The organism is Burkholderia sp. Nafp2/4-1b (assembly GCF_003635165.1).
GTDB lineage: Bacteria > Pseudomonadota > Gammaproteobacteria > Burkholderiales > Burkholderiaceae > Burkholderia.
The window spans coordinates 1,009,149-1,102,866 of record NZ_ML058597.1; the positions used below are offsets into that span (position 1 = coordinate 1,009,149).

The following is a 93,718-nucleotide window of genomic DNA, read 5'->3' on the forward strand; positions in this document are numbered from 1 at the left end:
GATCGGCTACGTGTTTCCGAAGGACTACACGCAGGTCGTGAGCCGCCTCGCGACGATCTCGAAGAAGGCGAAGAACCCGAACGCCGCGAAGCTGTGGGTCGACTACCTGCTGTCGAACCGCGGCCAGACGCTGATCGCGAACCAGGCGAACCTGTACGCGATCCGTGCGGACGTGAGCGGCGAAACGTCGGCCGCGAGCCTCACGAAGGAACTCGGCGATTCGCTGAAGCCGATCCCGATCGGCACCGGCCTGCTCGTCTACCTCGACCAGTCGAAGCGGCTCGCGTTCCTGAAGCAATGGCAGCAGTCGATCAAGCGCTGATCGGCTGATCCGCCGCTCGGCTTCGGCCGACCCACGGCCGCCCGCCGCACGCCGCGCGGGCGGCCCTTCCCCTTACCGACTTCCTAGAGGCGGCCATCCGGATGGCCGCAGGGGTGAACTCATGCTTTCAACCAGCACACGCGGGGCGGCGCCGGCCGTTCCGCCCACCTCCGGCCCGGGCGGCGCGATCCCCGCGCTGCCGGCCAACGGCCTGCAGCCGCTCGCCGGCATGTTGCGCTGGATCGTCGTCGCGGTGCTCACCATCGCGGTCGCGCTGCCGCTCGGCTTCATCCTGTTCCAGAGCCTGCTGTCCGCGCCGTTCTTCGACGCGAACAGGACGCTCGGCATCGAAGGCTTCCGCTTCATCTTCGCCGACCCGGACTTCTGGTCCGCCGTGAAGAACTCCTTCATCATCGCCGGCGGGATGCTGTTCATCTCGATCCCGCTCGGCGGCATCCTCGCGTTCCTGATGGTGCGCACCGACCTGCCCGGCCGCCGCTGGCTCGAGCCGCTGCTGCTCACGCCAGTGTTCGTGTCGCCGATGGTGCTCGCGTTCGGCTACGTGGTCGCGGCCGGCCCGGTCGGCTTCTACTCGGTGTGGTTCAAGGAACTGTTCGGGGCGCAGGACGTGCCCTGGAACGTCTACTCGATCTTCGCGATCACGGTGATCGTCGGCCTCACGCACGTGCCGCACGTGTACCTGTACTCGTCGGCCGCGCTGCGCAACCTCGGCTCGGACGTCGAGGAAGCCGCACGCGTGACGGGCGCCCGCCCGTTTCGCGTCGCGCTCGACGTGAGCCTGCCGATGACGATGCCCGCGCTGCTGTTCGCCGGCGTGCTCGTGTTCTTCCTCGGCTTCGAGGTGTTCGGGCTGCCGCTCGTGCTCGGCGATCCCGAAGGCCACCTCGTGCTCGCGACCTACCTGTACAAGCTGACCAACAAGCTCGGCGTGCCGTCGTACCACCTGATGGCCGCGGTCGCCGTGTGCATCGTCGCGATCACGTTCCCGCTCGTGCTGCTGCAGCGCCGCCTGCTGAAGACCGCGAACCGCTTCGTCACCGTGAAGGGCAAGGCCGGCCGCGCGACGGTGCTGCCGCTCGGCGTGTGGCGTTGGGTCGCGCTCGCGATCGTCGCGTTGTGGCTGATGCTGACCGTGATCGTGCCGATCTCGGGCATCGTGCTGCGCGCGTTCGTGACCAACTGGGGCGAAGGCGTATCGCTCGCCGAAGTGCTGACGCTGGCGAACTTCGTCGAGCTGTTCGAGCAGGACAACCTGGTGCGCGCGATCGTCAACACGCTCGGCATCGGCGTGATCGGCGGCGCGATCGCGGTCGGCTTCTACTCGCTCGTCGCGTTCGCCGGCCACCGCCGCCACGACTGGGCGACCAAGTTGCTCGACTACCTCGTGCTGCTGCCGCGCGCGGTGCCGGGCCTGCTCGCCGGTCTCGCGTTCCTGTGGATCTTCCTGTTCGTGCCGGGCCTGCGCGAGCTGAAGAACTCGATGTGGAGCATCTGGATCGCGTACACGGTCGTGTGGCTCGCGTACGGGATGCGGCTCATTCAGAGCGCGCTGCTGCAGGTCGGCCCGGAACTCGAGGAAGCCGGCCGCAGCGTCGGCGCGACGCGCAGCCGCGTGTCGCTCGACGTCACGCTGCCGCTCGTGCGCTTCGGCCTGCTCGCCGCGTGGCTGCTGATCTTCATGATCTTCGAGCGCGAATACTCGACCGCCGTCTACCTGCTGTCGCCCGGCACCGAAGTGATCGGCGCGCTGCTCGTGTCGCTGTGGGCGACCGGCGCCGTCGACCAGGTTGCCGCGCTCTCTGTCATCAACATCGCGATGGTCGGCGCCGGTCTCGGCGTGGCCCTGCGCTTCGGAGTGAAACTTCATGGATAAGCTCATCGTCGACGACCTGCATCTCAGCTACGGCGCCAACCCGATCCTCAAGGGCGTGTCGTTCGAACTGAAGGCCGGGGAAGTCGTGTGCCTGCTCGGCGCGTCGGGCAGCGGCAAGACCACGCTGCTGCGCGCGGTGGCCGGTCTCGAACAGCCGTCCGACGGTCGCATCCAGCTCGACGACCGCGTGTTCTTCGACGGCGTAAAGCGCGTCGACCTGCCCGTCGAACGGCGCTCGCTCGGCCTCGTGTTCCAGTCGTACGCGCTGTGGCCGCACCGCACCGTCGCCGACAACGTCGGCTACGGGCTCAAGCTGCGCCGCGTTGCGCCCGCCGAACAGAAGCGCCGCGTGCAGTCCGCGCTCGACCAGCTCGGCCTCGGCCATCTTGCGGAGCGCTTTCCGCACCAGTTGTCGGGCGGCCAGCAGCAGCGTGTCGCGATCGCGCGTGCGCTCGTCTACAACCCGCCGGTGATCCTGCTGGACGAGCCGCTGTCGAACCTCGACGCGAAGCTGCGCGAGGAAGCGCGGGCGTGGCTGCGCGAACTGATCGTGTCGCTCGGGCTGTCGGCGCTCTGCGTGACGCACGACCAGACCGAAGCGATGGCGATGTCCGATCGCATCCTGCTGCTGCGCAACGGCCGCATCGAACAGGAAGGCACGCCGGCCGAGCTGTACGGCGCGCCGCGCTCGCTGTACACGGCGGAATTCATGGGCAGCAACAACCGCATCGACGCACGCGTCGCGGCCGTCGACGGCGAACGCGTGACGCTTGCCGGCGACGGCTGGGAACTGCAGGCGCTTGCCCGCGACACGTTCGCGGCGGGCCAGGACGCGCAGGCCGTGATCCGCCTCGAGCGCGTGCAGGTCGCCGACGGCCCCGGCGCGAACCGTCTGCAGGCCGATCTCGTCACGTCGATGTATCTCGGCGACCGCTGGGAATACCTGTTCCATTGCGGCGAGATGCGCCTGCGCGCGTTCGGCCATGTGCCGCGCGCGGCCGGCAAGCACTGGATCGAATTCCCGGCCAACGACTGCTGGGCGTTCGCGAAAGCGGGCTGACCTGAGCGCGGCGGCCTGCGCGCCGCCGTGCATGCATTCACGCGCGCATCCCGGATTCGACTGAGGTCCGGCGGACACTTCATCGCGTCCGCCGCAGGCTGCCGCGCGCCGCGTATCCGTTTCACCCAACCCACAACAACCAAGGAGACACCGTCAATGAAGTCACGTGCAGAACGTTCGATTCGAACAGTAGTCCTCACCGGTTCGGCGGCGGCAGCCTGTATCGCCGCGCCGGCCGCGCACGCGCAGTCGTCGGTCACGATCTACGGGATCATGGATGCCGGCATCGAATACGCGAACCACGCGGCGCCGGACGGCGGCAATTCGTTCAAGCTTAAATCCGGCAACAAGAACACGTCACGCTGGGGCTTGCGCGGCGTCGAGGATCTCGGCGGCGGGCTGAAGGCCGTGTTCCGCCTCGAAAGCGGGATCGATCTCGCGAACGGCGCGCTCGACGACGGCCCCGACTCGATCTTCGCGCGCCGTGCGACGGTGGGCCTGAAAGGCAAATGGGGCGAAGTCTCGCTCGGCCGCAACTTCACCGTCACGTACGACTACATGCTGCCGTTCGATCCGATGGGGTACGCGCAGAACTACTCGTGGGCGACGTCGTCGATGGCGACCGGCGGCCGCAAGGACGGCCTCTTCACGCGCTCGTCGAACGCCGTGCGCTACGACGGCGAGTTCGGCGGCTTCAAGTTCGGCGCGCTGTACGGTTTCGGCAACGTGCCCGGCAGCGTGAAGACCAGCTCGAAGTACGACTTCGCGCTCGGCTACGAGACCGGCCCGTTCGCGGCGGTCGTCACGTTCGACAGGCAGAACGGCGCGGCCGACAGCGTCACGCCGGCCGATACCGTCAACTATATCCAGGGCATCCATGCGGGCGTCAGCTACGACTTCGGCAACCTGAAGACGATGGCCGGCTATCGCAACTATCGCCGCACGTATCACACGAGCGCGGCGAACCAGTTGAGCGACATGTACTGGGTCGGCGGGTCGTACCAGTTCACGCCGACGTTCTCGCTGATCGCGGCCGTGTATCACCAGAACATCAAGGGCGGCAGCGATGCCGATCCGACGCTGGTGTCGGTGCGCGCGCAGTACGCGCTGTCGAAGCGCACGGTGCTGTACGCGGCCGGCGCGTTCGCGATCGCGCAGCATGGGGAGAAGGTCGGCGTGTCGCGCGATTTCGCCGGGTATGGCACGTCGCAGGTCGGCGTGACGGCGGGGATTCAGCAGCGGTTCTGAGGCTGCTGAATTCTGTGCGACGGGCGGCACGGGCGGCATCCTCGACCCGTGCCGCCCTGTTTGCACCATCCGCGCGGCTGCGTGAGCACGGGCGATCGACGGTCGCATCGCGTTCGCCATTCGCTACGCGCTGCACGCCGTTCACTCGCCGCGCATCACGAACACCGTGCGAACCCGGCTATCCGCATCGCCCCAATGTTCGCCGACCGCCGACAGCGGCACGGTGCGCGTGTCGATTGCCAGCCGCGCTGGCGCGGCAGCGTCGAACACGCCGCGAATCGCATCCAGCAAGCGCGGCAGCGGCACGCTGCCCAGGCCGCTCCCCATCAATTCGATCGCGCTCGCGCGCAGCACGGCGCCCGGCAGCAACACCTCCGTGCCGCCGATCGAGCCGATCTGCACGAAGCGCAGCCTGCGGCCGGCGGGAGTCACCTTGGCCGCCGCGGCGAGCAACGCCTGTGCACTGGCGCCCCACAGGTAGTCGAGCACGATATCGACGCCCGCCCGGAAATGCGGCTCCAGCGCGCGAGCGAGTTGCGCATCGCCCTGCTGCAGCGACACGATCGCGTCCGCACCGGCGTGCAGCAACGCATCCAGCGCGGCGGCATCGCGGCCCGTCGCGATCACCTTCGCGGCGCCCAGATGTTTCGCGATCCTCACGGCCAGCCGGCCGGACGTCCCCGTCGCGCCGTTGACGAGCACCGTCTCGCCCGCGACGACGCGCGCGCGTTCGGTCAGCGCCGCCCACGACGACATCCCCGGAATCGCGATTGCCGCGGCCGTGACGTCGTCGAGGTCGTCCGGCAGCGGCGCGCACTGCGTATCGGGCACGATCGTGCGTTCAGCCATCGCGCCGAACGGCGCGGGGGCGCCGAAGAAATACACGCGCTCTCCGTCGCTGCCGCGCCCCACGCCATCGACACCGACGACGAACGGATAGCCGCCGCCGGACGAATAATGCGTGCCCGCCGCGCGTCCCTGCGCAAGCCGGCTGAGCGCGGATGCCGTCACGTCGATCAGACGGTGGCCCGGCTTCGCGCACGGCGATTCGAAGTCCGTATAAACCGGATGCTGTCCGGCACGCTCGACGACTGCTGCTTTCATGTTGGCTCCTTGCTGTTTGGGTTCTCGTATCGCAACCGGATTCGCGTCCGCGTTTACCGCGCGTCGAGCCATGCGCGCAATGCCGCATCGCGCACTTCAAGGACGTCGAACAAACCGATCGCCCGCAGCGCGGGCAGCGCCTCGATCACGTCGGCTTCGGCCGTGGCGCGCTCGGCGGCCGTGGCGCCAGGATCGGTCAGCACGCGTGCGTTGACGAGGAACGCGCCGACCGTACCCTTCCGGATCGTCGTTCCGCCGACATCGGCTCGGTCGGCATGGTCGGGAAGCATCTGTTCGGCTCGCATGGCATCGCACTCCAGTGGTCATCGATGGACGCAGTGTAGGCGCGCGAGAGCGGCCAATCTCCGGTATAACGGTCATTCGATACCGATATCCGGCCATGTCCGATCCTCTGCTACCCGCCCGCTTCACCACCTCCGACGACGGCCCGTTCGTCGTCGCCGCCGTCCTGTCGCAACGCGATCCGCGCGTGACGCCGCCGCACGCGCATGCGCGCGGCCAGCTCGTCGGAGCATCGAGCGGCTTGCTGACGATCGGTCTCGACGATCAGGACTGGGTCGTGCCGGCGATCCATGCGATCTGGATTCCGCCGCATTGCCGGCATTCGCTGCGCTCGTTCGGGCCGATCTCCGGCTGGTCGGCGTTCGTCGCCGAAGCACGCTGCGCGACATTGCCGGACACGCCGCGCGCGATCCGCACGTCGCCGCTGCTACGCGAAGCCGTGCAGCGCGCGGCAAGCTGGGACGGCTCCGCACTCGACGCTGCGCGGACGCGAATCGCCGACGTGATCCTCGACGAGATCTCCGCGTCCGAAGTGGAATCGCTAGCCCTCGCGCGGCCGCGCGACGCGCGGCTCGTACGCATCACCGACGCGCTGGCCACGAACCTCGCGGACAACCGGCGGCTGGAGGAATGGGCCGAATGGGCCGGCATCAGCGCGCGGACGATGAGCCGCCGCTTCGTCGCCGAAACCGGGCTGACGTTCGCGCAGTGGCGTCAGCAAGCGAGGCTGCTGCGGGCGCTGGAGAAGATTGCCGACGGCGTGCCGGTCACGACGATCGCGCTCGATCTCGGTTACGACAACGTGAGCGCGTTCATCGACATGTTCCGGCGGGCGATGGGGACGACGCCGGGAAGATATGGGGAGGCGGGACGAGGAGAGGGATGAAGGGTGCGTCACATCGCAGATAGTTAACATCTAAAGTAAACAATCAGCCGCCCGCGACCTCGATTACCCTGAAGACACGAAATTCATCACCGTCGGCTGTTAAGATTGATGCGTCCCCGTCCCTTCACCATCCCGATGAACCGTACGCTCGACCATCGCAATCTGGCCATGCTGCTGCTCGAGGCCCGCGAAACGCTGATGGGCCTGTTCCGCCCCATTCTCAAGGAATTCGCGCTGACCGAGCAGCAATGGCGGATCATCCGCGTGCTCGACGGCGAGCCGGCCCAGGCGCTGGAAGCAGGACAAATCGCGCGGCGCTGCTGCATCCTGAGCCCGAGCCTCACCGGCGTGCTGGAACGAATGGAACGCGACGGCCTGATCACCCGCACGCGTGCGCAGGAAGATCAGCGCCGGCTGCTGGTGAGCCTGACGCCGCAAAGCAAGAAACTGGTGACTGAAATCGGCCCGCGCATCGATGAGCAATATCGTCAGCTCGAAGCGCGTTTCGGTCAGGACGGCCTCGACGACATCTACCGCGCGCTCGACCGGCTGATCGAACTCGGCAGCACGCCCTGACGCCTGCCGCCACGGGCCCTGCACGCGCAACGGCGAACCTGGGCCGGCAAGCTGCCGATCGTGCCGGCCGTCAGTGCAGCGCGCCGCGCATCAGCTCGATCACCGCGACACCGCGCGACGTGCGCATGCACTCCTCGACGTAATCGATGAACGGCAGCGGCTCGAAATCGATTTCGTCGCGCACACGGCGGTTGTCGAACACGCGATCGACCGTCGCGAACTCCGCACAACGCTGCAACGCCCGGCCGATCACGCGCTCGAGCGCCGGATCGGGCCGCCCGAGCACGTCGCGCACCACGAGCGGCAGTTCCGCCGGCGCGCACGCCGCGTAGCGCGGCGCACCCGTCATCCCGGCCGCCTCGTCCATCGCGCGCACGATCTGCGCGACCTGCGGCGCGTCGTCGCCGGCCGACACGTGGTACACGTCGTGCATCAGCGTCGGCTTCACGGCCAGCAGCATCGTCGCGCGCGCGACGTCGTCGACCGACACGATGTCAATGCGCGTCATCGGCCGCGCGGTGAAGCGGCGTGCCGCATGCGCGACGCGGAACATCCAGAACGAATTCGGCGCGGGCCGCGTGCCGAGCACCGTGTGACCGACGACATGCGACGGACGCACGACGACGAGCGGCAGCCCGAGCCCGAGCAGGCGCCGTTCCGTTTGCGCTTTCGCGTGCAGGTAGTCGGCGGCCAGTACCGCGCCGGGCAACGCATCGCCGGCCTGCACCGCGGCGCTCGCGGCCGCATCCGCCGCCGCTTCGTGGACGATCCCGCCGCGGCCCGCATGCGCATACGCGGTGCCGACGTACACGAAACGCTGCAGCCGCGGCGCGTGCGCGAAGCGTGCGGCAAAGCCCAGCGAGTCGGCGATGTCCGCCTGCAGGTGCGCGCCGTCGGCCGGCGAGGCATGACCCGCGCAGTGAATCACATGCGTCGCGCCGGCGAGGCGCGATGCGTCGGCGCCCTGCCACACGTCGCCGAGCGCACCGACGGCCACGTTCGCGTCGCCGAGGCGCGACGCCCAGTACGGCGCGAGCCCGGCGCGCAGCGCCGCTTCCCGCAAACGCGCGACCGCATGGCCGCGATTCTCGGCCCGCACGACACATACGATGCGCTCGAGCAAGCCGGCGTTGACGAGGGCCGTCAGCACGGTACTCCCGATGAAGCCGGTGGCGCCGGTGAGCACCAGCCGCCCGACGTTGGCCGCCGCGACCGGTGCGCTGGCCGGCGACACGAGGCTCGTGCGCCAGTTGAGCGACAACGCGGTTTTCCAGATCAGCACGATAGTCTCCTTCGATGAATCGGCCGGACGGTGCGACGGCCCCGGATCGCGGGGCGGCGCACGACTGTCGGCCGGGCGGGGGCCGACGCTCGCCCCGGCAGTCCCGATCGGGCTGCCGCCCGCGATCACGTCGATCGCGTCTCCGGCACGAGGCGGCGGCAGCTCGCCACGGACGGGCGTCCGCGGCGCAGGATCGGGAATGCCAAGTGTGGGGCCTGATCGCCCGCAAGTCTGTCCCGAAAGTTTTGTGAAAGTGTGTGGATTTGTACGCGAATGTCGGAGTGTGTCAGGCCGGCCGTGCCGACCCGCGGCCCCAATGTCCGGGGCGCCGGCGTTCCACGGGGACGTGGCTGGGAATCAGCGGGGCGCCACGCATCGCTGCGGCGCGACACTTCGACGCGGCAGTGGTAGTCGTCACATCTCCGGGCCGCATCACCGTCGGGGCGCGATGCGCAAATCGTGGTGCCGTCTGCGTTTGCGCGCGGGGCCGAAATCCGCATGGATCGTCAGACGTCCTTTCATACGAAACGCCGATACAGTCAATTTGGATTTATTGAGGTTTATCACTTGCGTTTCACCACAGTCTATCTAGACTGGTCAAACCCAAACGGTCGAATGTGTGATTTCCTACTTCAGGAGACGATCCAAATGCGCCTCACTATCCGGATTAATGGCAGCGAATCGGCAACCCGGCACTCGTTCGCAGTGTTGTGGGTCGATACCGACGAGGGGCTGTGGTCGCGCGAGGCACACCAGGGCATCGATCTTCCGACCTGGGGCAAGGTTCGGGACGTGGAGGGCGCGATGGCCCTCTGCGCGGCCGACAGCGGGAAGGCCGTGTGCCAGTTGAAGGGCCTGTCGTTCAGCGCGACGCAGCGCGAACAGGGGCCTGCGGTGCTCGCCGGCGAGCACCCCGCCGGTGCATGGCGACTTCAGGCGGTCGATCGTTCCACGGCAGAACCGGAATACCAGGAATTTATTTCCGTCGCCCGATAGGTATTTTTGACGGCATTCGTCAGCGGTATCCGGGTTTATTCCAGTTTTTACACTATTCATTTCGATATTCAGCAATACCGGCGCCTCTCCCCCGAGGCGCTTTTCATTTTCCGGTCCCGATATTCATCGGGGCCGGGTTAATCGGACTGCGGCAAACGATTATCCCGCGAACGATTCCCATTTAATGCCGATTGCGCCGGCTGCTGCGAGGCGCCCCTTCGCCGCTCCACCCTTTCCCCGCCATTGCCCTCGCGCCCACGTGCCGAAAATGTGCCTTTTTGGCCGGGCCGACTCACGGTTTCCCCACATGATGTTTACTCATTTATTACAATCCCATTATTCTGACTGACCTGCCGCCGTCCGGCGGCCCCACCCGGCCCTTGCATGAGCGTGAAAAAGAAGAACCACCCCGCCGATCCGTACGCCGCTGCGACCAAGCATCCGATGCTCGCGTCACGCCTGCCGATGTGGCGCTCGAAGCTGGTCGTGATCATGGTGTCGCTCGGCTTCGCCGCGCTGATCGGCCGCGCGTTCTGGGTGCAGGTCGCGAACCAGGATTTCTATGTCGGGCAAGGCCAGAAGCGCTACCAGCGCACGATCGAGCTCGATGCGATGCGCGGGCGCATCGTCGACCGCAACGGCGCGATGCTCGCGGTCAGCCTGTCGACCTACGAGATCTGGGCGAACCCGAAACAGGTCTCCGAAGTCGACTATCCGCAGATCGCGAAGCTGCTCGACATGCCGCTCGCGGAAGTGAAGCGCCGCCTGCGCAACGACCGCACGTTCGTGCTGCTCAAGCGGCAGATCGACGCCGACACCGCGAGCCGGCTCGACAAGCTCGCGATCGACGGCATCACGCAGATCGCCGATTCGAAGCGCTTCTATCCGGAAGGCGAATCGGCCGCGCACGTGGTCGGCTTCACCAACGTCGAGGACAAGGGCCAGGAAGGCGTCGAGTTGGCGGCGAACGGGCGGCTGTCCGGCACGTCCGGGCAGCGCGAGGTGATTCGCGACCGGCTTGGCCGCATCGTGTCGGACACGCGTCCGCTCGTCCCCGCGCAGCACGGCGCGACGATCGAACTGACGATCGACCGGCGCATCCAGCAGCTCGCGTTCAGCCAGCTCAAGGCCGCGGTGCTCGAGAACAACGCGGTGGCCGGCAGCGTCGTCGTGCTCGACGCGCAGAACGGCGAGATCCTCGCGCTCGCGAACTACCCGACCTTCGATCCAAACGACCGTGCGCGCCTCACGGGCCAGCAACTGCGCAACCGCGCGGTGATCGACACGTTCGAACCCGGCTCGACGATCAAGCCGCTCGTGGTCGCGCTGTCGATCGACGAGCGCAAGGTCACGCCGAACACGATCATCAACACGTCGCCCGGCACCTACAAGATCGGCCCGGCCGTGATCCACGACACGTCGAACCACGGCGCGCTGACGGTGTCGCAGGCGCTGCAGAAATCGAGCAACGTCGCGCTCGCGAAGCTCGCGCTGAACCTGCCCGCCGAAACGATCTGGAACAAATATCAGGAATATGGGATCGGCCGCGCGCCGGAACTGACGTTCCCGGGCGTCGCATCGGGCCGCCTGCGCGGCTACAAGCGTTGGCGGCCGATCGAACAGGCGACAATGGCGTACGGCTACGGGCTGTCGATGTCGCTGCTGCAGATCGCTCAAACCTACACGGCCTATGCCGGCGACGGCACGCTGCACCCGGTATCGCTGCTGAAGAACGGCACCGACCCGCGGACGATGGATGCGCATCGCGGCCACCGCGTGACGTCGCCGCAAACGGCCGCGGCGATCCGCACGATGCTCGAATCGGCGGTCGGCGAAGGCGGCACGGGGCGTCGCGCACGCGTCGACGGCTACCGGATCGGCGGCAAGACGGGCACCGCGCGCAAGCAGGTCGGCGCAACCTACGCGAAGGGGAAATACCGCGCGCTGTTCGCGGGGATGGCGCCGATGAGCAACCCGCGCCTGATCGTCGCGGTGATGATCGACGAGCCGCGCGGCAAGGGCTACTACGGCGGCACGGTGGCCGGCCCGGTGTTCTCGTCGGTCACGAGCGGCTCGCTGCAGTTGCTCGGCGTGCCGCCCGACGCACCGGTCGAGCAGACGCCGAATGCGCCGGGCAAGGCAGCGGTGCCGCAAAAGACGGTCGCGGCGCCGAACGCCGCGGCGCAACCGAAGACGACGGCCGCGCAGAAGGCGGCGCCAGTGAAAACGGCCGCGCAAGCCGGCGCGGCCGTACAAACCAAAGCAGAGGCTGGTTGAAGCCGGCAGCGCGCTACGGGTAGCGACTACGTCGACGCTTCGCCACGTCAGACTTCGCACCGGCACGTTCCCGCAGACGGCCGGCGCAATCGCGCTATCCGCGCTATCCGCGCTATCCGCGCTATCCGCGCTATCCGCGCTATCCGCACGAAGCCGGCCGCGTAACCGTCATGACCGTCATATCCGTCAATGCGCGGCCGCCACCGGCTTCGCCATCCTCCCGAGCACGTGCTCGGTCATCCCGCGCGCGAGCTCGCTCTCGCCCATGAAGACGGTGCCGATGCCCTCGCTCGACAGCAACGCTGCCTCGTCGTTGCTGTTCGTGCACAGCACGACCTCGAGCGTCGGGTTCAGCGTGCGCGAGATCTCGACGATCTGCCGCACGTCGAAGACGTCCGGCAGCGTGACGACCAGCATCCCGGCGCGCGCGATATGCGCCTGCACCAGCACGACCGGCTCGATTGCGTCGCCCGATACCGCGGCGACGCCGTCCGCGCGCAGCTTCTCGACGAGCTCGCGATTCTGCTCGACGACGACGTACGCGATCCCGCGCTCGTCCAGCGCATGCGCGATCCGCGTGCCGACCTTGCCGTAGCCGACGATCACGACCTGCCCGGTGAGGTGCGTCTGCGGCGTCGACATCGGCAGCGCGGCGAGCGGATCGTCGCGTGCCTCGAGCTTGCGTGCGAACGCCGAATGCTTGCGGATCCATGCGAGCGCCGGATCGATCATCGCGAACAGCAGCGTATTCATCGCGATCGAGATCAGCGCGACCGCCAGAATCAGGCTCTGCCCCTCGGCCGACAGCAGCCCGAGCGCACGGCCGAGCCCGGCGAGGATGAACGAGAACTCGCCGATCTGCGCGAGGCCCGCGCCGACCGTCAGCGCGGTGTTCAGCGGATAACGGAACGCGATTACGAGCGCGACGGCCGCGAGCGTCTTGCCGATCAGCACGATCGCCGCGACCTCGATCACGTGCAGCGGCTCGGCGATCAGCACCTTCGGGTCGAACAGCATCCCGACCGAAATGAAGAACAGCACCGAGAACGCGTCGCGCAGCGGCAAGGTCTCGTCGGCCGCGCGCCGGCTGAACTCCGACTCGCGCATCATCATCCCGGCGAAGAACGCGCCGAGCGCGAACGACACGTCGAACAGCTTCGCCGCGCCGAACGCGATGCCGACCGCCGCCGCGATCATGCACAACGTGAACAGCTCGCGCGAGCCGGTGCGCGCGACGAGCCACAGAATGCGCGGGAACACGCGCTTGCCGACCACGAGCATCAGCGCGATGAACGCGGCGACCTTCAGCATCGTGATGCCGAGCGTGCCCCACACGCTGCCGCCGGCCGCATGCGCGTCGCCGGGCGGCGTGCCGCCCAGCAGCCCCGCGACGGGCGGCAGCAGCACGAGCACGAGCACCATTACCAGATCCTCGACGACGAGCCAGCCGACCGCGATGCGCCCGTTGACCGTCTCGACGAGCCCGCGCCCCTCGAGCGCCCGCAACAGCACGACCGTGCTCGCGACCGACAGCGCGAGCCCGAACACGAGCGCCGCGCCAACGCTCCAGCCCCATGCGAGCGCGAGCCCGCCGCCGAGCAGCGTCGCGACGGTAATCTGGACGATGGCGCCCGGCAGCGCGATCTTGCGCACCGCGAGGAGATCGCCGAGCGAGAAATGCAGGCCGACGCCGAACATCAGCAGCATCACGCCCACTTCCGCGAGCTGCTGCGCGAGCGAAAGATCGCCGACGAAACCGGGCGTGCCGGGACCGATCACGATCCCGGCGAGCAGATAGCCGACGAGCGGCGGCATTTTCAGCAGCGACGCGAGGTAACCGAAGATCATCGCGAGACCGAAACCGGCCGCGAGCAACGCAATCAGGCTGATGTCATGAGGCATCCCCCCTCCCAAGGTCTTGTAACTATTTAGTAAGGTTCAAGATCGAAAGGATAAGGGATGAGACGGAAAAATGGCGCGCCGCCGTGAAAAATTCGCGGCTTCGGCGCGCCAGTACGGGTTGCAACCCCTGGGCGGACGGGAGACGCCGCGCGAGCCGGGCCAGCCCGGCACCGCGCGGCAGATCGGATCGGCGGGTAGACCGCCCCCCGCTGCGTGCGTCAGCGCGACGCCTGCGGGAACCGCGCGCCCGGCGGCGGTTCCGGTCGCGTCGACGGCACGCTCTTGCGCACCTTCGCGACCTGCGCGGCCGTGATCGCCGCGCCCGTATTGCCCCAGCTCGTGCGCACGAAGTTCGACACGTCCGCGACTTCCTGGTCCGACAGGCGCCAGCCGAACGGCGGCATCGTGAAGGTCGACGGCGCCGTGCGCGTGCCCTCCAGCGCGCTGCCTTCCAGCACGACGTGGATCAGCGACGTCGGATCGCTACCCTGCACGACCGGGTTGCCGGCCAGCGCCGGGAACACGCGCGTGTAGCCGTGGCCGTCGCTGCGATGGCACGCCATGCAGTTGTCGCGATAGACGGCCGCGCCGGGCTTGCTCGCGTCGCCCGTCTGCAGCGCCTTCGCGGCAGCCGCGTCGTACACGTGCGGCTGCTCGCCCGGCACGCGCGGCGGCAGCGTCTTCAGATAGCGCGCGATCGCGGTCAGGTCGGCATCGGACATGTGCTGCATGCTGTGGCCGACCACGTCCGTCATCCCGCCGAACGCGGCCGTGCGCAGCGTGCGGCCCGTCTTCAGGAACTGCACGATCTCCGTTTCGGTCCACGTGCCGAGCCCGGTGCGCGGCTCGCCGCGCAGGCTCGTCGGCACCCAGCCGTCGATCGCCGCGCCGCCCGCCAGGAAGTCGAGGCCGCCCGCGTCGGTCAGCGCGCGTTCCTGCATCGTCACCGCGCGCGGCGTGTGGCATGCGCCGCAATGACCGAGACCCTGCACGAGATACGCACCGCGCGCGACGACCGGATCGGTGTACGACGCCGCATCGAACGGCTTCGGCGTGGGCGCGAACATCTTGCGCCAGAACGCCAGCGGCCAGCGCATCGACAGCGGCCACACGATGTCCACGTTGCGGTTCTCGCGCTCGACCGGCGCGACGCCGTGCATGAAGTACGCGTACAGCGCCTTCACGTCGTCGTCGCTCAGACGCGCGTAGGACGGGAACGGCATCGCCGGGTACATCGTGTCGCCGTTCTTGCGCACGCCCTCGCGCACCGCGCGGGTGAAGTCGTCGAGCGTCCAGCCGCCGAGGCCCGTCTTCGCGTCCGGCGTGATGTTCGTCGAATAGATCGCGCCGATCGGCGTGTCGAACTTCAGGCCGCCCGCGAACGGCTTGCCGCCGATCGCGGTGTGGCAGGCGACGCAGTCGCCGGCGCGCGCGAGGTATTCGCCGCGCTTGACGAGAGTCGCGTCGGCCGACTGGGTCGACTGGGCCGACCGGGCCGCCGTGGCCGCTGCCGGGCCCGAGGCCGTAGCCTGCGCCGCCGGCTGCGCGAAGGCCGATCCGCCGGCGCAACCGAACGCCGCCCATGCCGCGCCGATCGCCAGTGCGCGCCGCAGCGGGGACATGCCGCGCGCGGCGTTGTGGGGGTTCATCGTCCTCTTCATGCGGTCACCAGCGGGGCGGGATTTTTCAGGTATTGCTCGCGAATCGCGCGTGCCGACCAGTAGGCCAGCGCCGCGATGATCCCGGTAGGGTTGTAGCCGATGCCCTGCGGCAGCGCCGACGCGCCCATCACGAACACGTTGTGCACGTCCCAGCACTGCAGGTAGCGGTTCAGCACGCTCGTCTTCGGGTCGGTTCCCATGATCGCGCCGCCGACGAGGTGGGTCGTCTGGTACTGGCGCGAATCGAAGTGCTTGCCGAACTCGCGCGTCGACACGCCGATCGCCTTCGGCCCCATCGCCTCCGCGATCTTCTTCATCTGGCCGGTCACGTACTGCGCCATCCGGATGTCGTTGTCCTTCCAGTCGAAGGTCATCCGCAACAGCGGCTGGCCGTACGAATCGCGGTAGGTCGGATCGAGGTCGAGGTACACGTCGCGGTACGACATGTTCGTGCCGTGCGCGTCCATCGAGACCGTGTGCGCGTAGTTGTCCTTCACGGCCTTCTTCCACGCGGAGCCCCACTGCGGCGTGCCCGGCGGCGTCGCGATGCCGCTGACCGGCTTCACGCCGGCCTGGTTCACCCACAGCGGCGAGCCGCCGACGAAGCCGAGCGGACCGTGGTCGAAGTTGTCCGCGTTGAAATCGTCCACCGCGACGCCATTGCCGCCCGCGCCGATGAACGGATTCGTGTAGGTGTCCTTGTCGAAGAACGCCTTGATCGTCGAGAGGTTCTGGTACGCGAAATTGCGGCCGACCACGCCCTCGCCCGAAATCGGATCGTACGGCTTGCCGATACCGGACAGCAGCAGAAGGTGCACGTTGTGATACTGGAACGCCGCGACGATCACGAGATCGGCCGGCTGGTGCACTTCGCGGCCGGCCGGGTCGACGTAGGTGACGCCCGTCGCGCGCTTCTTCGTGTCGTCGAGGTCCACGCGCAGCACATGGCATTTCGAGCGCAGCTCGAAGTTCGGCACCTGCTTCAGCGCGGGCAGGATGTTCAGGTTCGGCGACGCCTTCGAGTACATGTAGCACGCGTAGCCGCTGCAGTAACCGCAGAAATTGCATGGCCCCATCTGCACGCCGTACGGGTTCGTGTACGGCCCCGACGTGTTCGCCGACGGCAGCCGGTACGGATGCAGCCCGAGCGACTTCGCGGCATCGAAGAAGCGTTGCGCGGAGTACGTGTTGAGCTGCGCGGGCAGCGGGAAGTGGTCGCTGCGGTTCGCCTCGAACACGTTCCCGTCGCCGACCACCTTGCCGCCGACCTTGTACGCCTGCCCCGACGTGCCGAACACCTTCTCGGCGAAGTCGAAGTACGGCTCGAGCTCGTCGTAGCTGACGCCCGTGTCCTGGATCGTCATGCCTTCCGGAATGAACTTCTTGCCGTAGCGCTCTTCGTAGTGGCTGCGCAGGCGCAGCTCTTCCGGCGTGATCCGGAAGTGCACGCCCGACCAGTGCAGCCCCGCGCCGCCCACGCCCTCGCCCGGCAGGAATGCGGCGAGCTGCCGGTACGGCAGCGCGGTGTCCTGCACGCCGTGGCGGATCGACACGGTCGTCTTCGACAGGTCGAGGAACAGCTTCTTGCGGATGTTGTAGGTCAGCTCGTCGATCGTGTTCGGATACGCGCCGTCCGGATAGGTGTCGCGATACTCGCCGCGCTCGAGCGCGACGACGTTCAGGCCCGCTTCGGTCAGTTCCTTGGCGAGAATCGCGCCGGTCCAGCCGAAGCCGACGATCACCGCATCGACGTGCGGCTTCTTTTCTGCGGCCATCAGGTGCGCTCCCCGTTGATCGAAACCGGGCCGTACGGATACGGCTTGCCGTTCTGGTTGACGAAATCCATGAAGTCGGCACGCGCGCCCGGAAAACCGATCATCTTCCACGCGGCCATGTCGTGATTGCCGCCGTGCACCGGATCGCAGAAGTAGCCTTCACGCGTGTTCTGCAGCAACTGGCCGAAGAACACGGCGGACGGCACGTCGTCGATCTGCGCGCCGCCCTTCTCCAGTGCGCCGAGCACGGTGTCGCGGGTCGGCGCGTCGAGATCGGCGAACGCCTTGCCGTGGGCCTTTTCGCAATAGCGGTTGACCGCCGCGATGCCGAGCCGGTAGATGTCGCGCGGCACGAGCTTGAGCTGGTAGCCCAGCTCGGGCACGCCCTGCTGGAACGGACCCTGCATGTACCACGTCGCGCCGTGCGCGTACGGGGTTTCCATCTGGCGGTCGATGAATTCGGGCACGCCCGCTTCGAGCGCGCCCGGGCCTTCGGCATCGGCCGGGATCAGCCGGTCGACCGCGGCCTGGACGAACGTCCACTCCTTTGCGTCGAAGAAGGTCGGCTTGTACGGCGCGCGTGCGGCGCCGGCCGACGCGCCGGAAGCACTACCGGCCTGCGCGGCTGACGACGGCGACGAGCGCAGGTCGCAACCGGCGACCGATGCGATCGGCACGAGTGCGACCGACGTGCGCAGGAAACGGCGACGCGAATTGGGTTTGTCGGGTGGCGTGGACATGGTCGGATGTTGATCGTTGGGGAGCGTGATTCGGGGACGCGCATTGCGCATGCCGCATGCCCGACACGGCAGCCATGCCGCACGCGGCCGGCCGTCCTGTGATTGCTGTGATTGCTGTGCTGCGAACCATCTCGCCGCGGGCGCCGGCCGCGCACTGCACGGCGGCGCCGTCATGCAGCCGCGCGCGTGCCGGGGCCCGGGGCGCAGCGCGGAGTCGACCTCTTCGCGGGTCTCTTCGTCGGACATCTACACGGCTTTTACCCGCATCTGCCCGTCATCGCCAGCGCCCTGACTCAACTTGGACGCCGCACCGGCCAACGGCAAGTGCAACGCGCACGGCCCTCATTCCGGGCTGGCGACGAATTGCGCGAATTATAAATGGAACCGGTTCCATTTCCAAAGGGTTCGGTGCAATTCACTGCATCGGAAACCGCAACAATGGAAAAATCGCCTGCCGGGTTGCGCTGCAATGCGTCAACCGTCGCCCGAGGCCATCGCTTGACTTCCCTCCGGCCACCACTACCCTTTTATTCCAATACGGCACTCGAACCGTGCATGCGCAACCGTCCGTCCCTGCCGTTCGCCGGCACGCGCACGCACGCACGACAACAACGACGAATACCCTTGGAGACGACTCATGCTGATCGGTGTGCCGAAGGAGATCAAGAACCATGAATACCGCGTCGGCCTCACGCCGGCCGGCGCACGCGAACTCACGCGCCACGGTCACGCCGTGCTCGTGCAGCGCGGCGCGGGTACCGCGATCGGTCTGCTCGACGACGACTACACGGCCGCCGGCGCCGCACTGTGCGACGACGCGCGCGAGATCTTCGCGCGCGCCGACATGATCATCAAGGTCAAGGAGCCGCAGGCGGCCGAGTGCGCGATGCTGCGGCGCGGGCAGATTCTTTATACGTACCTGCATCTCGCGCCCGATCCCGAGCAGGCCGCCGCCCTCGCGAAATCCGGCGCGGTCTGCATCGCATACGAAACCGTGACTGGCGCGGGCGGCGGGCTGCCGCTGCTCGCGCCGATGAGCGAGGTCGCGGGACGCATGTCGATCCAGGTCGCGGCGACCCACCTCGAAAGCCCGCGCGGGGGCCGCGGCGTGCTGATGGCCGGCGTGCCGGGCGTGCCGGCCGCGCACGTCGTGGTGCTCGGCGCGGGCGTGGTGGGCACCGGCGCGCTGCAGATGGCCGTCGGCCTCGGTGCGCGCGTCACCGTGCTCGACACCAACGTGGGCCGGCTGCGCCAGCTCGACCTGATCTTCGCGAACCGGATTGCGACCGTCTGCTCGAACGCGCACACGATCGACGAAGCCGTGCGCGATGCCGACGTCGTGATCGGCGCGGTGCTCGTGCCGGGCGCGTCGGCGCCGCGGCTCGTCACGCGCGACATGATCGCGACGATGCGCAAAGGCGCCGTCGTCGTCGATGTCGCGATCGATCAGGGCGGCTGTTTCGAGACGTCGCATGCGACGACGCATGCGCAGCCGACCTTCGTCGTCGACGGCGTCGTGCACTACTGCGTCGCGAACATGCCCGGCGCGGTCGCGCGCACGTCGACGTTCGCGTTGAACAACGCGACGCTTGGCCATGCGCTCGCGCTCGCCGACAAAGGCTGGAAGCGCGCGATGTCGGACGATCCGCATTTGCGCGCGGGCCTCAACGTATGCGACGGTCACATCACGTACGAGGCCGTCGCATCGGCGCTCGGCCTGCCGTACGTGCCTGCGGAGGACGTGCTGGCCTGAGATCGGCGCGCGCGCCACCGCGCACGTGCGCCGTCAGCCATCCCTCGGGCGGCCGCGCGTCGACGCGCCGCTCGCGCCCATCGTGCGCGCCAGCAACGGCCGCAGCTGCGCAAGCGTGCGCGTGTTGAGCACATCCTGCCGCGTGAGCCAGCCGCGCCGTGCCTGGCCGATCCCGTAGCCGAGATTGTCCAGATCGTCCGCGCACCGAGCGTCGGAGCCGATCGCCACCGCGACGCCCGCTTTCGCGGCCTCGCGGCACCACACGTCGGGCAGGTCGAGCCGCCGCGGGTCGCTGTCGAGTTCGACGAAGCAGCGACGCGCGGCAGCCGCGGCAATGATGCGCGGCACGTCGAGTTCGCTTGCGTCGCGCTCGCCAAGCAGCCGGCCGGTCGGATGCGCGAGGAGCGTGAAATGCGGGCGATCCATCGCACGCAGCAGTCGCTCGGTCTGCACGTCGCCCGGCAGGTCGAAACCATCGCGCACCGCGCCGACCACGAGGTCGAGGCGGCCGAGCACGTCGTCGGGCACATCGAGGGTACCGTCCTCGCGTATGCCGGCCTCGACGCCCTTCAGCAACACGAAGTCGTCGAACGACGCATTGAGCCGATCGATCTCGTCGATCTGCCGCACGAGCCAGTCGCAACCGGTACGGCCGCCGTCGGCATCCGGCATGCGATCGGTGACGGCGAGATACGCCAGCCCGCGCGCACGCGCCGCGTCCGCCATCGAGCGCAGGCTGTCGCGCCCCGCCGACGCGTCGGTATGTGCGTGGAGATCGCCATGCAGATGCTTGCGTTCGACCAGCGCCGGCAACGTGCCGTCGCGCGACGCGTCGATCTCGCCGCGGTCCTCGCGCAACTCGGGCGGCATCCAGTGAAGGCCGATCGCGTCGTAGACGGAGGCCTCCGTCGCGCCCGCGATCCGCTCATCGCCGCGAAATACGCCGTATTCGTTGATCTTCAGCCCGCCGGCCTGCGCGATCCGGCGCAGCGCGATGTTGTGCGCCTTCGATCCGGTGAAATAGACGAGCGCCGCGCCGAACGCGTCGGCGTCGACGACGCGCAAGTCGACCTGCAGCCCGTTGCCGAGCAACACGCTCGAACGCGTCTTGCCGTTCGCGAGCACGCGCGCGACCTCGCGGTAGCCGACGAACGCGTCGGACACCGCAGCCGGATCGTGCGCAGTGACGAGGATGTCGAGATCGCCGACCGTCTCGCGGCAGCGCCGAAAGCTCCCGGCCGCGACGGCTTCGCCGACGCCCGCCACCTGGCGCAGGCACGCGAGCAACGGCAGCAGCGATTGCGTGGCCACCGGCAGCAGGAAACGCTGCGGCTCGCGCTGCAGGCGGTCGTCGATTGCATCGAGCAGATGCGCTTCCGTCTTTGCGCCGAAGCCCGGCAGCGCGCGCACGTGCCCGCTCTTCGCTTCGGCGCGGAGCTGCTCGAGCGATTCGACGTGCAACGCGTCGTGCAGCGCCTTCACGCGTTTCGCGCCAAGCCCCGGTACATCGAGCAGTTCGACGATTGCATGCGGCAGCGCATGGCGCAGCGTTTGCTGAAGTTCGCAGGTGCCGGTCGCGGCGATCTCGCGCAGCTTCGCCGCGAGATCGGCGCCGATCGACGGAATCCGGCCGAGATCGCTGCCGGCCGCGATCATCGCCGGAATGTCGCGCCCGTATTCGGCGATCGTACGGGAAGCGTTGCGATACGCGCGCACCCTGAAAGGATTCGCGCCCTGGATCTCGAGCATGTCGGCGATTTCGGCGAAGACGGCCGCGCACTCGGCATTGTGGATCGGCATGATCGGCGTGGCTCCCTTCCACGTGGATGGCGCCGTGCGCTGGCGCGGCGGCGTCTGCCCGCCCGGCGCCGCATGTCGACGGCGGCGAGCGGCCGTTGGTCATCCTGCGCCGATTGCCCGCGGCGTGTCGTGCGGGGGGCGCTCGTTGCGCGACGCTCCGGCGCCGATGTCAGAGCGTGGCGCGCGGCGTCGTCGCGTAGCGCCGCTCGTACAGCGACTGGCAATGCGTGCAACGCTCGGCGGTCGGTCGTGCGAGCAAACGCTGGTAGCCGACCGGCGCATCGCAATCGATACATTCGCCGTAGCTGCCGTCACGCATGCGCTGCTGCGCGCGGCCGACCGCGCGCAATTCGGCCAGCTTCATCCCGATCAACGCGTGATCCATGTCGACGAACAGATCGGCATTTGCCTCGTCGCCCTCGTCCGGCGCGGCGCCGGCGAGCTCGGCGTAGGACTCCGACGCGCGCTGGTCCTCGCTCGTCCGGATCTCCGCCCGCAACGCCTGCTCGGCTTCGGTCAGCCGCCGCTTCAGCGTCTGCCGTTGTTCCTGGTCGAGCGCCATCGCCGTCTCTCCTTTTCCCGGTTCCGCGCAGTAAGACATGCGGTGCGCGGTTGTCGCACCGGTGCACGGCGGGCAGGCAGGCCCGGCTCGTCGCGCGCCCGGATACGCGTCCGGCCGCACGAAGCGCCGCACGCATTCGACGCAGCATAAACCCAATGCACACGCGTGTGTTGCCCGGCGTCAGCGCCGCCCTGCACGCGTCAAAAAAAGCGGGGACCGACGCGAAAACCCATGCGGCCGCATTCGTCTGACGCAGCGGGCGTTGAGATCGATCAATCCCCTGTACAAAGTTGCGTCATAGATTGAAAGCATGCGCGGCGAATCCGCGGCTTTCCGGGAGAACGTCATGGTTTTCGGCGTCGTCATCTGGGTGGCCCTCGCGGCCCTGTTCCCGACGATGGTCGTGCCGACGATCCAGCACGCCATCCAGCCATCGAGCGCGCAAGCCGCGCCCGACAGCCGACCAGCCGAATCGCCGGCGGTGTCGCCCGCGGCATTGCCGGCGAGCGTGCAGGCGCCGACGGACGGCTGAAGGCGGACGGCTAATGCGCGGTCACACGGGCCGCGCTCGCGGTTTTCGGTTCGACTTCGTGCCTCATCCGGCACCCTTACCCATGATCCTTCGTGATCCTCTTCATCAAAACGCATTGCGCCCGATGAAGCCGCGCACGACCGTCAGCAGAATGATCTTCATGTCGAACCAGAAACTCCAGTTCTGCATGTAGAACAGGTCGAACTTCACGCGCGCCGCCATCGCCTCCACCTTGCGCGTTTCGCCGCGATAGCCGTTTACCTGCGCCCATCCGGTGATCCCCGGCCGCACGCGATAGCGGTACATGTAGCAGTCGACCAGTTGCCGGTAGAAGTCGTCGTGTTCGATCGCATGCGGGCGCGGACCGACGACCGACATCTGGCCGAACAGCACGTTGAAGAACTGCGGCAGCTCGTCGAGCGACGTGCGGCGCAGGAACGCACCGACCGGCGTGATGCGCGCATCGTTGCGCGATGCCTGCAGCACGACGCCGGGCTGAGCGCGATGCGCGCGCATCGTCCGAAACTTGAGGATGTGAAATTCTCGCCCGTCGGCGCCCTTGCGGCGCTGCCTGAACAGGACAGGCCCCGGCGATGACAGCTTCACCGCGATCGCCAGCACCGCGAGCAGCGGCAGCAGCGGAATCAGCACGGCCACCGCGAACAGCCGGTCGAACGCGAACTTCGCCCACAGTTCCGGCGCGGAACGCGGCGTGGTCGCGAGATTGATCGCCGGCATGCCGAGCACGTCGGTCGCGGAACGCTCGACGACCGCCATCTGCCGTACGTCCGGCAACAGTCGCAGCTCGACGAACTCGTCACGCAGTTCGCGCACGATGCGCCGGATGCGCGATTCGTGCGACATCGGCAGCGTGAGCCACACTTCATCGATCTCGCCACCCCGAATCATGCGTCGCAACGCGACCCAGTCGTCGATCACCGGCACGCCGGCGATGCCGTCCGCCGCGACCGCAGCCGGCGCGTCGTCGTCGAACACGCAGGCCGCCGCGAACGAACCGGCCGGCTCGTGCTGCATGCGCTCGACCGCCACGCGTCCGTAAGCGGTCGCACCGACTACCGCGACCCGCCGCTGCCGCACGCGCGCCTCGCCGCGCATCGACGCGAGCGCACACAGCGCCAGCCGGCCGAGCAGCAGCGCCGCGTCGCCGGACAGCACCGTGCGTGCAATCCAGCGCGTCGTGACCGTGCCGCCACGATTCATGATCGACATCGTGCCGGCGACTGTCAGCGTGCTCGCACACACGACGGCAATCACCGTGCGCGTCAGCACCGCACCGCTGCCATACCGCGACACAGCGGGCGACGCACCGCCGCGCGCTGCGCGCACGCTGCGCGGCAACAGCGCGACGGTCAGCACGCACAGCAACGCAATCGCGCCGCGCTGCGCGTCCGACAGGTCGCGCCATGCGATCCCCATCGCGGCCTGCGCGGCGAACGCGCCCGCCAGCACGAGTGCGACATCGCCCGTGGCGATCGCGGCACGCCGCATCGCGTTCGTTCCACCCGCCATCGACTGCATCGTCACGCACCGTGCGCGGGGAACCCGCCGTGCATGTCCGGCATGCGCGGCAGCATCGGCATTGAGCGCGCGCTCGCGCGTGCACCGAGCAACCGGCGATAGTCCGCGCGAATCAGCTCGTAGCACTCGCATGCCTGGCGTTCGAGCCCATCGCGATCGAGCACGGTGATGCGGCCGCGGCGCTGCCGGATCAGCCCGGCTTCCTGCAGATTGCCGGCCGCCTCCGTCACGCCTTCGCGACGCACGCCGAGCATGTTGGCGATCGTTTGCTGCGTGACGGCCAGTTCGTCGCCGTCGATGCGGTCATGCGCGAGCAGCAGCCAGCGGCTCAATTGCTCACCGACGGAGTGATGCCGGTTGCACAGCGCGCTGCGCGAAATCTGCGCCATCGTCGCCTGGCAGTAGTTCAGCAGCAGCCGGTAGGTCGCCGGCGACCGTTCGAACTCCGAGCGCATCACGCAGGTCGGCACGCGATACGCCATCCCGCCGATGCGCACTTCGACACGGTTCGATACCGCGACGCCGCCGACGAGCGTCGCCAGCCCGACCACGCCTTCGCGACCGACCACCGCGACCTCCACCATCGCGCCATCCTCCATCAGGTGCTGCACCGACATCATGGCGGTCGTCGGGAAATGCAGGTGACGCATCGGCTCGCCGACCCGGTCGAGCATGCCGGCCTTGATCCTGACCAGCTCGAGATGCGGTGCGATGGCGCGAATGCTGTCCTCCGGGAGGGCATCAAGAATGGCATTCGCCGAGTAGCTCGAGTGAAGATGAAGCATGTCCGTATCCCTTTTATTCTCCGCGCCGCATGCAGCCGCTTCAGCGGAACTCGTTATTGCGATGCGCGTCCGGGACGGCGACGCGGGTTGCGGCCACAACCCTCGATCCAGTCGATCCTCGGCATCTCGCCGCCGGATCGAATCGGCAGTCCCGTTTCGACACGCTCGCCGTAATAAGCGATTTACGTGCCAATACCCCCTTCATCCTTAATATATAAACGACGCCCGATTGAGAACGCCCCGATAGCCGGTGCGAAAGCGCGAAAAATGTCTCATTTCCGGACACTCTCCAGCGCGATGGACACCGCCGGGTGATTCGACTGATCAATGGCCGCAGTGCTCGCCGCGGCGTCACCCGTCGCGCACCGGGCTTACCGTTCAAATACTTACGACCCGATTTCAATTGTTTCCGTGATGTCGCACGCGACGGCCGGGAGGCGCGTGGCGGGTCGAATGATCGTTTGAAACTGTCTCAAATCTGAATCGGCACATTAATTCATGACTTTGTAAGCGAACGCACATAGCGCGCGCAAGCGCATGATTTTCATGAAAAAAACCGGCCCTAATCGCCGATTGTCAAATAATGTTCAATGCATTTCCAATGTTTTCCTTGTAGGATCGCAACGTCGTCCGATTGATTCCAGATCGACAGTGAATCCACGACTTATCGGCCCATCCATTTCAATGAGATTAATTTCAATGGAGACCAGATCTTTAAATACGCATAACGTTTGCATTCGCGCCGAACCGTCAAAGATTGTGAAATGTCGTAATGGGTAATTAACCGAATTCGATGGCGTGCTAGCCTTTTTCCGGCCATCGGCATTCGAATTCCGATGAACTCAATTCCGCACGTGCGTGCCGAATTCCCGCCCCGGGATGCCGCCGCGCGACGTGCGCCCCACCTTAGAGGATGCGCCGTGACCCACCAGGCCAATGACGCCGTCGCACACGCGAACGGCATGATCGAGCTTTCGCACAGCTTCGATGCCAACCGGTTTCTCGCGGCGCTCGACCGCGACGAACGCGCGACGCTCGTCGGCAACCTTCGACTGGTTCACCTGAAGTCGGGCCAGGTGCTGTGCGAACCGGGCGAAATGCTCGCGGCAGTTTACCTGCCCGTGACGACCGCGATTTCGCTGCAATACGTGTCGTCCGGCGGGATGACACTCGAAGTGGCCGAGATCGGCAGCGAGAGCGTCGTCTGCGACGACGTGATCGGCGGCAGCGGCCGGATGCCGTGCCGCGCCGTCGCCTGTCGTGACGGTTTCGTCTACCGGCTCGACAGTCGCATCTTCGCCGCTGCGTTCGACGCGTCGCCGGTGATTCGTCATCTCGTGTTCGTCTGCGTGCGGTTGCTGATGGCGCAGGTCTCGCAGATCACGTTCTGCAGCCGCCATCACGTGCTCAAACATCAGTTATGCAGATGGTTCCTGCTCGCGTACGACCGCTCGCGCAGCATCGAGATCCAGGTGACCCACAGCATGCTCGCGCAGATGCTCGGCGTGCGGCGCGAGACGGTCACGGACGCCGCCGGCGAGATCCAGAAGCTCGGCCTGATTCGCCAGTACCGGAGCTCGATCGTGCTCGCCGATCTCGCCGGCCTCGAAAAGCTGTCGTGCGGTTGCCGCGCGATCGTGCGCGACGAGATGAAGCGCATCCTGTCGGCCGACTCGGGTGTCGCCGCCGCGGCACGCGCGTGACGCGCACGACATTTCGTCGTACATGCGCGATCCGGGTCAGTCGATTGTAGGGTGGCGAACAGAACAGCGTGTGCGCGAATGGTCTACTGATGCAGGACTGCCGGGGGGATGTCGGCGCGCTGCGCGCGTCCGCCCGTGCGGACGACACCACGCACGCCGGAGCAGCACGTGAAAAACGACATCAGAACCATCCTCAAGCACGTTGCGCATCTCGAAGCCGCGATCGATTCGATCGGTGACGGCGACGACCTTTACGAAGCGGGCCTGTCCTCGCTCGACACGATCCAGCTGATGCTCGCGATCGAGAAGCAGTTCAACATCGAGATTCCCGACGAGATGCTGAACCGCAATCTGTTCCGGAGCATCGACGCGCTCGCGGACACGATCGCGACGCTGCAGCGCGCCGAGCATTCCGCATGAGCGCGCTGCTGCCCGAACTCGCGGCCGACCACGAAGCACGCCGGCTCGACGAAGCCGCGCGCGCGGTCGCGCAAATCGCCGCCCAGCACGCGGATGCAGTCGATCGCGACGCGCGCTGCCCCGTCGAGGCGATCGAGGCGATGCGCGCGCGCCGCCTGCTCAGCGCGATGGTCCCGACTCATCTCGGCGGTGCCGGCGCATCGCTCGCCGACATCGCATCGGCTTGCTCGATCCTCGGCCAGGCTTGCGCGTCGTCGGCGATGGTGTTCGCGATGCACCAGATCCAGGTCGCCTGCATCGTCGATCACGCGGCCGACCAGGGCTGGCACAAGCTATTCCTGCAGCAGCTCGTGCGCCATCAGTGGCTGCTCGCGTCGGCGACGTCCGAGGACGGCGTCGGCGGCAACCTGCGCGCGAGCCAGTGCGCGCTCGACACCAACGGCGGCGAATTCCGGCTGCGCAAATCCGCACCGACGATCTCGTACGGCGACTACGCGGACGGCATCCTCGCAACCGCGCGACGCGACGCCGACGCGCCGGCGTCCGAGCAGGTGCTCATCACGCTGCTGCGTGATGGCTACACGCTCACGCGCCGCGGCGAATGGGATACGCTCGGCATGCGCGGCACCTGCAGCAACGGCTTCGAGCTCGACGCGCAGGGCGCGACCGTGCAATGCCTGCCGGTGCCGTTCGCGCAGATCGCCGAACAGACGATGGTGCCGGTCTCGCACATCCTGTGGGCGGCCGTATGGATCGGCGTGGCCGGCGACGCGTTCCATCGCGCGCATCAGTTCTTCCGCGCCCAAGCGCGCCAGAGCGACGGCGCGCCGTCGCCCGCGTCGCGACGCATCGCCGAATCGCTGGCGCTGATGCAGGCGATGCAAGCGCGCGTCGACAACGTGCTGCGCCTCCATGCGAGCGCGTCGAACCGCTCCTGGTCGGCCGGCATGGCCTGGGCCGCCGAAATCAACACGCTGAAGACCTACGTGTCGTCGACGGCGCTCGAGGTCGCGCAGCAGGCGATGATGATCTGCGGGATGGCCGGCTACAAGCATGGCACGCCGTTCAGCATCGGCCGCCACCTTCGCGACCTGCACGCGGCGCCGCTGATGATCAGCAACGACCGCATCGCCGCCAATACCTCGAGCCTGCTGCTCGCACTGCGTCCCGCGACGCTGGAGAAACACTCGTGAACGATCGCCTCTCCGTGCCATCGGCTGTCCCTGCCGCCCCTGCTGCCGCCCTATCCGATGCGCCCCTCGACCGTGCGGGTGTCAATCCGCTGCGCGACGCGCTGATCGACGCCGGCCTGCTCGTGTCGACCGGTATCCAGGGCCTGTTCGGCCGCAGCGAACGCTTCGAGCGTGTGGTCGAAGCGCTCGACGCATTCGTCACGCGCCTGGGCGCCGACCAGCAGGCCGAAGTGCTGCGCTTCCCGCCGGCGATGAGCCGCACCGAATTCGAGCGCAGCGAATACATGAAGAGCTTTCCGCAACTCGCGGGCAGCGTGCATGCGTTCAGCGGCGACGAGCAGCGGCACCAGCGCGTGCTGCAATGCCTCGACCGTGGCGAGGACTGGACCGAAAGCCAGAAGCCGACCTATGTCGTGATGACGCCGGCCGCGTGCTATCCGGTCTATCCGGTCGTCGCCCGCGCGGGTGCACTGCCCGACGACGGGCGCATCGTCGACGTGTTCTCGTACTGCTTTCGCCATGAGCCGTCGCTCGACCCGACCCGCATGCAGCTGTTCCGGATGCGCGAATACGTGCGGATCGGCACGCCCGGGCAGATCGTCGCGTTCCGCGAGACGTGGATGGAACGCGGCACGCGGATGATCGAGGCGCTGCGCCTGCCGAACACGATCGATCTCGCGAACGATCCGTTCTTCGGGCGCGGGGGCAAGATCGTCGCGAACAGCCAGCGCGAGCAGAACCTGAAGTTCGAGCTGCTGATCCCGATCGAGCACGACGACCGCCAGACCGCGTGCCTGAGCTTCAACTACCACATGGATCACTTCGGTCTGCTGTGGGACATCCGCACCGCGACGGGCGAGGTCGCGCACACGGGCTGCGTCGGTTTCGGCCTCGAGCGGCTGACGCTCGCGCTGTTCCGTCATCACGGCTTCGACCTCGACGCATGGCCGAGCGACGTTCGCGACGTGTTGTGGGGGGCGCGATGAAATTCGTGTCCCGCGACGGCGAGGATGCGTCGTTCGAGGACGTGCGCCACCGCGCACGCCACTACCGCCCGCATCCGCTGCACAGCCAGGAGATGGTCTGGAAACAGACCAACTGCTACGTGGACATGTGGCTCGAGGTGCTCCGGTGGTGGGGCCTCAATCCGTACGCGGCGCTGCCGTTTACGATCGCGCTGGACTTCGAGGGCGACCAGTTCACGTTCTTCAAGTTTCCGCACGACGAACTGGAGCGGCTCTACGGGGTCGTCGTGCAGGAACATTCGATCTACGAACCGCTCGACCAGCATATCGAAACGCAAGTCGCGCGCGGTCACCTGATGATCGTCGAGGTCGACGCGTGGTTCCTGCCCGACACGCGCGGCAGCAGTTACCGCACGCAGCATACGAAGACGACGATCGGCATCGACTCGATCGATCGCGCGCGCCGCCAGATGGGCTACTTCCACAACAGCGGCTATTACGTGGCCGAGGATTTCGACTACGACGGCCTCGTCGGCGGCAGTTCGCCGATGCCGCTGCCGCCGTACGTCGAATGCGCGAAACGGCGCTTCGCGCCGCTGGACGAGCGCGTGCTGTGCGAAGTTTCGCTTGCGTCGCTGCAGCGGCATTTGCGCCGCCTGCCGATCGTCAATCCGGTCGCGGCGTTCCGCCGCAAGTTGCAGATCGATGCGAAATGGCTCGCCGACTCGCCGCTCGATCGCTTTCATGCGTACTCGTTCAATTCGGTGCGACAACTCGGCGCCAACTTCGAACTGTTCGGCCACTACGCGCGCTGGCTGCACGCGAGCGGCTGCATCGGCCCGTTCGCCGAGATCCGGGCCGCCTGCGATCGCATCGCGTCCGAGGCGATGGTGCTGGAATTCCGGCTCGCGCGGGCCTGCTCGCGGGGCAAGGAAGAACGCGGCGATGCGACGCTCGACGCGATCGAAGCGGCCTACACCGACCTGATCGACTGTGCGCGGCGGATCTCGCCGCCGCTGCAGCATGTGGTGCCCGTTCGCGCGAACGCGTCCGCCGTGCCGGTGATGCGGTGACGCGCGCCCGCACCGCGCCCGCGTGGTCGATGCTCGCCACGGCCGCGGGCGCCGTGCGCGGGCCGCTCGATCTCCCCGCCGACGGCTGGATCGCGGCGCCCGTACCCGGCACGGTCGCGCAAGCGCTCGCGCTGGCCGGCCGGCCCGACGAGACGGCGATGCTCGACGAGCGCGACTACTGGTATCGCGTCGAACTGCGCGGACACGGGCCGCGCGTGCTGCGCTTTCACGGCCTCGCGACGCTCGCCGACGCATGGCTCGACGACACGCTGCTCCTGCGCTCGGAGAGCATGTTCGTCGCGCACGACGTGAGCGTGTCGCTCGATGGCACACACTGTCTGACCATCCACTTCCGCGCGCTCGCGCCGCATCTGCGCGCTGTGCGTGCACCGCACCGCGCCCGCTGGCGCACGCGGCTGGCGGAACCGGCGACGCTGCGCACCGTTCGCACGTCGCTGCTCGGCTACATGCCCGGCTGGTTTCCGCGCTGCGTGCCGACCGGACCGTGGCGGCCCGTCGACGTGCTCGATCCCGCCGACGGCCCCGTGCTCGCCCATTGCGACCTGCATGCGCGCGTCGACGGCGACACCGGCTGGCTCGACGCCGAGCTCGTGTTCGCCGCGCCGCTGCCCGACGTGTTCGCCGCCCGGCTGTCGTGCGGCGAGCACCACGCGACGCTCGAACGCGGCGGGGCCGACCGGCTGCACGCGAGCGTCGCCGTACCGAACGTGCGCCGCTGGTGGCCGCACACGCACGGCGAACCCGTGCTCTACGACATCGCGCTGCACATCGGCGCCGAACGCCGGACGCTGGGCGCGACGGGCTTTCGCACGATCGAACTGGACGCGGGCGACGACGGCAAGGGATTCGGGCTGCGGGTGAACGGCGTGCGCGTGTTCGCACGCGGCGCCTGCTGGAGCAGCGCGACGCCGCGCGCGCTGCACGCGGACGACGCAGCCTATGGCCGACTGCTTGGCCTCGCGCGCGACGCCGGGTTCAACATGATTCGGGTCGGCGGCACGATGACCTACGAGGCCGACGCATTCCACGCGTGGTGCGACCGGCTCGGGCTGCTCGTCTGGCAGGACTTCATGTTCGCGAACTTCGACTATGCGCTCGACGATCGCGGCTTCGCGGATGCCGTCGATCTCGAAGCCGAACAGTTCCTCACGCGCCATCGGGCGTCGCCGTCACTGGCGGTGCTGTGCGGGGGCAGCGAGATCGCGCAGCAGGCCGCGATGTCGGGGCTCGGGCCGAAACAGCGCTTCCTCGAGCTGACCGCCGAGCGCCTTGCCGGTCATGCGGCGGCACGGCGGCCGGACACGCTGTATGTACCCGACTCGCCCGACGGCGGTGCGCTGCCGTTCATGCCGCGCGAACGCGTGTCGCACTACTACGGCGTCGGCGCATACCTGCGTCCGCTCGACGACGCGCGCCGCGCCGACGTGCGGTTCGCGAGCGAATGCCTCGCGTTCGCGAACATCCCGTGCGACGCGATGCTCGCGAGCCTCGGCTGGCCGGGCGTGCACGAGCCGCGCTGGAAGGCGGCCGTGCCGCGCGACCCGGGCACGTCGTGGGATTTCGACGATATCCGCGATCACTATCTGCAGACGCTGTACGACGTCGCGCCCGACCGCTTGCGACGCGAGGATCCGTCGCGCTACTTCGAGCTGTCGCGCGCGGCGATCGCCGACCTGATGCGCGACACGTTCGCCGAATGGCGGCGCACCGGCTCGCGCTGTGCGGGCGCGCTCGTCTGGCAGTTCCAGGACGTGATGGCCGGCGCCGGATGGGGCCTGCTCGATTCGACGCATCGACCGAAATCGGCGTGGTATGCGCTGCGCCAGGTGCTGCAGCCGCTGCAGGTGCTGCTGGTCGACGAAGGGCTGAACGGTCTCGACGTGCATGTAATCAACGAGCGTCCGGCGCCGCTGTCCGCGACCGTCGAGCTGGTCGCGCTGCGCGACGGCCGCACGCCGGTCGCGCGGGCCGGCGGCTCGGTCCGGCTCGGCGCGCACGACGCGGTGCGGGTCGGCTCCGCCGAATTGCTCGGGCGCTTCTTCGACTGGACCTACGCGTATCGCTTCGGCCCGTGCGAGCACGACACCGTCGTCGCGACGCTGCGCGCGGACGACGGTACGCTGCTGTCGCAGGCATTCTACTTTCCGTCCCGCACGCATCCGGCGGTGTACTCGCGGCGCGAGCCCGGCATCGAGGCTCGCGTGTCGCGCGCCGGCGACACGTGGTACGTCGGCATCGACACGCGGCACGTCGCACGTCACGTGCAGATCGACGCACCGGGCTTCGTGCCGCGCGACGACTGGTTCGATCTTGCACCCGGCACGCCGGCGCGCGTCGCGCTCGTGCCGCTCGACCACACCGGTGAACGTGCGGCCGCCGCCACGCCGCCGACCGTCGAGATCCGCGCGGTCAACGCCGCTCGAACCGTGCGCGCGACGCCGGCCGGCTGACGCGGCCGGCGCGCCGCACCGGCGCCGGGATCGTGTCGGAATTGGCGGATCACGCGCGCGATCGCGCAGCCGCGCCGCGCACGTCAGTCCGACGACCCGGTGCCGCGCGGCCGCTCGATTCCATACGCTTCCATCCACCGATACAGCGTCGCGCGCGACACGCCAAGTTCGCGCGCGGAAGCGGCGACCCGTCCGCGCGTGCGCAGCAACGCGGTTTCGATCGCTTCGCGCTCGATCGACTTGCGGATGTCGGCGACCGACGGCGACGCCGCGTCGAGACAGTATTCGAGTTCGAGATCCTGCGCGGTGATCAAGCGCCCTTCCGTCATCACGACCGCGCGCCGCACGCGGTTGATCAGTTCGCGGACGTTGCCCGGCCAGTCGTGCTTGTAGAGCGCCGTGATCGCGTCCGTCGAGAAGCCGCGCACGCGATGGCGCGCGTCGCCGCGGAAACGTTCGAGCATGTGATGCGCGAGCAGTTCGATGTCCTTGCCGCGCGCGCGCAGCGGCGGCTGGTCGATGCGCATCACGCACAGGCGGTGGAACAGGTCCGCGCGAAACCGCCCTTCTTCCATCGCTTCGCGCAGGTCGACGTGCGTCGCGGAGACGATGCGCACGTCGACCGGCACCGGATCGCTGCCGCCGAGGCGATGAATCGAGCGCTCCTGCAGGAAGCGCAGCAGGCTCGCCTGGCTCTCGTGCGGCAGGTCGCCGATTTCGTCGAGCAGCAGCGTGCCGCCGTTCGCGGCTTCGACGTAGCCGATCTTGCGCGCGTTCGCGCCGGTGAACGCGCCGCGCTCGTAGCCGAACAGTTCGGATTGCAGCAGGTGCGGCGGAATCGCACCGCAATTGACCGCGACGAACGGCCCGTTGCGCCGTTCCGAATGACGATGGATCGCGACGGCCGTCAGTTCCTTGCCCGTTCCCGTCTCGCCGAACACGAACACCGGTGCGTCGGTGCGCGCGAAGCGCCGCACCGTATCGAACAGCCGCAGCATCGCGCTGCAGGTGCCGACAATGCCGTGCTCCTCCGATTCGAGGCGTTCGCGATCGCGTGCGAACAGGCATTCCATCCCGTACGCATGGCCGACGGTATCGGCGATTCGCTGATGCGACGCGGGCAACGTGATGTAGTCGAAACAATAGTCGCGCAACAGCGCGCGCACGTTCGGCGAGGCGGTCTGACCGGCCTCGACCAGCGCGACCCACACGACATCGCGCATCGACGCGCAGGTGGACGCGATGCTGCCGATCGCGTCGGCGTGGCCGCCGCTCAGATCGAGGATGCCGCAGGTGATTTCACCGGAGGTCTCGCGCAGCTCGCTCGCCTGCGCGACGGTCGTCACTTTCCAGTCGCGTCGCGCGAGCTCCTTGCGAAGCATGACGGACGGCGATTGGGTCCAGTAGATCAGTGGACGCTGCCCGGTAGTCCTACCCCCGCCGGCGCTCTTATCGTGCGCTATTGGCATATTCATAACGAACCATCACTTTCTCCACTCCGCGAACCGTTCGCGTGCGCTGCGGGCGGCGGCGCATGGCCGCCTGTCCGCGCTGCGTTTCTGCAGCTTTGGCGAAGATCGAAACTGCACACGGCCAGCGCCCCGGAGGTCGAACCGGATGTCATCCGGCCTCGTTGTCATCGAACTCGAAGGGAACGCACGCGGGAGCCACGGCGTTCCGGCTTTGATGCGACGCGCCGTCAGGCGGAACACGTCGGCAAACGGAAATTCCGTCCGCATTTGCGTCGCGTCGTACACGACAGCCGCGCCCGATGCTGAACCGGACGGCAGCCAACCCGCTTTCGGAATGGCTGCCTCATTTCATCCGCTCCTGAATTTACACCCCGTATCGAGATGGCCTTGTTACCAAACGATAAACATCGATTCAGCCGGTTACGCTGCCGCCCCGGCGGCGCCGCGCGTGTTTAGCGACCCAGATTTGATTATCTACGACCATTCCCGTCAATCAGTGGCAAATACTACTTTTCTGCAAGATTGGTGCCGCCCATTGCCCGCGATTCGCGCCGAAATCGGACTGAAAGGCCGGGCAGCCTGTTTCGCGTGTCGGTAATCGCGTGCGCGCGCAACATCAGGATGACACATCGGGCCCGGGTTGCACCGCGCGCGTTCGTTACAACACCGTAACGAAGCGGCACGTATCGACTGGCGCCGCGACGTCGCAGCGCCATGCCGGGTCGGCCCGCATGCAAATTGAAAGAAACCGAACAACGCTCGCCGGCAGGACGCGCATGCCGGCCGGCGTGCCCACTCGACGGAGTGCGAATCAAAGCGACGCGCACGCGAGGAAATCGAGGAAGCAGCGGGACGGGCCTGTGAGCAACAGCCGATCCTGTGCGCGCGGCACCACAATGCACGACCGGCTCGTCGTGAGCGATCGCAATTCTCAAGTCCCACCCCCGGTTTTTCAATCGCGTTCGATGCGGACCGCCCGTGCGGCGCGTGTCTCGCGTGTGTCTCTCGCGTCTCGTTTCACAGCGGCTCGTCGCGACGGACCCATTATCGGAAAGCCCATGTCCGGCCGTTGTGTGCTACCGCACCTTGCCACGCTCGCGGCATCCGCCGGCGCCAAGCGGCCGGCACCGGCCACGCGAAACCGGAGCATGAGTACGCTTTCGAACAGACCGGCGCGCGTCGCGTCCGCATCATGGATGTCACCGAGCCGCACCGAACGAACGCGTTCGTGCGGCTCGGCGTGCTGAAGGCTTCACACGAGGACAGCATCATGGAATGGCAATGTTGTGAATTCGAACATCTGAGCGCCGTCGATCTTTATGCAATCCTGCGCTCCCGCAACGCGGTGCTGGTGGTCGAGGATGCACACACGCATCTGGACATCGACGGCAAGGATGCACACGCGCTCCACGTGTTCGCGCGCATGCACCACGGCGATACGATGGAAGTCGTCGCCTACGCACGCGTGCTGCCCGGCGACGACGTCGATCCGGACGTCGTGATCGACAAGGTGCTGACGAGCGAGGCGTGCCGCGACGATCGCATGCTCGAGCAGCTGATGCAGCGCGCGCTGACGGCCGCGCAGGCCGCATGGCCCGACGTCGCGGTACGCACGCACGTCCCCGCGCAGCGCCAGGCATTCTACAAACGCTTCGGATTCCGCAAGGCCTACGGGCCTTATCTGGAACAGGGCGCGCCATTCGTCGGCCTCGTCCGGCCCGCGGATCGCGCTGCCGGCGCGTTGCGTCAACTGCTGTCCCGCACCGTCTCCGCGCCGCGGCCGAGAAACGAGGACGCGCGCGTGGAAGGCCGCGCGCACAACCGGCTGTCCGCCGATACCGGAGCCAATCGATGACCGCCACCTTGCGCCCGGTGCCTGAGCCCGAGCTGCCCTGCATCCTGCCCGTCATTCTCGCCGGTGGCTCCGGCACGCGGCTCTGGCCGCTGTCGCGCGAACAGTACCCGAAGCAGCTGATCGAGCTGACCTCGAACGAGTCGCCGCTGTCGGCGACCGCGCGCCGCCTGAACGGCATCGCGAATGCGTCGCTCGGCAACACGCTGCTGCTCGTATGCGGTGAACAGCATCGCCTCATGAGCGCCGCGCAGGTGCTCGGGCGCGCGGCGCCGGCCCGCATCCTGCTCGAACCGGCCGCACGCAATACGGCGCCTGCGCTCACGCTCGCGGCGCTCGATGCCAGCGCGCTCGCGGACGATCCCGTGCTGGCCGTCATGCCGGCCGATCACGTGATCGGCGACGTCGCTGCGTTCCAGGAAGCGGTCGGGCGCGCGGCGCGCTATGCGCAGGAAGGCGCGATTGTCACGCTGGGGGTACTGCCGCGCCGTGCGGAAACCGGGTACGGCTACATCCAGGTCGGCGAGCCGCGCGCCGGCCGCCTCGGCGGCCAGGGTGGCTATGCGATCGGGCGCTTCGTCGAAAAGCCGAACGCCGCGCTCGCCGAGCGTTACCTGCACTCGGGCGACTACTGGTGGAACAGCGGCATTTTCGTCACGCGCGCGTCGATCTGGCTAAAGGCGATCCGTGCGCTCGCGCCCGGCATCCATGCCGCGTGCGACGCCGCATGGCGCGCGGGGATCGCCGAGGATCCGTTCTTCCGGATCGACGCGACGGCCTTCGACGCGTGCCCGTCGGACTCGATCGATTATGCGGTCATGGAGCGCCTGTCCGAGAGCCCGGAGCTCGGCATCGAAGGGATCGTCGTGCCGCTTTCGGCCGGCTGGTCGGACGTCGGCACCTGGGATGCGATCTGGGAGATCATGCCGAAGGACGACCAGGGCAACGTCGCGCGCGGCCCGGTCGTCTTCGAGGAAACGCAGGACAGCCTCGTGCGTTCGGAAGGCCGCCTGATCGCATGTGTCGGGATGAAGGACGTCGTCGTGATCGAAACGCCCGATGCGGTGCTGGTCGCGAACAAGCACGACGTACAGCGCGTGAAAGACATCGTCACGCGCCTGAAGACCGAGCGCCGCCCGCAGGCGAGCGAACACCGCAAGGTGCGGCGACCGTGGGGGCATTACGACTCGATCGATCTCGGCGAACGGTTCCAGGTCAAGCGGATCGTCGTCGAACCCGGCAAGCAGCTGTCGCTGCAGATGCACTATCACCGTGCCGAGCACTGGATCGTCGTGCGCGGCACCGCGAAAGTCACACGCGGCACCGAGAGCTTCCTGCTCAGCGAGAACGAATCGACCTACATTGCCGTCGGCGAAGTCCACCGGCTTGAGAATCCCGGCCGGATCCCGCTCGAGATCATCGAGGTGCAGTCGGGCAACTATCTGGGCGAAGACGATATCGTGCGGTTCGACGATCAGTATGGACGGCCGGTCGTCGGGACCGCGCAACCGCACTCAAGCACAGCCGTCGTCCCGCCGACGCCGGTCGCACCGCGCTCCCGGCGTGAACCGGGCGAACCGGGCGAGCCGCAGGCGGAAGCGGCGGAACGCGACGTGGTCAGATAGGCGCGCGCGTCGTGCGTCGCAGTGTGCGATCGGCGCGCGGCGTGCATGCCGCACGATCATTCGTTGCGAGGTTGCGACCAGCGCGCCCGTCTGACCGATTCGCGCACGCGCGGCAGCAACGATGTATCCGCGCCGAGTGCGTCGGCCGCGGCCGATTGCGATTCACGCGCGAGCGCACACGGTGCACCGTGTGCCGGATCGGCCTGATTACCCTGACTGGTAGAACGCGCCGCGGCCGAACCGACCGCGCAATCCGGCGCGGGGCCAACCCGCACCGGCATGCCACCGATTCCCGACAGCTGATTGTCAGCGAGCCGTACGCCGGACACGTTCCCCCACAAGCGAATGCCGTCGAATCGCGCATGCGACACGCGATTGCCGATCACGGTCACGCGCGACACCGAACCCGACCACGTGCTGACCTCGATCGCCGCCTGCTGCGTGACCGGGCGCGGGTCGGTCCGGCCCGTCGCGGTCTGGATGTCCGCGATCACGTTGTGCTCGACCCGGACGTCGGAAGATCCGGCCGTCCGGTTGCTGTCTTCCTGCGCGACCAGAATTCCGGCGCTCACCTGCACGTTGCGCACGATGTTGCGCGAAATCGTGACGTTCGCGCCGCCGACCACCGTGATGCCGCGACCCCACGGGTTGCCCTCCAGCGAGTTGCCGACGATCAGCACGTTGCGCGTCAGCACGCCTTCGGCCTGGTAACTGACCACGGCGATCATGTCGTCGCCCGTGCCGCGCACGACGTTGCCCTCCACCAGCACGTTGCGGGAGCCGTGCGTCAGGTGAATGCCGTCCGCCAGCGTCGACAGCACCTCGTTGCCGACGATCGCGACGTCCGCGCCGCCGAACACGAAGATGCCGGCGCCCGCGCCACCGTCGATCACGTTGTCGAGCACCTGCACGCCGCGCCCCGTCACCTCGATCTTCGACGACTCCGGTGTCGTCAGGCGCGTCGTGCCCGTGCCGGCGAGCCGAAACCCGACGAGCGTCGTACCGGTGCCGCGCATCTCGATCACCTGGTCGTCAGGGTTCGTGGCGATCAGCGTCGCACCGTATCCCGACAACACCACATTCGGCTGCCGCACGACCAGCGAACGTCCGAGCACATACCGGCCCGGCGCGAATATCAGTCGCTCGCCGGGCTGCAGCGCGTCCAGCATGCGTTGCAACGCAACGGCCTGATCGACCGCAGCGGGATCGGGACGCACGTACGCATCCGGTACGTTCGCATGCAGCGCGCGCGGTGCGGGCGCTACGGCGGCGTCCACGGCCGCGGCGGATTCGGGCCACGACAACCCGCCTGCCGTGCACATGCCGGCGATTAGGGTGCATGCGCCGGACAGGCGTTTCAATCTATGCATAACGAATCGTTTCCCTCGAATCACGTTGGCGCACGTCGATATCGATGCGCTCGAACGGCTGCGTGCCGCGCAATGCACCGGCAGCAGCCGAAGCCTATGCAATCGGTACATCGACGCGCTCCATGACCGCTGATGGCAGACGACGCGCCGAGTCTGATTAGATCATTCGATCCCGACCGGCTTCGGTGCGTCAGCAGACCAAGCGATTCGGCACCGCGTCGATACGACGCCATGCTTCGCGCACGAACCCAACGCCCGAACGGTGCGCTTGCGAACTGAGCGCGGCTACGCAATTCGTATCATGGCCGCCATACGATGCGCGATGCGACCGCGTGCCGGCGGCCAACGACGCCCCATTGCCGCCGACACAACGAAGCTAACGCGCAACGCGCGCGGCCAGGTATCCCGATCATCCGCACACCGCTCGCCCGACCTCCGCTCATGACCGACCTGACCATCGCAATCTGCAACTACAACCACGGTGCATACCTGCGCGACGCGATCGACTCGGCGCTCGCGCAGCGCATGCACGGTGTCCGCGTGCTCGCCATCGATGACGGTTCCACCGACGATTCGCGCGACATCATTCGCTCGTACGGCGAGCGCATTACGGCGGTGTTCCAGGAGAATCGCGGCCAGGTCGCCGCGTACAACCGCGCGCTCGAGCATGTGACGTCGCGCTACGTGATCCTGCTCGATGCGGACGACCTGCTCTATCCCGATGCCGCGGCACGCGTGCTGGCCGCATTCGCGTCCGGCGAGTTCGTGAAGGTGCATTTCCGGCTCGACGTGATCGCGCGGAACGGCGCCCCGACCGGCGCAATCGTGCCGCAGTCGGTGGTCGACGCGGACTGCGGCCGCCTGTTGCGCGCGGGCTGGTTGTACCCGTCGCCGCCCGCGTCGGGCAACGCGTATCGGGTCGACGCGTTGAAGCGCATCTTTCCGGTGCCGGTCACCGCCGACAACCTGCACGGCGCCGATTTCTATGCGATCTACGGGATTGCGCTGCTCGGCGCCGTCCACATGATCGACGCGCCGCTCGGCGGTTATCGCGTCCACCAGCAATCCGACGCATGGGTAGCCGGCGATACGGCCTCCGACGCTCCGGCGCTCGCGCTCACCAATTCGGAAGACGCGGCCACCGGTGCGCTGAAGGCCGAACGCCGCTGGTCGATCCTGCGCGCACTCGCGGCCGCGCGGCTGCACGAAACGCTGCCGAGCGCCCCGCTCGACTTCGCGATCGAAAAGGCCCGCTTCGCCAGCACGCTGTATCGCGCGCCGCTCGCGCGGCGCTGGCGCTGGTTCCTGTCCGAATCGGGCCGCTACTGGCATACCGTGCTGCGCAATCCGTTCTGGGGTTCGTCCAAGAAAGTCGCCGTCGCCGGTTTGTCGCTCGCCTGCTTGCTGCCGTCGTCCGCGCTGAGCAATCGCGCAATCCGCTACCTCTCCAATCCGCTCGCCCGCGTGCGCAAGACGTCCGCACGACGCACCGACGGGCGATGACTGCCGCTCGATCGCAACCGACATCGCCGAATCGCTTGTTCGGTTAGCCATCGCACCCAGCGCGCCGGGCAGCCGCAGCACAATGGTCCGGACCGTTGGATGGATGCGTCGCGATCGAACGGCGGCTTCCGGTCTGCCGCAGAGTCGGTCCGGCACGTCGCGCATCACGCCGAATCCTGTCGAGGCCGCGCGCCGTCCGTCCGCCCGATCGCGAGATCGAGCATCACCACACGGAACCAATGGCCGGGGTGAGCAAGCATTCATCAATCAGGAATGCGTAATTTAAATAGCCAGACGATGCGCATGCGCGACTCGTCGGCGACGAACAGCGCGATCGAAGCGACAGACCCAGAGATGACCACTGAAAAGATCGTTCATATTGCCGAAGCGTTTGGCGGCGGCGTGCTGTCGATGCTGACCTATCTCGCCAACCATGCCGCGGCAACCGGTGTCGACGTGACGGTACTGCACGCGATCCGGCCGGAAACGCCGAGCAATTTTTCGACGCTGTTCCGGCCTGACGTGAAACTCGTTTACGTCGACATGGTGCGCGAGGTCAACGTCGCACAGGATCTGCGCAGCGTGCGCGCACTGGTGCGCAATCTGCGCGACTGCCGGCCGAGCGCGATTCACCTGCACTCGTCGAAGGCCGGCGTGCTGGGACGCATCGCCGCCCGGATCGCCGCGCCGCACGCGACGGTCCTCTACTCGCCGCACGGGCTGTCGTTCCTGCGCTCCGACGTGTCGCGCATGAAACAGCTCGCGTATCTGAACTTCGAACGCATCGCGGCGCGTATCGGCGGCACCATCGTCGCGTGCTCGGGCAGCGAGCTCGGCGAGATCAACGGAAAGGTTCACGCGAAATCGGCTGTGCTGGTGGAAAACGGTGTGAACGTGGCGGAGATTCCGCCTCGTCGAACCCGCGACGATCGCAAGGTCGTCATCGGGATGAGCGCCCGCGCGTCGTTCCAGAAGAACCATGAAGCATTCGCGCGCGTCGCCGCGAAACTGCACGGCACAGACGTCGAGTTTCTGTGGATCGGCGGGAACCCCGCCGAGATTCCCGATCCGGCCCAGCGCCGCGCCGTCGCCTGCAGCGGCTGGGTGACCCGCGAACGCGCGCTCGCGCTGACTTCGGAGCTGGACATCTATGTCCAGACCTCGCGCTGGGAAGGCATGCCGGTCGCGTTGATCGAAGCGCAGGTTGCCGGCATCCCGGCCGTGGTGACGGATGTCGTCGGCAATCGCGACGTGGTGATTCACGGCGTGACCGGCTACGTCGCGTCGAACGCCGACGAGATGGAGGCGTACCTGACCACACTGCGCGACGATCGCGAACTTCGCGAGCAGATGGGCGACGCCGCGCGCAAACGCGCGATTCAACGGTTTTCGATGAGCGCGATCTTCCGTCAGTGGCATGCGCTGTATGGCCTGGACACCGGCGAGCCGCGCATCGACACCCGCGACTTCAAGCCGGTGGCCGCCGACCACGTCGAAGCCTGATTTCGATTTCGCCATTCAATGACCGACATGACCGCTCTCAAGAAACCGCAACGACTCGTCTACAACGGCCGCTTCACCACGCAGAAGACGACCGGCGTGCAGCGCGTCGCACGCGAGCTGATCGCCGCGCTGATCAAGGTGCGCCCGGATGATCCGGTGACCGTGCTCGTGCCTCCGCAGCCTGCTGCCGCCGTGAACGGCGCGACGACGATCAAGGTGGGCATCTACAAAGGCGTGATCTGGGAGCAACTCATGCTTCCCCTGTTCGCACGCCGCGGACGCATCGTCAATCTCAGCAATTCGGCGTCCATCTTCATCGGCAACCAGATCATCTACATGCACGACGCGGCGGTGTTCGACACGCCCGCGCATTTTTCCCGGCCGTTTCGCCTGTGGTACCGGGCCATGTTCTGGATCCTCGCTCGCACGTCCGTGCGCGTGCTGACCAACTCGTATTTCTCGCGCGCTCGCCTCGCCCATCACTGCGGCGTATCCGCCGAGAAGATCAGCGTCGTGCCGCTCGGCGCGGATCACCTCGATGCGCTGGAGTCGGACCCGAGCGTGCTCGCCCAGCATGCGCTGACGCCCGACCGCTTCGTGCTCGCGGTCAGCAGCATGAATCCGACCAAGAACTTCGGCCGGCTGATCGCGGCGTTCCGGCAGCTTGGCGATCCGTCGGTCGACCTCGTCATCGTCGGGATGAAGAACACCACCGTGTTCGGCAAGCAGGATCACGTGTGCGCGGCGGAGCCGAACATCAAGTACGTCGGCTACATCAGCGACGAGCAATTGAAGGCGTTGTATCAGAACGCGGCATGCTTTCTCTATCCGTCGATCTATGAAGGCTTCGGCATTCCGCCGCTCGAAGCGATGCGCTACGGCTGCCCGGCGGTAGTCGGCAAGTCAGCGGCACTCCCGGAAGTCTGCGGCGATGCGGCGCTGTACTGCGATCCGTACTCGCACGACGACATCGCGCTGAAATTGCGAACGCTGCTCGACGACGCCGACCTCCGCGCCGAACTCAAGCGCAAGGGGAGCCTGCATGCGGAGCAATATCGGTGGAGCCGAAGCGCCGAGATGATGACGGAGATCTTCGAGCGCCTGTAGAACATTCAGTTGTACGACACGACGGCCAACTGTTCCCCACCGCACTGTCCCCCGCGCTCGCTCTCCCTAGAGTGGAGCGACTCTTCATCCCTGTGCGGCGCGAATCTTCACGGGTCGGCCGCTTCTTCGTCATGACAGCACGCAAAATCAGCCTCGATGTCGCCCGCGGCGCGGGCATCATTCTCGTCGTCTACGGGCATGTACTGCGCGGCGTCGTGTCCGCGGATCTCGTGCCGGCCGGTGCGGCCGATGCAGTGCTCGCCTGGAACGACTACGTGATCTACACGTTCCACATGCCGCTGTTCTTCTTCCTGTCCGGCCTGCACGTGTGCAGTTCACTGCGCCGCGCGCCGCAGGGGTTCCTGTGGTCGAAGCTCAGGACGATCGCGTATCCGTACCTGGTGTGGTCGATCGCACAGGGCGCCATGCAGATCGCGATGGCATCGCACGGCACCAATCATCCGTTCACGCTGAACGATCTGCTGGCAATCGGCTGGCGGCCGTTCGCGCAGTTCTGGTTCCTGTACGCGCTGATGCTTTGCATGATCGGGATCCGCGCGTTCGCGACGGCCATGCCGGGCCTGACACGCGCCCCCATGCCTGCGCGCGCCGCCGGCTGGCTCGCCGGATGCGCTGCACTCGGACTGCTGCTCGGCGCGGCAACCCGGTGGGGCATCCTGTCGATCACGCTGATGAACGCGCCGTTCTTCGTTGCCGGCGTGCTTGCCGCGCACGCATTGCCCGGCTGGCTCGAGCGCCACTGCGGGCCGACCGCATGCGCCGCAACGGCCACGGCGTTCGTCGCAGCGGTCGTGGTCGCGCACGACCACGGCAGTGCGACGAGCATCTGGGCGCTTCCCGCCGCGTTCGCCGGCATCGCTCTCGCGCTGCAACTCGCGCACCGGTATGCGTCGCAGCCGGCGCGCGCGGGATGGCTGGCCGCGATCGGCTGCGCGTCGATGCCGATCTATCTGACCCACATCTTCGCGATGGCCGCCGTCCGTATCGTGCTGATGCGCGCCGGGATCACGAGCGTTGCGGTTCATCTCGTGCTCGGCACGCTGGCCGGCGTCGCGATCCCGATGGTCGTCTATCGGGGTGCGTTGCGGACGGGGCTCGCGCGTGTGGCCGGCTTTCCGTCCTGGCCAGGACACGATACGGCGGTGCGCACCCGCACCGCTTGAACGTCGCTGTCAGTGACGGTCGGCCACGCGAGCAGCCAATTGCATCGCCGTCGTGCGCCCTTCGTGCCCGTGTGCACCTGCCGCCGGCGTCAGTCCGCCGTCAGTCCGCCCGATGCTGCCGGTTCGGCGGTCGGCGCATTGCCGGCCGGCCACGTCGCGAACCAGCGGAACACGATGATCGGCAGCACGATCGGGAGGAAATTGCGCCCGCTGAACAGGTTCGGTGTCCGCATGATCTCCATCAGCGACACGTAAAGCACCGCATGCGCGCAGCACCAGAATCCGTTGCCGCTGCGCCAGCCCGCGTAGCTTCGGCCAAGCAGCCAGCCGAGCACGGCGGCGTCGAGCAGCCCGAACCAGCCCCACTCGTAGAAATGAACGAAGATGCCGGACGGATTATTAAACTCCGGATCCGCGTAGCTGTTCAGGAACAGGTTGAAGCTGTCGCTCGAATCGAACCACGGCTGGAACGTCGCGCCGATCACCGGGAAACGCATCAGCCAGTCGAACGTGAACATCGGATGACCCTGGCCCCAGCCGAGCACGGCGAGCAAGCCGGCACCGTTGTTGAGCGACGTCGAATAGTAGAGGCCCAGCCGTTCGAGCGCGAAGTCGAAGATGTTGTCGTAGACGTTGACGTAATAGGCTTCCCACGACCGGTTGTACTCGTTCGCGATGAACAGCCCGAACAACAGCGGAATCGCCGCGTAAGGCCCGAGCACCAGCAGCCGCGCGTACCGGCCGCGCAGCCGGAACCGCACCACCATCAGCGCGAGCGGCATCGCCATCTCGATCAGCGCGAGCCGCTCCGCGAACAGGAAGCTGCGCAGCAGCGTCAGCACCGCGAGCACCGCCATGTAAACCTTGTAGCGGTTCAGCCCTTTCGCGGACGTGCGGAACACGTAGAAGTAGAGCGCGACGAAGGGTGCCGTGGCCTGGGTGAACGAACTCAAGCCGGTGACGCGGCCGATCTGTTCGAGCATGTCGTACGCGGTGGCCTGCCCGTGCAGGAATGCCAGCAACAATGCCGGATGCGCGATGATTCCGCTCATCATCACGAGATTGCCGAATAGCGCGAGCGTGAACAGCACGTCGAGCACGCGTCGCGGCACGTCGACGGGCGGCGCCGGCGGCCCCCGCCGCGTCTGCACTTCGGTCGTCGCGAGCCACGCCGCGGCCATCACGACCAGCAGGAACAGTGCACCCGCGAACGCATGGAATCCGTCGAAATAGATCCGTGCGATCGACTTCTGGCCGCCGAGCAAACCGAGCGACAGCAGGCCGTACAACGGCAGGATGAACATCAGCACGAGGCGCGCCGGGTCTTCCCACCAATACCCTGTGTAGCCGCGCGCGGCACCGTGCATGCGCGAGATCCGGCGCATCGTCGCGGGGCGCTGCCGCGACGCGGAGCCTGCCCTGCCCGCTCGCCGGTTCATGACGTGCGTTCGGCCCGTTGCCGCGGCGCCATCACCGCGGTGTAGCCGGACGCGGCCTGATGCGTATTCGGATCCGCATAACCGTAGTCGTACCGCCCCGGCGCGCCCGTGTAATCGTTGAGGATCACGCCGCGCACGTCGATATGCGCGTGCTCGAGCCGCCGCGCGCTTTCGTCGAGCTCCGTCAGCGTCGTCACGCCGCTGCGCGCGACGAGGAACACGGTTCCCGCGAGCCGCCCCAGCACCAGCGCATCGGCCACCGGAAGCAACGGCGGCCCGTCGATCACGATCATGTCGTAGCGCGACGCGGCCTGCTCGATCAGTTCGGCGAGCGCGGGCTGCAGCAGCAGTTCGCCGGGATCGGGCACGACGCTGCCCATCGCGATGAAATCGAGTCCCGGCGCGATGTCGCGCTTGAGCGCTTCGTCGAGCCGGTGGGTTCCCGCTACCACGTCCGACAGCCCGGGCGTGCGGCTATAACGGAATCGCTCGTGCAGCGAACCCTTGCGGAGATCGGCGTCGATCAGCAGGACCCGTCGTTTCGCGGCGCCGACGAGCGACGCGAGATTCGCGGCGACGAACGACTTGCCGACGCCCGTCGTCGGCCCGGAAATCAGCACGACGGGATTCGCCGCCGTCGGCATCGACAGTTGCAGCGACGCACGAAAATTGCGCAGGCTTTCGAGCGCCGCGTCCGGCGCGCCGAGCGGCGTCAGCGGCGCGCGCGCATCGCGCCGTCCGGCGTTGGGGCGCGGTTCTCCGTGCGCCGCGACCGGGCTGTGCGGCACCGTCGCGAACACCGGCAGCCCTGTCGTCCATTCGATTTCCTCGGCATTGCCGATCGTGCCGACGACCCGCTGCCGGACGATCACAATCGCCGCGCCCGCGAGCAGCCCCACCATCAGCAGGCCGATCACCGCAACCGCGCGATGCGGGCCGATCGGCTGCTCGGCACCCTTCGCCGTATCGACGATCCTCACGTTGCCGGTCTTGCTGGCCCGCGCGAGGATCATCTGCTGGCGAGTATTGAGCAGGTTCGTGTACAACGCCGTGTCGACGGCCACGTCGCGCTGCAGTTGCAGCACGCCCTGCTCGACGGCCGGCAACCGCTCGATCTGCTTGCGGGTCGTGCCGAGCGAACGCTGCGCGTCGGCCAGCTGCGCATCGACGGCAACCAGGGCTGGATGCTTCGGCATGAAGCGCGTCAGCAATTCCTCGCGCCGCTGCTGCAGCGTCTGCACGCGCGTCTCGATGTCGATCGACTGCTGACGCAACGCGAGCGCCTCGTCGCTGGTGTTGACCGTGCCGTGCGATGCGCGGAATGCGTTGAAGCGGTTTTCCGCCGCTTCCAGTTGCGCCTTCAGTTGCGGCAGCTGGCCGTCCATGTAGCGGATCAGCTTGTCGGCGGCTTCCGACTTGCGCTGCGTGTTCTGCGCGAGATATGCATCGCCGATCGCGTTCAGCACGCGGCTGTCATGCACGGGATCGATGCCGTCGAGCGTCACGCCGACCAGGTTCGACTGCTTGCCGCGCTCCGAGATCAGCGCATTCTTCTGCAGCCACGTCGTCGCTGCCTCGTCGCTGTAGCGCGTCAGGTCGAAGCGGGCGCCGGGCTTGCCCGCGACGGCGCGCACGAACACGTCGACCGGCCCCTGCGGCGTCTCGATGTGCAGCGGCTGGCCGATGCGGCCCTGCCACGCCGGCCCCTTGCGCCCGAAGAAGCCCGCGCGCTGCAGCGTATAGGTGCCGCCGTCGCCGACGGTGAGCGCGAACCGCTTGCCGAGCAGGCGCTTCGGCACGTCGAAGGTCGCCACGTCGATGCGCTCGGTGCCGTACACGTAACCGCCCGGCAACGGCGACGACAATCCGTCGGCCGCATCCACGAACCGCCAGCCGATCAGCGGCAGGTAATGCGGCCTCGCATCGAGGCTGAGGTTGGTGCTGTCGATCGCCCGGTCGAGCACCGCGCGGGATTTCAGCACCTCGATCTCGGTCGCGGCATCCGTCTTCAGATCGAATACCGACGACGGATCACCGGTCGGCGACATCGGCTTCGAGTCGGTCGGGCTTTGCTCGACCTGGAACAGGATGTCCGAGCGATAGACCGGCGCCGCGCACAGCGCATACATCGCGCCGACGAGCGCGCCCGCGAGCGCCGTGCCGAGGATCAGGCGCCGGCCGCCATGCAGCATGCCCCAGTAGCGGCGCACCGGATAGGACGGCCGCAGCGTGCGCCCGCTGTGCGGGTCAGGCAGGATCGAAGAAGTCATACACGTCAGTCCCGTATGGCGCGACGCGCGGTCGCGATCGCGAAATCCGCCCCGAGCGTCACGGCGAAATGGCCTTCGCCGTCAGCGCACCTTGCGCGGACGAAGGAATCAGCAGGTTGACGACGCGGCTCCAGCGCACCAGCGACGACGCATCGACGAACACGACATCGCGCCGCTCGAGCGGAAACTGGTCGGCCAGCGCGAATGACGCAGGCGAACTGCCGTCGAGGTGGTACACCCGCGGGCGGTTGTCCGGGCCGCGCCGCACGACGAACACCTGGCGCGCGTCCGACGTGTACTGGCTCACGCCGCCCGTGTCGCCGAGCGCTTCACCCAGGCTCATCCGGCCGTCGGTCAGCGTCAGCGTCGCGGGCCGCGACACTTCGCCGAGCACGAACACCTTCGCATCGCTCGCCGCGCGCACGCGCACGAGATCGCCGTCGCGCAGCAGGATGTTCGACGGGTTCACGCCCGCCGCGATCAGCGCGGGCAGGCTCACGTTCACGGTCCTGTCGCCGCGCGTCACCGAGACCTGCGAGCGGTCGGCCGTCGGCGTGAAGCCGCCCGCGCGGTCGATCGCCTCGGGCAACGTCATCGGCATGTCGTTGACGATCTGCAGCCCCGGCGTGCGCACCTCGCCGTCGAGATAGACGCGCTTGCTGCGATAGGCCTGCACGCGCAGCGCGATCTGCGGCTTGCGCACGTATTCGCCGAGCCGCTTCGTCAGCAGCGCGCGCGCCTGCGCCTCGGTCAAGCCGGCCACGTGCACGAGGCCCGCATACGCGAACTGCACGTTGCCGTTCGCATCGACCGTGTAGCCCGTCGCGACCGAACTCGCGCCGACGCCATCGCCGCCGCCTGTCGTCTGCGTCGTCGGCAGGTTCAATTCGGGGTGGTCCCAGACGACGATGCCGAGCACGTCGCCGGGGCCGATCAAGTACGGCATCGGCTTGCCGAACAACTGACGGATCTCCGCGTCGACATTGGCCGGCCGCCCCGCATGGTGCTGCGCGACGAACGCCGGCGTGATCTCGATCAGATCCTCGCGCGACACGTTCTGCACGCCGTCGAGGCCGCCCGAGCCCGATGCATCGGCGCTCACGCGCGCGTTCGCGTCGCGCTCGGCCGGCTGGTGGTACGTCATGCCGGGCGACAGCGCACATGCGCTCAACGCGCACGCGGCCGCGACGATCGCCACGATCGCGATGCGCGACAGCGACGGCGCGCGACGGCCGCCGGCCGTGCGTGGCCGCGGCGTCCCCAGCGTCGATTCCGGTTGCGTGGTGATTGACATCGTGCCCTTCCAAAACTGTGCGGTAACCCGCCGAACGCGGCGAATTCCGGCATTACGCTTGCCGGCGCGGCTCGCATCGCGGTGCCGCGCCGCCCTCTTCACCGCACGTCATTCCGTACGATTCGTCATGAACTTCTCTTCGTCGCTTTCGTCGCTTTCATCATTCGTCTGCATCGTGGCGGCCGGTTCTGCCTGTACCGCCGGTGCGCAGACGCTGCCCGCCGCACCGGCCGACACACCAGTTGTCGCGTCGTCGACGCTCCTTGCTCCAGTGCCGCCACAACGTTCCGCGCAAGCCGCTGCGGCCGCCGCAACCCGCGCGGTCACCGAACCCGCGGCGGGCGCGTCTGCGATTGCAGTGCCCGTCGTCGCGCTTACTGCCGCGAGCGCCGCCGCGCAGGCCGACACGCGTGCCCACACCACGTTGCGCCGGCCGCTCGTGCCAGCGCGGCCGCATCGCCCGCAGGCGGCCAGTGCCCCGGCCGACGACGTCTGGCGCAGCGACACGGCATACGCGTCGCCTTACGCCACCTCACCGTATGCAGCACCCGGCGATCCGGACTGACGCATCGCCCCGGTCATGCGTCGATACCGGATTGGACACTACGGCGAACGAAGCGTCTGTGAGCGACCCCACCGAACGCCGATGTTCATACGAAACCGCGGTCGCACCGCGCAGCGCGGACGCATGCAACGCGAGCGCCACGGCACGCATCACGACCGCCCGACCGACACGTTCGCATACGACCGGGCGGCCGCTTCGGGCGCGGCCGGATCGGCGACGCGCGTGGCCGGCCGAACCGGATCGCGACCCAGCGCCTGCATGCACAGCGCGATCACGATGTCCGTGCCGACCGCGCCATACACCGCGTGATCGACCTGCGGCTCGAGATGCAGACGCACGTGACGCGAGCACCGGAACGCATGCTCGATCGCGCCGAAGTGACGCCGCACATCGTCGATGCCTGGATCGAGCGCGCCGTACACGAGCGTCGTCCATACGTTGCGCTGCGCGAGCGCATGCATCACGCCGCGTGGCGTGCCGAGGCGCGGCTTCCAGCCGAAGCGCGCGGCGAACTCCTTCGCCGGCACGCTGACCCGCGCGATCGCATTCGCGGCGATCGCGCGCACGATCGGCCGCAGGTCGCGCCGCTCCCGTACGAGACGCTTCCACTTCTGCCAGTCGCGCACCGACAGCCAGTAGCCGCGCACCGAGTTGTTGCGCTGCTTCTGCACCGCGTCGAGCGTGAGCCCGGCCGGCCATACGAAACGCGCGAGATTGATCGCGATCACGCCGCCGAGCGACGGCGTCTTCACGGCCGCATGCAACGCGGCGTAGGCGCCGGAACAGATGCCCGCCGCGACCACTTCCGGGTGACCGAGCGCGCGCAGCCAGTCGGCGGCAGCCGCCACATCGTCGCTCGACCGCGCCGAATACACGACGCGCGACTGATCGTCGGGTGCGGCCGGCCCGCTGTCGCCGACACCCTCCACGTCGATCCGCAGCGTCGTCACGCCCGCGCGGGCCAACGTGCGCGCGAGCCGCACGCTGAAGCGCCCTTCGCCGCTGCGCGGATTCGTCGACGTGTTCGCGATCACGACCGCCTGGCCGACCGGACTCGCCGGCCGCGTATCGGCGGGACGGCACAGCACGCCGACGAGCCGGTCGGGACCGACTGCCACGACCTGCTCGGTCATGTCGTTCATGTCGAGCGCGACGGCCGATTCGCCATTCCATGCCGGGTCCGCCGCCCGCCACCCGCTATCGATGCCCGCCGGCATGCGCGGCGCGCGTTCGACGATCCAGTTCGCGAGCGTGTCGATCGCCGCGAGCGGCAGGCGCGAGCGCGTGCCGTCGAGCATCGTCGTCGGCCATTCGCGAAACGGCTCGCTCGCCACGTCCACGCCGCGCGCAACCAACGCGTCGCGCAACGCCGGCCCGTCGCCCTGATCGGGGTCGATCAGCAGCATCGCGCCGGGCAACGCCGACGCATCGCGCACGACGTCGCACAGATCGACTGCCTTCAGCGCATCGACGTAATCGGCGGGAAAGCGATGCCCGAGCACGTTCATGCACGGTTCGTCGCGATGGGCGGCGCGAATCGCCGGCGACGTGATGTCGAGCCACTGGCGATGCACGAACGACAGTTCGCGCAGGTACGCACGACCACGCACGACCGGCGCGAGCGCCACCAGCGCGTCGACGCGCGGCGCCGGACGCGGGCCCACGCCCGTGGCGGCCAGCATCGCGAACAGCGCGCCCGCGCGGATGCCGACGAGCGTCAGCGCGGTAACGCCGACCTGGTCGCGCAACAGGTCAATCGCGTCGTGAATGCTCGCGATGCACGCGGCATGCCGATCGGCGTCGCGATCGTCACCCGCGGAGTCGCCGGTGCACGGATAGTTGAATCGCAATACCGTGACGCCCTCGCGGGCCAGACGCTCCGCGATTGCCCGCATGAGCTTGTGCGTCCACGATGCCTCGTGGCCCAACGATTCGCACAGGATCACGCCTTGTGTCGTCTGTCCTTCGTGCAGCCACCCCACGCAGCTGCCGAACGTAATCGGCTTCAATCGGTACTCCTCGGATCGGTATTTTTATCGGACGCGGACACGCGCTGCGGCGGCTCCACCGGCATGAGCGATTCCACGATCGTGCGGCTGCTCGACGAATGCACGGTCGCGGCGCAGCGCACAACCGCCGCGCCCCTGCGCGGCCCGCTCGCCTGCTCCATGCGTTGTCCTGCTCCTGTTGCGTGGCGTCGATGACGTTGCGGGCCCGAGGCGCCATCGAGCCGCTTCCGCGATGAACCAAAGCAGTGCGCTCGATTAGAGCACCCGGCCTGCGCGTCCTTCGGTGCGCCAGCTTACAAATGCATTCGTCACTGTCGCGATACAACGACGCACGCCTTGTCGAGATTCGCGCCGCACGACGTACGGAATCCGTGAACGGTAGGCTCGCGAACACAGTCGTCGCGTGCGGCCCGTATCATGGCCGCCATACGATGTGGCCGTGTCCGGCAGCGCAGGGCGAACCGGCGCCCGCCGGAGCGGGCCGCGAACCCATGCAGCCGGGTCAGCGCCGACCGGCCGCATGCACGCACGGCGGCCCGCATTGCGCCGCCATGCGACACCCACGGCGCCGACCGAGCGAATGTCAAACCTCAAGAAGAACTTCCTGCTGCTGCTGACGTTGCAGATTTCGATGTACGCGGTGCCGCTGCTGATCGCACCGCTGCTCACACACGCGCTCGGGCCGGAAGGCTATGGACAGCTCGCGTTCTCGCTCGCGGTCATCGCCTATCTGACCAACTGCACGAGCTACAGCTTCGACCTGACCGCCACGCCGCGCATCGCGCTCGCGCGCGACGACCGCGCGGAACGCTCCCGCATCTTCTGGGCGACGCTGTACGCGCAGATCGGCATCGCGACGATCTGCTTCATCGCACTGGTTGCGCTGACCTTCCTGGTCGGACGCTTCGCTGAAGACCGCGACCTGCTGCTGATCGGTTTCGGGATGGTGGCCGGCGTGGCGTTCACGCCCGGCTGGTATTTCCAGGGGATGGAAAAGCTGCGCGCGCTGAGCGTGATCCTGTTCATCGGTCGCATCCTGAGCCTTCCCGCGATGTTCGCGCTCGTGCACGGCCCCGCCGACATCGATCGCGCGATGATCGTCAACGCCGCCGTCCCGACGTTGTCGGCCATCGCACTGGCCGTCTATCTGTATCGCCATCGGGAAATCGACTTCGTGCGCGTCGGCGTCGCCGACATCGCCGAATCGCTGAAGGGCGGCTGGCAGGTGTTTCTCGCGTCGACGTCGATCGCGTTCTACGCGTCGACCAACACGGTGCTGCTCGGCTTCGTGTCGGGCAACGTCGCGGCCGGCTACTTCGCCGCCGGCGACAAGCTGATCCGCGCGGCGCTCAGCATGCTGCAGCCGCTGAAGGCGGCGACCTATCCGCGCATCAGCTACCTGATGCGGCACGCGCGCGACGATGCGTTCTCGTTCCTGCGCAAGCTGTTCGTCGTGCAGGTTGCGATGGTGCTCGGCATCTCGCTCGCGATCTTCTTCGGCGCGCCGCTCGCCGTGCGCCTGCTGTACGGCCCGGCGTACGAACCGACGGTGCAGGTGCTGCGCTGGATGGCGTTCATTCCGTTCATGGCCGGCATGACCGACCTGTTTGGTGTGCAGACGATGCTGCCGCTCGGGATGAAGTCGGCGTTCACGCGGATTCTGATGTCGTCGGGGATTCTGAACATCGTGCTGGTGCCCGTGCTCGCGAAGTACTTCGCCGAACTGGGCGCGGCCGCCGCGGTGCTGACGGCCGAAGCGGCGGTCGCCGCGGCGCTTGCGACCGTCGTCTATCGTGCCGGGATTCCGCTGCCCGGCAGTGCTGTCGCGCGGCGCGCGGCGCGCATCACGCAGTAGCTGGCCCGCCCTCGCATCGGCCAGCATCCGAAGTCGTTGCATTCGATGTACGCGCAACGAACTTTCGTTGCCGCTGCGAAGCGCGTCTCGTGCGCGAGCCCGCTCTACCGCCCAAAACGCAGGTACTTCTTACTCCTCACATCAATCCAGTCGGGAACGATGACCGTCTTTTTCCCGCGCCACGCGATCGCGTCGAAAAAAGATCATACGTATCAGTAGAAACACCGATGCTGTAGTCGAACTACATTCGTACGATCGGTCGCTGCAGAGAATCGCTACATCCGATTCGGCAGTGTCGGGCGGTCCGCGTCGCCGTCCGCCCGGTTCGATCGGGCCCAACCGGCCGTGACGATTCCCCGCCTGGCCTGGCATGCCGACGCGCAATCACCCAGCATCGCCAGCCGAATGCGTTCGATGCGAATCCATCGGACGTGCGCAGCTCCAGACATCATTCGAACAACCGGCAATACGATCATGGAGAGACAACATGCGGGACACACTCTGGCCGGCCGCCGTGCTGGCAGCGACCCTCTGCACCAGCGTCTATGCGGGTAACGCCGATTTCAATTCACAGGGCGACGCTGCCGACGCGTTCGCGTCGTCCGCCGCACTGCGGCGCGCCGACCACCTCGTGCGCAAGATGACGCTCGACGAGAAACTGCGGTTCATTCATTCGCAATACGAAATGTCCAAGGTGCCGGGCGGCGGTGCCGGCTACATCCAGGGCGTACCGCGGCTCGGCATTCCCGACCTCAACATGGTCGATTCGGCGACCGGCTCGGGCAGCACGTCGCAGGCCAGCACGACGTTCCCCGCGACGATTGCCGTCGCCGCGAGCTGGGATCGCCGCCTGTCGTACGACTACGGCAAGCAGGTCGCGGTGCAGCTGCGCGCGCAAGGGTTCGGCATGGGTCTCGCCGGCGGCACCAACCTCGCGCGCGAGCCGCGCGGCGGCCGGCTGTTCGAGTATCTCGGCGAGGATCCGCTGCTCGCGGGCGATCTGCTCACGGAGCGCACGCTCGCCACGCAGCGGCAGAAGGTCATCGCGACCATCAAGCACTATGCCGGCAACGAACAGGAGCACGGCCGGATGGGCGGCAACACGCAGATCGACGAACGCACGCTGCGCGAGCTCTACCTGCTGCCGTTCGAGATCGCCGCGAAGCGCGGGCAGCCCGGCAGCGTGATGTGCAGCTACAACCGGCTGAACGGCACCTACGCGTGCGAGAACACGCACCTGCTGAACGACGTGCTGAAGAACGAATGGGGCTTCCAGGGCCAAGTGCAATCCGACTGGGGCGCGACCCACAGCACCGCCGCCGCGATCAACGCCGGGCTCGACGAGGAAGAGGACGTCGGCTCGACCGTCTACCTGACACCCGACGCCGTCAAGCAGGCGATCGCGAATGGCTCGGTGTCGACCGCTCGCCTCGACGACATGGTGCGCCGCAAGCTCGCCGTGATGATCCGCGTCGGCGTGATGGACGATCCGGCCAAGGGTGGCGGCACGATCGATTTCACGGCCGCGAACCGCTTCGCGCAGAGCGTCGCCGAGCAGTCCATCGTACTGCTTAAGAATGACGGCAACCAGTTGCCGCTGGCGGCGTCCGCGCTGTCGCGCATCGCCGTGATCGGCGGCCACGCCGATGCGGCCGTGCTGTCGGGCGGCGGCTCCGGCAACACGCGCGCTCCGGTCAGCGGCTCGTTCGCGGGCTGCGGCGGCCTGACGTTCGGGTCGTCGACCGGCTGCAGCTGGTGGCGCAATCCGTGGCTCAAGGTCGACGTGCCGATCGTCGCCGCGATCCGCGCGCTCGCGCCGTCCGCGCAGGTCACGTTCGCGGGCAACAGCGACCAGCAGTCACCGTTCCGCGCGTACACGCAGCAGGAAATCGACCAGGCCGCGGCGCTCGCGGGCCGCTCGGACGTCGCGATCGTCGTGGTCGCGCAGCCGGCCGGCGAGGATTTCGGCGATCTGCAAAGCCTGAGCCTCGCGAATCCGTCGAACCAGGACGCGCTCGTCGAAGCCGTCGCGCGTGCGAATCCGCACACGATCGTCGTCGTCCAGAGCGGCAATCCGGTGCTGATGCCGTGGAAGGACCGCGTGTCGGCGATCGTCGAGGCGTGGTATCCGGGCGAAGGCGGCGGCAAGGCGATCGCGAACGTGCTGTTCGGCGCGGTCAACCCGTCCGGCAAGCTGCCCGTCACGTTCCCGGCCCGCGACCAGGACACGCCGACGTGGGGGCAAAACGGTGCGTTCGAGAACGACCCTGTCTACGCGGAGAAGCTGAACATGGGCTACCGCTGGTACGACGCGCGCAACATCAAGCCGATGTTCGAATTCGGCTACGGGCTGTCGTACACGCACTTCGCGTATTCGGGGCTGTCGGTGTCGCGGCAGCCGGACGGTTCGCTGAACGTCGCGTTCACCGTGCGTAACGACGGGCGCGTCGCCGGCGCGGAAACGCCGCAGGTTTATCTGGGTGTGCCGTACAAGGACGAACCGCCGAAGCGGCTGGTCGGCTGGGAGAAGATCCGCCTGAATCCGGGCGAGGCGCGGCATGTGCGCGTGACCGTGTCGCCGCGGATGCAGAGCGTGTGGGACACGTCGCGCAACGGCTGGAAGGTCGTGCCGGGCGGGACCGTGTATGTCGGCGCGTCGTCGCGGGATATCCGGCTGCAGGGTAGCTGAGCGACGATGCAGTGACCGGAAGCGCCGCGCGCGGCGCTTCGCCTTTCCCCGCACGGGCGCGCTCCCCGCCCGCCTGTGCGGGCTACCGGAACAGCAGCGCCAGCAGCATCGCAAGCGCCGCGATCCCGACGATCCCCGCCGCCACGCCCGCCAGATGCGCGGCGACCACGACACCCGCGGGCAACCGCATCGTCACGCACTCCCTGCCAGCGTATCGAGCAGCGGCCGCGCCAGATGCAGCACCTGATACACCGTGCCCGCCGCGCCGTCGTCGCCGGGCTCGTGCTCAGAGACGAGCGCGCGCGTCAGTCTCCAGCGTGCGGCATCGAGGCCGACGACTGCCGCCACGACGCCCGGCCGCGCCGCCGTCTCGCGATTGCGGGCGATCTCCCGCGCGAGCGTCGCGTCGAGATCGGCGTCAGCCGCGATGTCGACCGATTCGAGACGAACGAAGCGCGCCGTCGATGCGGGTCCCTTGCGCGCGTCAAGCGCGACCTGAACCTCGATCGGCGGACGCCCGAAGCTGTCCGTCACGACGCGAAAGCGGCCGTCCGTGACGAATTCGGCGAAGGCCCGTTCGGCGCGCCACAGATAGAACGACGCATAAGCGCTTTCCGTCGCGCCGTAGCGCCCGGCCTCGCGCAGCAGGAATCCCTTGAACAGCAGTTCGGGCGTGTCGTCCCAGCGCGCGCCGCGCTCGCGCACACGCTCGCGAATGATCTCGAGGTCGTAGTCCGCCGGCAGGCGGTGCGAGTAGAAAGCGGTCAGCATGATCGGCTCCTGGCGAAAACAACGTCGTGAATCGGATGGAAGTCGGAAGCGGGCTGACAACAGCGTAGAAGCCCTTGAATCATTTGAAAAGACAATGGTAGAATATTTCAATGATTCGTCTTTTAAATGGATGAGCATGCGATGAAGACGCTCGATATCGAGGCCGTGCACGCGTTCGTGCTGACCGCCGACCTGAAGAGTTTCACGCGGGCCGCCGAGGCGATGGATACGACGCAGTCCGCGGTGAGCCTGAAGATCAAGCGGCTCGAAGATGCGCTCGGCCGCCGCCTGCTCGAGCGCACGCCGCGCCACGTGCGCCTGTCCGCCGACGGCACCGCGTTCCTCGAACCGGCGCGCGAACTCGTCGCGGCGCACCATGGCGCGGTCGGCGCGTTCAGCTCGGCCCAGCAGCGGCTGGTCATCGGCGTCAGCCACCACGTCGTCGGCGCGGATCTGCCGATGCTGCTGCGCCGCATGAACGACGCGGAACCGGGGCTCGTGCTGGAGATACGCGTCGCGACGTCGCGCGATGTGCTCGACGCGTTCGATCGCGGCCTGCTCGATGCGGCCGTCGTGCTGCACCACGACAGCCGGCGCCTCGACGGAGAAACGATCCTGTCGGAATCGTTCGGCTGGATGGCCGCGGCCGATTTCGAGTACCGTCCGCCGCAACCGCTGCGGCTCGCGACGCAAGCCGCGCCGTGCAGCGTGCGGCACATGGCGGTGAGCGCGCTGGACGAAGCCGGCGTCCCATGGACGGAAGTATTCGTCGGCGGCGGCGTCGCGACGATCGGCGCGGCCGTATCCGCCGGGCTGGCCGTCGCGGCGCTCGGACACCGTGTCGCGCCGTCGGGTACGGTCGATGTCGGCACCCAGTACGGATTGCCGCCGCTGCCGACCCGCGACGTTGTGCTGCACGCCAACCAGACCGACGCGCGCGCGCGACAGGCACTGCGCACGCTGGGGGCGGCGCTCAGGTCGTCGGTCGGCGCGCGATAGGTGGCCGGCTCCGAGCGACGAATGCCGCGTCGCCGTCGAGCCGCGTCGCCGTGCCGAATCGTGATCCGATGGCGGTACGTTGCGCCGCGTTCCGCGCCATGTTTTGCGGCTGCCCCGCCCGCTCGGGGTATCCTTCGTCTCGCGCCGCCGCGTGGTCGTCCCGTTCATCGGTCGACCGCGCGCCACGCACGCCGGCGCCGAACCGTGCAGTACATTCGCGCCGGCCGCGACAGAATACGCCCGCCATGCGGGCACGCCATTGCATGCGCCGAGCATGCCGACGACGATCAACGTGACCTACACCCTATCCGCTCCCCGCACGACCGAGCTCGAAATCCGCAAGAGCCGCTTCATCGCGTTTGCGATACCCGTCGACGACCGCGACGCCGCGATGCAGGCGCTGCAGCGGCTGCGCGACGAGCATCCGACGGCCACCCACGTGTGCTGGGCGCTGCTCGCGGGCGGCCAGTCGGGCATGTCGGACGACGGCGAACCGTCGGGCACCGCCGGCCGGCCGATCCTCGAAGTGCTGCGCCATCACGACCTCGACGGCGTGCTCGGCGCGGTCGTCCGCTACTACGGCGGCGTGAAGCTCGGCGCGGGCGGCCTGGTGCGCGCCTATACCGATGCGATCGCGTCGGCGCTGCTCGATGCCGAGCGGGTCGAACGGATTCGCTTCACGCGGTTCGCGATCGAAGTCGGCTATCCGGACGAAGCGCGCATCCGCCGCTGGATCGAACAGGGTGGCCATGAACTCGTGGACAGCGGGTACGGAATGACGGTGAAACTCGTGATCAAGCTGCCGGAAAGCGCCGAGGCGGCGGCAAAGGCCGAGTTGTTCGACCTCACGCAAGGTCGCTCGGGCTTCCCCGACCTGTGACCGTCGGGCCGCCGGCTCTGCATCGCCGTCGCGGTCTCGCACTGGTCTCGCACAGATTTCCGCGAAAATTCAGATGCGTCTGATGGCAAACCCGCGCGCCGAAACTTAATCTCCCCGTAGTCTCGTCTCGCGACGCAACGCGCGAACGTCAGGCCCGGCGTGCCGACATGCCGCGCGTCGCGCGCCGCCGACACTCAGCATTCACCTACGGGGATATCCGACGCATGCAACTGCAACAACTGCAAGCCCAGCTCGCGGAACTCGATCGACGCATCCGGGCCGCACGGCGCGCCGAACGCGAAGCGGCACTGATGCAGGTACGCCAGCTCGTGACGAACTATGCGTTGACCGCACGGGAAATTTTCGGGCAGGGTTACAGCGAGCGCGCGAAGCTGTTCACGATCGGCGCGAAATATCGCGATCCGATGACGGGCGCCACGTGGAGCGGGCGGGGGCGCCCGCCCGCATGGATCGCCGGCCGCGACCGCGCCGCATTCCTGATCCGCGAGTAAGACGGCAAGCGCGCCGCGTTGCACGGCGCGCGCCGAGGGCCGAGGGCCGAGGGCCGAGCCGGTCGGCCTGAACCGCTCAATAAACGTCCGGCACGATCATGTTGTCCGGCACCGGGCGGCGAATGTAGTCCTCGTGATGCTCGCGCTGCGGCAGATCGATCGTCGGGCGCGGCACCTCGTGATACGGCACCTGGGTCAGCAGATGGTGGATGCAGTTCAGGCGCGCCCGTTTCTTGTCGACCGCCTGCACGACCCACCACGGCGCTTCGGGGATATGCGTGCGCTGCAGCATCTCTTCCTTCGCGGCCGTATAGGCTTCCCAGCGGCGGCGGCTCTCGAGGTCCATCGGGCTGAGCTTCCACTGTTTCAGCGGATCCACGATCCGGCTCTGGAAGCGCAGTTCCTGCTCGTGGTCGGTGATCGAGAACCAGTACTTGACGATCTGGATCCCGCTGCGCACGAGCATTTTCTCGAACTCGGGCACCGAGCGGAAAAACTCCTCGTACTCGTCGTCCGTGCAGAAATTCATCACGCGCTCGACGCCTGCGCGGTTGTACCAGCTGCGATCGAACAGCACGATCTCGCCGCCGGCCGGCAGATGCGCGACATAGCGCTGGAAATACCACTGCGTGCGCTCGCGGTTGTTCGGCGCCGGCAGCGCCGCCACACGGCACACGCGTGGGTTCAGCCGCTGCGTGATGCGCTTGATCGCGCCGCCCTTGCCTGCCGCGTCCCGCCCCTCGAAAATCACGACGAGCCGGTGTCCCGTGCTCACGACCCAGTCCTGCAGCTTCACGAGCTCGCCCTGCAGCCGGAACAGCTCGCGGAAATACTGCTTGCGCGCTTCGCGGCGCTCCGGTGAGAACAGCAGGTCCTCGTTGTCGTCGAAGCGGCGGTCGTCGAGTTCCATTTCGAGTTCTTCGTCGTACGCGTCGACGAGGTCTTCCTCAAAACGGCGCTGGCGCGATTCGAGCGCTGCCGTATCGGTAAGGTGGTCGGTCTCGGTGCGGGTATCGTTGTCGCCCATGGGGCCTCCTTCCTTCAAGTGACGCAGCCATACTCCACCATTATCCCAGTGTCGCGCGTCAAATTGATGAAAAAGGGGCCGACCGGGTCGTCAGAAACAGGAGCCGAGCGGCACGCTCGTCGGCACCGGGTTCACGGACCGGGTGATGGTGTCGGACGCCAGCGTCCGGTTGGGCCGGCCTGATCGTGCAGGTGCACGCGCATGCGCTACTGAAGCGGTGACGCAAATGCCGCGCCCACCGCATCATGAAAAATGCCGGGCGCGCGCCCGGCATCGATCGCCGTCGACACGACCGCCAAAGCGGTCGCGCAGCCGGCCGGCTCCGTCAACGAATGATCCGCGTGACCCCGCGCCCGCGCGGATCGGCCATCGCCTCCGGCGTCTTGCCGTCGATCTTGATCACCTGGATGTCGCCGCTGAAATCCTGCCCCTTCAGCGTATAGCCGCGTGCCTCGAGCTGCTTCGCGAGTTCGCCTTCGATCGGCTTGTACGGCTCCCAGAAAATCGTATTCGGCGGCAGCAGCTGATGGTGGAACCGCATCGCGCCGACGGCCTCCTTCAACGGCATCTTGAAATCATAGATGTTGTTGATCACCTGGAAGATCGACGTGAAGATCCGCGAGCCGCCCGGCGTGCCGATCACGAGCGATACCTTGCCGTCCTTCGTCATGATCGTCGGCGACATCGACGACAGCGGACGCTTCTTCGGCTCGATCGCGTTCGCATCGCTGCCGACCACGCCGAACATGTTCGCGACGCCCGGCTTCGCGGAAAAGTCGTCCATCTCGTCGTTCAGCACGATCCCGGTGCCGTCGGCGATCACGCCCGAGCCGAAATAACCGTTGATCGTGTACGTGTTCGACACCGCGTTGCCCCACTTGTCGACGACCGAGAAGTGCGTCGTTTCCGCTTTCTCCGGCATCGTCGTGCCGAGGCCCGGCTGCACGCTCTTGGTATCCGACGGCTCCTTCGGGTTGACTTCCGCCGCGCGCTTCGCGATGTAGGCATCGTCGGTCAGCTGCGCAATCGGGACCTTGTAGAAGTCGGGGTCGCCGAGGTACTGCGCGCGATCGGCGAACACGCGCTTCTCGATTTCCGCGACCAGGTGGATGTATTGCGGCGAATTGAGCTTCACGCCCTCGAAGTCCTGCTTGCGGTCGGCCTTCATCTTCAGCAGCTGCACGAGGCCGATGCCGCCCGAGCTCGGCGGCGGCGCGGTGATCACGTCATAGCCGTTCCACTTCGCCTGCACCGGCTGGCGCCACACCGCGCGGTATTGCGCGAGATCCTCGGTGGTGATCAGCCCGTTGCCGTCGCCGGTCTTCATCGACGCGGCGATCAGCTCGGCCGTCTTGCCCTTGTAGAACCCTTCCGCGCCGTTGTTCGCGATGCGCGTCAGGACGTCGGCAAGATCGGCCTGCTTGAAGTTCACGCCGGCCTTCAGGCCCGAGAAATACTTGTCGAAATTGGTCTTGCCGCCGAATTCCTTCGATGCGTCGACGCCGCGCTGCGCCAGTTGTTCGTCGACGACGAAGCCGTCGCGCGCATAGTGGATCGCCGGCGCGAGCACCTGCTTCCACTTGAGCTTGCCGAAGCGCTTCTGCGCTTCCCACATGCCCGCGACCGTGCCCGGCACACCGGCTGCGCGCGGCCCGTACAGGCTCATGCCCTTGACGACGTTGCCGTCCTTGTCGAGGTACATGTCCTTGGTGGCGGCGAGCGGCGCGCGCTCGCGGTAGTCGATGAAGTACGGCTTGCCGTCCTTGTAGATCGTCATGAAGCCGCCGCCGCCGATATTGCCGGCTTCCGGGTACGTGACGGCGAGCGTGAACGCGATCGCGACGGCCGCGTCGATCGCGTTGCCGCCTTCCTTGAAGATCCGCTCCGCGGCATCCGCGCTGTACTTGTCGGCCACCGCGACCGCCGAGCTCGTCAGGACGGCCGGCTGCGGTCCCTTCGCATAAGCCGGCGCGTTCGGCAAAAAGCCGATGCCGGTGACCGTCGCGAGCACGGCGGCGGATGTTTTGAAACGATTCAACGTAGTCATTGCGTGTCTCCCATATGGATCTCGTTCGGGCCGGAAAGGCACCCGATCCGCTTATGGCCGCTGGCGCGCCGACGGCCACGTGCGGTTTCGTAGTATAGGAGCAGAAAAAGGGTCGAACACGGAGGCCGCGACGAAAGGTTGCTAAACGTGTGTGGTGCGATGCGGCGCCGCGTAAAAACTGCTACACGGATCGGTCGAAATTTCACGCATCCTGCGTGCTTGCGACGCGCACAAAAACCGAAAGTTGCGTCGTGCGCAGCGGGCACGCGCCGAACGCAAAAAAATCCGCGATCGACCGCCCGCGGCGCACGCCTATCTGCGAAGATAGCGCCCCGCTTTCGCGCCGCATCTTTGCATTCACGCGCCGCTTCACGCTTCTTCGTCTCGTTTCCTATGGCATCACACAACGCGCATCACGCGTCCGGCTTCGCGGCCGGCGTCGCCGCCGCCGTCCTCGTCGCGCAAACCGGCGCGACCGGCACGTGGCACACGGGCCTGCTCGCCGCGTTCGCGGCCGGCGTCGCAGGCGGCACCGCACCCGACTGGCTCGAAGTCGCGTGGTGGACCCGCAAGCGCCGCGTGTGGATCACGCACCGCACCGTCACGCACTGGGGCATCGGCTGGATCGCGCTGCTCGCGCTTGGATGGCACGGGCTCACGCATCATCCGCATCCGCTGTGGGCCGCGCCGCTTTTCGGCTTCGCGTGCGGCGGCGTCATGCACCTGCTCGCCGACTGGCCGAATCCGCTCGGAGTGCCGTGGATCTGGCGACGTCATTCGCTGAATCTGTGGAACAGCGGACATTGCGACCTGATCGTCGTGGCCGCCGCATGGGGCGGCACGCTGTGGCTCGCGCAATCGCTGTGGACGCGTGCCCCGTTCCTCGAACACTGGCTCGGCTGGCTGCATCGCGTGTAATTGGGTGTCATTGCGTGGAATTGCGCGTGCAATTGCGCGTGTAATTGCGTGTGGCCGGACGTAGCCGCATATCGCCGCGACCGCTGCCCCCCGGATCCTCCCGGCCCACGTCTAACCCGAGTTTTTCCGCTCGCAAAACCGGCGCCCGCGACCGCACGGGCGCCGTTGTTCACGCACGCCTATTGAAACGCCGGCACCGCGCCTCATCTGTATTTTCGACGCGCGCACACCGCGCGCGTGGTGCCCGACACATCCCCGCGACGTCTGGCACACTGACGATTCGCGCGCGGCCGCCCGCGCACTCGCACCCCATTTCAAGCTCCGATGGACGTCACCGCCACCCGCCCCGCTCATGCGCTCGACGTGTTCCACCCGGCCGTCGCCGCGTGGTTCCACCGCACGTTCGCCGCACCGACCGGTGCGCAGGCGCTCGCGTGGCCGCACATCAAGGCCGGCCGGTCGACGCTCGTCGCCGCGCCGACAGGCTCCGGCAAGACGCTCACCGCATTCCTGTGCGCGCTCGACGATCTGGTGCGCGATGCGCTCGCACACGACGGCGCGCTGCCCGACGCAACGCTCGTCGTCTACGTGTCGCCGCTGAAGGCGCTGTCGAACGACATCCACGTGAACCTCGACGCGCCGCTCGCCGGCATCGCCGCATCCCTCGCGCAGCTCGGCCTGCCGGTGCCGGCGATCCGCACCGCCGTGCGCACCGGCGACACCACGCAGGCCGAACGCGCGGCGCTGCGCAAGCGCGCGCCGCACATCCTCGTGACGACGCCCGAGTCGCTGTACGTGTTGCTGTCGTCCACGTCGGGACGGCAGATGCTGTCGAGTGTGCGCTCGGTAATCGTCGACGAGATTCATGCACTCGCTTCGTCCAAGCGCGGCAGCCATCTGGCGCTGTCGCTCGAACGCCTCGACGCGCTGGCCGGCCGCGCGTTGCCGCGCATCGGGTTGTCGGCCACGCAAAAGCCGATCGACGCGGTCGCACGCTTCCTGGTCGGCGGCCCGGCCGATGCGCCGCGCGACTGCACGATCGTCGACACCGGTCACACGCGCGAACGCGATCTCGCGCTCGAACTGCCGAACGTGCCGCTCGAACCGGTAATGGCGACCGACGTGTGGGAGCAGGTGTACGACCGGATCGCCGCGCTCGCGGCCGCGCATCGCACGACGCTCGTGTTCGTGAACACGCGGCGCACCGCCGAACGCATGGCGCGCCATCTCGCGGACCGACTCGGCAAGGATGCGATCGCCGCGCACCACGGCAGTCTCGCGAAGGAGCATCGGTTCGATGCGGAACAGCGGCTCAAGCGCGGCGAGCTGAAGCTCCTCGTCGCGACCGCATCGCTCGAGCTCGGCATCGACATCGGCGACGTCGATCTCGTGTGCCAGGTCGGTTCGCCGCGCGGGATCGCGCCATTCCTGCAGCGTGTGGGCCGCTCGGGGCACCATGTCGGCGGCGTGCCGAAGGGCCGTCTGTTCCCGCTGTCGCGCGACGAGCTAGTCGAATGCGCGGCGCTGCTCGACTGCGTGCAACGCGGCGAGCTCGATGCACTGCGGATTCCCGAAGCGCCGCTCGACGTGCTCGCGCAGCAGATCGTCGCCGAAGTCGCATGCGCGGAATGGCAGGAGGACGCGCTGTACGCGAGCTTCACGCGTGCGGCGCCGTATGCACGCCTGTCGCGCGAACGCTTCGACGACGTGATGAAGATGCTCGCGGAAGGCTTCACGAGCCGCCGCGGCGTGCGCGGCGCGTACCTGCACCGCGACGTGGTCGGCGGCACGGTGCGCGGTCGCCGCAACGCGATGATGACGGCGACGACGTCGGGCGGCACGATCCCCGACATGGCCGACTACGCCGTGTTGCTGGAACCGCAGGGCATCCAGGTCGGCACCGTCAACGAGGATTTCGCGGTCGAGAGCCTCGCAGGCGACGTGTTCCAGCTCGGCAACCAGTCGTACCGGATCATCCGCGTGGAAACGGGCCGCGTGCGTGTCGAGGATGCGCAGGGCCAGTCGCCGGGCATTCCGTTCTGGCTCGGCGAGGGGCTCGGACGCAGCGACGAGCTGTCGGCGGCGGTCGGTCGGTTGCGCGCGCGGCTCGACGCGCTGTTCGCCGAAGGCGACCGCCACGCGCCATCCGGTCGCGGCGAGCGCACGAGCGGCGACGCGGCCGGCAAAACGAGCACAGACGCGAGCACACGCGGCAAGGCTAAAGCCGCGGCCGAAGCGCGCGCCGTCACCGAGTCGCCCGGTGAAGCCGACGACACCGCACTCGCCCCGGCCGAGAGCCGTCTCGCACCGGCGCTGCGCTGGCTCGCCGACGAGCTGCACCTGTCACCCGATGCGGCGCGCCAGATCGCCGACTACCTCGCCCGCACGCGTGCTGCGCTCGGCGCATTGCCGACGCAGGACACGCTCGTGATGGAGCGCTTCTTCGACGAATCGGGCGGCACGCAGCTCGTGATCCATTCGCCGTTCGGCAGCCGCATCAACCGCGCGTGGGGGCTCGCGCTGCGCAAGCGCTTCTGCCGCAATTTCAACTTCGAACTGCAGGCCGCCGCGACCGACGACGCGATCATTCTGTCGCTGTCGCTTGCGCACAGCTTCGCGCTCGACGAAGTGTGGCGCTACCTACGCTCGGCCAGCGCCGAGCACGTGCTGGTCCAGGCGCTGCTCGACGCGCCGATGTTCGGCGTGCGCTGGCGCTGGAATGCGACGACCGCGCTCGCGCTGCCGCGCTTCACCGGCGGCCGGCGCACCGCGCCGCAACTGCAGCGGATGAAGAGCGACGACCTGCTCGCCACCGTGTTTCCGGACCAGGTCGCGTGCCTCGAGAACGTCGTCGGCGAACGCGAGATCCCGCACCACCCGCTCGTCGAACAGACGCTCGACGATTGCCTGCACGACGCGATGGACACCGAAGGCTGGCTCGCACTGCTGCGCCGGATCGAAAGCGGCGCGATCGAGCTGATCGCGCGCGACCTGCCCGCGCCGTCGCCGCTCGCGGCCGAGATCCTGAACGCGAAACCCTATGCGTTCCTCGACGACGCACCGCTCGAGGAGCGCCGCACGCAAGCCGTGCAGTCGCGCCGCTGGAGCGACCCCGAATCGGCCGACGATCTCGGCGCGCTCGACACCGACGCGATCGACGCGGTGCGCGACGAAGCATGGCCGCTCGTGCGCGATGCGGACGAAATGCACGATGCGCTGCTTACGCTCGCGTGTGTCGCCGACAGCGAAGCGCACGCGCACGCGGGCTGGCCCGAGCTGCTCGCGGAACTGGCCGAGCGCCGTCGTGCGACCATGCTCGTCACGCCGGACGGCACGGCGCTGTGGGTGCCGGTCGAGCGGCTGGTGTGCCTGCGCGAGCTGCATCCCGACGCGCGCGTTGCGCCCGCGCTGAAGGTGCCGGCCGCGTGCGCGCAGCCTTGGGAGCCTGACGCCGCGCTCGTCGACGTGATGCGCGCGCGGCTCACCGGCTTCGGCCCGCTCGCGCTCGACGCCATCGCGCAGCCGCTGGGCCTGCAGCCGGCGGCGATCGCGACGGCGCTCACGGCGCTGGAGCGCGAAGGCTACGTGATGCGCGGCCGCTTCACGCCGGGTGCGACGACCGACGAATGGTGCGAACGCCACCTGCTCGCGCGCATTCATCGCTATACGGTGAAGCGGCTGCGCCGCGAGATCGAACCGGTCGAGCGCGCCGACTTCATGCGCTTCCTGTTCCATTGGCAGCACCTGACGCCCGACACGCGCGGCACGGGCCGCGACGCGCTCGCGGCCATCGTCGAACAGCTCGAAGGCTACGAAGCGGCGGCAAGCGCATGGGAAGACGCGCTGCTGCCCGCGCGGCTGACCGACTACACGGCCGGCGGGCTCGACGAGCTGTGCCGCTCGGGCAAGCTCGTGTGGACCCGCATCGGCGCGCCGGCCCGCGCGGCCGGCACGCCCGTGAAGACGACGCCGGTCGTGCTGCTGCCGCGCCGCCACCTCGGCGCATGGCAGGCACTGCGCGACCCGGACGCGCAACCGGCGCTGTCCGCGCGCGCGACGCAGGTGCGCGATGCGCTCGTCGCACACGGCGCGATGTTCTTCGATGCGCTGCTCGACGAACTGCACATGCTGCCCGTCGAACTCGAACAGGCACTCGGAGAACTCGTGTCGGCAGGTCTCGTGAATGCGGACAGCTTCGCCGGACTGCGCGCACTGCTGAAACCGGCCGTCAAGCGCAGCGCGACGTATGCGCCGCGCACGCGGCGCGGCGGCGCACTGATCGGCGGGATGGACGACGCGGGGCGCTGGGCGCTCGTGCAACGCGTGTCGGCGCCGAACGAAGCGTCTTCGTCTTCGCCTACGCCTACGCCTTCGCCGACGTCGACACCGAAGCGCGGTGCGGGCGCGACCGATCCCGACGCGCTCGAACACATCGCGTGGACCTTGCTGCGACGCTATGGCGTCGTGTTCTGGCGCCTGCTCGAACGCGAGGCCGACTGGCTGCCGAGCTGGCGCGAGCTCGTCCGCGTGCTGCAACGTCTCGAAGCGCGCGGCGAGATTCGCGGCGGGCGCTTCGTCGCCGGGCTCGCGGGCGAGCAGTTCGCGTTGCCGGAAGCGATTCCGATCCTGCGCGAACTGCGTCGCCAACCGGGCAACGGCGAATACGTGTGCGTGACCGGCGCCGATCCGCTGAATCTCGCCGGCACGCTGCTGCCCGGCGACAAGGTGCCCGCGCTCGCGGGCAATCGCGTGCTGTTTCGCGACGGCGTGCCCATCGCGTCGCTCGTGTCGGGCACCTTCCACTACCTCCCCGACCTGCCGCCCGCCGCGCGCGAAGATGCGCGGCTGCGACTCGCGCGCCGCTACTGACATCGGCTGACACGCAGCACGTCGCGGACTACTAAACGCCGCGCGGCATCGGCGCGCACGTTCGGGTAGCATCGAGCGATTCGTCGAACGATCCATCGCGCAAACGACCGCGCGCACAACAAGCCTTCCGGAGACTGCCTTTCATGTCCTCGCATGCCGATTCGCCCGCCGATTCGTCCGCCGCTCATCACGCGGGCTCGCTGACGATTTTCCAGGGCGCCGCGCTGTATGTCGGCGCGGTGCTCGGCACCGGCGTCATTGCGTTACCTGCGCTGGCCGCTGAAGTCGCGGGCCCTGCGTCGCTGCTCGCCTGGGCCGCGCTCGTCGTGCTGTCGGGGCCGCTCGCCGCCACCTTCGCCGCACTCGGCGCACGCTACCCGGACGCGGGCGGCGTATCGACCTACGCGCGACGCGCATTCGGACCGAAGGCCGCGGCGATCGTCGGCTGGTGCTTCTATTTCGCGGTGCCGGCCGGTGCGCCGGCCGCCGCGATGTTCGGCGGCGCATACGTCGCGGCCGTCACGGGCGGCGGGCACGTGACGGTGATCGTCACGGCCGCCGCACTGATCGCGACGGTGTCGGCCGCGAATGCGTTCGGCGTCACGGTGTCGGGTCGCATGCAGCTCGTGTTGTCGGCGCTGCTCGTCGCGCTGCTGCTGGCCGCCGTGCTTGCATCGGCGCCGCATGCGCGCACCGCGAACCTGCAACCGTTCGCGCCGCACGGCTGGCTCGCGGTCGGCCAGGCGGCCGCGCTGCTCGTGTGGAGCTTCGCAGGCTGGGAAGCGATCACGCACCTCGCCGCCGAATTCCGCCGGCCCGCGCACGACATGCCGCGCTCGGCCGGCATCGCGGTCGTGGTGGTCGGGTTGCTCTATCTGTCGGTGGCTGGCGCGAGCGTGATGGTGCTCGGCCCGTCGGCCGGCGCGTCGGGCGCGCCGCTCGCGGAACTGATCGCGGGCGGCATCGGCGGCCACGCGCAGGTGCTCGCGGCCGCGGCCGCGCTGTTGCTCACGCTCGGCACGATGAATGCGTATTTCGCGGGTGCGGCCAAACTCGGCGCGGCGCTCGGCCGCGACGGCGCGCTGCCCGCATGGCTCGCGCAAGGCAGCCAGGTCGGCGGCGTGCCGCGCCGCAGCCTCGGCGTGATCGCGGTGCTGGCCGTAGTTGCGCTGGCCGCGACGACGCTCTCGGACGTCGGGCCGAAACCGCTCGTGCTCGTGACCTCCGGTTGCTTCGTGATGGTGTACGGGCTCGGTGCGGCGGCCGCACTGAAACTGCTGCCGCGCGGCAGCATCGCCTATCGCTGCGCATGGATTTCGCTGGTGGCCGTGGCCGGCCTGTTCCTGACGACCGGCTGGTATTTCCTGTGCCCGCTGCTGCTCGCGGGCGGTGCGCTGCTGTATCTCCGAATGGCCGGGCCGCGCACCTGATCGCGCACCGGACCGCGCACCTGAGCGCACGCCGGTGCCGTGCGCGAACGCCAATGCGTTCGCTCGCCGCGACACGCCGGCCGGCCGCGCACCGGCTGCGTACCATCAAGGTGCGTGCGTCAGGCCGGCACCAGCTCGAAACTGAGGCGCTTGCCGAGTGCGGTGGCCGCGCTGGCGAGCGTCGCGAGCGTGAGGCTCGTGTCGGTTTCGTCGAGCAGCCGATTGAGCGCGGCGCGGCTCGTTTTCATCCGCGCGGCCATCGCGGTCTTGGTGATGTGCTGCGCCTTCATTTCCTGCCCGATCTGCCACGCGATCACGCGCTTGATCGCGGTGGCGGTGGCGGCTTCGAGCAGGCCTTCTTCCTCGAGGAAGGTGTCGAAGTCGCTGCCGATATGCGGGTTGTTGGTAGTCGTCATGGGTACTCCAGTGCATGGCGTGGCCGGCGGCACGGCGGCGATCGCATGTGCCGGCGCAACCGGGAATTCAGATGGCGCGCATGAGCGCTTTCAGCCGCGCGACGGTGACGTCGAGATCGTCGGACGGCGTGGCCTGCGACTGCTTGAAGAACGCGTGCAGCAGCACCATCGTGTCGCCGACGACCGTGAACAGCACGCGCGCGCTTCGCCGCGGCAACATCACGCGGATTTCCCACAGATCCGTCGACATCTTCCGAACCAGCGGCATGCCGAGCGGCCAGCCGAGTTGAACGGTCTTGATTTCCTCGCCGATCACCCGGCGCTCGATCTGCCCGAGCCCCTTGAGCCATTCGCGCACCGGCTCGTTGCCACGCGCGGAGCGGAAGAACCGCACGCCGAGCGTGATCTGAATCTGCTGTCTCGCCATCGTCGTGTCATCGAGTGTACCAAAAACGGTACGATACGCCAAGCACGACGACGCCCACTACTGACCGAACGGCCAACGAACGACGGTGAAGGAACGGCGGCCGGACATCGTCCGCCCAGGCCCTGCCGGGCGTCTCAACGCACGCGGCGGGGCGACTTGCCCGCGCGACGGGGCGCGTGCCGGGTGTGCGCATCGCCGAACCGCGCCTGCGCGATCTCGCGCACGGCCTCGATCAGCGTGCGCGCGACCGGCGACGGTTGCGCATCCGTGCGCAACACGAGCCCGACCGGCTCGTCAGTGCCCGCCGACGGCAGCGGCAGCCGCGCGAGCGCACCGGCCGACAGGTCGTACTCGGCCGCATAGAGCGGCACGAACCAGACCGCGTCGTTCTCGAGCGCGAGCGCGCGCGCGACCGACACCGACAACACCTCGATGAACGAATCCAGCGGCGGCGCGCCGCATGCACCGAGCAGTTGCTCGGCCGACTGACGGATCAGCGTGCCGAATGGCGGCAGCACGACCGGATAGCGCGCGAGCTCCGCAGCCGGCGCGGCACTCGCGAGCAGCGGGTGTCCGGCGCGGACGACCGCGACGAGCGGTTCGTTGTACAACTGCTCGAACGCGAGCCCGATCATCCGCTCCGGCTCCGACAGGCGGCCGATCGCGCATTCGATCGCGCCCGCCTTCAGCCGCTCCAGCAGTTCGGTATTCGCGGCGGTCGCGATCCGCACGACGATGCGCGGCCAGCGTGCGGTCAGCGCCTTCATCAACGCCGGCGCAAGCGAGGCCGCAACTGTCGGCAGCATGCCGATTTCGAGCGTCGCCGCGGCCGCGCCGCCTTCGCGCGCGAGCAGACCGACGCCCTGCCGCAGCGCGAGCACGCACGCATTCGCATGCGGGATGAAGAGTTGCGCTTCGCGGGTCGGCTGTGCGCCGTGCCGCCCGCGTTCGAACAGCTTCACGCCAAGAATCGACTCCAGTTCGGCGATCGTCTTGGACACGGCCGGCTGCGTGATCGACAGGCTTTCGGCCGCCTTCTGCACGCCGCCCGACTGCGCGACCGCGAGAAAACACTGCAGGTGCCGGAACTTGACGCGGCCGTCGGCGATACGGTTATTCATAACGGGCGGTTATGCGAATGGGGATATCCCGTCATTTTGCATAACTTTCCGGAAAGGCCCAAGCATTCGGCGCGGCGTCACGCATGACGTCGCAGCGCGTGGAATCCGGTGGGCTCCCAGATCCGTTTCGCGATCAGCAGGGCCGTGCCGTGCTTCTGCCCGAGCGGCGCGGACGACGACTCCGCATGCAGCGCCGCCGCCTTGCTGCTGAGCCGCCGCAGCTCCTGTTCCAGCTCCGCGGCGGCGGCGTCCGTCAGCATCCCTTGCAGGAACGTCATCGTCTCGCCGGGGCCGTCGAAGCGGCTGCCGAGGAAATCGTCGAGCACGTGCGCGTGGAGCGACGGGCGGGCTGGAGGGCCGTGCACGGAGTCGTCACCGACGACGCGAAGCCCGATCGCTTTTTCCGCCGGACAGGCCACCTGTCCGGCGGATTTTCATTGGCGCGTCCAGGCATAACGAATGGTTATGCGATTCGCGAAAAAAGGTCATTTTGCATAACTTTCCGGATTGGCTAAAGTCTTGCCATCCACTTCGAGAAATACCTAACAGGAGACGCCCGATGGATTCCCCCACGATCCTCACGCCGCGCGACTGGCCGTCGCATCCGGCCTATGTTCACCCCGAGTACCGTTCGTCCGTGAAGCGCGGCCCGACCCGCCCGCTAATCCCGTTGAAGGAAAAGCTGCGCGACCAGTACGTGCCCGTCTACGGCACTGACGATCTCGGCGCGCTCGACCACGATCTGACGAAGAACGCCGTGAAGAACGGCGAGCCGCTCGGCGAGCGCATCGTCGTCACCGGCCGCGTGCTCGACGAAGGCGGCAAGCCCGTGCGCAACACGCTCGTCGAAGTGTGGCAGGCGAACGCCGCCGGCCGCTACGTGCACAAGGTCGACCAGCACGACGCGCCGCTCGACCCGAACTTTCTCGGCGCGGGCCGCTGCATGACCGACGACGAAGGTCGCTACCGCTTCCTGACGATCAAGCCCGGCGCATACCCTTGGGGCAACCATCCGAATGCGTGGCGCCCGAATCACATCCACTTCTCGCTGTTCGGCGATTACTTCAGCTCGCGCCTCGTCACGCAGATGTACTTCCCCGGCGATCCGCTGCTCGCGTACGACCCGATCTTCCAGGGCACGCCGGAACAGGCGCGCGAGCGCCTGATCTCGCGCTTCTCGATGGACATCACCGAAGAAGGCTATGCGCTCGGCTACGAATTCGACATCGTGCTGCGCGGCCGCGACGCTACCCCGATGGAGCGCTGAACCATGACGACGCTGAAGCAAACCCCTTCGCAGACGGTCGGCCCGTACTTCGCGTACGGCCTGTGCCCGCAGCAATACGATTACGACCTGAAGAGCCTGTTCACGCCGGCGATCGCCACGCCGGACGCCGAAGGCGAGCACATGCTGCTGGTCGGCCAGGTGTTCGACGGCGACGGCAATGTCGTCGGCGACGCGGTGCTCGAATTCACGCAGGTGGACGGCGCGGGCCGCTATCCCGCATCGCCCGACGACATCGCGAAATCCGGCTTCACGGGCTTCGCACGTGTCGGCACGGGCACCGACCCGCAGCAGCGTTTCGTCGTCTCGACGGTGAAGCCGGGCCGCATCGCCGCCGACGAAGCACCGCACATCAACGTGACCGTGATGATGCGCGGGATCCTGACCCACGCATTCACCCGCGTGTATTTCGACGACGAAGCCGCGGCGAACGCCGCCGATCCGGTGCTGAACCTGGTGCCGGCCGAACGGCGTGGGACGCTCGTCGCGAAGCGCGACGCGCAGCCGGGCCGGCCTGTCGTGTACCGCTTCGACATCCGCATGCAGGGGCCGGAAGAAACGGTGTTCTTCGACGTGTGACGTATGACGCGCGCCGGCGCAGGCCGGCTCCCCGCCCGAACCGCCGCGTGGCGCGATATCAACCGGTATCGCATCACGCGGCGGTTTTCGTTTTCCGGCGGCGAACTTCGATGTTGTGCCGCAGCACGCCTGCGCGCGATATCCGATGTCGATGGTTGAGTGCTTCGGACCGGGTATCGAACGACCGATTCAAACGCATGCTGCAACCGCACATCGATGGCGCGGCGGACACGATATCGTTTGCGCGCTATGCAGCGTATGCTTCGTTATCCGCACCGCATCAATATGATTGAATCGCCTGAAGCAACAATTTCACGAACCCATGCGCGCATGCGGCCTCGTCGGCCGATCGCGCATTTTTCTAACCGAGTGCCTTTAAGCGCGTCTGACCGAAACCCGGGCAGGCGCGTTTTTTTCGTCCGCAGCCGCAACCGCAAAGTCCGCGCCGCCTCAGCCGTTCCGATTAGCGGCGCGCCTCGAGAAAGCGGCTCGGCGTATCGCCGAGAATGCGGCGAAACGCCGACGTAAATGCGCTCGCGCTCGCATAGCCGAGGTCGAACGCGACCCGCGTCACCGGCTGCCCGTCGCTCAGGCGCGTGATCGCCGCGAGCATGCAGACCTGCTGACGCCACGCGGCAAAACTCACACCGGTCTGCGCGCGGAACAGCCGCGTGAACGTGCGCCGGCTCACGCCCGCATCGGTCGCCACCTGGTCGAGATCGGCTGCGATCGACGGCGATGCGAACAAGTGCCGGCAGATTTTCGCGAGACGCGCGTCGGCCGGCAGCGGCGCGTGCAGCGACAGTCGCGGCATCGTCGCGATTTCCGCGACCAGCAGCGCCATCAGCTTGCCCGCGCGGCCGTCGAGGTCGTACATCGCCGGCAGGTCGATCGCCTCGTCGATCAGTTGCCGCAACAGCGGCGACACGCCGTACACGCCGCACTCGTCCGGCAGCCCCGCCGCGCGCGCCGCGTCGTCGGCCACGAACGCGCTGAACAGCGTAACGGGGCCCGTCATCGTCGCTTCGTGCCGCACGCCGGCCGGCACCCAGCACGCGCGCTGCGGCGGCACCAGCCAGCGGCCGTGCGGCGTCGACACGCTGAGCGTGCCGCGCGAGAGGAACGCGAACTGTCCGCGCCGGTGCGCGTGCTCCGGAAACGTCGTGCCGGCCGCGTAGTCGTTGGCGGTCACGACCACGCTACGCGGAATATGTTCGTAGGGATCTAGCAGCGTATTTCTCAAGGCCCGAATTCCATCATGAATGACCCGATATTGAAGGCGGGTCACCTTCGCTCGGTTTACGATCCGCTCCACGCTCGTGCGACCGGGGTGGCCGATCGCAAGACCCGACGGCCGAATCGGCCGGATAGCGACTGCTTCGAAGCGGAGATGCCCAATGCCCTTCATCCCGTGGGGGACGGCCCCCACTCTGTTCTCCTGCTGTACGGCCGGTTCGGCGACGCGCATGCGTGCAAGCCCGTCGAGCCGTGGCTGTCGCGCGAGCGCTTCGCCCATGCATTCATGGACTACCGAGGCGCCGATGCGCCGGTGCCGTGCAGCAGCCTCCGGTCGCCCCACCTCACCGCAGCATGAACGACATCGCCGACAGGCTGTTCAGCGTGCGTACCACATGCTCGACCGACGGCCCGTCGAAGCGCAGCGTCACCGCGTCGACCCGTTCCAGCGACGGCAGCACGCAGAACAGATCGGCGAGCGCGGCCGTCTGCACGCGCAGCGTGCAAGCGGCCGGCGCGGGCCGATGCGCGGTCGCGCGCCAGCCGGACGACAGCGCCTGCGCGACCGTGTCGCGTGCGGCGGTCGCGATGCGCGCGCATGACGCGGCCGGCGTGAGCGTCTCGCCGCTCGATGCGCCACCGGCCGTCTTGACCGTCTCGAAACGTGCATCCGGAAACAGCGGCCGGGTTTCCTCGGCGAATACGTCGTCGCCCGACGCCAGCGCGACGTGCGCGCCGTATTCACGCGCGAGCGCCCCGTACAGCCCGGCTTCGCCAAGCTCGACGCCGTTCAGCCACACCTGCGTGAACGCGAAGCCGTTGATGGTGTGCGCAAGCACGCCGCGCGTCTGCGATTTCGCATGAAAGCCGATCATGAACACCAGGTCGGGCTGCTGTTCGAGCCCCGCCATCATCCCGAGCGTGCGCGGCTTGCCGAGCACGACGCGCGCGCGCGCATCGAGCCCGTCGGGCAGCAGGTTGCGAAAGCCGCCGTGCGAGTCGTTGACCCAGACGGCCTGCGCGCCGCCCGCGAACGCGCCTTCGATTGCCGCGTTCGCCTCGGCGGTCATCCAGCGGCGAGCGCGTTCGTATTCCGGATTGCCGGCACGCGTCTGTTCGGCGGCGAACACGCCGGCGACGCCTTCGATGTCGGTCGAGATCAGGATCTTCATGAATGGGTCGGACGTCCTTCGTTGCTTTCGTTGCTTGCGTTGAACAGCCGCTCGAGATCGGGTACCGCGTCGCGCAGCGACTGCCGCACGTGACCGTCGCGCCCAGTCACGGTCACGGCGTGCAGCAGCGCATCGGCAATCGCGTGTTCGACGCTTTCGGCCGCGGCCATGAACAGCGGATCGAGCGCCGCATCGGCCACGAGAGCCGGCAGCGCGATGGTCGATGCGTCGTGGCCGATCGTGTACGCGGTGGAAAACGCCAGTGCGATGTCACCGCTGCCGTGCCCGTAGACCGACCCGGTACGGGCGAGCCCCGCGCCCGCGCGACGGGCGAGCCGCGACAGTTGCCGGGAGTCGAGCGGCGCGTCCGTCGCGAGCAGCACGATGATCGAGCCTTGTTCGGGCGCCGCCGCGTGGGCCTGCACGGCCGTGGCCGCGGCCGTACGCCGCTGCGTGACGATGCGCCCGAGCGGCACGCCGCCGAGCGTCAGCATCGGCAGCCGGCCGAAATTCGCGAGCACGAGCGCGCCGACGGTATACGGCCGGCCGGCGGCGACGGCGATGCGAGATGCAGAGCCGATGCCGCCTTTCAGGTCGAAACACGACATCCCGCGACCGGCGCCCACCGCGCCACGCGCGAACGCGCGCGCGGCCGTGCGGCACGCGTCGTCGTAATGTCCGGCCGTCACCGCGAACGCCTGGATGTCGTTCAGATAGCCGTCGTTGCACTCGAACACGAGCGGGTTGACGGTCGACCAGTCGCGGCCGATCCGCGGATTCGCGGCGATCGCCGCGCGGATCTGCGCCTGTGCGACCGTGCCGACACCGAACGTGTTGGTCAGCGCGATCGGCGTCTCGAGCGTGCCGAGCTCGTCGACCTGCACGAGCCCGACGCTCTTGCCGAAACCGTTGATCACGGCCACGCCGGCCGGCACCTTGCTGCGGTACAAGTCGCCCGCGTGCGGCTTCACGACGGTGACGCCCGTCTGCACGTTGCCGGCATCGAGCGTCGCATGGCCCACGGTTACGCCGGGCACATCGGCGATCGTGCCGCGCGGCCCGGACGGCAGCGTCGTGCTCCACATCGGTCCTGCATGCATCAGCGGCGCTCCAGCTTCGGATCGAGCGCGTCGCGCAGCCCGTCGCCGAGCAGGTTGAACGCAAGCACGGTCAGGAAGATCGCGAGGCTCGGGAAGATCGCGACGTGCGGCGCGGTCACCATGTCCGCGCGCGCCTCGTTGAGCATCGCGCCCCACTCCGGCGTCGGCGGCTGCGCGCCGAGCCCGAGGAACGACAGGCTCGCGGCCGTGATGATCGACGTGCCGATCCGCATCGTGAAGTACACGACGACCGACGACACGGTGCCCGGCAGGATGTGCCGCATGATGATCGTCCAGTCGGACGCGCCGATGCTGCGCGCGGCTTCGACGTAGGTCATGTGCTTGAGCATCAGCGTGTTGCCGCGCACGAGCCGCGCGAACGCCGGGATGCTGAAGATCGCGACCGCGCAGATCACGTTGATCATCCCGTTGCCGAGGATCGCGACCACGCCGATCGCGAGCAAAATCCCCGGGAACGCGAACAGCACGTCGGCGACGCGCATCGTGATGCGGTCCCACCAGCCTTCGTAGTAGCCGGCGAGCAGCCCGAAGAACGTGCCGACGAGCGCGCCGAGCGCGACCGAGAAGAAGCCGGCCGCGAGCGAGATGCGCGTGCCGGTGATGATCCGGCTGAAGATGTCGCGGCCGAGCGAGTCGACGCCGAACCAGTGCACGGCCGACGGCCCCGCGTTCAGCGCATCGTAGTCGAAATAGTTTTCCGGATCGAACGGCACGATGTGCGGGCCGACGAAGGCGAGCACGACGAGCGCGAGCACGAAGCCGCCCGCGACCAGCGCGACGGTCTGCTTGCGGAACTTGCGCCAGAATTCGCGCCACGGCGTGCGGATCGCGCTCGATGCGGCCGGCGCCGCGGGCTGGACAGTCGCGTTCATGCGCGCCTCACTTGAACCGGATGGTCGGGTTGATGACCGCGTACAGCACGTCGACGGTCAGGTTGATCAGGATGAACTCGAGCGAGAACAGCAGCACGATCGCCTGGATCACCGGGTAGTCGCGCATCGTCACCGCGTCGACCAGCAGGCGCCCGAGCCCCGGCCAGTTGAACACGGCCTCGACGACGATCGAGCCGCCGAGCAGGAAGCCGAACTGCAGCCCCATCATCGTGACGACCGGGATCATCGCGTTGCGCAGGCAGTGCTTGAGCACGACCATCGGCTCGTGCACGCCCTTGGCGCGCGCGGTGCGCACGAAATCCTCGTTGAGCACCTCGACGAACGACGCGCGCGTGAAGCGCGCCATCACCGCCGCGACCGCGGCGCCGAGCGTCAGCGACGGCAGCACGTAGCTCTTCCACGTGCCGTCCGGCACGACCGGCAGCCAGCCGAGCTTCACCGAGAAGATCTCCATCAGCAGCATGCCGAGCGCGAATGCCGGAAACGAGATGCCCGACACCGCGATCGTCATCCCGACCCGGTCGGGCCAGCGATTGCGCCACACGGCCGACGCGATCCCGATCGCCATTCCGAACGCCGTCGCCCACACCATGCTGACGAGCGTGAGCAGCAGCGTCGGCATGAAGCGCTCGCCGATCTCGGTCGACACCGGCCGCTTGCTGCGCGTCGACATGCCGAAATCGCCGTGCGCGATCTTCACGAAGAAGTTCGCGAACTGCTTGGGCAGCGGCCGGTCGAGCCCGAGATCGGCGCGCACGAGCGCGACCGTCGCGTCGTCGGCTTCGGGGCCGGCCGCAAGCCGCGCCGGGTCGCCGGGCAGCAGGTGCACGAACAGGAACACCAGCACCGCGACGATCGCGAGCGTGGGCAGCAGGCCGAACAGGCGTTTGACGAGAAAATTCAGCATGGGGCACCGATCGAATCAGCGCGCCGGCAGCTTGCGCCGCCGGCGCCGCGCAGCGGGCGAACCGCCGTCATTTCACCGAGATTTCGTCGAAGTTGAACGAGCCGTCCGGCATCACGTACATGCCGTGCAGGCGCTTGCTGCGCGCATAGACGATCTTCTCCTGCACGAGGAAGATCCACGGCGCGTCGGCCCATACGACCTTCTGCGCGTCGGCGTACAGCGAAGCCTTCTTCGCGTTGTCGGTCGTCTCGAGCGCCTTCGCGAGATCGTCGTCGACAGCAGGATTCTTGTAGTACGCGGTGTTGTAGAGCTTCGGCGGCGCCGACGTGGATGCGAGCAGCGGCGACAGCGCCCAGTTCGCCTCGCCCGTCGAGGCCGACCAGCCGCTGTAGTACATCCGCACCGGCGCCGCCGCCGGATCCTGCGCGCTCTCGACCTTCGCGACCCGCTCGCCGGCCTCGAGCGCCTGCACCTGCACCTTCACGCCGACCTGCGCGAGCTGCTGCTGGACGAACTGGATCAGCTTCTGCGCCGTCGAATGGTTGTACGCGGACCACAGCGTCGATTCGAAACCGTTCGGATAGCCGGCCTCCTTCAGCAGCGCGCGCGCCTTGGCGGGATCGTACGGCCAGGGCCCGAGCTTCGTCGCGTATTCGACGCCGACCGGCGCGACGCCCGTTTGCGGAGTCGCATAGCCGGCGAACACGACCTTCGCGAGCGCTTCCTTGTTGACTGCGTAGTTCAGTGCTTCACGCACCTTCGGATTGTCGAACGGTTTCTTCTGCGTGTTCAGCGAGATATAGCGCTGAATGATCGACGGCCGCTCGATCAGCTCGACCTTCGGGTTGCTCTTCAGGTCGGCGGCCTGCTCGAACGGAATCGTGAACGCGAAATCCGCCTCGCCTGTCTTGAGCAGCGCCGCGCGCGTGTTGTTGTCGACCACCGGCTTCCAGTCGATCGAGTCGACCTTCGGATAGCCCTTCTTCCAGTAGCCGGCGAACTTCTTCACCTTCATGTCGTCGGTCTGCTTCCATTCGACGAACTCGAACGGGCCCGTACCGACCGGATGCAGCGATACATCGTGCCCCCACTTCTTCAGCGCGGCCGGCGAAATCATCACCGCCGACGGGTGCGCGAGCGTGTTGATGAAAGCGGAGAACGGCTCGCGCAGCGTGAACTTCACCGTCATCGGATCGACCACCTCGGTCTTCTCGATCACGCGGAACAGCCCGTAACGTTTCAGCTTGTTGGCCGGATCCGTCACGCGGTCGAAGTTCGCCTTCACGGCCGCGGCGTTGAAGTCGGTGCCGTCGTGGAACTTCACGCCCGGGCGCAGCTTGACCGTGTAAGTCTTCGCATCGGGGCTTGCGTCGTAGCCGGTCGCGAGCACGTTGACGAGCTTCATGTCCTTGTCGAAGCCGAACAGCCCTTCGTAGAACGACTTGACGACGGCTTGCGACACCGTGTCGTTCGCGTCGTACGGATCCATCGTCGTGAACGTCGAATACACCGCGACCACCACGTTCTGCTGCGCGAGCGCAGGCAGCGCGGCCGTCAGTGCGAACGCGCCGGCGAGCGCGACGAAGGACGCACGCGGACGAAACATCGGGAACGAATGCGGCTTGTTCATGTTGCTGGGCTCCTGTAGGTGAACGGCGACGCCTCGCGGGCGTTTCGGTTTCGACTTCCTGCTGCATTGCGCGCGTCGGGCGCGCGCTCCGCGGGAACGGGCCCGCGGGCACTCAACTCAATTCAACTCGCTTCCACTCGCTCCCACTCAATACGCGCCGCCGACGCGATGCGTCGCGACGTAATGATCGGGGCCGACCGCGACGAGCGGCGCGACGCTCGGCTCGTCGCCGATTGCGCGGATCGGGCTGGGAATCTCGTCGGCCGCGAGCTGGCGCGGCGCATGCCGGCGCGCGGGGTCGGCCACCGGCACCGCGCTCATCAGCTTCTTCGTATACGGATGCTGCGGCGCCTCGAACACCGCGCGACGCGGGCCGATCTCGACGATCTGGCCGAGATACATCACCGCGACGCGATGGCTGACGCGCTCGACGACGGCCATGTCGTGCGAAATGAACAGGTACGCGACGCCGAGTTCGCGCTGCAGGTCGAGCATCAGGTTGACGATCTGCGCCTGCACCGACACGTCGAGCGCGGACACCGACTCATCGGCGATCACGACCTTCGGGTTCAGCGCAAGCGCACGTGCGATGGCGATCCGCTGCCGCTGGCCGCCCGAGAATTCGTGCGGATAACGGCGCGCCGCCTCCGGCGGCAGGCCGACCTTGTCGAGCAGCCAGTCGACGCGCGCCTGCGCTTCACGGCCGCTCGCGACGCCGTGCACGAGCAGCGGCTCCATGATCGAGAAGCCGACGGTCAGGCGCGGATTCAGCGACGCGAACGGATCCTGGAAAATGAACTGGATGTTCCGGCGCAGCGCCTGCAGGTCATGGCCCTTCAGCGCGCTGATGTCGCGGCCGTCGAATTCGACCGAGCCGCTTTGCGATTCGACGAGGCGCAGCAGCGAACGGCCGGTGGTCGACTTGCCGCAGCCCGACTCGCCGACGAGCGCGAGCGTCTCGCCCGCGCGCAGCTCGAAGCTCACGCGCTCGACCGCATGCACGTACTGCGACACGCGCCCGAACACGCCGCTCTTCACCGGAAAGCGTGTGACGAGATCGCGCACGCGCAGGATCGGCGGCGCGGCCGGATCGACGTGCGGCTGCGCGGCGGCGGCTTCGGCGGCTTCCGCTGGTTCGGCGGCTCCAGCGGCGTCGTTCGCGCCGGACGCCTGCGTGACCGCCGCCGTGCCGTCCGCCTTCAGCAGCGGGAATTTCTCGGGAATATCGGTGCCCTGCATCGAACCGAGCCGCGGCACGGCCGCGAGCAGCGCACGCGTGTAGCGATGCGCGGGCGTCGCGAAAATGCGGTCGGACTCGCCCTCCTCGACCTTCTCGCCGCGATACATCACGAGCACGCGGTCGGCCACTTCGGCCACCACACCCATGTCGTGCGTGATGAAGATCACGCCCATGTTCATTTCGTCCTGCAGGCCGCGGATCAGTTGCAGGATCTGCGCCTGGATCGTCACGTCGAGCGCGGTCGTCGGTTCGTCGGCGATCAGCAGCGCGGGCCGGCACGACAGCGCCATCGCGATCATCACCCGCTGCCGCATCCCGCCGGACAGCTGGTGCGGATAGCGCGCGAACACGCGGCGCGCCTCGGGAATGCGCACGAGATCGAGCAGCCGCAACGCTTCCGCACGCGCGTCGCTCGCGCTCTTCGACTGGTGCAGCGCGATCGCCTCGCTGATCTGGTCGCCGACCGTAAACACCGGGTTCAGCGACGTCATCGGCTCCTGGAAGATCATCGCGATGTCCGCGCCGCGAATGCCGCGCATGGTCGCCGCGCTCGCCTGCGCAAGGTCGACGACCGTGCCGCCGCGGCGCCGCAGCGTGATCCGGCCGCTCGTGATCTCGCCGCCGCCGTGCTCGACGAGCCGCATCAGCGCGAGCGACGTGACCGACTTGCCGGAGCCCGATTCGCCGACGATCGCGAGCGTCTCGCCGCGATCGACATGAAACGACACGTTGCGTACCGCGTCGAACGTCGCGTTCTCGCGGCGGAACATCACCGACAAGTCGTCGACGGCGACGACGCGCTGTTCCGGCAGCACCAGCGCGGACGTGTTTCGGCTCGAAGTCATGCGAAGGTCTCCTCGTGCGATCCGCAATCAGGCCGCATCGTCGCGATAGATGCCGACCACCGGCGTCTCGCCGACGCGCGCGTAGCCGCGATACATTCCTTCCGTGTTGAACGGCATCGCGACGTTGCCGTGCGCATCGACCGCGATGATCCCGCCGCGCCCGGCGAGCCGCGCCAGCTTGTTCATCACGACGTCGTGCGCGGCGTCGGCCAGCGACGCGCCGCGATATGCCATCTGCGCGGCCATGTCGTGCGCGGTCGCGAGCCGGATGAACATCTCGCCGGTGCCGGTCGCGGAGACCGCGCAGGTCGCGTCGTCCGCGTAGCAGCCCGCGCCGATGATCGGCGAATCGCCGACGCGCCCGGGCTGCTTGTTCGTGATGCCGCCCGTCGACGTCGCCGCCGCAACGTGCCCGTTGATGTCGCACGCGACCGCGCCGACCGTGCCGTGCTTGCGGTCGGGATCGAGCGGTTCGGGCACCTGCCCCGCGCCGAATGCGAAGGTCGCCGCATCGTGATCGAGCATCATGCCGGCTGCCGCGCGCGCCTTGACCCACTGCGCATGGCGCGTTTCGGTGTCGAAGTAGTCGGGTTCGACGAGTTCGAGCCCCTGCGCGGCCGCGAACGCGTCCGCGCCCGCGCCGGCGAACAGCACGTGCTCGCTCGCTTCCATCACGCGTCGGGCAGCGAGGACCGGGTTGCGCACGCGGGTCGCGCAGCAGATCGCGCCGGCCGCGAGCGTCGCGCCGTCCATCACCGCCGCGTCGAGCTCATGCTTGCCTTCGGCCGTATAGACGGCGCCGCGCCCGGCGTTGAACAGCGGGCAGTCCTCGAGCATCCGCACCGCGACGGTCACGGCGTCGAGCGCGCTGCCGCCGTCGGCGAGCACCTTCTGCGCGGCCTCGAGGATCGCAGTGAGCTCGGCGCGGTACTGGCGTTCGGTGTCGGTATCCATCGCATCGCGCAGGATCGTGCCTGCACCGCCATGAATCGCGACGATCGCGGATGAAGTCATGATTTTTTCGGACCGGAGGAGGAAGGGTTGGCGGGCGGCAGCGCTGCCTGCGGCTGGATCAGCCACGGCAACAGGAATTCGGTCATTTCGGCGGCGGACTTCGCGGAGCGGTGCGTGCGCAGCGCGACCGCGTCGATCAGCGCCTCGATCATCGTCAGCACGGCCGCTTCCGACGTTGCCGCGAAACGCCGTTCGGCCTTCACGTACAGATTCAGCGACGCGATCGGTGCAAGCGGCGAACCGGGCCCGTCGGAAATGCCGAGCACCCGTGCGCCACGCGCCGCCGCACGGCGCGCCAGTTCGATCGTGTCCTTCACATAGCGCGGAAACGCGAGCGCGATCACGAGATCGCGCGAGTCGGCCGTATACAAGCGCCGCGCCGCGTGCGACGGGCCGCCGAGCAGCGCGAGCGACTGCACGCTGTCGTGACACACCGACAAGCCGTGCTCCATCAGCCCGGTCAGGAACGCGCTCGACCCAGCGCCGAGAATCAGCACGCGCCGCGCGCCGACGATCGCCTCGACGGCGGCCTCGACGTCGGCCGCATCCAGTTGCGTGCGCGTGTTCTCGATGTTCGTGACGGCCTGGTCGAACACGGCGTCGATCCACGCGGCGCCGCGCACGCCCTGCTCTTGCTCCTGTTCCTGTGCGGACCGCAGCCGCTCCACCGGGCCGAGCGTCGCCTCGAAGCCGCGCACGAGCGCCGCGCGCATCGCCGGATAGCCGTCGAATCCGAGCGCCTTCGCGAAGCGGTTCGCGGTCGCGATCGACGCATTCACCGCCTGCGCGAGCTCGTCGATCCGCATCGTCGCCGCGCGAAACGGATTCGCCAGCACGAACTCGCCCATCCGGCGGTGGATCGGCGTCATCCGCGGCATGGCCGACGCGATACGCTCCGCGATCACGGATTCGTCCTGACTGGCATCGTGCGTAACGAGAAGCGTCATGCGAATGGATTTGCAAGGTAGATGAAAATCAATTTACACAATCTATCGCACGGAAAAAAATAAATTTTCATCAGGGTTGTCACGCCCCTGCCGTGTTGGCGTGAGTCTGCCGGTCGCTCCGCGGCCGCACAGGCCCTTGCGCGCGTCGTGCCGCCTCGCACCCGCTGACCCTCTCTGCCCGCCCCACCGGGAAAACCCCGAGCGAGTTCGTTCGAATGCAAATTCGCGTTGACCGGATTCGAATTCGAACATAGGATGTTCGAAAATGGTCAGTCATCAGATAACATCAGCAAGCGATCGACGTGGAATGTTCGATCGAACACACTGATTCCGCGAAAAGTTCATGCGGATCGACGGCCATAAAGATCGGACATCGTACAAACAAGACCTAACAAGCCGCCTCGTCGGGGGCTTGCATGGATCAGGAGACGGCAGTGAAAACAGTCAAGGCGTTGCGCTGGTGGATCATCGTCCTCGTATGTCTGGGCACGATCCTCAACTACCTCGCACGAAATTCCCTCGCGGTCCTCGCACCTGAACTGAAGCAGGTGTTTTCGATCTCGACGCAGCAGTACTCGTACATCGTCGGCGCGTTCCAGATCGGTTACACGATCATGCAGCCGGTGTGCGGATTCGTCGTGGACCTGATCGGGCTGCGGCTCGGGTTCGCGCTGTTCGCGATGCTGTGGTCGGTGGTCGGTGTCGCGCACGGCTTCGCGTCGGGCTGGCTGTCGCTCGGCATCCTGCGCGGCTTTCTCGGGCTGTTCGAGGCCGCTGCGATTCCGTCGGGGATGAAGGCCGTCGCCGAATGGTTTCCCGATCGCGAGAAATCCGTTGCGGTCGGCTACTTCAATGCGGGCACGTCGCTCGGCGCCGCGATCGCGCCGCCGCTCGTCGTATTCATCTCGATGCGGTTCGGCTGGCAATCCGCGTTCATGGTTACGGGCGCGCTCGGCTTCGTGTGGGCCGCGCTGTGGTACACGCAGTACCGCTCGCCGGGCGATCACCCGCGCATCACGCCGCAGGAACGCACGCTGATTCGCGACGGCCAGGCGACGATGCCGGCCGTGTCGACGCGCCGGATTCGCGACGTCGTCACCGCGCGCCGCTTCTGGGCGATCGCGCTACCGCGCTTCTTCGCGGAACCCGCGTGGCAGACCTTCAGCTTCTGGATTCCGCTGTATCTCGCGACCGAACGCCACATGGCGCTCACGCAGATCGCCGTCTTCGCGTGGATGCCGTTTCTCGCGGCCGACCTCGGCGGCATCGCCGGCGGCTACCTGTCGCCCTATCTCGCGAATCGCTTCAAGCTGCCGCTCGTGTGGTCGCGCGTCGCCGGCGTCGCGCTCGGCGCGGTGCTGATGCTCGGGCCGGCGATGATCGGGCTCGTGTCGTCGCCGTACACGGCCATCGCGCTGTTCTGCGTCGGCGGGTTCGCGCACCAGATGATCTCCGCGCTCGTCAACACGCTGTCCGCCGACGTATTCGATTCCGAAGAAGTCGGCACCGCCAGCGGCTTCGCGGGGATGGCCGCATGGATCGGCGGGCTCGGCTTCTCGCTGCTGGTCGGCGCGCTCGCCGACAAGATCGGCTACGCGCCGCTGTTCGCGTGCCTCGGCCTGTTCGACATCATCGGCGTCACGCTGCTCGCGGTGCTGATCCGCGGCCAGTCGAAGCAGGAACGCCTGCTCGCGCAGCACGCCTGACATCCGCTTTCACCAGGAACCGCCTTCATGACCTCGCTTCTTCATCCGCCCGTGTTCCGCGTCGCCTCCCTGCAGGCGAACCGCGTACTGCTCGCGTCCAACGCGGGCGCCACCATCGAGCTCTTCGTGCTCGAGGACGACATCGTGCGCTTGCGCGTGCTGCCCGACGCGACGGCGCGCAACCCGCGCACGTGGACGATCGCTCCGGGCCTCGACGACGTACCGCTCGACGGGCGCGATCGTCTCGATCTGAGCGGCTTCGCGCTGCCCCACTACGACTTCGTCGAAGACGACGACACCGTGCGCATCGAAACCGCGCAGATCCGTCTCGCGGTGAGCCGGCAAGGCGGCCATTGCACGTGGTCGACGCGCGGTACCGACGGCGCGTGGCGCGTCGTGCTCGCCGACCGCGCGACGCAGGCGTACAACTTCGGCTGGTGGGACGAGCGCGCGTATCACTACGTCGCACGCGAGCGCGGCGACATGGTGTTCGGTCTCGGCGAACGCGCGGGTGAGCTCGACCGCACTGGCGCGCGCTTCGAGATGCGCAACATCGACGCGATGGGCTACAGCGCGAAGCACACGGACCCGCTCTACAAGCACATCCCGTTCTACATCACGTGGTCGCCTGACGCGTGCCAGGGTTTCGGGCTGTTCTACGACACACTGTCGGACTGCACGTTCGACATGGGCCGCGAGCTCGACAACTACCACGGGCTCTACCGCTATTTCGTCGCCGAGCACGGCGATCTCGACTACTACTTCATCGCATCGCCCGATACGCCGCTCGCGGCCGCGCGCCGCTTTACGTGGCTCACCGGGCGCCCCGCGCGCACGCCGAAATGGGGGCTCGGCTATTCGGGCTCGACGATGAGCTACACCGATGCGCCTGACGCCCAGCTGCAGATGAACCAGTTCGTCGAACAGTGCGACGCGCACGACATCCTGTGCGATTCGTTTCACCTGTCGTCCGGCTACACGTCGATCGGCGCGAAGCGCTACGTGTTCAACTGGAACCGCGAGAAGTTTCCCGATGCGAAGGGTTTCGTGCAGCACTACCGCGACCACGGCATCCGCCTGTGCGCGAACATCAAGCCGTGCCTGCTGCGCGATCATCCGGCGTTCGACGAAGCCGCGACGCGCGGGCTGCTGATCCGTTCCGCGTCGGGCGAACCCGCATGGGTGCAGTTCTGGGACGAGGTCGGCGCGTACATCGACTTCACGCAACCGGAAGCGTATCGCTGGTGGCAGGAGCAGGTCACGTCGGCGCTGCTCGAATACGGAATCGCGTCGACGTGGAACGACAACAACGAATACGAGATCTGGTCGCCCGACGCGATCGCGCATGGCTTCGGCGCACCGTTTCCGGCGCGCGAGGCGAAGGTGCTGCAGACGATGCTGATGATGCGCGCGTCGCACGACGCGCAGCGCGCGCATGCACCGGCGCAGCGGCCGTTCCTCGTGTCGCGCTCGGGCGGTGCCGGGATGCAGCGTTACGTGCAGACCTGGTCCGGCGACAACTACACGTCGTGGGAGACGCTGCGCTACAACCTGAAGATGGGCGTCGGGCTCGCGTTGTCGGGCGTATCGAACATCGGTCACGACATCGGCGGCTTCTCCGGCCCCGCGCCGTCACCCGAGTTGCTGCTGCGCTGGGTGCAGTTCGGCATCTTCATGCCGCGCTTCAGCATCCATTCGTGGAACGACGACGGCACCGTCAATGAACCGTGGATGTATCCGGAGATCATCGCGCAGATCGCGTCGCTGATCAAGCAGCGCTACCGGCTGCTGCCTTATCTCTATCACCTGCTGTGGCTGTCGACCACGCGCTACGAGCCCGTGCTGCGGCCGACCTTCGGTGACTTCCCCGGCGATGCGCGCTGCTACGACGCATGCGACGACATGATGCTCGGCGACGCTCTGCTGGTCGCGCCGGTGGTCGACCCGGGCCGCACGGAGCGGACGGTCTACCTGCCGGCAGGTGCGCGCTGGATGTGCTGCGCGAGCGCGCAGTCGTTCGACGGCGGCGCGAGCGTCACGCTGCCCGCGCCGTTCGACACGCCGGTCATGCTGCTGCGCGAAGGCCGCGTGCTGCCGCTGAACGTCGCCGAGCAAAGCTTCGGCGCACGCGCGGATACGCGCGGCTTCCTCGTCGCGCCGCGCATCGAGGACGGCGTGGCGTTCGGCGAATGCGTCGAGGACGACGGCGAAACCGAAGCCTGGCGCGACGGCGAATACGGGCTGTGGCGCATCGAGACCGGACGCGAGGCGTCGGGCGTGCTCGGCGTGTCGGTCCGCTGGGACGGCCGCATGAACCGGCCTGCCGAGCGAATCGAAATCCTGCTGCCGGCAACGCTGCAAGGCGCGCTTGCGGTGCGCGGTGCACGTGTCGAACACGATGCGCGCGACGGCGCGTGGCGCCGCCTCGTCGTGGCACTCGGCGACTGAGCGCCACACCCGCGCAACACCGGACCCTGACCCCGGCGGGCCGCACGCGCGGCCCGCCCCCGTCACAGAGGAGGCCGTTCAGCCTCCCGCCCGTTGAAGAGACCTGGAGATCGACGATGAAAGCATCGCATTACCGTTACGGATTCCTTATTTTGTCCGCCGTGTCGCTCGGCGCGCCCGCCGCCCATGCGCAGAGCAGCGTGACGCTGTACGGCGTGGTCGACGATTCGATCGCGTACGTGAACAACCAGCAGGGCCACTCGAACATCTACGTGCGCGACGGCAACCTGTATGCGTCGAAGTTCGGGTTGCGCGGCGACGAAGGTCTCGGCGGCGGCACGCACGCGATCTTCGATCTGCAGTCGGGCTTCAACCTGAACACCGGCGCGCAAGCCGCCGCCGGCACGATCTTCAATCGCCAGGCCTTCGTCGGGCTGCGCAACGATCGTTACGGCACGGTGACGGCCGGCCGCCAGTACACGCCGTACTTCCTGCTGGTGGGCCCGTACGCGCCGAGCAGTTGGCTCACCGGCGCGACCGGCGCGCATCCGGGCGACATCGACGGCCTCGATACGACGATCCGCGTCAACAACTCGGTCACCTATACGTCACCGGTCTTCTCCGGGCTGACCGCGAGCGCGATGTACGCGTTCGGCGGCATCGCCGGCGCCGCCGGCAAGGGCAACACGTTCAGCGCAGCGCTGCGCTATGCGAACGGGCCGATCGGGATCGCGGCCGGCTATCTGCGCATCAACAGCTCGGGCTCGTCGGCCGGCTTCCTGAATCCGGCGACCGCGGCGTCGGGCAGCTTCGCGGTATCGGTGCTGAACCAGGGCTACCTGACCGCGAAGGCCGTCGAGCAAGTCGCAGCCGCCGGCAATTACACGCTCGGTGCGCTGACGATGGGCGTCAACTACTCGAACGTGAAGTACCTCCCCGGCAACGGTTCCGCGTTCACGGACACCGCGGTGTTCAACACGTACGGCGCGCTCGCCGCATACCGGTTCACGCCGACCTTCGCGGTGGCCGGCGCGTTCTCGTACACGCTCGCATCGAAGGCGAACGGCGTGTCGGACGCGGCCCGCTACCAGCAGTATTCGCTGAAGGAGTCGTACAGCCTGTCGAAGCGCACGACGCTCTATGCGCTGCAGGCGTACACGCATTCGAGCGGGCGGACGCTCGGCGCGCAGGGCGCCGGCCATATCGTCGACGCGGCGCCGATCGTCGGCGATTCGCAGCAGCTCACGCCGTCGGCGACGCACGGCCAGTTCGTCGGCATGGCAGGCATCGCCGTGACGTTCTGACGCCTCCGCGGTGGCGCGGGCCGCCGTTACCCCGGGCGAAGCGCATGTTCGGGCGCGCCATCGCGCGCCTTCGATCGCCATTCGCGCCGCGCACGGCGCTCGCGGTTTTCGAGCTCGCGCCGATCCCTTACAATCCGTCGGGTTGATCCTGCATGACCCTTCGTGCAGCCCTGACACCGCGGTTCACTCGACGCGCGCCGCCTCAGGGTCCGGCGCGCGTTATGCGCGGCCGGGCGGCGTCGTGATTCGTTGCGCCCACAACTGGTTTCCCGCCATGTCCGAATTCCGCCTTCCCGCCCGTCCCGTATTCACGCCGAACGCCCGCTGCATCGCCCTGCCCCCGCTGCACCCATCCACGACGGTCGGCGGAGCCGCTCGATGAGCGACCTTCTGAATCGCACGGGCGACCTCGTCGCACTGGGAACGCTCGTGCTGCTCTACATCGGCGGCGTCGGCGTCGCGCTGTGGCGGATTCGCACCGCGGCGCCGCGCGGCAGGCTGTACTGGATGGCCTGCATCGCGCTGCTGGCCGGCGGCGCCATCTCGATGACCGCGAACCTGTCGCCGATACCGAACAGCGGCGAGATGCCGCCGGGTTTCGCGCTCGGTGTCGAAGCGGTGCTGCTCGGGCTCGCGCTGGTCGCGGCCGGTTGCGCGTGGCTGATGTTGCGGGCGAGGCGCGGGTGATCGCGGCGCTTTACGCGGGTTCGATTCATCTCATGCAATCGGCGGCACGCTTGATGGCAAGGCGCTGAATATCGTTCTTCTTTCATGGCGTCACACCGACGGCGCCCGCGCCGTGACGAGCCAGCACGCGGCGTCGAAACGCACGTCGGCGCCGTCGACGTAACGCTCGAACGCGGCACGAACCGTCTCGATCACGCGCCGGCGCGTCACGTCGTCCACCTGACGCAGCGCGAGCCCGACCGGCCCGAGTCGCGCGATGTAGTCGTCCAGCGCGGCGGCCGGCAACGCACACGCGATATCGATCGGCTCGATCGCGACGTCGGCCCAGCCACTGTCCGACAACACCGACGCGATGCGCTGCCGGTCGCCGAACGCGAATTGTCCCGGCGCACCGGGCTGTCGCGCCGGCAGGTTCGGCAGCAAGGGCGCCGCGGTGCGCTCGGCCGTCGTCATGAAGGGATTGTCGGCGGCAGCGCGCCACGCGACGAATCGCAGTAGCGCATTCGCACGCGCCGCATGCCGCAGGTTCGCGAACGCACGCACCGGATCGTCGAAGAACATCACGCCGAAGCGCGACACGAGCAGGTCGAACTCGCCCGGCGCGAACGTGTGCGTCTGCGCATCGGCATGCACGAAGCGCGCACCGAGGCCGTCGCGTTCGGCGCGAGCCTGCGCGGTGGCGATCATCCGCGCCGAGATGTCGACGCCCGTGCAGTGCGCGGCCGCGCCGAGCCGCCGTGCCATCGCGAGCGTCACTGCACCGGTGCCGCAGCCGACGTCGAGCACGCTGCGCGCGGACGCCGCCACCGCCGCATCCGCGAGCAGCGTCTCGAACGGCTCGAACATCCGGTCGAGCGCCTGCTGCGCGTCGACCCACGCGAGCCCCGACGGGCCGTTCCATAGCGCGGACTGCGCTTCGTTTGCCGAGTTGGCTTCCATCGTGAATCCTCCTGTTGCCTGCGTCGTTGACCGTGATCCGGACTATGCTGCTTCAAGCCGGCTTGAGGTCAAGGCCGCGAACACGACAAGATACGCACGCCGAGCGCCCGTCGTGCCGCGCTTTTCACATTTCTTACATTCGTGTTGCGTATCGTTGACGGCTTTCCTACGGTGCCTCCCATGCGACGATTCCTCTCTCGCGCGCGGTTCGTGCGCTGCGCTCCGCTTGTTGCCCTCGCGGCGCTGTCCGCGTGTTCGAATCACATCGATACGCCGGCCGATCCGGCCAGTGCCGCGATCAACGTCCAGGCCGCGTGGGTCGAGATCGGCGATGCGAACCAGGCGATCGCGCGCGTGATCACCAACTACAGCCCGGCTTCCGCGAGCGATCCGCTGTGTCCGCAGCTTGTCGTCGACGGCAAGCTGTCGCGCATGACGCTGCGCGCCGGCGCCGCGACCGTCGCGCAACGCCCCACCGCGAGCGACCCCGCCGACTCGAAACCGTCGAGCTTCCCGGTGTCGGTCTGCGAAACGGCGCTGCCGGCCGATGCGCAATCGGCGAGCGTCGCGGGCCGCGCACTGCCGCTGCCGAAAGCGCAGCCGCAGCGCATCGCGATCATCGCGGATACGGGCTGCCGGATGAAGAAGGCCGACAACGCATGGCAAGCATGCAACGACGCGACGGTCTGGCCGTTCGACACGATCGCGGCGAGCGTCGCGAAGCTGTCGCCGGACCTCGTGCTGCACGTCGGCGACTATCACTACCGCGAGAATGCATGCCCGCCCGACATCGCCGGCTGCAAGGACAGCCCGTGGGGCTACGGCTGGGATACGTGGCAGGCCGACCTGTTCCGCCCGGCCGCGCCGCTGTTCGCGAAGGCGCCGTGGGTCGTCGTGCGCGGCAACCACGAGGAATGCGCGCGGGCCGGCCAGGGCTGGTACCGCTTCCTCGACCCGCACCCGTATTCGGCGGCCCGTTCGTGCGACGATCCGGCCAACGACAACGACGCGAACTATTCGGATCCGTATGCGGTGTCGCTCGGCGGCGGCACGCAGGTGATCGTGTTCGATACCGCGAAGGTCGGCCGCAATCCGCTGAAGACGACCGATGCGCAATTCCGCATCTACCAGAAGCAGTTCCAGACGGTCGCATCGCTCGCATCGAAGGCCGGCATGACGACGACGATCTTCACGAACCACCATCCGATCCTCGCGTTCGCGCCGATCGCCGGCAGCACGCCCGCGCCGGGCAATCTCGCGCTGCAGTCGGTGATGTCGAGCCTGAACGCGCAGGCGTACTACCCGCCGGGCATCCACGTCGCGCTGCACGGACACGTGCACGACTTCCAGGCAATCAACTTCTCGTCCGGACATCCGGCGACGATCGTGTCCGGCAACGGCGGCGACAACCTCGACGTCGCGCTGCCCGATCCGTTTCCGGCCGGGCTGACGCCTGCGCCGGGCGCCGTGATCGAGCGGCTGTCGCACAACAACAGCTTCGGGTTCCTGATCATGGAGCGACGGGCAGCGCCGGCGACGGGCTGGGTGTTCCATGCGTATTCGGCCGCGGGCAAGCTGCTCGCGTCGTGCGACCAGTCGGGTACGACACTCGCCTGCGACAAGACGGGGTTCATCGCGCCGTGAGGGACGATGTGCGGTTGAGTGACGCGTTGACGGGTTTGGCGAGGGTGGCTGACCGCTGCCAGCGGATGGCTGGATTGGGGGTGCGTCGGGGTACGGGGGCGGCGGCCGGCGAGCGTCGGGCTTTGGCTTCGGCTTCGGCTTCGGC

74 protein-coding genes and 1 pseudogene (1 of these 75 running past the window's edge) are annotated in these 93,718 nt (G+C 67.8%); 39 read left to right on the forward strand and 36 right to left on the reverse strand.

All coding sequences use genetic code 11. From position 1 onward, the window contains the following. From C7H84_RS04655 to C7H84_RS04670, 4 genes are all read left to right on the forward strand, one after another. A protein-coding gene (locus tag C7H84_RS04655; RefSeq protein WP_121857629.1) for an ABC transporter substrate-binding protein crosses the window boundary here: on the forward strand, positions 1–322 show its end. Its footprint begins 779 nt before the window's first position; the window shows 322 of its 1,101 coding nt (coding positions 780–1,101); its start codon lies off the left edge, out of view; its stop codon occupies positions 320–322. A gap of 121 nt (positions 323–443) precedes the next feature. Further along, positions 444–2,216: an iron ABC transporter permease gene (locus C7H84_RS04660; RefSeq protein ID WP_121857630.1), complete on the forward strand. Its 1,773-nt coding sequence runs from the start codon at positions 444–446 to the stop codon at positions 2,214–2,216. Beyond that, a complete protein-coding gene (locus tag C7H84_RS04665; RefSeq protein ID WP_121857631.1) occupies positions 2,209–3,276 on the forward strand; it encodes an ABC transporter ATP-binding protein in 1,068 nt (355 codons plus the stop codon). The genes C7H84_RS04660 and C7H84_RS04665 overlap by 8 nt, the downstream gene beginning before the upstream one ends. A 156-nt stretch (positions 3,277–3,432) precedes the next feature. Continuing rightward, complete coding sequence (locus tag C7H84_RS04670) at positions 3,433–4,524, forward strand: porin (protein ID WP_121857632.1); 1,092 nt, start codon at positions 3,433–3,435, stop codon at positions 4,522–4,524. A 141-nt stretch (positions 4,525–4,665) separates the two neighbouring features. Here C7H84_RS04670 and C7H84_RS04675 read toward each other — a convergent pair whose 3' ends face one another. Together C7H84_RS04675 and C7H84_RS04680 are read right to left on the reverse strand one after the other, a co-directional pair. Further along, positions 4,666–5,628 carry a zinc-binding alcohol dehydrogenase family protein gene (locus C7H84_RS04675; protein ID WP_121857633.1) on the reverse strand — a complete coding sequence of 321 codons (963 nt, stop codon included), beginning with the start codon at positions 5,626–5,628 and terminating at the stop codon, positions 4,666–4,668. Positions 5,629–5,681: 53 nt separating this feature from the next. Then, positions 5,682–5,933 carry a hypothetical protein gene (locus tag C7H84_RS04680; protein WP_121857634.1) on the reverse strand — a complete coding sequence of 84 codons (252 nt, stop codon included), beginning with the start codon at positions 5,931–5,933 and terminating at the stop codon, positions 5,682–5,684. Between the two features lie 95 nt (positions 5,934–6,028). Here C7H84_RS04680 and C7H84_RS04685 point away from each other — a divergent pair, with 95 nt between their 5' ends. Beyond that, positions 6,029–6,817, forward strand: coding sequence for a helix-turn-helix transcriptional regulator (locus C7H84_RS04685; protein WP_121857635.1), 789 nt, complete (start codon positions 6,029–6,031; stop codon positions 6,815–6,817). Between the two features lie 135 nt (positions 6,818–6,952). Then, positions 6,953–7,393 (forward strand): homoprotocatechuate degradation operon regulator HpaR, encoded by a 441-nt coding sequence (gene hpaR, locus C7H84_RS04690; RefSeq protein WP_121857636.1) that lies wholly within the window; start codon positions 6,953–6,955, stop codon positions 7,391–7,393. A gap of 70 nt (positions 7,394–7,463) precedes the next feature. Here hpaR and C7H84_RS04695 read toward each other — a convergent pair whose 3' ends face one another. Further along, positions 7,464–8,675 (reverse strand): SDR family oxidoreductase, encoded by a 1,212-nt coding sequence (locus tag C7H84_RS04695; RefSeq protein WP_121857637.1) that lies wholly within the window; start codon positions 8,673–8,675, stop codon positions 7,464–7,466. Between the two features lie 648 nt (positions 8,676–9,323). Here C7H84_RS04695 and C7H84_RS04700 point away from each other — a divergent pair. Beyond that, positions 9,324–9,671, forward strand: a complete 348-nt coding sequence (locus C7H84_RS04700; RefSeq protein ID WP_121857638.1) for a DUF3564 family protein — start codon at positions 9,324–9,326, stop codon at positions 9,669–9,671. A gap of 384 nt (positions 9,672–10,055) precedes the next feature. Then, on the forward strand, positions 10,056–11,948 hold the full coding sequence (locus C7H84_RS04705; RefSeq protein WP_121857639.1) for a penicillin-binding protein 2: 1,893 nt from the start codon (positions 10,056–10,058) through the stop codon (positions 11,946–11,948). Between the two features lie 186 nt (positions 11,949–12,134). Here C7H84_RS04705 and C7H84_RS04710 read toward each other — a convergent pair whose 3' ends face one another. From C7H84_RS04710 to C7H84_RS04725, 4 genes are all read right to left on the reverse strand, one after another. Beyond that, on the reverse strand, positions 12,135–13,850 hold the full coding sequence (locus tag C7H84_RS04710; RefSeq protein WP_121857640.1) for a cation:proton antiporter: 1,716 nt from the start codon (positions 13,848–13,850) through the stop codon (positions 12,135–12,137). 218 nt (positions 13,851–14,068) lie between these two features. Continuing rightward, positions 14,069–15,511, reverse strand: a complete 1,443-nt coding sequence (locus C7H84_RS04715) for a cytochrome c (protein WP_121857641.1) — start codon at positions 15,509–15,511, stop codon at positions 14,069–14,071. Then, positions 15,508–17,286: a GMC family oxidoreductase gene (locus C7H84_RS04720; RefSeq protein ID WP_121857642.1), complete on the reverse strand. Its 1,779-nt coding sequence runs from the start codon at positions 17,284–17,286 to the stop codon at positions 15,508–15,510. Before C7H84_RS04720 ends, C7H84_RS04715 begins: the two co-directional genes overlap by 4 nt. Next, positions 17,286–18,026 carry a gluconate 2-dehydrogenase subunit 3 family protein gene (locus C7H84_RS04725; RefSeq protein ID WP_121857643.1) on the reverse strand — a complete coding sequence of 247 codons (741 nt, stop codon included), beginning with the start codon at positions 18,024–18,026 and terminating at the stop codon, positions 17,286–17,288. The genes C7H84_RS04720 and C7H84_RS04725 overlap by 1 nt, the downstream gene beginning before the upstream one ends. 637 nt (positions 18,027–18,663) lie before the next feature. Between C7H84_RS04725 and ald the strand changes: the two genes are divergently transcribed. Further along, a complete protein-coding gene (gene ald / locus C7H84_RS04735) occupies positions 18,664–19,779 on the forward strand; it encodes an alanine dehydrogenase (protein ID WP_121857644.1) in 1,116 nt (371 codons plus the stop codon). A gap of 33 nt (positions 19,780–19,812) precedes the next feature. On the opposite strand, the gene polX is transcribed toward ald, so the two are convergent. Together polX and C7H84_RS04745 are read right to left on the reverse strand one after the other, a co-directional pair. Beyond that, on the reverse strand, positions 19,813–21,579 hold the full coding sequence (gene polX, locus C7H84_RS04740) for a DNA polymerase/3'-5' exonuclease PolX (protein WP_121857645.1): 1,767 nt from the start codon (positions 21,577–21,579) through the stop codon (positions 19,813–19,815). Between the two features lie 169 nt (positions 21,580–21,748). Next, entirely contained in the window at positions 21,749–22,141 is a 393-nt protein-coding gene (locus tag C7H84_RS04745) for a TraR/DksA family transcriptional regulator (RefSeq protein WP_121857646.1), read from the reverse strand. A 346-nt stretch (positions 22,142–22,487) separates the two neighbouring features. Here C7H84_RS04745 and C7H84_RS04750 point away from each other — a divergent pair, with 346 nt between their 5' ends. Next, a complete protein-coding gene (locus C7H84_RS04750) occupies positions 22,488–22,673 on the forward strand; it encodes a hypothetical protein (RefSeq protein ID WP_121857914.1) in 186 nt (61 codons plus the stop codon). A 105-nt stretch (positions 22,674–22,778) separates the two neighbouring features. On the opposite strand, the gene C7H84_RS04755 is transcribed toward C7H84_RS04750, so the two are convergent. Continuing rightward, positions 22,779–24,203 (reverse strand): undecaprenyl-phosphate glucose phosphotransferase, encoded by a 1,425-nt coding sequence (locus C7H84_RS04755; RefSeq protein ID WP_121857915.1) that lies wholly within the window; start codon positions 24,201–24,203, stop codon positions 22,779–22,781. Positions 24,204–24,214: 11 nt separating this feature from the next. After that, positions 24,215–24,997: a Crp/Fnr family transcriptional regulator gene (locus C7H84_RS04760; RefSeq protein ID WP_121857647.1), complete on the reverse strand. Its 783-nt coding sequence runs from the start codon at positions 24,995–24,997 to the stop codon at positions 24,215–24,217. A 920-nt stretch (positions 24,998–25,917) separates the two neighbouring features. On the opposite strand from C7H84_RS04760, the gene C7H84_RS04765 reads away from it, so the two are divergent. The 6 genes from C7H84_RS04765 to C7H84_RS04790 all read left to right on the forward strand — a co-directional run bounded on the left by C7H84_RS04765 (position 25,918) and on the right by C7H84_RS04790 (position 32,822). Next, on the forward strand, positions 25,918–26,700 hold the full coding sequence (locus tag C7H84_RS04765) for a Crp/Fnr family transcriptional regulator (protein WP_205611392.1): 783 nt from the start codon (positions 25,918–25,920) through the stop codon (positions 26,698–26,700). 168 nt (positions 26,701–26,868) lie between these two features. After that, a complete protein-coding gene (locus C7H84_RS04770) occupies positions 26,869–27,120 on the forward strand; it encodes an acyl carrier protein (protein WP_040139663.1) in 252 nt (83 codons plus the stop codon). Then, a complete protein-coding gene (locus C7H84_RS04775) occupies positions 27,117–28,313 on the forward strand; it encodes an acyl-CoA dehydrogenase family protein (RefSeq protein WP_121857649.1) in 1,197 nt (398 codons plus the stop codon). Before C7H84_RS04770 ends, C7H84_RS04775 begins: the two co-directional genes overlap by 4 nt. Continuing rightward, positions 28,310–29,299, forward strand: coding sequence for an amino acid--[acyl-carrier-protein] ligase (locus C7H84_RS04780; protein WP_121857650.1), 990 nt, complete (start codon positions 28,310–28,312; stop codon positions 29,297–29,299). Before C7H84_RS04775 ends, C7H84_RS04780 begins: the two co-directional genes overlap by 4 nt. Beyond that, positions 29,296–30,351 carry a DUF1839 family protein gene (locus C7H84_RS04785; protein ID WP_121857651.1) on the forward strand — a complete coding sequence of 352 codons (1,056 nt, stop codon included), beginning with the start codon at positions 29,296–29,298 and terminating at the stop codon, positions 30,349–30,351. Before C7H84_RS04780 ends, C7H84_RS04785 begins: the two co-directional genes overlap by 4 nt. Then, positions 30,348–32,822 (forward strand): glycoside hydrolase family 2 protein, encoded by a 2,475-nt coding sequence (locus tag C7H84_RS04790; protein WP_121857652.1) that lies wholly within the window; start codon positions 30,348–30,350, stop codon positions 32,820–32,822. Before C7H84_RS04785 ends, C7H84_RS04790 begins: the two co-directional genes overlap by 4 nt. A gap of 83 nt (positions 32,823–32,905) precedes the next feature. Here C7H84_RS04790 and C7H84_RS04795 read toward each other — a convergent pair whose 3' ends face one another. Further along, on the reverse strand, positions 32,906–34,297 hold the full coding sequence (locus C7H84_RS04795) for a sigma-54 dependent transcriptional regulator (RefSeq protein WP_162999203.1): 1,392 nt from the start codon (positions 34,295–34,297) through the stop codon (positions 32,906–32,908). Positions 34,298–35,564: 1,267 nt separating this feature from the next. On the opposite strand from C7H84_RS04795, the gene C7H84_RS04800 reads away from it, so the two are divergent. Next, complete coding sequence (locus C7H84_RS04800) at positions 35,565–36,149, forward strand: drug:proton antiporter (protein WP_121857917.1); 585 nt, start codon at positions 35,565–35,567, stop codon at positions 36,147–36,149. After that, positions 36,146–37,771 carry a mannose-1-phosphate guanylyltransferase/mannose-6-phosphate isomerase gene (locus tag C7H84_RS04805; protein WP_121857654.1) on the forward strand — a complete coding sequence of 542 codons (1,626 nt, stop codon included), beginning with the start codon at positions 36,146–36,148 and terminating at the stop codon, positions 37,769–37,771. Before C7H84_RS04800 ends, C7H84_RS04805 begins: the two co-directional genes overlap by 4 nt. 56 nt (positions 37,772–37,827) lie before the next feature. Here C7H84_RS04805 and C7H84_RS04810 read toward each other — a convergent pair whose 3' ends face one another. Further along, positions 37,828–39,141: a right-handed parallel beta-helix repeat-containing protein gene (locus tag C7H84_RS04810; protein WP_240461975.1), complete on the reverse strand. Its 1,314-nt coding sequence runs from the start codon at positions 39,139–39,141 to the stop codon at positions 37,828–37,830. 441 nt (positions 39,142–39,582) lie between these two features. Here C7H84_RS04810 and C7H84_RS04815 point away from each other — a divergent pair, with 441 nt between their 5' ends. The 4 genes from C7H84_RS04815 to C7H84_RS04830 all read left to right on the forward strand — a co-directional run bounded on the left by C7H84_RS04815 (position 39,583) and on the right by C7H84_RS04830 (position 44,438). Further along, positions 39,583–40,644, forward strand: a complete 1,062-nt coding sequence (locus C7H84_RS04815) for a glycosyltransferase family A protein (protein WP_121857656.1) — start codon at positions 39,583–39,585, stop codon at positions 40,642–40,644. 354 nt (positions 40,645–40,998) lie between these two features. Then, positions 40,999–42,147 (forward strand): glycosyltransferase, encoded by a 1,149-nt coding sequence (locus C7H84_RS04820; RefSeq protein WP_121857918.1) that lies wholly within the window; start codon positions 40,999–41,001, stop codon positions 42,145–42,147. Positions 42,148–42,174: 27 nt separating this feature from the next. Then, complete coding sequence (locus C7H84_RS04825; protein WP_121857919.1) at positions 42,175–43,254, forward strand: glycosyltransferase family 1 protein; 1,080 nt, start codon at positions 42,175–42,177, stop codon at positions 43,252–43,254. A 131-nt stretch (positions 43,255–43,385) separates the two neighbouring features. Next, positions 43,386–44,438, forward strand: a complete 1,053-nt coding sequence (locus tag C7H84_RS04830; RefSeq protein WP_121857657.1) for an acyltransferase — start codon at positions 43,386–43,388, stop codon at positions 44,436–44,438. Between the two features lie 89 nt (positions 44,439–44,527). Here the strand turns inward: C7H84_RS04830 and C7H84_RS04835 are convergent, their stop codons facing one another. Genes C7H84_RS04835 through C7H84_RS04845 form a run of 3 tightly spaced genes read right to left on the reverse strand, consistent with a single transcriptional unit; the run spans position 44,528 to position 49,441 of the window. Beyond that, positions 44,528–45,877, reverse strand: coding sequence for an oligosaccharide repeat unit polymerase (locus C7H84_RS04835; protein WP_121857658.1), 1,350 nt, complete (start codon positions 45,875–45,877; stop codon positions 44,528–44,530). Further along, positions 45,874–48,147 (reverse strand): polysaccharide biosynthesis tyrosine autokinase, encoded by a 2,274-nt coding sequence (locus C7H84_RS04840; RefSeq protein WP_121857659.1) that lies wholly within the window; start codon positions 48,145–48,147, stop codon positions 45,874–45,876. The genes C7H84_RS04835 and C7H84_RS04840 overlap by 4 nt, the downstream gene beginning before the upstream one ends. 58 nt (positions 48,148–48,205) lie before the next feature. Beyond that, positions 48,206–49,441 (reverse strand): polysaccharide biosynthesis/export family protein, encoded by a 1,236-nt coding sequence (locus C7H84_RS04845; RefSeq protein ID WP_121857660.1) that lies wholly within the window; start codon positions 49,439–49,441, stop codon positions 48,206–48,208. Between C7H84_RS04845 and C7H84_RS04850 the strand changes: the two genes are divergently transcribed. Beyond that, the gene (locus C7H84_RS04850; protein ID WP_240461962.1) at positions 49,428–50,006 is read left to right on the forward strand and encodes a hypothetical protein; all 579 of its coding nucleotides are present in this window, start codon (positions 49,428–49,430) and stop codon (positions 50,004–50,006) included. The genes C7H84_RS04845 and C7H84_RS04850 overlap by 14 nt on opposite strands. Positions 50,007–50,155: 149 nt before the next feature. On the opposite strand, the gene C7H84_RS04855 is transcribed toward C7H84_RS04850, so the two are convergent. Together C7H84_RS04855 and C7H84_RS36215 are read right to left on the reverse strand one after the other, a co-directional pair. Beyond that, entirely contained in the window at positions 50,156–52,015 is a 1,860-nt protein-coding gene (locus tag C7H84_RS04855) for an alpha/beta hydrolase (RefSeq protein WP_121857662.1), read from the reverse strand. Further along, entirely contained in the window at positions 52,012–52,176 is a 165-nt protein-coding gene (locus C7H84_RS36215) for a hypothetical protein (protein WP_162999204.1), read from the reverse strand. Before C7H84_RS36215 ends, C7H84_RS04855 begins: the two co-directional genes overlap by 4 nt. 419 nt (positions 52,177–52,595) lie before the next feature. Here C7H84_RS36215 and C7H84_RS04860 point away from each other — a divergent pair, with 419 nt between their 5' ends. Together C7H84_RS04860 and C7H84_RS04865 are read left to right on the forward strand one after the other, a co-directional pair. Then, a complete protein-coding gene (locus C7H84_RS04860) occupies positions 52,596–53,870 on the forward strand; it encodes an oligosaccharide flippase family protein (RefSeq protein ID WP_121857663.1) in 1,275 nt (424 codons plus the stop codon). Between the two features lie 487 nt (positions 53,871–54,357). Next, positions 54,358–56,559: a glycoside hydrolase family 3 C-terminal domain-containing protein gene (locus C7H84_RS04865; protein WP_121857664.1), complete on the forward strand. Its 2,202-nt coding sequence runs from the start codon at positions 54,358–54,360 to the stop codon at positions 56,557–56,559. 192 nt (positions 56,560–56,751) lie between these two features. Here C7H84_RS04865 and C7H84_RS04870 read toward each other — a convergent pair whose 3' ends face one another. Further along, positions 56,752–57,501 (reverse strand): DUF4865 family protein, encoded by a 750-nt coding sequence (locus C7H84_RS04870; protein ID WP_240461963.1) that lies wholly within the window; start codon positions 57,499–57,501, stop codon positions 56,752–56,754. On the opposite strand from C7H84_RS04870, the gene C7H84_RS04875 reads away from it, so the two are divergent. From C7H84_RS04875 to C7H84_RS04885, 3 genes are all read left to right on the forward strand, one after another. Continuing rightward, complete coding sequence (locus tag C7H84_RS04875) at positions 57,472–58,329, forward strand: LysR family transcriptional regulator (protein WP_121857920.1); 858 nt, start codon at positions 57,472–57,474, stop codon at positions 58,327–58,329. The genes C7H84_RS04870 and C7H84_RS04875 overlap by 30 nt on opposite strands. Positions 58,330–58,621: 292 nt before the next feature. Continuing rightward, positions 58,622–59,209: a YigZ family protein gene (locus tag C7H84_RS04880; RefSeq protein WP_121857921.1), complete on the forward strand. Its 588-nt coding sequence runs from the start codon at positions 58,622–58,624 to the stop codon at positions 59,207–59,209. A 224-nt stretch (positions 59,210–59,433) separates the two neighbouring features. Further along, entirely contained in the window at positions 59,434–59,721 is a 288-nt protein-coding gene (locus tag C7H84_RS04885) for an H-NS histone family protein (RefSeq protein WP_121857666.1), read from the forward strand. A gap of 76 nt (positions 59,722–59,797) precedes the next feature. On the opposite strand, the gene ppk2 is transcribed toward C7H84_RS04885, so the two are convergent. The 3 genes from ppk2 to C7H84_RS36220 form a co-directional block, all read right to left on the reverse strand. After that, positions 59,798–60,748 (reverse strand): polyphosphate kinase 2, encoded by a 951-nt coding sequence (gene ppk2 / locus C7H84_RS04890; RefSeq protein ID WP_121857667.1) that lies wholly within the window; start codon positions 60,746–60,748, stop codon positions 59,798–59,800. A 325-nt stretch (positions 60,749–61,073) separates the two neighbouring features. Further along, on the reverse strand, positions 61,074–62,795 hold the full coding sequence (gene ggt / locus C7H84_RS04895; protein ID WP_121857668.1) for a gamma-glutamyltransferase: 1,722 nt from the start codon (positions 62,793–62,795) through the stop codon (positions 61,074–61,076). A gap of 202 nt (positions 62,796–62,997) precedes the next feature. Next, the gene (locus C7H84_RS36220) at positions 62,998–63,168 is read right to left on the reverse strand and encodes a hypothetical protein (RefSeq protein ID WP_162999205.1); all 171 of its coding nucleotides are present in this window, start codon (positions 63,166–63,168) and stop codon (positions 62,998–63,000) included. A gap of 20 nt (positions 63,169–63,188) precedes the next feature. Here C7H84_RS36220 and C7H84_RS04900 point away from each other — a divergent pair, with 20 nt between their 5' ends. The 3 genes from C7H84_RS04900 to C7H84_RS04910 all read left to right on the forward strand — a co-directional run bounded on the left by C7H84_RS04900 (position 63,189) and on the right by C7H84_RS04910 (position 70,012). Then, positions 63,189–63,713, forward strand: a complete 525-nt coding sequence (locus tag C7H84_RS04900; RefSeq protein WP_121857669.1) for a metal-dependent hydrolase — start codon at positions 63,189–63,191, stop codon at positions 63,711–63,713. A 324-nt stretch (positions 63,714–64,037) separates the two neighbouring features. Continuing rightward, positions 64,038–68,582, forward strand: a complete 4,545-nt coding sequence (locus tag C7H84_RS04905) for a DEAD/DEAH box helicase (protein WP_121857670.1) — start codon at positions 64,038–64,040, stop codon at positions 68,580–68,582. 143 nt (positions 68,583–68,725) lie between these two features. Further along, complete coding sequence (locus tag C7H84_RS04910; RefSeq protein ID WP_121857671.1) at positions 68,726–70,012, forward strand: amino acid permease; 1,287 nt, start codon at positions 68,726–68,728, stop codon at positions 70,010–70,012. Positions 70,013–70,131: 119 nt separating this feature from the next. On the opposite strand, the gene C7H84_RS04915 is transcribed toward C7H84_RS04910, so the two are convergent. The 4 genes and pseudogenes from C7H84_RS04915 to C7H84_RS04930 all read right to left on the reverse strand — a co-directional run. Beyond that, positions 70,132–70,428: an XRE family transcriptional regulator gene (locus C7H84_RS04915; protein WP_121857672.1), complete on the reverse strand. Its 297-nt coding sequence runs from the start codon at positions 70,426–70,428 to the stop codon at positions 70,132–70,134. Between the two features lie 67 nt (positions 70,429–70,495). After that, positions 70,496–70,855 (reverse strand): type II toxin-antitoxin system RelE/ParE family toxin, encoded by a 360-nt coding sequence (locus tag C7H84_RS04920; RefSeq protein WP_121857673.1) that lies wholly within the window; start codon positions 70,853–70,855, stop codon positions 70,496–70,498. A 134-nt stretch (positions 70,856–70,989) separates the two neighbouring features. Then, the gene (gene pcaQ / locus C7H84_RS04925; protein ID WP_121857674.1) at positions 70,990–71,976 is read right to left on the reverse strand and encodes a pca operon transcription factor PcaQ; all 987 of its coding nucleotides are present in this window, start codon (positions 71,974–71,976) and stop codon (positions 70,990–70,992) included. Positions 71,977–72,053: 77 nt separating this feature from the next. Next, a pseudogene (locus C7H84_RS04930) lies at positions 72,054–72,311 on the reverse strand (transcriptional regulator); the annotation flags it as partial. 224 nt (positions 72,312–72,535) lie between these two features. On the opposite strand from C7H84_RS04930, the gene pcaH reads away from it, so the two are divergent. After that, positions 72,536–73,243: a protocatechuate 3,4-dioxygenase subunit beta gene (pcaH, locus tag C7H84_RS04940; protein WP_121857676.1), complete on the forward strand. Its 708-nt coding sequence runs from the start codon at positions 72,536–72,538 to the stop codon at positions 73,241–73,243. A 3-nt stretch (positions 73,244–73,246) separates the two neighbouring features. Beyond that, positions 73,247–73,840, forward strand: a complete 594-nt coding sequence (gene pcaG, locus C7H84_RS04945) for a protocatechuate 3,4-dioxygenase subunit alpha (protein ID WP_121857677.1) — start codon at positions 73,247–73,249, stop codon at positions 73,838–73,840. A gap of 463 nt (positions 73,841–74,303) precedes the next feature. Here pcaG and C7H84_RS04950 read toward each other — a convergent pair whose 3' ends face one another. After that, positions 74,304–75,083 carry a helix-turn-helix transcriptional regulator gene (locus C7H84_RS04950; RefSeq protein ID WP_121857678.1) on the reverse strand — a complete coding sequence of 260 codons (780 nt, stop codon included), beginning with the start codon at positions 75,081–75,083 and terminating at the stop codon, positions 74,304–74,306. A 15-nt stretch (positions 75,084–75,098) separates the two neighbouring features. Between C7H84_RS04950 and C7H84_RS37075 the strand changes: the two genes are divergently transcribed. Continuing rightward, positions 75,099–75,434 carry a hypothetical protein gene (locus C7H84_RS37075; RefSeq protein WP_240461965.1) on the forward strand — a complete coding sequence of 112 codons (336 nt, stop codon included), beginning with the start codon at positions 75,099–75,101 and terminating at the stop codon, positions 75,432–75,434. Here C7H84_RS37075 and C7H84_RS04960 read toward each other — a convergent pair. The 8 genes from C7H84_RS04960 to C7H84_RS04995 form a co-directional block, all read right to left on the reverse strand. Further along, complete coding sequence (locus tag C7H84_RS04960; RefSeq protein ID WP_121857679.1) at positions 75,421–76,248, reverse strand: M55 family metallopeptidase; 828 nt, start codon at positions 76,246–76,248, stop codon at positions 75,421–75,423. The genes C7H84_RS37075 and C7H84_RS04960 overlap by 14 nt on opposite strands. Further along, complete coding sequence (locus C7H84_RS04965; protein ID WP_121857680.1) at positions 76,245–77,348, reverse strand: P1 family peptidase; 1,104 nt, start codon at positions 77,346–77,348, stop codon at positions 76,245–76,247. The genes C7H84_RS04960 and C7H84_RS04965 overlap by 4 nt, the downstream gene beginning before the upstream one ends. Continuing rightward, the gene (gene gsiD, locus C7H84_RS04970) at positions 77,348–78,241 is read right to left on the reverse strand and encodes a glutathione ABC transporter permease GsiD (RefSeq protein WP_121857681.1); all 894 of its coding nucleotides are present in this window, start codon (positions 78,239–78,241) and stop codon (positions 77,348–77,350) included. The genes C7H84_RS04965 and gsiD overlap by 1 nt, the downstream gene beginning before the upstream one ends. Positions 78,242–78,248: 7 nt before the next feature. Next, the gene (gsiC, locus tag C7H84_RS04975) at positions 78,249–79,169 is read right to left on the reverse strand and encodes a glutathione ABC transporter permease GsiC (protein WP_121857682.1); all 921 of its coding nucleotides are present in this window, start codon (positions 79,167–79,169) and stop codon (positions 78,249–78,251) included. Positions 79,170–79,236: 67 nt separating this feature from the next. Next, positions 79,237–80,799, reverse strand: a complete 1,563-nt coding sequence (gene gsiB / locus C7H84_RS04980; protein WP_121857683.1) for a glutathione ABC transporter substrate-binding protein GsiB — start codon at positions 80,797–80,799, stop codon at positions 79,237–79,239. 147 nt (positions 80,800–80,946) lie between these two features. Beyond that, positions 80,947–82,884, reverse strand: a complete 1,938-nt coding sequence (locus C7H84_RS04985; protein WP_121857684.1) for a dipeptide ABC transporter ATP-binding protein — start codon at positions 82,882–82,884, stop codon at positions 80,947–80,949. 27 nt (positions 82,885–82,911) lie between these two features. Beyond that, positions 82,912–83,898 carry an isoaspartyl peptidase/L-asparaginase gene (locus C7H84_RS04990; protein ID WP_121857685.1) on the reverse strand — a complete coding sequence of 329 codons (987 nt, stop codon included), beginning with the start codon at positions 83,896–83,898 and terminating at the stop codon, positions 82,912–82,914. After that, positions 83,895–84,845, reverse strand: a complete 951-nt coding sequence (locus C7H84_RS04995) for a MurR/RpiR family transcriptional regulator (protein WP_121857686.1) — start codon at positions 84,843–84,845, stop codon at positions 83,895–83,897. The genes C7H84_RS04990 and C7H84_RS04995 overlap by 4 nt, the downstream gene beginning before the upstream one ends. Before the next feature lie 434 nt (positions 84,846–85,279). Here C7H84_RS04995 and C7H84_RS05000 point away from each other — a divergent pair, with 434 nt between their 5' ends. The 4 genes from C7H84_RS05000 to C7H84_RS05015 all read left to right on the forward strand — a co-directional run bounded on the left by C7H84_RS05000 (position 85,280) and on the right by C7H84_RS05015 (position 90,990). Continuing rightward, positions 85,280–86,551, forward strand: a complete 1,272-nt coding sequence (locus tag C7H84_RS05000) for an MFS transporter (RefSeq protein ID WP_121857687.1) — start codon at positions 85,280–85,282, stop codon at positions 86,549–86,551. 27 nt (positions 86,552–86,578) lie between these two features. Further along, positions 86,579–88,999, forward strand: a complete 2,421-nt coding sequence (locus C7H84_RS05005; RefSeq protein ID WP_121857688.1) for a glycoside hydrolase family 31 protein — start codon at positions 86,579–86,581, stop codon at positions 88,997–88,999. 116 nt (positions 89,000–89,115) lie between these two features. Beyond that, positions 89,116–90,303 carry a porin gene (locus C7H84_RS05010; protein ID WP_121857689.1) on the forward strand — a complete coding sequence of 396 codons (1,188 nt, stop codon included), beginning with the start codon at positions 89,116–89,118 and terminating at the stop codon, positions 90,301–90,303. Between the two features lie 378 nt (positions 90,304–90,681). Further along, a complete protein-coding gene (locus C7H84_RS05015; protein ID WP_121857690.1) occupies positions 90,682–90,990 on the forward strand; it encodes a hypothetical protein in 309 nt (102 codons plus the stop codon). 90 nt (positions 90,991–91,080) lie between these two features. Here C7H84_RS05015 and C7H84_RS05020 read toward each other — a convergent pair whose 3' ends face one another. Next, the gene (locus C7H84_RS05020; protein ID WP_121857691.1) at positions 91,081–91,929 is read right to left on the reverse strand and encodes a class I SAM-dependent methyltransferase; all 849 of its coding nucleotides are present in this window, start codon (positions 91,927–91,929) and stop codon (positions 91,081–91,083) included. Positions 91,930–92,109: 180 nt separating this feature from the next. On the opposite strand from C7H84_RS05020, the gene C7H84_RS05025 reads away from it, so the two are divergent. Further along, positions 92,110–93,573: a metallophosphoesterase gene (locus C7H84_RS05025; protein ID WP_121857692.1), complete on the forward strand. Its 1,464-nt coding sequence runs from the start codon at positions 92,110–92,112 to the stop codon at positions 93,571–93,573. Positions 93,574–93,718: the final 145 nt, after the last annotated feature.

Coding starts and splice junctions, on each gene's coding strand:
- C7H84_RS04660 (WP_121857630.1), top strand. CDS start 444: ATGCTTTCAACCAGCACACGCGGGGCGGCGCCGGCCGTTCCGCCCACC.
- C7H84_RS04665 (WP_121857631.1), top strand. CDS start 2,209: ATGGATAAGCTCATCGTCGACGACCTGCATCTCAGCTACGGCGCCAAC.
- C7H84_RS04670 (WP_121857632.1), top strand. CDS start 3,433: ATGAAGTCACGTGCAGAACGTTCGATTCGAACAGTAGTCCTCACCGGT.
- C7H84_RS04675 (WP_121857633.1), bottom strand. CDS start 5,628: ATGAAAGCAGCAGTCGTCGAGCGTGCCGGACAGCATCCGGTTTATACG.
- C7H84_RS04680 (WP_121857634.1), bottom strand. CDS start 5,933: ATGCGAGCCGAACAGATGCTTCCCGACCATGCCGACCGAGCCGATGTC.
- C7H84_RS04685 (WP_121857635.1), top strand. CDS start 6,029: ATGTCCGATCCTCTGCTACCCGCCCGCTTCACCACCTCCGACGACGGC.
- hpaR (WP_121857636.1), top strand. CDS start 6,953: ATGAACCGTACGCTCGACCATCGCAATCTGGCCATGCTGCTGCTCGAG.
- C7H84_RS04700 (WP_121857638.1), top strand. CDS start 9,324: ATGCGCCTCACTATCCGGATTAATGGCAGCGAATCGGCAACCCGGCAC.
- C7H84_RS04705 (WP_121857639.1), top strand. CDS start 10,056: ATGAGCGTGAAAAAGAAGAACCACCCCGCCGATCCGTACGCCGCTGCG.
- C7H84_RS04710 (WP_121857640.1), bottom strand. CDS start 13,850: ATGCCTCATGACATCAGCCTGATTGCGTTGCTCGCGGCCGGTTTCGGT.
- C7H84_RS04715 (WP_121857641.1), bottom strand. CDS start 15,511: ATGAAGAGGACGATGAACCCCCACAACGCCGCGCGCGGCATGTCCCCG.
- C7H84_RS04720 (WP_121857642.1), bottom strand. CDS start 17,286: ATGGCCGCAGAAAAGAAGCCGCACGTCGATGCGGTGATCGTCGGCTTC.
- C7H84_RS04725 (WP_121857643.1), bottom strand. CDS start 18,026: ATGTCCACGCCACCCGACAAACCCAATTCGCGTCGCCGTTTCCTGCGC.
- ald (WP_121857644.1), top strand. CDS start 18,664: ATGCTGATCGGTGTGCCGAAGGAGATCAAGAACCATGAATACCGCGTC.
- polX (WP_121857645.1), bottom strand. CDS start 21,579: ATGCCGATCCACAATGCCGAGTGCGCGGCCGTCTTCGCCGAAATCGCC.
- C7H84_RS04745 (WP_121857646.1), bottom strand. CDS start 22,141: ATGGCGCTCGACCAGGAACAACGGCAGACGCTGAAGCGGCGGCTGACC.
- C7H84_RS04750 (WP_121857914.1), top strand. CDS start 22,488: ATGGTTTTCGGCGTCGTCATCTGGGTGGCCCTCGCGGCCCTGTTCCCG.
- C7H84_RS04755 (WP_121857915.1), bottom strand. CDS start 24,203: ATGGCGGGTGGAACGAACGCGATGCGGCGTGCCGCGATCGCCACGGGC.
- C7H84_RS04760 (WP_121857647.1), bottom strand. CDS start 24,997: ATGCTTCATCTTCACTCGAGCTACTCGGCGAATGCCATTCTTGATGCC.
- C7H84_RS04775 (WP_121857649.1), top strand. CDS start 27,117: ATGAGCGCGCTGCTGCCCGAACTCGCGGCCGACCACGAAGCACGCCGG.
- C7H84_RS04785 (WP_121857651.1), top strand. CDS start 29,296: ATGAAATTCGTGTCCCGCGACGGCGAGGATGCGTCGTTCGAGGACGTG.
- C7H84_RS04795 (WP_162999203.1), bottom strand. CDS start 34,297: ATGAATATGCCAATAGCGCACGATAAGAGCGCCGGCGGGGGTAGGACT.
- C7H84_RS04800 (WP_121857917.1), top strand. CDS start 35,565: ATGGAATGGCAATGTTGTGAATTCGAACATCTGAGCGCCGTCGATCTT.
- C7H84_RS04805 (WP_121857654.1), top strand. CDS start 36,146: ATGACCGCCACCTTGCGCCCGGTGCCTGAGCCCGAGCTGCCCTGCATC.
- C7H84_RS04810 (WP_240461975.1), bottom strand. CDS start 39,141: ATGCATAGATTGAAACGCCTGTCCGGCGCATGCACCCTAATCGCCGGC.
- C7H84_RS04815 (WP_121857656.1), top strand. CDS start 39,583: ATGACCGACCTGACCATCGCAATCTGCAACTACAACCACGGTGCATAC.
- C7H84_RS04820 (WP_121857918.1), top strand. CDS start 40,999: ATGACCACTGAAAAGATCGTTCATATTGCCGAAGCGTTTGGCGGCGGC.
- C7H84_RS04825 (WP_121857919.1), top strand. CDS start 42,175: ATGACCGCTCTCAAGAAACCGCAACGACTCGTCTACAACGGCCGCTTC.
- C7H84_RS04830 (WP_121857657.1), top strand. CDS start 43,386: ATGACAGCACGCAAAATCAGCCTCGATGTCGCCCGCGGCGCGGGCATC.
- C7H84_RS04835 (WP_121857658.1), bottom strand. CDS start 45,877: ATGAACCGGCGAGCGGGCAGGGCAGGCTCCGCGTCGCGGCAGCGCCCC.
- C7H84_RS04840 (WP_121857659.1), bottom strand. CDS start 48,147: ATGACTTCTTCGATCCTGCCTGACCCGCACAGCGGGCGCACGCTGCGG.
- C7H84_RS04845 (WP_121857660.1), bottom strand. CDS start 49,441: ATGTCAATCACCACGCAACCGGAATCGACGCTGGGGACGCCGCGGCCA.
- C7H84_RS36215 (WP_162999204.1), bottom strand. CDS start 52,176: ATGGAGCAGGCGAGCGGGCCGCGCAGGGGCGCGGCGGTTGTGCGCTGC.
- C7H84_RS04860 (WP_121857663.1), top strand. CDS start 52,596: ATGTCAAACCTCAAGAAGAACTTCCTGCTGCTGCTGACGTTGCAGATT.
- C7H84_RS04865 (WP_121857664.1), top strand. CDS start 54,358: ATGCGGGACACACTCTGGCCGGCCGCCGTGCTGGCAGCGACCCTCTGC.
- C7H84_RS04875 (WP_121857920.1), top strand. CDS start 57,472: ATGAAGACGCTCGATATCGAGGCCGTGCACGCGTTCGTGCTGACCGCC.
- C7H84_RS04885 (WP_121857666.1), top strand. CDS start 59,434: ATGCAACTGCAACAACTGCAAGCCCAGCTCGCGGAACTCGATCGACGC.
- ppk2 (WP_121857667.1), bottom strand. CDS start 60,748: ATGGGCGACAACGATACCCGCACCGAGACCGACCACCTTACCGATACG.
- ggt (WP_121857668.1), bottom strand. CDS start 62,795: ATGACTACGTTGAATCGTTTCAAAACATCCGCCGCCGTGCTCGCGACG.
- C7H84_RS04900 (WP_121857669.1), top strand. CDS start 63,189: ATGGCATCACACAACGCGCATCACGCGTCCGGCTTCGCGGCCGGCGTC.
- C7H84_RS04905 (WP_121857670.1), top strand. CDS start 64,038: ATGGACGTCACCGCCACCCGCCCCGCTCATGCGCTCGACGTGTTCCAC.
- C7H84_RS04910 (WP_121857671.1), top strand. CDS start 68,726: ATGTCCTCGCATGCCGATTCGCCCGCCGATTCGTCCGCCGCTCATCAC.
- C7H84_RS04915 (WP_121857672.1), bottom strand. CDS start 70,428: ATGACGACTACCAACAACCCGCATATCGGCAGCGACTTCGACACCTTC.
- C7H84_RS04920 (WP_121857673.1), bottom strand. CDS start 70,855: ATGGCGAGACAGCAGATTCAGATCACGCTCGGCGTGCGGTTCTTCCGC.
- pcaQ (WP_121857674.1), bottom strand. CDS start 71,976: ATGAATAACCGTATCGCCGACGGCCGCGTCAAGTTCCGGCACCTGCAG.
- pcaH (WP_121857676.1), top strand. CDS start 72,536: ATGGATTCCCCCACGATCCTCACGCCGCGCGACTGGCCGTCGCATCCG.
- pcaG (WP_121857677.1), top strand. CDS start 73,247: ATGACGACGCTGAAGCAAACCCCTTCGCAGACGGTCGGCCCGTACTTC.
- C7H84_RS37075 (WP_240461965.1), top strand. CDS start 75,099: ATGAATGACCCGATATTGAAGGCGGGTCACCTTCGCTCGGTTTACGAT.
- C7H84_RS04960 (WP_121857679.1), bottom strand. CDS start 76,248: ATGAAGATCCTGATCTCGACCGACATCGAAGGCGTCGCCGGCGTGTTC.
- C7H84_RS04965 (WP_121857680.1), bottom strand. CDS start 77,348: ATGCATGCAGGACCGATGTGGAGCACGACGCTGCCGTCCGGGCCGCGC.
- gsiD (WP_121857681.1), bottom strand. CDS start 78,241: ATGAACGCGACTGTCCAGCCCGCGGCGCCGGCCGCATCGAGCGCGATC.
- gsiC (WP_121857682.1), bottom strand. CDS start 79,169: ATGCTGAATTTTCTCGTCAAACGCCTGTTCGGCCTGCTGCCCACGCTC.
- gsiB (WP_121857683.1), bottom strand. CDS start 80,799: ATGAACAAGCCGCATTCGTTCCCGATGTTTCGTCCGCGTGCGTCCTTC.
- C7H84_RS04985 (WP_121857684.1), bottom strand. CDS start 82,884: ATGACTTCGAGCCGAAACACGTCCGCGCTGGTGCTGCCGGAACAGCGC.
- C7H84_RS04990 (WP_121857685.1), bottom strand. CDS start 83,898: ATGACTTCATCCGCGATCGTCGCGATTCATGGCGGTGCAGGCACGATC.
- C7H84_RS04995 (WP_121857686.1), bottom strand. CDS start 84,845: ATGACGCTTCTCGTTACGCACGATGCCAGTCAGGACGAATCCGTGATC.
- C7H84_RS05005 (WP_121857688.1), top strand. CDS start 86,579: ATGACCTCGCTTCTTCATCCGCCCGTGTTCCGCGTCGCCTCCCTGCAG.
- C7H84_RS05010 (WP_121857689.1), top strand. CDS start 89,116: ATGAAAGCATCGCATTACCGTTACGGATTCCTTATTTTGTCCGCCGTG.
- C7H84_RS05015 (WP_121857690.1), top strand. CDS start 90,682: ATGAGCGACCTTCTGAATCGCACGGGCGACCTCGTCGCACTGGGAACG.
- C7H84_RS05020 (WP_121857691.1), bottom strand. CDS start 91,929: ATGGAAGCCAACTCGGCAAACGAAGCGCAGTCCGCGCTATGGAACGGC.
- C7H84_RS05025 (WP_121857692.1), top strand. CDS start 92,110: ATGCGACGATTCCTCTCTCGCGCGCGGTTCGTGCGCTGCGCTCCGCTT.